Raw genomic sequence first — 114,209 nt, 5'->3', positions numbered from 1 at the left:
GCTCGCGCCACGGATGCGGTCGGCACCGAGGCCACCGGCCGCAGACGGGCCCCTGCGCAGCGCGGAAAAATTGCGCCAGCGCGGCGGCACGTGCAGCAGGCCGATGCCGGGTGCGGCGAACCACAGACCGCCCTCGTGGTCTTCGAGCACATCGAACACCGACACCGGCCGCACCGTGCCGAACGGCTGGCCCGCGCCCCACACCGCGCGCGGCGCGGCGCCGGGTGCGTCGGCCAGACTCACGCCGCTGCGCGTGCCCAGCCACAGGCTGCCGCGCCGGTCGCGCAGCAGCGCGGTCACGCCGGCCTGCAGCTGCGCCCCGGCCGGCGCGGCCACCGGCAGGCGACGCTGGCCGTCGAAGCGATCGAGCCCGGCGCGCGTGCCGATCCACAGCGCACCACCCGCATCGTTCGCGAGGCTGAGCACCATCGCCGCGGTGCCCGCCTGCGGCGACGGCACGGTGACGAACGCATCGTCCTCGAACCGCTGCAGGCCCGCGCTGGTGCCGATCCACAACACGCCGGCAGCATCGAACCCCAGCGCGAGAACGTGATCCGCGGCGAGGCTCGCGGCATCGGCGGCATCGTGACGGAAGATGGTCACCGCATCGCTGTCCGGCACGTAGCGGTAGAGCCCGCCGCCGTAGCCGCCGAACCACAGGGTGCCGTCCGGCGCCGAGGCAATGGCCCACACGTCGGCCAGCGCGAAGCGCGCGTCGTCGGCGGCGCGGAAATGGCGGAAACCGCCGCGGTCCGCGCCGAGCAGGCTGATGCCGTGGCCTTCCACGCCGATCCAGACGCGATCCTGCGCATCCACGTGCAGCGTCTCCACCACGTTGCCCGGCAGCGACGCGGGGTCGTCCGGATCGTGCTGGTAGAGGCGGAACGCGACGCCGTCGTAGCGCGCCAGACCATCGGCCGTGCCGACCCACAGGTAGCCGGCGCGGTCCTGCGCGAGCTTGTTCACCGTGCGCGACGGCAGGCCGTCCTCGGTGCCGACCACGTCGAACAGCGGCGCCTGCGGCAGCGCGGGCAGCGCCTGCACCGCGCCGCACAGCAGCAGGCCGAGCCCGGCCATCCACGCGGCGATGCCTTGCCTCATCGTTGCCACTCCTGTCCGAATCGTCCCGATGCGTCGCGCCCGGCCCCGTTGCACGGTGCGCGCCGCATCGTCGCATCCCCCGCAGCGTGGCGCAGCACACCGGTGCGCCCTGCCGCACGTTATTGCCTAGACTAGGGCCACATACGCCCCACCGCCGCAGCGAGGCTCATGGCCCGACCCAGTCAACCGCTCCGTGTGCTGCTCGCGCTTGCGATCGTCGTGGGCGTGGCGATGCTGCTGATGACGCTGCTGCAGGCCACCGATGCCGCTCTCGCCATCTGGCAGCGACTCGACGCGATGCCTGCGTGGATGCGCTACGGTTTCCTCGCCCTGCTCGCGGCGCTCGGCCTCGGCGCCGGCTGGGGCGTGTGGCGGCTGCTGCGCCCGCGCGCGGCCCGCGCGCCGCGCGCGCAGCCGCTGGACCGCAACGCCATCGAGCAGCGCATCGCGCGGCTCGAACCGGACGTGGCGCCTGCGCGCATCGCGCGCGACGAACTGGCCGAGCTCGATCGCCGCCGCGCGGCCGCCACGCTCGACGTCGCGCTTTTCGGCGACATCTCCAGCGGCAAGAGCAGCCTGCTGCGCGCACTCGCACCGGACGCGACGAGTGCGGTGGGCGTGGTCGGCGGCACCACCACGGCCGTGCAACGCCAGCGCGGTGTGCTGCCGGACGGCGCCGGGCTGGTGGTGGCCGACGTGCCCGGCATCGGCGAGGCGGGCGACATGGAACACGCCTCGCTCGCGCGCGCCGAGGCCGCGCGTTCGCATGCGCTCGTGTACGTGGCCGATGGCGACCTGACACGCAGCCAGGACGGCGAACTGCGTGCGCTGGCGCACTACGGCCGTCCGCTGATCCTCGCGCTCAACAAGTCCGACCGCTACCGCGACGACGAGCGCGCCGCGTTGCTGCAGACGCTGCGCGACCGGTACGGCGCGCTCGGCGCGCGCATCGTGCCGGTGAGCGCCGGCCACCAGGAGCAGGTGTCGCGCGAATGGCCCGATGGCCGCCGCGAGCTCGTGCAACGCGAGGCGGCGGCGCAGATCGACCTGCTGCAGCGCGAACTGCAGCGCATCGCACGCGCCGACCTGGCCATGCTCGAACCCGGCCGCGAGGCGGCGCTGCTGGCGCGTGTGGACGCCGACCTCGCCGACGGCGAACGCGCGCTGCGCGAGCAGCGCAGCATCGCCATCGTCAATAAGTACACGCGGCGTGCGGTGCTCGGCGCGCTCGCGGCCGTCGCGCCCGGCACCGACCTCGTGATCCAGGGCGCACTCGCCACCGCACTCACGCGCGAGCTGTGCGCGCTGCACGAGCTCAAGGCGCGCGAGGTGGATGTCGACGATCTGCTTGCGCGCGCGGGCAGCCTCGCACGCACCAGCACCTCGATCACGCTCGCGGTGGTCGGCAACGGACTCAAGGCCTTTCCGGGGGTCGGCACGCTCGGCGGCGGCCTGCTGCACGCGGTGGCGTACGGCCTGATCTTCGACAGCCTCGGCCGCGCGCTGGCCGCGACGCTCGCGCACACCCACGCACTCGACCGCGACGCCACCCTCGAAGCCTTCCGCGAAACCCTCGCGCAGCCGGCGCGCGAACGCCTGCTCGCCATCGCGCAGATCGCGCTCGACGGCATGCGCAACCCCACCCGATCCACGGACCAGATCCCATGACTGCCCATCGTCGCACCGAGCATCGCACACGCCGCGGCCGCCGGCTTCGCGTGATGGCACTGCCCTGCCTGCTGGCCGCCGCCGGCGCATTCGCAAAGCCGCAGCACTACGAACTCGACCCGGTGCACACGCGCATCGTCTTCGCGATCGACCATCTGGGCTTCTCGAAATCGCTCGGCACCTTCTCGCACCCGAGCGGCAGCCTGTGGTTCGATCCCGACGACTGGCGCAGCGCGCGCGTGGATGTGACCGTCGACATTGCGAGCCTGGACCTGGGCGACGCGAAATGGCGCGAGCGCATGTTCAAGCGCGACTATTTCGATCTCGACGACCATGCCCAGGCGCGCTTCGTTTCGACCGCCGTCGAGCCCACCGGCGACACCACGGCCCGCGTGCACGGCAACCTCACCCTGCGCGGCACCACGCTGCCGCTGTCGCTCGACGTCACGCTCAACCGGCATGGCCGCAACCCGCTGACCTTGCGCACGACGGCCGGCTTCTCCGCCACCGCCACGCTGAAACGGTCGGACTTCGGCATGGACGACAACCTGCGCACGGTAGGCGATGCCGTCGAGTTGCGCATCGAGGTCGAGGCATCGCGCAAGCGCGCAACCCGCGACGAAAGCGACGACAATCCCGCCACGTCCTCCCCGCACACCGCCACGGAGCCCGCATGACACTGCGCAACACCGACCAACGCTGGGGCTGGGTCAGCCAGGCCCTGCACTGGACCATCGCCGTGCTGATCCTCGGCATGGCCGTGCTCGGCTTCCTGCTCGACGAAGTGCCAAAAAGCCCGAAGTATTTCTGGGTGTTCGACCTGCACAAGTCCACCGGCCTCACCGTGCTCGCGCTGATGCTCGTGCGGCTCGGCTGGCGGCTGTGGGCCGGTGCGCCGCGCCCGGTGCCGGGCACGCCGACATGGCAGGAATGGATCGCAAGGCTCACCCACTGGGCGATCTACGCGATGGCGTTCCTGATGCCGATCTCGGGCTGGCTGTACGATTCGGCGAGCGGTCTGCGCGCGCTCACCTGGTTCGGCCTGTTCACCGTGCCCAAGCTCGCCGCACCGGACCGCGACCTGCGCGGCCTCGCGCACGACATGCACGAGACCGGCATCTGGATCCTGCTCGCGCTGCTGGCCGCGCACATCGGCGCAGCGCTGTATCACCACTTCGTCGTGCGCGACCGCACCCTCGTGCGGATGCTGCCCGCCTCCTTCGAACCCAAGCCACGGGACCCTGCCGCATGAACCTTCGAACCGCCCTTGCCGTGCTGCTGCTCGGCGCCCCGCTCCCGGCCTTCGCGGCCACCGCGTGGACCACCGACCCGACCGCCTCCACGCTCACCTTTGCCGCGAGCGCCGACGGCGAACCGTTCACCGGCACCTTCAGGACATTCGAGGCGACGATCGTCTTCGATCCGGCCGACCTCGCCGGCTCGTCGTTCGACGTGAGCATCGACCTGACCAGTGCCGACAGCGGCAACGCCGACCGCGACGAGACCCTGCAGACCGCCGAATTCTTCAACACCGAAACGCAGCCGCAGGCGCGCTTCAAGGCCGCCGAATTCATCGCCAGCGCACCCGGCAAGTTCACTGCCAACGGCACGCTGGAACTCAACGGCGTCAGCAAGCCGGTCGCCCTGATGTTCACTTGGACAGCCGACGCGACGAAGGCGACGCTCGCCGGCGAGACCATCCTCGACCGCACCCAGTTCAACGTCGGCACCGGCGACTGGGCCGACGACACCACGATCACGCACGAGGTGGTGGTGAAGACCACGCTGCAGTTGACTGCGAAGTAGTCGACATCGTGCAGGACGTCCGCGTTTCAGCCAGCCCCGGCGTATCGCCCCTCTCCCGCCGGGAGAGGGGTTGGGGTGAGGGTCCGGGCAACGCGAGGCTCTGGGCGTCGCTCAAGACGGCCGTCACGTGCTACCGATTCTGCGCGCACGCCGTCCACGCCGGCAGCAGCAACGGCGCCAACCTCATGCGCTTGGCATGGTTCGCGCGAGCCTCGGACGCTGCGTTGATCCCGAACCCTCACCCCAACCCCTCTCCCGCAGGGAGAGGGGCAGCGTCATTGACTGGAACAGATACGCGACATCCGACAAGCATTCGAGACCACGAAATGCTGAAGCCCCTCTTCCTCGGCGAGAGGGCTTGCTGCGAGGGTCCGGGCTTGCACCGTCGACCGAATTCGACAACGCCGACCATCCCGCGTGATCCCGCGGCAGTTCCGCGTAACCCTGTTCACCCGCCGCACCACCCCGCGGCAATTCCGACAGCAACGGCACTCCCACATGTCCCTGCGTGACCGCTGGCGCAAGCTCACCGCGCGCCTGCGCGGCACGGACGCAGCGCACACCGCGACCGGCACCAACCATCTCGACCAGGCCGCCGGCAGCCTCCGCGCGCTGCTCGACGACCCCTCCATCCCTGCCGCCGTGCGCGACTCGCTTGCGGCCGACTACGCACAGGTCGAATCGATGCTCGACAAGATCGAGCACGGCCACATCCATCTGGCCGTGTTCGGTCGCGTCAGCGTCGGCAAGTCGGCGCTGCTGAACGCGCTGCTCGGCCAGCGCGCGTTCGACGTTGGCGTGCTGCACGGCACCACCACGCAGGCCAACCTGCTGCGCTGGCAGGAGGCGGCCGCCGACGGCGTGCACCTCATCGACACGCCCGGCATCAACGAACTCTCCGGCGAGCAGCGCGAGAAGCTCGCCTTCGATGTTGCCGGCCGCAGCGATCTGGTGCTGTTCGTGGTCGATGGCGACATGACGTCGGTCGAAGTCGACGCGCTGAAGACGCTGTCGGCCACGCAGCGCCCGATCGTGCTCGCACTCAACAAGGCCGACCGCTACACCGCCACCCAGCGCGCGGAGCTGCGCGCGCGCCTGGTCGAGCACGCGCGCGGCAGCGTGCGGCCGGAAAACATCGTCGAGGTGATGGCGCTGCCGAGCGCCGAGCGCGTGCTGCAGGTGCAGCCCGACGGCAGCGAGCGCGAGCTGCTGCGCGAGCGCCCGATCGATGTCGCCGCGCTGCAGGATCGCATCTTCGCGATCCTCGATGCCGAGGGAAAAACGCTCGCCGCGCTCAACGCCGCAGTGTTCGCGGGCCGGCTGTCGGACGAGGCCTGCAGGCGGCTCACCACGCTGCGCCGCGAACTCGCCGAGCGCGTGACGCGCAGCTACTGCCTCGCCAAGGGCGTGGCCGTTGCGCTCAATCCGATCCCGGTCGCCGATCTGCTCGCCGCCGCCGCGCTGGACGTGGCGCTCGTGATGCACCTGTCGCGCATCTACGGCCTGCCGCTGTCGCGCAGCGAGGCCGGGCGCCTCATCGCCACGATCGCCGCGCAGCTCGCCGCGCTGATGGGTGCGATCTGGGGCGTGCATCTGGTGGCGTCCGCGCTCAAGGGCGCGAGCGCGGGACTCTCGACCCTCGTCACCGCCGGTGCGCAGGGTGCACTGGCGTGGTATGCCACCCTGCTCATCGCACGTGCCGCGGAGCGCTACCTCGCGCAGGGCAAGAGCTGGGGCGAGCTCGGACCCAAGCGCGTGGTGCAGGACATCGTCGCCGATCTCGACCGCGATTCGGTGCTGCGCGAAGCGCGCGCGGAGATCCTCGCCAGGTTGCGCGACCAGCCCTAGCAGCCTGTTGAAAGCGGGCTGTTGAAAGCGGCCTGCCGACGCGGCGATGAATGGCCGCGTCGGCGAGGCAAGTGCGCAAGCGCTCGATGCGTCGGAACCGGCGTGTCCCCGCCACGCTGAATCGCGACACGCGACAATGTCCGATTCCACCGCCCGGCGCCGTTAAACGCACACCACCCGCCGGAGTGTCGCGCCATGAGCCGTTTCGTCATCCCGTCGTCAGGCAGCGTTCTGCTCGCGCTCGCGCTGTGTACGTCCGCACAGGCGGACGTTTTCACCGTCGGGCCCGACGGTGCGTTCGCGACGCTCGCGCTCGCCGTCGCGAATGCCGAGGCCACCGCGGGCGCCAGCCACGAGATCCGCCTGCAGGCCGTCATCTTCACCGACAAACCCTTCATCGACTACGAAGGCGACAAGTCGCTGTCCATCTCCGGCGGCTGGAACGCGGCGTTCGACGCGCAGCACACCGACCCGGAGGCCACCGCCTTCACCGTGTTGCCCGGCGACGACGCGCGGCCGCTCACGCTGCGCGCCGCGTCCGGCGCGATCGAATTTTCCAACGCCACGGTGTTCGGCGGTCAGCGCGTCGCCGACAGCGGCGGCCTCTCGCTGCGCACCTCGGGCACCGGGCTGCTGACGGTGCGCGATTGCGTGGTGCGCGACAACGCCGGCAGCACCGAAAACTCGATCGCCGGAGGCGGCATCGACATCTTCGCCAACGGTGCGAGCCGCGTGCGGGTCAGCGACTGCGACGTTCGCGACAACAGCCTGGAGGCCGGTGCAAGCGCGGCCGGCGGCGGCATCTATGCCACGGCGGACAACGAAGCCGGCATCGTACTGGAGCACAATCGCATCGTCGCCAACCGCCTGCGCATGCTGCCCGGCAGCAGCACGCCGTTCATCGAACTCAACGCCGCCGGCGTGTGGCTCTATGCGTTCAGCGCGTCGTCGGTGCAGCTGCTGCACAACCGCATCGTCGCCAACATCGTCGAGGCGGCGGACGCGACCGTGGTGAACGCGCAGGGCGTGGGGCTCTCCGCCACCACCGGCGGTGCGGGCGGTGGCATCGATGCGTCGATCACGATCCGCGGCAACATCGTGCGCGGCAACGTCTCCGAGGCCGTGCTCGGCACGCGCGCGCACGTGCTGCTGGCGACCGGCAACAGCGACCGCCTGGACCTGGGCGACACCGAAATCACGCAGGGCATCGGCACCGCCTACGGCCTGTTTGCCGGCAGCTACGGCAACACGCCGGCGTCGACGCTGGACATCACCAACGTGACCATTGCCGACAACGACGGCATGGGCATGCGCGGCAACGATCGGTTCCCGGTCGTCGAGCTGGGCTCGCTGTTCAACACCATCGTCACCGGCCACGGCACGGCGAGCCTGCCGCCCGAATGGATGGCACGCGGCAGCAACCTGATCGACGTGCCGGTGGCGTTCGCCGCGCCCGCGGCGGGCAACTACGCGCCGGCCGCGGGCTCGGTCGCGATCGACGCGGGCGACGGCGCTCCGCCCGGCGGACTCGGCGCGACGGACGCGGGCGGCGGCACGCGCATCGTCGGCGCCGAGGTGGACATCGGCGCGCACGAATTCGGCAGCCTCGCGCTGTTCGGCGACGGGTTCGAATGACGCACGCCCCGCTCGTTTCGCCGCAACAGGGTTGAATCGGGTGTCGGATCGGCACGCCGCGCTTCGCCATCGAAACACCGGTGAAGGAGGTGCTGCCGTGACGTCTCAGCGTAACGCGTCGAGAAAACGCTGCACCGCGGCCACGTCGAACGGCCAGTCGAGCTCGGCCCCGGTGCGGTCCTCGCGCAGCACCGGCACGCGCAGGCCGTAGGCGGCCTCCAGCGTCGGGTCGGCGTCGATCCACACGTGCTCGAACGCGGGCGCGCGTGCGGCCGCCAGCACTTCGAGGGCCCGGTCGCACAGATGGCAATCGTCGCGCTGGTAGAGGATGAGGGCCATGCGGCACTGCGGCATCGGGCGGAGGGACAGGGCGTAGAATAGCGGGCTCTCCCTGAACTCCGGAATCCTTCGCATGCCGCGAGCGTACGTCCGCCCCGCCCTCCGCCCGCGGACCTGACCGATGGCCGTCAGCACCTTCGACCTGTTCAAGATCGGCATCGGTCCGTCGAGCTCGCACACCGTCGGCCCGATGCGCGCGGCCGCGCGTTTCGTGCAGCGCTGGATCGAGGAACCGGGCCGCATGCAGGACGTCGCGCGCGTGCGTGCCGAAGTGTTCGGCTCGCTCGCGCTCACCGGGCGCGGCCACGGCACCGACAAGGCCGTGCTGATGGGCCTGGAAGGCCACTGGCCGAACCTGATCGACCCCGACATCATCCCGCCCGCGCTCGCGCGCATCCGCGGCGAGAAAAAACTGCTGCTCGGCGGCGCGCGCGAGATCGCGTTCGACGAAAAGCGCGACCTGGTCATGAACAAGCGCCAGAAGCTGCCGTTCCACACCAACGGCATGCGCTTCGCCGCGTTCGACGCGCAGGACGCGCAGATCGCGACGCGCGACTACTACTCCGTCGGCGGCGGCTTCGTCGTCAACCAGGACGAGGCCGCGGAGGACCGCATCGTCGCCGACACCACCGCGCAGCCGTATCCGTTCCACAGCGGCGCGGAACTGCTCGCGCACGCGTCCGCGAGCGGCCTGAGCATCGCGCAGATGATGTTCGCCAACGAACAGGTGTGGCGGACGGCCGATGACATCCGCGCCGCCCTGCGCGAGATCTGGACCGCGATGCAGCACTGCGTGGCGCGCGGCGTCCGCGAGGAAGGCACCCTGCCCGGCGGCCTGCACGTCTCGCGTCGTGCGCCGACGCTGTACCGCGAACTGGCCAACAAGCCCGAAGCGGCGATGCGCGACCCGCTCACCGTGCTCGACTGGGTGAACCTCTATGCGCTCGCAGTGAACGAGGAAAATGCCGCCGGCGGCCGTGTGGTCACCGCGCCGACCAACGGCGCCGCCGGCATCATCCCCGCGGTGCTGCACTACTACGACCGCTTCTGCCCCGGCGCGAACGAACAGGGCGTGTTCGATTTCCTGCTCACGGCCGCGGCGATCGGGATCCTGTACAAGGAAAACGCGTCGATCTCGGGCGCCGAGGTCGGCTGCCAGGGCGAGGTCGGCGTGGCATGCTCGATGGCGGCCGGCGGCCTAGTCGCCGCGATGGGCGGCAGCCCGAGCCAGATCGAGAACGCCGCCGAGATCGGCATGGAACACAACCTCGGCCTGACGTGCGACCCGATCGGCGGCCTCGTGCAGATCCCGTGCATCGAACGCAACGCGATGGGCGCGGTGAAGGCCATCAACGCGCAACGCATGGCCTTCCGCGGCGACGGCAAGCACAAGGTCAGCCTCGACAAGGTCATCAAGACCATGCGCGACACCGGGCGCGACATGCAGGACAAGTACAAGGAAACCAGCCGCGGCGGGTTGGCGGTGAACGTGATCGAGTGTTGAATCGGCTGCGACGGTACGGCCCACCCTCGCGTCGCATTCGGATCGGGCAACACGGGAGGGGCGAGTCATGCGCTACGGGGGTCGACTTGGTGCGCGCTCCTTCATGCTCGCGGCGGCATGCGTTGCGACCTCCGCACTCGCCGGAAGCCCGGCGCCGCTGACGCACCAGCGCTTCGCAACGGTGATCGAATCCGTGGCACGCGATTGCGACGGTGCCACGACACCCGATCCGTTGTTTTTCGATTCGATGTCAATCGTCGGCGATCGGCTGGGGAACCGCTTCGTCGCCACCGGTCACAACGGACCGGGCGTGCTGGCATTCACCGCGAGCGGGCGCTTGCGATGGCGGTTCGATCGCTGCCTGGAAACGCCGGACCCGTGGATGTCGCAGCATTGGCAGATCGCCGGAGTCGATGGGCGCGGCGGAATCTGGATCCGCGAATCGCGTTCGCACGTGGTGATCGACATGCAATGGTCGCGTTTGCATCACGTCGACGCATCGGGTGATTTGACCGCGTCGATCGATCCGCGCGAGTTCACCGGATACACGGACGCCGGACTCGGTATCGTCGACGGGAACCTGCTGCTGACCTGGACGGAACCGTTGCCGCCGGATGCAGCGCAGGTGCTGCGCCGTGTCGAATTCGATCCGGACGGCACCATCGTCTCGCGCCGCGACATCGCGCGCGGCGACGATCAGGTGGTGTTCGGACGCCTGCTCGCGACTGCAGACGGCGAGGAACGCATGCTCGGGCGCGCGGATGTGCTGCTGGCGCCGCCAGCCACCTACGGCCACGACATCGTGCTCTCGCGCGTGACGCCGGACAATGTGGCCGAACACATCGTCACCCTGCGTGGGCCGTTCACGACCCTGGTTTTCGATTCTGACGGAACACCGTGGTTCACCCAGTACCAGCAGCCGCGCACGCTGATCCGCTTGATGCTGGACGGAAACGCGACGACGATCCGCATCACGCCGACCCTGCCCGCGGCCTACGATCGTGGCGGGATTTATCGCGGGCACGAAGACCGTTTCCTGCTCGTCGGCGATCGACGGCTCGCATTGGTCGACGAAGACGGCCAGGTGCAGCGGGACATCGCCATCGACGCGATGGCCGCCGGCCACCCGACGCCGACGTCCTTCGGCTGGCTGCTGCCCATCACCGGCGCCGACGACGATGCAACGGCGGTGGTGTACGCGCCGGACGATCTCGCCGAGCGCCACCGCTTTTCCATCGACCTTCCTTCGCTCGACGGCACCGCCACCGCTCAATCGACGCAACCGGACATCGCGGCGCACGGCAGCCTCCTCATGCTCGACCAGCGCACCGACCCGGACGGCATCACCCGCACCCGCGTCGTCGGATTTGCCGTGCCGGGGAGCGCCGCCGCAGCGCGCTTGCTGGGCGACGGTTTCGAGCCGTAGCGGCGAGGTGTCACCGCCGAGTCGCTGCGGCGAGCCGCTGTCCGTCTGCGACTCCCTCCGAATCTATCGGCGCGACCTGCCACGCCCGGTTTCGAGCGATGGCTCGCCGATGCCCGACTGCGATTCGGGCGCGGTCGAGCGGCAGCCGGAGGAACAGCCGCCGCAGGATCGGCCCACGGGGCCGATCTTCTCGGACGGCCTCGAGGGGTAGTCGGGAAACAAGATGCGCCATCATTGGTGCGAACCGCGGGCATCTGCGGATGCAGTCGCCGCGCCGCGCTCTGGAGACGCGCGGCCGCGACCGCGCGCCGGTCACAACGGCGCCGCCGGCTCCAGCCGCACGCGCAGTGCCGTGAAGTAGACATCGGTGCGACTCTCGAAGCCCGAGTCCGTGCCGGCGATCAGCCACAGCACGCCGTCGCCGTCGCTTCTGGCAACGATGGTTTCACCTTGCGTCGACAGCGAGCGCAGCGTCCACGGGACGGTCTCGTTGCCGCAGTCATAGCCGTTGCCCATCGTGCCGACGATGCGTGCATCGGCGCCTGAATTCCCCTGAACGCCGTAGTCGATGTTGAGCCGCTTCATTGCCGATGCGCCTTCGCCCTGCGTGATGGCCAGCGGTTCGTCCGTCGACGCGCCGAGCTTGATCCACACCGATTCGCCGGGCGAGCCGCCCGTGCCGAGGCAGTTGCTCGGCACGTTGCTGGCGATCTCGGCTTCGAATTCGACGCGGTACGCCGTATTCGGCAGCAGGCCGCCCATCGGCGCCTTGACCAGCATGGCAAGATCGTCGGAGTGGTTGTTGCCGGACAGACGCACGCCGCGGCGCGCCGCGAGCGGCGCGGGCAGGGTTTCGAAGGCATAGTCGAGTTCGTGGAACTGCTCCTGCCCCGGCGGATAGTCGGCGAAGACGGCCTCGAATCCGAGCGTGCCGCGCTCGAACGAAAAGATGCGTTGCTCGGCGAAGGTTTCCTCCACGTTGCAGCGCGCGCCGTGAATGCCGGTGGCACGGGTCAGCGGCATTGCGCCGGGCGCTACCTCGTCGGTGACGGCCGCCCATTCGATGCTGCCGGCGTTGCAGCCGGTGAAATGCAGCGTGGCCTCGCCCCACGGGGCGACGACGACATCGCCGCTCTGTTGCGCCGGCGGAAACACGCCGCCGCTGACGTGCTGCAGTTGCACGTGCACGCTTGCACCATCGAGCGTGCCGACGCCGTAGAGCCACAGCGGCGCGCCGTCGGCATCGAACGTGTACCACGCAACGGTGGCCTGACCGCCGTCGAACACCTCCAGCACCACGCCCTGGCCCGGCCGGTCCGGATCGAACCAGGTGCCGCTGAAATCGCCGCGGATCGCGACCGGCTGCAGCGCGGGGACGTCGGCGCGCGCGTGTTCGGCGGCTCCGAACACGGCAAGCGTGCCGCAGGCGAACAGGGCCATGCAGGATCTTTTCATCGTCATCGTCGGACCACTCCATGTGTTGTCGTTGCGTTGTCGTTGGGTTGCGTGCGCCACGGCGCCCAGCCAGGACGCACCTTGCGCGGGCCACGTCGCAACACCGCAGGCGGTGCGTCAGGACGCATTCAACTGCGCCATCGGGTATGGCGGTGGCGGCGCGATGCCGGTAGGTTCCGCACTGGTTCTTTCCTCCGGAGCGATGCGATGAAGCGGATTGCCGCGTGGAGCCTGCTGATGGCGGCGAGTTCGTTCGCCTCGGCACAGGAAGCGACGATCGCGCGCTACGGCGCGGAACTGGACGGCTTCGACTATCCGTATCCGGTTCGGCGCCATGCGTTCGAGTCGCAGGGACAGACGCTTTCGATGGCGTACATGGACGTGCGACCGGCGGAGCCGAATGGCCGCACTGTCGTGCTGCTGCACGGCAAGAACTATTGCGCGGCGACGTGGGAACACACGATCGGCACCTTGCGCGACGCGGGCTACCGCGTGATCGCGCCCGACCAGATCGGCTTCTGCAAATCGAGCAAGCCGACGCACTACCAGTTTTCGCTGCATCAGCTCGCGGCGAACACGCAGGCGTTGCTGGCGTCGCTCGGAATCGATCGTGCGGCCGTCGTCGGGCATTCGATGGGCGGGATGCTGGCGGCGCGCTATGCGCTGATGTATCCACAGGCGACCGCGCAGCTGCTGCTGGTCAACCCCATCGGGCTGGAAGACTGGAAGGCGATCGGCGTGCCGTGGCGCAGCGTGGATGCGTGGCACACGCGCGAGATGACGACCACGTTCGCGTCGATCAAGGCGTACCAGCAGGAGGTCTATTTCGGCGGCGAGTGGAAGCCGGGCTACGACCGCTGGGTCGGGATGCTCGCGGGCATGTACGCGGGCGACGGCAAGGCGAAGGTGGCGTGGAACCAGGCGCTGACCTCGGACATGGTGTTCACCCAGCCGGTGGTGCACGAGTTCGGCCATATCGCGGTGCCGACGACGCTGTTCATCGGGCAGCGCGACCGGACCGCGATCGGGAAAGACCTGGCCTCGGCGCAGGTGAAGGCACGGGTCGGGGACTATCCCGCGCTCGGCAAACGCGCGGCGAAGGCGATTCCGGAGGCGGTGCTGGTGGAGTTCGCGGACCTGGGGCATTCGCCGCAGGTGGAGGCGCCGGAGCGGTTCGTTGCGGCGCTGCTGGACGCGCTCGACACCGCGGCCGACACGGATTGACGCCGTCGACTCGGCGGGGAGCTCAGCGTGCCCGCGTTTCCACCTTGCGCATCACGAACCACATCGCCGCGCCCCAGAGCAGCCCGCACGCGGGAAACACCGCGAACGCCAGCGGCGCGGCCGACAGCACCTTCTCGATGTAGCTCAACCCTTCGCGCGGATCCGGCACGAAGCCGAGCAGCGGCGCGAACACGCTGAACACGAGTGCGGTGAGGCAGCCCCACGCCAGCACGCCGTACAGCACGATGAACTTCAGCGGGCCGAGCGAAAGCGCGTGCGCGCGCCGCTCCGGCGTGTCGAATTTCAGGAACGGGAACATCGGGCCTCGCGTGACGCGTGCTGTGCGCTCACATCGTGTGCGTGGGTTTGTCGCCGCCGGTCAGGCCCGCGAGATGCGTTTCGATCTTGCCGCGGACCATTTCGCCTTCGGCCGAGTCGTTGAACTGCACCCCGATGCCGGCGGTGCGGTTGCCCTGCGCTCCTGGCGGCGTGATCCACACCACGCGGCCGGCCACCGGCAGGCGCTCCTTGTCTTCCATCAGCGTGAGCAGGATGAACACCTCGTCGCCGAGACTGTAGCGCTTGGGCGTCGGCACGAAGATGCCGCCGCCCTTCACGAACGGCATGAAGGCGTTGTACAGCGATCCCTTGTCCTTGATGGCCAGCGACAGGATGCCCTGTCGGGCGGCACCGGCTCCAGGCAGCATGGTCATCCTCCGGCGAGACTGCGATTCGCCGGCATCTTAGCGCACGCGGCCTGCCACTGGCGCAGCAGCTCGACCAGCTGCAGGTCCTGCCGGAGCGGCGTGCCGAGCCAGGCCTGCGCGCGGTTGGCCTGATCGAACCACGTCGCACCCCGGTGCAGATCGAGGCGGGATGCGATGCCGGCGGAATCGAGCGCATCGGGCCCTGCGCCTGCGCCGAGGCGGAACGCCAGATGATCGCGCACCAGACCGGCAGCGAAGCGCAGCCGCAGCGACGTCCGGTCGGCGACCCACGCCTGCGCCGTCGCAAGCGCGGTCTCGCGTCCGGCCGCGAGCGCGGCGAGATCGGCGGCGACGGCGCGGCGCAGGGCCAGCGCATCGCCGTCCAGGTAGCTGCGGGCGAGGCCGGGATTGCCCTGCGCGGCGGCAAGCGCCTCGTCCACGGCCGCGACGCGGCCGGCGTTCGCCTGCAGCCACGCGCGCGCCTCGGCGTGCGACGGCAATTTGAGCTCCAGGCGTTGGCAGCGGCTGCGGATGGTCGCGGGCAACCGGTACGGCTGGTCGCTGACCAGGATGAGATAGCGATTGGGCGGCGGTTCTTCCAGCGTCTTGAGCAGCGCGTTGAAGGCGCTGCGGTTCATCAGTTCGGCCGGATGCAGCAGCGCCACCTGCACCGCGCCGATCTGCGGCGTGAGATTGAGTTTTTCGCCGAGACGGCGGATCTGCCCGACCGAGAGTTCGCTCTTGAGGTCGCCCTTGTCGTTCGGCTCCAGCGTTTCCTCGTAACGGTCCGGGTGCGTCCCGGCGGCCAGCAGGTCGCAGCTCTTGCAGCGGCCGCAGGCGTCGCCGCCGACCGGCGCGCGGCACAGCAGCCGCCGGGTCAGGCGGGCGGCGAGTTCACGCTTGCCCAGGCCCTCGGGGCCACAGACGAGCAGCGCGTGGGTCAGGCGCCCGGCGTCGAGCGCGGCGATCGCCTGCGCGTAGGCGCGCGCCTGCCACGGCGCGACGGCGGTCATCGGACGCTGTCCACGAACGCGTCGAGTTCGCGCGCAAGATCGCCCAGCACGCCATCGAGCGGTTGCGAGGCGTCGACCACGCGCCAGCGCGCGGGCTCGAGCGCCGCGCGCTGCCGGTACGCGGCACGCACGCGCTCGAAGAACTGCTCGGCTTCGGTCTCGATGCGATCGCTGTCGCCACGGCCGCGCGCGCGTGCGAGGCCGTCACGGACAGGCAGGTCGAGCAGCAGGGTCAGGTCCGGCTTGCGTGCCACCACGCGCCGCTCGAGTTCGGCGATGAAGCCGGCATCGAGCCCGCGGCCGCCGCCCTGGTAGGCGAAGCTCGCATCGGTGAAGCGGTCGCCCAGCACCCACGCGCCGCGCGCCAGTGCCGGTTCGATCACCGCGTGCACCAGCTGCGCGCGCGCCGCGAACATCAGCAGCAGCTCGGCCTGTGCGTGCAGGCCGCGATGCGCCGGATCGAGCACCAGCGCGCGGATCGCCTCGCCCGCAGGGGTGCCGCCGGGCTCGCGCACCTGCACCAGCTCGATGCCGCGCGCGCACAGGCGGTTCGCGATGCAGGCCATCGCGGTCGACTTGCCGGCGCCCTCGCCGCCTTCGAGCGTGATGAGCTTGCCGTCGCTCACGGCGCGGTGCCGGCGCGGCGTCGCAGCTGGTACTGCGCCACGGCGCGATTGTGTTCGGCGAGCGTGCGCGAGAACACGTGGCTGCCGTCGCCGCGTGCGACGAAATACAGCGTGTCGCCGTCGGCCGGCTTCAGCGCCGCTTCGATCGCGGCGCGACCGGGCATCGCGATCGGTGTCGGCGGCAGGCCGAAGCGCGTGTAGGTGTTGTGCGGCGTGTCGTCGGTGAGGTGCTTGCGCGTGAGGTTGCCGTCGAAGGTGCTGCCCAGGCCGTAGATCACGGTGGGATCGGTCTGCAGCTTCATGCCCAGGCGCAGGCGTCGCACGAACACCCCGCCGATCTGCGGGCGCTCCGCCGCGACGCCGGTTTCCTTCTCGATGATCGAGGCGAGGATCAGCGCTTCGTACGGCGTCTTGAGCGGCAGATCGGGCGCGCGTGCCGCCCAGGCGGCATCGAGGGTGCGATCGAGCGCGAGACGTGCGCGCTTGAGCAGGTCGACATCGCGGGTGCCGCGCGTGTAGTTGTAGGTCTCGGGCAGGAAACGGCCTTCCGGGTGCTCGGCGGGCGCGCCGACCGCTTGCATCACCTCGGCGTCGCTCTTGCCCGCGATCGTCTGTTCCAGCGCGGTGTCCGCCGCCAGCGCGAGGCGCAGTTCCCGGAAGTTCCAGCCTTCCACGAGCGTGAAGCGGTGCTGGATCACACGCCCCTGTTCGAGCTTGTCGAGCAGCGCGACCGGCGTGAGCCCGTGGCCGAGTGCGTACTCGCCGACGCGCAGGCGCGTCATCACGCCGGTTTCCCACGCCAGTGCCTTCCAGTAGAGATCGTGGCCTTCGTCGATGCCGACGCTGCGTAGGCGTCGCAGCACGTGGCTGAAGGAGTCGCCGCGTTTGACTTCGAACACGATCTCATCCGCGCCAACGCCCAGCTCGGTGCGCGCGAAACGGCGGTAGTCCTCGTGCACGAACCATGCGGCCGCGGCGCCGGCGAGCAGGAACAGCACGAACAGCCAGCGCACGGCGCGCCAGAGACCGGACGGTCTGCGCGTCGGTGCGCTTGCAGGATTCTTCTTTGCGGGCTTGGCCATGCGATGTTCGATCCGGGTGCGGCGGCTAGGATAGCGTCAGTGCGCGTCCGCACGGCACCGCTGCCTGGCCCGCGCCCGCGCAGCCTAGTCGCGCAGCCCGAGCGCGCGCAGCAGGCCGCGCGCCTTGGCGCGGGTTTCGGCGAGTTCCGCGGCGGCGTCCGAATCGGCCACGATGCCCGCACCCGCACGCCAGCGCACGATGCCGTCTTGCAGCCACAGCGTCCGGATCAGGATATTGAGATCCATGTCGCCGTTGCGGTCGAGATAGCCGATGGCGCCGGTGTACGGCCCGCGCCCCGTGGCTTCGAGTTCGGCGATGATTTCCATGCAGCGCACCTTCGGGCAACCGGTGATGGTGCCGCCGGGAAACACCGCGGCGATGGCCTGCCCCGGCGTCACGTCGCCGCGCAGGACACCGCGCACGTTCGAGACGATGTGATGCACGTGCGCGTAACTTTCCACCGTCATCAGTTCGTCGACCACGACACTGCCCGGCGCGCAGACGCGGCCCAGGTCGTTGCGTTCGAGGTCGATCAGCATGATGTGCTCGGCGCGTTCCTTCGGATGGCCGACGAGCTCGCGGATGCGATCGGCGTCGGCGTCGCCGGCAATGCGTGCGCGCGTACCGGCGATGGGCCGCGTTTCGATCACGCGGTCTCGCACCGACAGCAGGCGCTCGGGCGAGGAGCTGATCACGGCCCAGTCATCCCACGCGAACAGCCCCGCAAACGGTGCGGGATTGGCCGTCCGCAGCGCGCCGTACAGTGCGGCGGCGGTGGTGTCCGCGCCGACCCGCGCCTGCCAACCGCGCGAGAGATTGACCTGGAACACGTCGCCGGCGACGAGATAGTCGTGGATCGCCGCGACACCACGCAGGAAGGCTTCGGGCGCGTCCTCGTGCGGGGCGTCGATGTCGATCCGCACCGGCAGCGTGTCGCCGAGGGCATCGACGTCGGCGCGGACACGTTCGGCGCAGGCCGCATGGTCGGGCTCGGCGACGACGGTGACGCAACCGCGCGCATGGTCGCGCACCACCGCGACCGGGCAGCGCAGCGCAACGGCCACCGGCAGCGCACCGGGCGCCTGCGGCAGCCGCAGCCGCGGTTCGAGTTGCGCGGCCAGTTCGTAGCCCAGGTATACCGCCCAGCCGCCGTGGAACGGCAGCCCGTCGTCGGCATCTCGCTGCGTGCGCTCGTGTGCGAAGCGTGCGTCCAGCGCGGCGAGGAAGGTGCCGTCGATGCACGCGCCCGAGAGGTCACGCGTGACGCCGTCGGCGTCCAGGCGCAATCCGCCCTGCGGAAACGCCAGCAGCACGTCGTAGCGCGCACGCGCGTTGCCGCGCGCGGCGCTCTGCAGCAGGCACGGATACCGCTGCGGATTGCGCTGGTGCAGCGCGAGCAGATCGAGATGGTCGGGCAGCGGAGTGGTCAGCATGCGAGGTTCATCCGACGCGCGTCGCGGCGCGTCGATCGACGCGACCGCGCCCGGCCATGTCGCCGCGGACCGTCAGATGCGCCGGAACACCAGCGTGCCGTTGGTGCCGCCGAAGCCGAAGCCGTTCGACATCGCCACGTCCAGCGTCGCTTCGCGCGCGACGTTCGGCACGTAGTCGAGGTCGCAGCCTTCGCCGGGCTCATCGAGGTTGATCGTCGGCGGCACGATGCCGTGGTGCATCGCGAGCACGGTGAAGATCGCTTCGACGCCGCCGGCCGCGCCGAGCAGGTGGCCGGTCATCGACTTGGTGGACGACACCATCATGTCGTACGCGTGCGCGCCGAAGGCGCGCTTCATCGCCAGCGTCTCGGCAAGATCGCCGAGCGGCGTGGAGGTGCCGTGCGCGTTGAGGTACCGCACCTGGTCCGGCGCGATGCCGGCATCGGCCAGCGCCATCGCCATGCAGCGCGCGGGACCTTCGCCGTTTTCGCTCGGCGCCGTCATGTGCCACGCGTCCGAACTCGCACCGTAGCCGGCCAGCTCGCAGTAGATGCGCGCGCCGCGCGCCTTCGCGCGCTCGTATTCCTCGAGCACGAGCACGCCGGCGCCGTCGCCGAGCACGAAACCGTCGCGGTCCTTGTCCCACGGGCGCGAGGCCTTCATCGGTTCGTCGTTGCGCGTGGACATCGCGCGCATCGCGCAGAAGCCGCCCATCGAGGTGGGCGAGGAGCCGCGTTCAGCGCCGCCGGTGACCATCACGTCGACATCGCCGTACTGGATCATGCGCATCGCGGTGCCGATGGAGTGGTTCGACGTGGCGCACGCGCTCACCGCGGAAAAACTCGGGCCCTTGATGCCCTTGAGGATGCTGATCTGGCCCGGCAGCATGTTGATGATGGTGCTGGGCACGTAGAACGGCGAGATCTTCCGCACCCCGCCCTGCACGAACTTCTCGGTGGTTTCCTCGATGCCGAGCAGGCCGCCGATGCCCGAGCCGACGATCACGCCGATGCGCTCGGCATTGGCCTCGGTGATCTCCAGGCCCGCATCGTCGATGGCCATGAAGGCCGCGCCGACGCCGTAGTGGATGAAGGGATCCATCTTCTTGGCGTCTTTCGCGCCGATCCAGCGCGTGGCGTCGAAATCGCGCACCTCGCCGCAGATGGTGGTCGGGAACCCGACCGGATCGAAATGCGTGACCGGGCCGATCCCGGAACGGCCGTGGGTGATGGCGTCCCAGGCGCTGGACAGATCGTTGCCGACGGGCGAAACGATGCCCATGCCGGTGACGACGACGCGTCGCTTGCTCATGCGCTGGGTTCTCCTCGGTCAGCGGACTGGAACGGATGCGGCCGCGGCGGCCGGCGCGGCGCCTGCACGGCGGCCGCTGTGCGCGGGACGACGGACGTTCCGCAGTTGCGCCACACGCCGGCGCGTGCCCGTGGCGCGGCGTCGGCATGCACGGGGCCGCAACGCGACCCCGCGCGCCAGGCTCAGGCCTTGACGTGCGCCTTGATGTAGTCGATCGCCTGCTGGACGCTGGTGATCTTCTCGGCTTCCTCGTCCGGGATCTCGCACTCGAACTCTTCCTCGAGCGCCATCACAAGCTCGACCGTGTCGAGCGAGTCCGCGCCCAAATCGTCCACAAACGAGGCGTTCGCGGTGACTTCGTCTTCCTTGACGCCAAGCTGTTCGATGACGATTTTCTTGACGCGATCTTCGATGCTGCTCATTGGTTCAGAACCTCCGGGGAAAAAGCCCGCGCATTGTAGTGGGTCGCGGTTTTGCGGGCCAGCTGTGGAACCGGACGCGGTGGCCGCGGGCCGGGCGTGGGCGGAAAGGCGTAGCTTACGCGGCCGGCGGACCGGCCGCGAGTGGCGTCACGGCATGTACATGCCGCCGTTGACGTGCAGGGTTTCGCCGGTGATGTAGGCGGCGTTCGGTCCGGCGAGGAAGGCGACGGCGCGTGCGATGTCGCTCGCCTCGCCCAGGCGCCCGAGTGCAATCTGCCCGAGCAGCGCCTCGCGCGATGCATCCGGCATGGCGCGTGTCATGTCGGTGTCGATGAAGCCCGGCGCCACCACGTTGACGGTGATGCCGCGGCTGCCGATTTCCTTTGCCAGCGACTTGCTGAAGGCAATGATCCCGGCCTTGGCCGCCGCATAGTTGGTCTGTCCGGCATTGCCGGTGACGCCGATCACCGACGCAATGTTGACGATGCGGCCGCGCCGCGCCTTCATCATGCCGCGCAGCACCGCCTTGCAGCTGCGGAACACGCTGCCGAGGTTGGTGTCGATGATCGCCTGCCAGTCCTCGTCCTTCATGCGCATGAGCAGGTTGTCGCGCGTGATGCCGGCGTTGTTGACCAGGATCGAGACCGGCGCGAACTGCGTGGCGATGGATTCGATCAGCGCTTCGATCGCGCCGGCGTGGCTCACGTCGAGCACGCGACCCGCGCCGCCGTGCGCGGCGAGGCGCTCGCCGATGGCGGCGGCGCCGGCCTCGCTCGTGGCGGTGCCGACGACCGTGGCGCCCTGCGCGGCCAGTTCGTCGGCGATGGCCGCGCCGATACCGCGGCTGGCGCCGGTGACGAGCGCGATCTCGCCGTGCAGCGGGAGGGAATGGCTCATGGCTGGCTCCAGTCCTGGCGGGCGGCGGCGAGTTCGGCGGGGGTGCCGAGCGCGCGGGCGTCGATGGTCTTGTCGATGCGCTTGGCGAGGCCGGTCAGCACCTTGCCCGGGCCGCATTCGCCGATGCGGGTCGCACCGCCGGCGACCAGCGCGGCGATGCACTCGGTCCAGCGCACGGGCAGGTAGAGCTGGCGCACGAGGTCGTCGCGGATGGTGTCGGTGGTGGTGTTTTCGATGGCGGCGGCGTTCTGGATCACCGGGCGGTCCGGCAGGCGCCATTCGAGCGTATCCATGAACCGTGCGAGGTGGTCGGCCGCGCCGCGCATCAGCGGCGTGTGCGACGGCACGCTGACGGCGAGCTTCACCGCCTTGCGCACACCGCGGTGGGCGAGTTCGGCCAACGCACGATCGACCGCGTCGGCGTGACCGCCGAGCACGATCTGACCGGGCGAGTTGTAATTGGCGGGCACCACGACGGTGTCGTTCGAGACCTGCGCGCAGACCTCCGCCACCAAAGCGTCGTCGGCGCCGAGCACTGCGGCCATCGCGCCGCTGCCCGCGGGCACCGCGGCCTGCATCAGGCGGCCGCGTTCGCGCACGAGTTTCGCGCCGTCGGCGAGCGACAGCGCACCGGCCGCAACCAGTGCGGCGTATTCGCCGAGGCTGTGTCCGGCGAACGCCGCCGGCTCCGCGCCGCCCTGCGCCTGCCACACGCGCCAGACCGCGACGCCGGCCGCAAGCAGCGCGGGCTGGGTAAATTCGGTCTGGTTGAGGCGCTCCTCGGGGCCGTCCTTCGCGAGCGCCCACAGATCGACGTCGGCGCCGTGCGAGGCCTCGTCGAAACTCGCGCGCACCTGCGGAAAGGCGGCCGCCAGTTCGCCGAGCATGCCGAGCGACTGCGAGCCCTGGCCGGGAAAGACAAATGCGAGAGTGGAAGAGGCCACGCGGTGCGCCGGTGCGGGAGGGGGCGCGATGATACTGCGGGCCTGCGCGAATCGTCTGTACTGCGGCGTATCGCGCCGCTACAGCCAGCCTTTCGCGCGCGCCGTGCGCCAGGCCTCGATCCGGTTGGCGGCGCCGAGCTTGCCGATGGCCTCGGACAGGTAGTTCCGCGTGGTGCCGGGCGACAGATGCAGGCGCTGCGCGATGTCGGCGGTCTTCATGCCCTCGCCCGCCAGGCGCAGCACCGCGCGTTCGCGCTCGGTGAGCGGATCGTCGTCGCCCCACGCGGCCACGGCCAGCTGCGGATCGATCACGCGCGCGCCGCGCTGCACCTGCCGCAGCGCCTGCGCCAGCTGCTCGGACGGTGCGTCCTTGAGCAGGTAGCCGCGCACGCCGGCATCGAGCGCACGCCGCAGGTAACCGGCGCGCGCAAAGGTGGTGAGAATCACCACGCGCGTGGCGCTGCCCGATTGCTGCAGGCGCAGCGCAAGATCCAGGCCGCTGGCACCGGGCATTTCGATGTCGGTGACGAGCAGGTCCGGCGCGTGGGTCGCAATCGCGTCCCAGGCGCTGTCGCCGTCGCCGGCTTCGGCCACGACGTCGATGTCGGGCTCGAGCCGCAGCAGTGCCGCCAGTGCGCCGCGCACCATCGCCTGGTCTTCGGCCAGCACCAGCCGGATCATCGTGCGCCGCCTGCGAGCACGGGCGCGGGCAACGCGCCGGACGGCTGGCGCGGCACGTGCGCGAGCAGGCGCGTGCCGCCGCCGGCGGGGCTGTCGATCTCGAGCGCGCCGCCGAGCGCGGTCAGGCGCTCGCGCATGCCGGCGAGACCGTGTCCGCGCAGGTCCGCGCCGCCGCGGCCGTCGTCGGCGATCGATAGCGTGACGCGGCTGCCGTCGTCGCGCAGTTCCACGTCCACGCGCGTGGCGCCCGCGTGCCGCAGGATGTTGGTCACCGCCTCGCGCAATACCAATGCGAGCGCGTGCTCGCCGGGCGGGTCGAGGTCGATGGCCGCCAGCTGCTGGTCGAGCGACACCTCGGCCGTGAGCAGGGTGAGGCGCGCGGCAGCGAGTTCGGCCTGCAGGCCACTCGCGCGGATGCCGGCCACCGCTTCGCGCACCTGTGCGAGCGCCTGCCGCGCCACCTGCTCCACGTCGCCGATCTGCCGTTTCGCCGCGGCGGGATCGCGCTCGACGAGCTTGCCGGCGAGCTCGCTCTTGAGCGCTACCACCGAGAGCGTGTGGCCGAGCAGATCGTGCAGGTCGCGGCCGATGCGCTCGCGCTCGGCCAGCGCCGCGAGGCGGCGCACCTCGTCCTGGGTCAGGCGCAGTTCGGCATCGCGGCGGGCGCGGTTGCGGTCGAACAGCGTGCCGAACAGCACCATCGCACCGATCACGCCGACGATGCCGGTGGAGCCCAGCGCGAAGGCCGCCGACGGCATCACCCACCAGAATTCGATGCCCATCAGCACCAGCAGCAGCGACGACACCGCGATGGCGCGTGCCGGTGCGTACGCAAGCGCCGCCATCGCCATCGCGTAGATCAGGAAGGTGTTGCCGCCGGAGTTGAACGGAATCAGCGCGTAGCCGATCGCGGCCGTCGCCAGCGGCATCAACGCGCGTCCGCGTCCCTGCCCGCGCGCAAACGCGAAGTGCAGCGGCAGGAACAGCGCGATCGCGAGCAGGCTTGCGGCGAACGGTGTCCACGTCCAGCGCGGCTGGAAAAACAGCGGCAGGAACACGAAAAACAGGTACACCAGCGCAGCCACGGGATGTGCGTGGATGCCGTCGGTGACGAGGTCGCTGCGGGGGCGTTGCACGGATCGGGCTCGGCAGGGTGCGCGACGGGTCGCGCGGTCGGCGCCAAGCGTAACGCGGGGCGTGCTGCCGCGCGGCGCGTACGGGTGCATCAGCGCAGTTCCACGCGATCCAGATCCAGGGTGAAGGCGCCGGCCGGATCGTGTGCGGTGAACGCGATGCCGCGCAACGTGGCAAGGTCCACGTCGGCGACATCGGCGAACACGACACGCACCTCGCGCCACTCCGTGCCGGGCGTGAACTGCACGCGCGCGGGAATCGGTCGCGGCTGTTGCCCGGAGAACAGCAGCACGGCGTACGCGCGGCCGTCGCCACGCGCCTGGAACACCAGTTCGGTCAGCGCCGAGGCATCCACCGGCTGCATCGGCGCCGCGCCGACCGCGAGGAAGGCGCCGGCCCACGGATAGGCGAAGCCGGGCTCGATGCGTCCTTGTGTGCGCAGTGCGCCGGCGCCTGCGGCGCCATCGGGCAAGGCAGCCACGGTGGCGTCGGACGCACCGCCGGCCATGCGGTCGCTGGTTGCGCTCCAGCTGCCGATGCGCGCGTCGAGACCGCCCGTGTCGAAGTCGCTGACCAGACCCGGCGCGAGGACGTCGAGCGCTGCGCCGTCGGCGACGGCAACCGCCCGGTTGCGTTGCACCGCACGGCCGTTTTTCCAGATTGCGGCGATGGCGCGTGTGGCGGTGATGTCGGCCGTCGGATTGCCTTCCACCAGCACGAGGTCGGCGCGTTTGCCGGGCGCGATGCGGCCGCGGTCGTCGAGTCCGAACGCATCGGCCGCGCGCGCGGTGGCGGCGGCGAGCGCGTCGCGCGGCGCAAGGCCACCGTCGACCAGCAACACCAGCTCCTCGTGCATCGAGGCACCGTGCGCGGTGTTCGGATTCGGCGCATCCGTGCCGGCCAGCAGCGGCACGCCGGCCACGTGCAGGCGCTGCACGCTCTCCAGCGCCGCCAGCAGATGCGCCGGCTCGGGCGGCGCGGGAAAGCGCGCGGCGAGCGTGCCGCGCTGTTCGGCGCTGAGCCACGGCAGCACGCGCGGATCGTCCGGCAGCGTGGTGGCGCGCCCCGAGAAGCCCGCGATGACGGCCAGCGTCGGCACGACGAACACGCCGCGCTCGCGCGCAAGCGTCACGAACGCACCGTCGGCCGGCGCATCGTGGAAGAGATGCACCAGGCCATCGGCGCCGTCCTCGATCGCCTCGCGCGCATCGGCCAGCGCCGAGACGTGCACCACCGCGCGCAGGCCCTGCGCGTGCGCGGCGTCGATCAGCGCGGCGGCGGTGGCGCGATCGAGCGTCGGCAGTGCGTTCGTCGCGCCGTACACGTGCATGTTCTCGCGCACGATCTTGATGTAATCCGAGCCTTCGGCCTTGCGCGCCGCAACCCACGCCGCCGCAGCGTCGGGCGCGGCCAGCGTCGGCACCGCGATTCCGAACTGCGTGCCGTGGCCGCCGGCGGCCGTGGCGAGCATGCCGGCCGACCACAGATCGGCGCGGTCGGTGGTATCGAGCGTGGCGCGCTCGCGTCGTGCGGCGGGCAGCTGCGCGGGATCGGAAAACATGTCGAGCTGCGCGGTGACGCCAAAACGCAGCGCGTCCTGTCGCGCTTCGCCCCAGGTGTGCACGTGGGCATCGATGAACCCGGGCAGCAGCGTGCGGCCGGCGCCGGGAACGCTCTGGATGCCATCGGGCAGCGCCAGCGCCTCGCCCAGCGCCACGATGCGGCCGTCGCGCACGTGCACCGTAGCGCGTTCGAGCACGCGTTCGCCGTCGAACACGCGCACGTCGCGGATCGCGAACTCGTCCGCCGGCGCTTGTGTGGTGGCGGCCGCCGCTTCGGTCGCGGCATCGGGCGGTCGCGACGCAACCCACAGCAGGGCGGCGAGCAGCGCCGCGCTTGCAACGACGACCCAGTGGAGACCCTTCATGGCTTTCTCCTCAGCGCGCGCGCAGCCGCAGCGCGGCCAGCGAAAGAAACAGCACCGTGGTGACCGCAAGCACGGCCACATGCAGGCCGTAACGCACGTCCTGCACCTGCCCGATCGCGCCCAGCGCCAGTTGCGACAGATGCCACGCCGGCCACAGCACGGCGAGTTTCTGCAGCAGCACCGGAAACGCCATCAAGGGAATCCACAACCCGGACAGCACCGACATCGGCAGATACACCAGATTGACGATGGCCACCGCGCCTTCGCCCTTCGCCAGCGAGCCGATCCACAGGCCGAGCGCGCAGAACGGCGCCGTGCCCAGCAGCAGCACGCCGACGAGTTTCAGCCACGGCAGCAGCGGAAGCTCGACGCCGCCGAACAGCACCGCGGCGCCCGACAACAGCAGCAGGATCGCCAGTGCGAACACCAGACTTAACGCGATCTTCGCGAAGAAGTACGCCCCGATCGGCATCGGCGAGACGCGCTTGAGTTCGAGCCAGCCCTGCTGGCGCTCGATCGCGAGCCCCACGCCGAAGCCGAACAGCGCCGGGCCGATGACGCCGAACGTGCCGTACGTGGCCAGCATGAAGATCGCCTTGTCGTACTGCCGCCACTGTCCCGGCAGCACCAGTGCGAACAGCACGTAGAACACCAGCGGGAACGCGAGCGAAGGAATCGCGAACATCGGCGTGCGCAGCATGCGCAGCAGCTCGTAGCCGGCTTCGAGCAGGTAGATGCGCGACTGCGACGGTGCGCCGCGACGCATGGACAATGGAGCGGGCTGGTTCATGGCTGCGTTGCTCGCGCATGGCTTGCGGTGAGGGAGACGAAGGCGTCCTCGAGATTGAGGCCGCGCACGTCGAGATCGGCCAGGTGCGCGTCGGCCGCGAGCCAGCGCCGCAGCAGCGCCTCGGGTCGGCGGCAGTGCACGCGCGTGACGCCGTCTTCCAGCGCCACCGACTCGGCCTCGGCGAACGCGGCCACCTGCGCGAGGTCGAGCGTGGTGCGCGCCCGCACCTGCACGCTTGCGGCGCGCGACTTGATGCCGGCCGCCGTGTCCTGCGCCAGCACGCGCCCGCCGGCGAGCAACACCACGCGGTCGGCCAGCGCGTCGGCTTCTTCCAGGTAGTGCGTGGTCAGCACGATGCCCGCGCCGTCGTCGCGCAGCTGGCGCAGCACCTGCCAGACCCCGCGACGCGCCTCCACGTCCAGCCCCACCGTGGGCTCGTCGACAAACAGCAGCGCGGGCCGGCCGCAGATGGCGAGCGCGAACTGCACGCGGCGCTGCTGGCCGCCGGACAGCGCCGCGTACGGGCGCTTCGCGATCTCGGTGAGGCCGGCGAGCTCGAGCGTCTGCGCCACCGGGCGCGGATCGGCGTAGTAGCTGGAAAACAGGTGGATGTGTTCGGCCACGCGCAGGGTGTCCGGCAGCCGCGTTTCCTGCAGCATCACGCCGATGCCGCGGCGTGCCACAGCGTTGCGCGGATCCCCGCCGAACAATTCCGCACGGCCGCTGTCCGCACCGATGCGGCCGGTCAGCAGCCCAAGCGCCGTGCTCTTGCCCGCACCGTTTGCGCCCAGCACAGCGAGCACCTCGCCGGCGCGCACATCGACATCCACGTCGACCAGCGCGGCGACCGCGCCGTAGCGCTTGCCCGCGCCGCGCAACGCGGCCAGCGGCGGCGACGTGCCCGCCGGGAATGGAACACGACCGTTCGACATGCTGCACCTCCATTCGATGGGTGCATTGTCGCGGGCGCGGCACCGTGCGTTGCAGTGTGTTGCATCAGCATCCGGGCCTGACAATGGTCATGCATCGCGCAAGGCCGGGGGTTCTGCGGCCGCGTCCTGCATGCTACAATCGGGTCTAAGCCATTAATTTGCATCGGAAACAATCGATTCTGCACCAGCGATGCGCGGACCTCCGCGCATCATTTGTTTCCGGCGCAAGAAACCTGAAAGGATCGGAGGGGATATGACTGTGCTCGACAAACTCGCAACCCTGCGCCAGCACGGCGGCAGCATCCGCACGCGCGGCCTCGACGACGCCAGCGTGCGCCGTTTCGCGGCGAGCCATCCGGAGCTCGAGGAAGCGGTCGACGCCGCGCTCGACCAGTTCGAGTCCTTGCGCCGCGAATTCCCCGAGCTGCTGACGCTCGACGAAGACGCGCAGCGCGAGACGGTGCAGGCCGACTTCGTCAACTTCTACCCGAACGACGCGGTGAATCCGTATGTGGCGCTCGCCGCACGCGGTCCGTGGGTGGTCACGCTCAAGGGCGCGGTCCTGCACGATTCGGGCGGCTACGGCATGCTCGGCTTCGGCCACACGCCCGCACGCGTGCTGGAGGCGATGGCACGGCCGCAGGTAATGGCCAACATCATGACGCCGTCGTTCTCGCAGCTGCGTCTTGCGCGTGCGCTCAAGCGCGAGATCGGCGCCGCTCGCGGCGGCTGTCCGTACACGCGGTTCTTCTGCCTCAATTCGGGCTCCGAATCGGTCACGCTGGCCTGCCGCATCGCCGACATCAACGCTCGCGCGATGACCGAGGCGGGCGCGCGGCACGCCGGCAAGACGATCAAGCGCGTGGTGGTGAAAGGCGCCTTCCACGGCCGCACCGAGGGTCCGGCGCGGTATTCGGATTCCAGCCGCAAGGCGTACATGCAGCATCTGGCAAGCTACCGCGGCGACGATTCGCTGCTGACGGTGGAGCCGTACAGCGTCGAACACCTGCGTTCGGTGTTCGCCGAAGCCGAGCAGCACGGCTGGTTCATCGAAGCGATGTTCCTGGAGCCGGTGATGGGCGAAGGCGACCCCGGCCGCGCGGTCACGCCCGAGTTCTACACCGCCGCGCGCGAGCTCACCGCCGCGCACGGCAGCCTGTTCCTCGTCGATTCGATCCAGGCCGGCCTGCGCGCGCATGGCGTGCTGTCGATCCTCGACTACCCCGGCTTCGAAGCCCTGCCCGCGCCGGACATGGAAACCTATTCGAAGGCGCTCAACGCCGGCCAGTACCCGCTGTCGGTGCTCGCGGTGGGCGAACGCGCCGCCGGCCTCTACCGCAGCGGCGTCTACGGCAACACCATGACCACCAACCCGCGCGCGATGGACGTCGCATGCGCCGTGCTGGAGGCGGTGACGCCGGCGGTGCGCGAGAACATCGTGGTACGCGGCCGCGAGTTCGTCGACAAGCTCAACCGCCTGCGCAACGAACTGCCCGGCCTGATCACCAAGGTGCAGGGCACCGGCCTGCTGTTCTCGTGCGAGCTGTCGCCGGAATTCAAGTGCTACGGCGTCGACAGCACCGAGGAATACCTGCGCGAGCGCGGCATCGGCGTGATCCACGGCGGCGTCAATTCGCTGCGCTTCACCCCGCATTTCGGCATCGGCAGCGACGAGATCGATCTTGTCATCGCGTCGGTGCGCGATGCGCTGCTCAACGGGCCGCGCAAGCGCCAGGCGGAAGCGGCGTAAGCGGGTCGATCCTCGGGCCGGCTGACGCGGGGGCAGCCGGCGAGGTCTCGCCACGCCGCGGAGGCGTCGCGGGGCGCCGCGCAGGTCGTCGTGAACGCGGGGAGCGGGACGCGATTCCCCCTCCTGTCTGCCGGCATCCTCCCCCGCTGCGCGGGAGAGGAGCGCCAGATGGAAGGTTGCGCGGTCGCTACCCGCCCCCCCCTCCTGCCTGCCGGCATCCTCCCCCGCTGCGCGGGAGAGGAGCGCCAGATTGAAGGTTGGGCGGTCGCTGCTCGACCCCTCCTGACTGCCGGCATCCTGCCCCGCTACGCGGGAGAGGAGCGCCAGATTGAAGGTTGCGTGGTCGCTATCCGCCCCCCTCCTGCCTGCCAACATCCTGCCCCGCTGCGCGGGAGAGGAGCGCCAGATTGAAGGTCGCGTGGTCGCTGCTCGACCCCTCCTGACTGCCAACATCCTGCCCCGCTGCGCGGGAGAGGAGCGCAGAGTGGAAGGTTGCATGGTCGCCGCGGCGCGCGCTCGCCGGAGTCGCCATCGAAGGAGTCCTTCTCCCGCGAAGCGGGGGAAGGTGGCGGCAGCCGGAAGGGGGTATCACGATCCGCCGGACGACAGCACGCGCCGTCGCCTCAATCGAACGTGATGCCGGACCCGTGCCCGCTACGGCGCGTCCGCGCGCAACTCGAACTCCACCGGCATCGGCGCGCCGTCTTCGATCAGCAGATCGATCGTGACCTTTGTGCCATCGGCGAGTTCGCGCGTGGGGCGGAACAGCATCAGATGCAGCCCGCCGGGTGCGAGGGTTTCGGTGTCGCCGGGCTGGATCACCAGTTCGGGCACCGGGCGCATGCGCATCATGCCGCCGCTGTCGCGCATCTCGTGGATTTCGATGGCGCCGAACGCATCCGAGCGCAGTTTCGCGAAACGCACTTCGCGCACGCCGTCGTTGCGCAGCGTGACGTAGCCGGCCATCACCGGGCTGCCCGGCGGTGGCGTGCGGATCCATGCATCGCTCGCCACCAGCGGCGCATCGGCCGCGGGTGCGGCGTCCTGCGCCTGAACACAGCCCGACGCAGCGAGCAGCAGCAAAAGACCCAGACGGCGGAGGCAGGCGTTCATCGCCCTATCATAACGCAGCACTTGCACTGCATATCCAAGGAGACACCGCATGCGCATCGCCCCGCTCGCTTCCGCCACGCTGATCGCCCTTGCCTCGCACGCCGCCGCCGCACAGGCCGACACCCGGGGCGCGACGATCACGCTGTACTCGGGCGACTACGAGACCCTCGCCGCGGGCCACGGCGGCGTTCCCGCGCCGGGATTCGCGCTGGTGCGGGACACCTTCGACGCAAGCCTTCAACGTGGCAACAACGAAATCACGCGCAGCGGCTTCCCGGCCTCGATCGACAGCGCGGCGGTGCAGTTGCTGCCGCAGGGCAGCGGTGTGGCCGTCGCGTCGCAGCGTTTCGATTTCGCGCTGGCCGATCAGGACGAACTGCTGCGACGCTCGATCGGCAAGCAGATCACCGTGGTGCAGGCCGTCGGCACGGCCGAAAAGACTTACACCGGCACCCTCGTCGCTGCCGGCAACGGTCTGACCATCGCCGATCCGTCGGGCGGCATCCGGGTGCTGTCGAACTATTCCAGTTTCCTGCTCGCACAGCTTCCGGAGGGCGTGAGCGCGCAGCCCACGCTGCGCTGGAATATCGCCAGCGACCGCTCCGGCCGCGAAACCTTCGCGCTCGACTACCCCACCGGCGGTCTCGCGTGGCGCGCCGAATACCTCGCCACCGTCAGCGGCGCCGGCAGCGATTGCCGCATGGACTTCGACGGCGCGGCGCAGATCGTCAACCGCTCCGGCGCGAGCTTCGACGATGCGGCCGTGACGCTGGTGGCAGGCGAGCCGAATGTCCAGCGCGCCGGCAAGACGATGGCCTACGACCGCATGGAAATGCGGGCGATGGCGGCGGCACCTGCGCCCGAGCCGCAGGCGTCGGGCGAGTACCATGCCTACACGCTGCCCGAGCGCGTCGACCTGCCGGACGGCAGCGTGCAGCGTGCGACGCTGCTCGACGGCGCACGCGACGTGCGCTGCACCCGCCGCTACGAAACGCGTTCGCCGATGCAGTACTACCGGCCGGGCGCGCCGATCATCGAACCGCAGTTCGGTGCCACCGGAACCCAGCCGGTGCAAGCGATGCTGGCCTTCGACAACGACAAGGCCAGCCGTCTGGGCATGCCGCTGCCTGCGGGCCGCCTGCGCGTGTACGAAGCAGGGGCGAGCGGCAACGCCTTCCTCGGCGAGGCCGCGCTCGACCACACTGCGGCCGGCCGCAAGGTGGACGTGGCGCTGGGCCAGGCGTTCGATCTGCAGGCCGAACGCACGCAGAAGGAACTGCGTCTGGCGGAAGATCGCCTGAGCCTCACCGAAACCATCGAGATCGCCGTCACCAACGCCAAACCCGAGGCCGCCACCGTGCGCGTGCTGGAAGCGCTGCCGCGCTGGAGCGACTGGGACATCGTCGAGTCGTCGGTGCCGTCGACGCGCAGCGACGCGCAGACCGTCGCGTTCGAGCTGCCGGTGCCGGCCGGCGGCAAGGCCACAGTGCGTTACGTCGTGCGTTATCGTTGGCCGGCTTCGGTGAAGCCGTAATTTCTTCTCCCATCGTGTGAACCCCATGCTCGAACGCATCGACCACAGCGGCATCCTGGAACTGAAGCTGGCGCGGCCGCCGGTCAACGCGCTCAATCCGGAGCTGCTGTCGGCGCTGCGCGACGCGATCGTCGCCGCTCCCGGCGACGGCGCGCGGGCGCTGGTGATCTCCGGCGGGCCCGGCGTGTTCAGCGCCGGGCTCGACGTGCCGCGTCTGCTCACGCTCGATCGCGAGGGACTCGAAGACGCATGGCGCGCATTCTTCGGCGTGTGCGAGGCGCTGGCGCGGTCGCCGCTGCTGTCGGTGGCGGCCATCGGCGGCCACAGCCCGGCCGGCGGCGCGGTGATGAGCCTGTACTGCGATTACCGCGTGATGGCGCGCGGGCCGTTCAAGATCGGGCTCAACGAGGTGCAGGTGGGCCTATTCGTGCCCGACTGCATCCAGTACGCGTTGCGCCGCCTGGTGGGTACCTACCGCGCGGAACGACTGATGGTGGCCGGCGCGATGATCGAATCCGAACAGGCCCTCGCGATCGGCATGGTCGACGAGTTGACCGATCAGGAACACGTGACCGTGCGCGCCCTCGCCTGGCTGCAGGACATGCTGCGGCTGCCGCCGCACGCGCTGCACAATACGCGCAGCATCGCGCGCCAGGATCTGGTCGATGTGATTTCCGATCCGGCCCGCATGGACATTCCGCGCTTCCTGCAGGAATGGCACCGCGAAGAGACCCAGGGCGTGCTGCACGCGCTCGTGGCGCGGCTCAAGGCGAAGGGATAGCCGCGCGTCACGGCGTGCGCGCGAGCGGCGCCGCGTCCACGCGCGCGCTGCCCGGCGGACCCACCCACACCTCCACGCGGCGATTGCGCAGACGTCCCTGCGCGCCGGTGTCGGACGCGAGCGGTGCGCTGCCGCCCATGCCGCGCAACACGTGCACCGGCTGGCCGAGGCGTTCGAGCAGGCCGGCGATGTAGTCCACGCGGTCGTTGCTCAACGCACGTTCCAGGTAGGCCGAGGTTTCGTCCGGATCGGCAAAGCCCAGCAGCAGCAGGCGCCGGTCGCGATTGGCCTCGCGCTGCATGAATTCCGCCAGGCGCGCGACGTCGCGCTCGGTCTTGCTGTCGAGCAGCTGGCCGTTGCGGTTGAAGCGGAAGTTGAGGCTCAGGCGCTCCGCGCCGCGCACCAGCGCGCGGTAGTCGTCCGGCGCGTCCTCGCGCACCGCATCGCCGAACGCGCGGATGTCCTGCGAGACGAAGCCGACCTGCTCCACGATGCGCTGCCCCGCCGCCGACAGCGAAAAATCGACGAACGCACGCGCCAGCGCCCCGGCCTGCGCCGGCCGGTACAGGTACAGCCGGCGCGAGAGCGCGTAGTCCTCCACCGCGATGCGCAGCGGCTGCGGCGCCATCGCCACGCCCGCGTCGGCGATCGCGAGCGCCCGCGCGGGACCGATGCCGGCAAAGCCGACGAAGCCGATCGCATTGCGATCCGCCGCCACCGCACGCGCGAGCGCCGCGGTGCTCTCGTAGCGCGTGGCGTCGGCGCGCAGCGTGTGTTCGCCGAGCACCAGGGTGCGGAAGGTTTCCCAGGTGCCGGATGCCTCGTCGCGCGCGTGCACGCGGACCGGTCCGCTGCCGCCCAACGCCGACCAGTCGCGGGCGCTGCCGTCGAACAGGGCCCGCACCTGGTCCACCCGCACGCGGCGCAGCGGGTTGTCCGGATGCACGATGACGGCCACGCCGTCGAGCGCGAGCACCGCTTCCTGCGGCGCCATGTCGAGCCGGCCGAGCGCGCCGGCGCGTTCCACTTCCTCCGGCGACACCGGCCGCGACGCCATCGCGATGTCGGTCGCGCCGGCCATCAGGTCCTTGAGGCCGGTGCTCGATCCGTGCGTGGCGAACTCGATCTCGATGCCGCACGCGGCGCCGGACAGCACGAACTCGCCCGGCGCGCGGTCCTGCCGCGTCACCGCACCGCAACCGCGCGTGCCGAGCCATGCCTGCGCCAGCGCCGGCGCGAGCGTTTCGCCGATGGTGTTGGAGCCGTGCACGCGCAGACGCTCGACGGCGGACGCCGGCGCGGCGAACGCCAGCAGGCTGGCAAGCAGAACGACTGGTCGGAACATCGGCAGCCCCCGCGGTAAAGCCCGCAAGTGTGCCGCCGCAAGATGACAGGCCGTCGACGCGCTCGACGGCGCCCGCGTCAGCCGCGCGCCACCGGGCGCGCCGGATCGCTGATCCATTCGCTCCACGAACCGGGATACACGCGGGCGCCGCGCAGGCCCGCATGGTCCATCGCGAGCAGGTTGTGGCAGGCGGTGACGCCGGAACCGCACATCAGCACGGCCTCGCCGACGGGCGACGCGTCGAGCAGGGCACGGAATTCGCCGGCCAGTTCGTCGGCGGGACGGAACGTGCCGTCGTCGTGCAGATTCGCGGTGTACGGGCGATTGAGCGCACCCGGAATATGGCCGGCGACGCGGTCGATCGGCTCGGCATCGCCGCGGAAGCGTTCGGCGGCACGGGCGTCGATCAGCACGCCGTTGCCGCTCGCAAGCCGCGCCGCCACCACGGCCGTGGTGGCCACCGCGCGGGCATTGAACCGGGCCTTGTACTGCGCCGGCCGCGGCCGCGGGATCTGGCGTTCCACAGCGCCACCGTGCCGCAGCCAGGCGTCGAAGCCACCGTCGAGCACCGCGACGCTGTCGTGCCCCATCAGGCGCAGCATCCACCACAGCCGCGCCGCGTAGGCGCCGTCGCGTGCGTCGTAGGCCACCACGCGGTGCTCGGGCGAAATGCCCCAGCGACCGAGCACGGCGCAGAACGCATCGGCCTCCGGCAGCGGGTGGCGGCCGCGGCCCTGCTTGCTGAGGTCGGCCAGATCGCGATCCAGGCTCGCGTACACGGCGCGCGGCAGGTGCCCGGCGGCGTAGGCGCGTTCGCCGGCGGCGGGATCACGCAGATCGAACCGGCAGTCGACGACGGCCACATCCGGGGCATCGATCTGGTCGGCCAGGTCGGCGGCCGAAACGAGCGTACGCCAGCGCATCAATGGTCTCGCGTGTGGGACGGGAAGCGGCGCGGGCCTCGATGCATCCGCGCGCGAACGTTTCGCATTGTGTCAGATTTCCGCGCCGAGCCGACGACCCAGATTCACCAGCATTGCAGCGGTCGCGCCCCAGATGCGGTGCGGGCCCTGACGGTATTCCCAGTAGTGGCGCTCGCGTCCGCGGAAGATGGCCGCGACGCGTTCCACGCAGCGGCGTTCGAGCAGCGGCGCCAGCGGCACCTCGAACGCGTCGGCCACCTCGTCCGGATTGGGCACGGCGCGGTAATCGGGCGACAGGCGCGCCACCACCGGCAGCACGCGGAATCCGGTGACGGTGTGGTACGGGTCCAGATAGCCGAGCGGTTCGATCAGATGCGGACCGATGGCCACCTCCTCCCACGTCTCGCGCAGGGCCGCGTGCACCGGCGAGGCGTCGCCCGCATCGACGCGCCCGCCGGGAAAACTCACCTGGCCGGCGTGCCGGTTGAGCGTTTCGGTGCGGCGCGTGAGCAACACCGACGTGCCTTCGGGGCGCGCCACCAGCCCCACGAGCACGGCGGCCTGCGCCAGCGGGCGGTCCGGATCGAGCAGGCCGTCGAGTTCGTCGAGGTTCCAGGCCGGGCCGCCGGGCACGGCGTCGAGCGGCAACAGGGCACGATGCAGACGTGCGGCATCCATCGGCGCGCAGGCCAGGGTCACTGCGTGCGCGTCCGCGCGGCCTCGCGCGCCGGCAGCACCTGCGTCATCAGGCGCAGGCGTTCGGCATCGTCCATCGTGGACCAGCCCGCGATCTCGTGGCCGGTGCGCAGGCAACCGGCGCACAGACCCTGCGCATCGAGTTCGCAGACGCCGATGCACGGACTGAGCACGACCTTGTACGGGGAGGACACCATCCTGTCGCCGATCCGTGTGCAACGCCGATGCGTCGTGAAACCTACACAGAAAACGAACGGCCGGCGCGCACAGCGTCGCCGGCCGTCGGAGAGCGGCGGCGCGATGGCGTCAGGCGACGTCCACCGGCAGCCGCGTGCATCACTTGGCGATTTCGACCAGCGTGACGTCGAACACCACCGCCTGCTGCGGACCGATCGGCGAGCGCGGCGAGTTGCCGTAGGCCTGGTCGGGCGGCAGGAACAGTTCCCAGCGCGAACCGGCAGTCATCATCGGCAGCACAAGCTTGAGTCCCGGCAGCGGCGCCTCGGACACCTTCATCGAGACCGGCTGGTTGCCCTGGTAGGTGCTGGCGAATTCCTGGCCGGTGGACAGCGAGCCGCGGAACTGCAGCTTGACCTCGGAGTTGGCCGTCGGCTTGGCGCCGGTGCCGGTCTCGATCACGCGGTACTGGATGCCCGAGGACAGCGTCTGCACCCCGGTCTTGCCGCGGTTGGCGGCGAGGAACGCGTCGCTCTTGCGCTTGTTCTCGGCCGAGACGCGGTCGAACTCGGCCTTGGCCTGGTCGAGCATCTTCTTCTGCATCGCTTCGAGCGACGCACGCATCTGGTCTTCGGGCACCGTGGGGTTTTTCTTGGCGTAGCCGTCCTGCAGCGCGCGGATCACGGTGTTGATGTCCACGTCGATCTTGCGCTCGTTGAAATCGCGGCCGATCTCGAAGCCCATCGCGTAGCTGAGCTTGCCCTTCTCGGAGGTGGTGTCCTGCGCCACGGCGGCGCCCATCGTCAGGGCCGCGACCAGCGCGACCGTCAAGCGCAACTTCATGCTTCATCTCCTGGGGTGAACGGCGCGCAGGGCGGCCGCGAAACAGCGGACAAGGATACCCGGGCGCCGACTGAATCGCCAATGAGCCGCCTGCGGGTGTCGGGCTGCGACCGCCGCGGGGGCGCGAGGTTCCCCGCGCGATACACTGGGCGGCCTGCGTCTGTCCGGATCCCGAGGCTCTCGAATGTCGTTCCGCAACCTGCTCACCGACGACCGCGGCGCCGTGCGCCGCATCACCGTCAACCGCCCCGACAAGCTCAACGCGCTGAACCGCGAAACGCTGGTGGAGCTGGACGTCGCCTTCGCCCAGGCCGCGGCCGACGACGCGGTGCGCGCGATCGTGCTGACCGGTGCCGGCAGCAAGGCCTTCGTTGCGGGCGCCGACATTGCCGAACTGGCCGAACTCAGCCCGGTCCAGGCGCGCGATTTCTCGCGCCTCGGGCAACAGATGATGTGGCGTATCGAACATCTCGGAAAACCCGTGATCGCGCAGATCGGCGGTTTCGCGCTCGGCGGCGGGCTGGAACTTGCGATGTGCTGCCACCTGCGCGTGGCCGGCGACACCGCACGCTTCGGCCTGCCGGAAATCTCGCTCGGCCTGCTGCCCGGCTTCGGCGGCACGCAGCGGTTGCTGCGCCTGGCCGGCCGCAGCGCCACCTTGGAACTGTGCCTGACCGGCGCGCAGATCGATGCCGCGCGCGCGCAGACGCTGGGCGTGGTCACGCGCGTGGTGGCGGCCGACGCGCTGGAGGCGGAGACGATGCGTCTAGCCGAACAGCTCGCCGCGTCCGCACCGCATGCGCTGCGCGCGATCCTCGATACGGTCATCGTCGGCGGCGAAACACCGCTCGATGCCGGTCTGGATTTCGAAAGCATGGCGTTCGGCGTGGTTTCGTCCACGCAGGACATGCGCGAAGGCACGCGTGCCTTTCTCGAACGCCGCAAGCCTGTCTTCAGCGGAAGCTGATGACGATGCCCCACAGGCTCGCACCGCAATGCACCGCCTGCGGCACGGCGGCGGTGCCGTGCTTCGTGGATGTCGACCGCGATGCGCTGGACCTGGCGCTGGCGCTGGCGGACGCGCAGCGCGCACGCGCACTGCGTCCGTGGCAATGCGGCGGCTGCGGCGGCAGCGACCCCGACCTGTTCCGGTCCATGCCCGCTGTCGAGTGGCTCGCCGCAACGCGGCACGCGCTTGCGATCCATGACGCGACGCGCGCCCGTGCGCACGCGGCGCGCGAACGTTTCCGCGCACGCAACGTGCGCCTCGCGCGCGACGCCGAGGAGCAGGCGCGCGCACGTGCCGCGAATGCCGCCGCGAACGCATCCCGGGTCGCCGTGGACGCTGCACTCGCGCGCGCCCGCGCAGCACGCGGCGCACCGCCGCGGAACGGTGCCTGATGCCGCAGCGTCTGATGAAGCCGGCGGAACGCGTCGAATTCTTCCGCCGCCTGCACGATCTCGATCCGCATCCGACGACGGAGCTTGCCTGGACCACGCCGTTCGAACTGCTGATCGCCGTGATCCTGTCGGCGCAGGCCACGGACGTGGGCGTCAACAAGGCCACGCGCCGGCTGTACCCGATCGCCAACACGCCGCAGGCGATGCTCGCCCTGGGCGAGGACGGCCTCAAGCGCCACATCGCGACCATCGGCCTGTTCAACGCCAAGGCGCGCAACGTGATCGCCACCTGCCGGATCCTCATCGAGCAGCACGGCGGCGAGGTGCCGCGCGACCGGGCCGCGCTCGAGGCGCTGCCCGGCGTCGGCCGCAAGACGGCCAACGTGGTGCTCAACACCGCGTTCGGCGAGCCCACGATCGCGGTCGACACGCACATCTTCCGCGTCGCAAACCGGACGGGTCTTGCGCCGGGCAAGGACGTGCGTGCGGTCGAGGACCGGTTGTTGCGCAACGTGCCGGCGCACTTCCTGAAGGACGCGCACCACTGGCTCATCCTGCATGGCCGCTACACCTGCAAGGCCCGCAAGCCCGATTGCCCGCGCTGCGTGGTGCGCGACCTGTGCACGTACCCGCACAAGACGCCGGTGCCCTCCACCACGTCTGCCCTGTCGTAACCGCATGTCCGACTCCGCCCACGATCTGCTGAAGCGCGTCTTCGGCTACGACCAGTTCCGCGGTCCGCAGCAGGCCATCGTCGAGCATCTCGTGAGCGGTGGCGACTGCCTCGTGCTGATGCCCACCGGCGGCGGCAAATCGCTGTGCTACCAGATCCCGTCGCTGCTGCGGCCGGGCACGGGCATCGTGGTGTCGCCGCTGATCGCGCTGATGCAGGACCAGGTCGATGCGCTGCGGCAGGCGGGCGTGCGCGCCGCGTGCCTGAACTCGACGCTGGACTTTGCCGAATCGGCGCAGGTCGAACGCGATCTGCTCGCGGGCGACATCGACCTTCTCTACGTCGCGCCCGAACGCCTGCTCACGGCGCGCTTTCTCGACCTGCTCGACCGCAGCCGCATCGCATTGTTCGCGATCGACGAGGCGCACTGCGTGTCGCAGTGGGGGCACGACTTCCGCCCCGAGTACCGCCAGCTCGACGTGCTGCACGCACGCTGGCCGCAGGTGCCGCGCATCGCGCTCACCGCCACCGCCGATGCGCCGACGCGGCGCGAGATCGTCGAGCGCCTGGGCCTCTCCGATGCGCGCCAGTTCGTCAGCTCGTTCGATCGGCCCAACATCCGCTACCGCATCGTGGCCAAGCACGGCGGACCCAAGCAGCTGCTCGATTTCCTCGAACCGCGCAAGGGCGATGCGGGCATCGTCTACTGCCTGTCGCGGCGCAAGGTGGAGGAAACCGCCGCGCTGCTCGCCGAACACGGCTTCACCGCGCTGCCGTACCACGCCGGTCTCGACAGCGCGACGCGCACCGCGAACCAGCGCCGCTTCCTGCGCGACGAGGGCGTGATCATGACCGCCACCATCGCGTTCGGCATGGGCATCGACAAGCCGGACGTACGCTTCGTCGCGCACATGGATCTGCCGAAGTCGCTCGAAGGCTACTACCAGGAAACCGGTCGCGCCGGTCGCGACGGAGACCCCGCCGAGGCCTGGCTGTGCTACGGCATGGCCGACGTGGTGATGCTCAAGCAGATGATCCAGAACGGCGAGGCCGGCGAGGAGCGCAAGCGTCTGGAGGGGCGCAAGCTCGACGCCCTGCTCGGCTACTGCGAATCGGTGCGCTGCCGGCGCCAGACGCTGCTGGCGAGCTTCGGCGAAACCTATCCGCAGCCCTGCGGCAACTGCGACAACTGCCTGGATCCGCCGCAGACCTTCGACGGCACCGAAGCGGCGCAGAAGGCGCTCTCGTGCGTGTACCGCACCGGCCAGCGCTTCGGCGTGATGTATCTGATCGACGTGCTGCGCGGCAAGGACGATGCGCGCATCCGCCAGTTCAACCACCACGTGCTGCCGACCTTCGGCATCGGCGCGGACCTGGACCAGAACGCCTGGCGCGGCGTGTTCCGGCAGATCACCGCGATGGGCCTGCTGGAGGTCGACAACGAGGCCTACGGCGGCCTGCGCCTCACGCCCGCAAGCCGCGCGGTGCTGCGCGGCGAGCAGCGCGTGCAGCTGCGGCACGAGCCGGACCGCAAGCGCGAGCGCGAACGCACGCGGGCGCGACGCGGTGCCGCAGCCGCGGTCGACACGCTCGATGCCGCCGCGCAGCGGCGCTTCGATGCACTGCGCGACCTGCGCGCACGGCTTGCGCGCGAGCAGAACGTGCCGGCCTACGTCATCTTCCACGACGCGACGCTGCGCGCGATCGCGCAGGCCGAACCGGCCACGCTCGACGCATTGGCCGGCATTGCCGGCGTCGGTACGGCCAAGCTGGCGCGCTACGGCGCGGCGGTGCTGGAGACGTTGAACGCGGCGGAATGAGGCGTTGCGAGCGCGGTAAGTCGTGGCGCCGCTGCCCCCTTCCGCCTGCGTTCCGCCGGTGGCAACCGGCGTCACCCTTCCCCCGCTGCGCGGGAGAAGGGAGGCTTTGATGCGGGTATCCGCAGTCGAAAGACCGTTCGACGCCGGCCTGCCTTGAGGTGATCGCAGGGATCGACAAGCGCGCGACCTGCGACCTGCGACCCGCGAGGGTCAGCCGCCGAGCAGCAGCGCGTTCATGCGGCGCACGAAGCCTGCCGGGTCGTCGAGCTGCGCGCCTTCGGCCAGTTGCGCCTGTTCGAACAGCAGGAAGGCAAGATCGCCGCGACGCGCGTCGTCCGTTTCGCCGTCGAACTTCGCCAGCAGCGGATGCGAGGGGTTGATCTCGAGGATGGGCTTCGCTGCCGGCACCTCGTGGCCCGCGGCCTTGAGCAGGCGCTGCATGTGCAGCGCCATGTCGTATTCCTCCAGCACCAGGCACGACGGCGACTGCGTCAGGCGCCGCGACACGCGCACGTCCTTCACCGTGTCGCCGAGCGCGGCCTTGAGCTTGTCGACGACAGGCTGCGCGTCCTTCGATGCGGCCTCGCGCGTGGCCGTCTCCGATCCCGCGTCGCCGAGCTCGTCCGCGCTGAACTCGCCCTTTGCGACGTGCTTGAGTTTCTTGTCCGCGTAGCTGTCCAGATAGCCGATCATCCACTCGTCGATGCGCTCGTGCAGCAGCAGCACTTCGATACCGCGGCCGCGCAGCGCTTCGAGCTGCGGGCTGTTGCGCGCGGCGTTCCAGCCGTCCGCGGTCAGGTACCAGATCGCGCTCTGGCCGGGCTTCATGCGCGCGATGTAATCGTCGAGTGAGATCAGCGTGTCGCGCTCGTTCGCGTGCGTGGAGGCGACGCGAAGAAGCTTTGCGAGTCGATCCTTGTTCGCCGGGTCCTCGGCCAGGCCTTCCTTGAGCGTGGCGCCGAATGCTTTCCAGAATTCGAGGTATTTTTCCGGCTCGTCGCGCGCGATGCGTTCGAGCAGGTCGAGCACGCGGCGGGTCAGCGCGGCCTTGAGTTTCTCGACGCCGCGGCTGTTCTGCAGCAGTTCGCGGCTCACATTGAGCGGCAGGTCGTCCGAATCGATGACGCCGCGCACGAAGCGCAGGTAGTTCGGCAGCATCTGCTCGGCCGCGTCCATGATGAAGACGCGCTTGATGTAGAGCTTCAGGCCCTTGCGTACATCGCGCTCGCCGCCGAAATCGAACGGCGCCTTCGCCGGCACGAACAGCAGCGAGGTGAAGTTCTGGTTGCCCTCGACGCGGTTGTGCGTCCACGCCAGCGCATCGCCGAAATCGTGGCTCACGTGCTTGTAGAAGGCCTGGTAGTCGGCGTCGGACAACTCGTTTTTCGGCCGCGTCCACAACGCGGACGCCTGGTTGACCACTTCGAACTCGTCGGTCGGCGCACCGTCCTTCTCGACCGGCATGCGGATCGGGAATCCGATGTGGTCCGAGTACGTGCGCACCTGCGAACGCAGGGTCCAGCCGTCGAGGAATTCGTCTTCGCCGTCCTTGAGATGCAGGACGATCGTGGTACCGCGTGTGGCCTGCTCGGCCGGTTCGAGCGTGTAGCGGCCGTCGCCGGCCGACGTCCACGTCCAGGCCTCGTCGCTGCCGGCGCGGCGGCTGGTCACCGCCACGCGGTCGGCCACGATGAAGGCGGAGTAGAAGCCGACGCCGAACTGGCCGATGAGCTGCGCGTCGGCCTTCTGCCCGGCTTCGAGCGCATCGAGATAGGCGCGCGTGCCGGAGCGGGCGATGGTGCCCAAGTTCTCGATCAGCTCGGCGCGCGTCATGCCGATGCCGGTATCGGACACGGTGAGGGTGCGGGCGTTCTTGTCCCAGGACAGGTCGATCCGCAGCTCCTGCTGGTCGCCGGTGAGGTCGGGCTGTTTCAGCGCCTCGAAGCGCAGCTTGTCGCAGGCGTCGGACGCGTTGGAGATCAGCTCGCGCAGGAAGATGGTCTTGTTCGAATACAGCGAATGGATGACCAGACGCAGGACCTGCTGGACATCGGACTGGAATTCGAAGGTTTCGGCGGCGGCGGACATGGGCTCCCTCGCGGTGCGGATGTTGGAATGGTGGCGCGGACATGGGATCTGGCAGGCCGAATTCAAGAGCCTCCCGGCCGCGGCATCACGGTTCACGAGCCCGCGCGCCGGCAGGCGCTATGCTTGCGCGATGAGTGATCGCGCCCCATCCGTGACCCGCCTCGCCGACCGCTTCCGCGGCTATCTGCCCGTGGTCGTCGACGTCGAAACCGGCGGCTTCGACGCGGAAAAACATGCGCTGCTGGAAATCGCCGCGGTACCGATCGAGATGGACGACGACGGCAGCGTGCGCTGCGGCCCGACCGTGTCCGCGCACGTGAACCCGTTTCCGGGCGCAGTGGTGGAACCGCGTGCGCTCGAGATCACCGGCATCATTCTCGACCACCCGTTCCGCAACGCGCTGGACGAGCGCGCCGCGCTCGACCACGTGTTTGTGCCGATCCGCCAGGCGGTGAAGCGCGAGGGCTGCCAGCGCGCGATCCTCGTCGGCCACAACGCCGCGTTCGACCTCGGCTTTCTCAACGCCGCCGCCCGCCGCGTGGCGCACAAGCGCAATCCCTTCCATCCGTTCAGCTGCTTCGACACCGCCACGCTCGCAGGGCTCGCATACGGCCAGACCGTGCTCAGCCGCGCTACCCAGGCCGCCGGGCTCGCGTGGGATTCGGGCTCGGCGCATTCGGCGGTGTACGATGCGGAAATCACCGCCGAACTCTTTTGCCGCATCGTCAACCGCTGGCGGCACCTGAGCACGCTCGACACCGCCGCCGTCGACCGCGCGCTGGCCCTCTGATCCGCGCCGCCGGCCCATCTCGTCCCGCACCCACGATGCCCGCCTTCCTCGCCGACGCGCTCTCGCACACCTGGACCACGCTCAAGCTGGTCGCGCTGATCTATGCGGTGGGTCTGCTGCTGGAACGCCTGCGCCCGGCACAGCCGGGGCAGCCGTGGCGCGATGCGCTGTTCAACATCGGCTACACGATCCCGTTCGTGTTCCTGACCCATTTGCTGGTGCCGCCGCTGTCGGACATCACGCAGCCGTGGATCTCGAACTTCGGCCATTGGCTGCCGATCCGCCTGCCGGACGGCTTCGGCTGGCAACTGCTGCAGGGCCTGCTGTTTTTCCTGCTGTTCGATTTCTTCTACTACTGGATGCATCGCAGCCAGCACCGGTTCGCGTGGTTCTGGTCGCTGCACAAGCTGCACCACGCCGATCGCTCGATCAACATCACCAGCGGCCAGCGCCATCACTTTCTCGAAGAACCGATCCGGGTGTTCCTGGTGTTCCTGCCGCTGGGCATGATCTTCGACATCCGTCCGCCGAACATCACCTGGTTGTGGAGCCTGCTGCTGCTGTGGGGCTACGTGATCCACCTCAACCTGCGCGTGCCGTTCGGGCCGCTGACGCGCGTGTTCACCGGGCCGCAGCTGCATCGGCTGCACCACTCGGTGCAGCGCGAACACACCGACGTCAACTTTGCCGCGTTTTTCCCGCTGTGGGACATCCTGTTCGGCACCTACGTAGCGCCGAAACCGGGCGAATGGCCGGCCACCGGCACGCACAAAGACGAGGATCTCAACGGCTTCGGCCGTGCGTTGTGGTCGCCGGTCAGCGACTGGACGGAAGGCTGGCGTGCGCGTCGTCGGCCCGCCGCACAAGACGACGTGCACGTGCCCTGAGCAGTGGCTGCTCCACGGCGCGATGCACGAGCGCGGCGAGCGCGATCGATGCGGCGAGCCAGAGCACGAATCGCAGCAACGCCTGCATGAGATCGGCCGTCTGGCCCAGGCCCAGCATCGCCATGACCAGCAGCACCGGCATGTTGAGCAGGTACAGCGGGTAGCTCCAGCGCGCCAGCGCCGCAAGCGGCCGCGGCGTATGGGTGTTCGATGACACCGCTGCCACCGTGCAGGCCCCGGCGATCCCGCACAGCACGAACAGGCCGACGCGAGCGATGTCGTCCGCGTCGCGCGCGAGCTGCGTGACCGCGACGGCGGCGACAACCCAGCCGCCGAACGCCGCGAGGCGCCAGCGTTGCGACGCGACGCGTGCGTGGGCGACGCAGGCCAGCAGCGCGCCGTAGAGGCAGGCATCGAGTCGCGGCACCACGATCTTTCGCACCCCGGCGTCCCACGGTGGATCGAACTGCATCACCCACCACCAGCGCAGCGCGATGGCGATGCACAGGCCGATCGACAGACCGACGCGCACCCGCGCCGTGCTGCCGCCACAGCACCACACGAGCACGGGCGCGGCGAAGAAAAACAGCAGCAGCACCGGAAGATTCCACGCTTCGCCGAAAAAGGCCGGATGGACCCAGGCGAGGTTCTGCACCAGCGCGGCGTACGCGAGCGCGCCCGTGTCCTGCGACGTGCCGGCACGCCACGCGAGGACGACATGCAGCGCCAACGCGCACCAGAACAGCGGCAGCACGCGCCACGCGCGCCAGACCCACCAGCGTGCGACGGCGCGCACGTCGCGCGGCGGCGCGTGCAGCAGCTGTGCGGTGAGCAGGTAGCCGGCGAGCGCGAAGAACAGTTCGGTGCCGAACCAGCCGGCGAAGGCGTAGAAGTCGTAGTGCGGGAACGCCGCAAAGAGGAAGTAGCCGCCGTGGGCAAGCAACACCGCGATCGTGGCGGCGGCGCGCAGGGTGTCGAGGCCGGGCTGGTGCGTAAGGCTCATGGAGACAATGTCTCGCCGCCTGCTGCCCTTCTCCCACCGGGAGAAGAGCCTGCCCCGGACTTGATCCGGGGTGGCGCGGCAGCGCCGGATGAGGGTTCGGGCGGAGCCTGGCGCTGGTCATCTCGTGGGTCGGGATCGAAGCATTGCGTGGCGCTGCTTTCGCGTCGTTGAATGTTTTGCACTGCGCGATGGGCGCGTTGAAAGGGCGATACAACGCTTCGATCCAGGTCGAAGCGCTGTGCGTCGCACCGCTCCGCCCGGACCCTCTCCCCACCCCCTTTCCCGCGGGGAGAGGGGCTTGAGCGCATCGGAGACGACCGTGGGCGCGCCGAAGAATGTGCCTCGTTGCAGCGGCGTCGCGCACCGAATGCGTCGGCACCGCCGGCGGCCCCCGCCATCGCGTCAACTCCGCTGCCGCACCGCCTCGAACAGCGCGATGCCCGTCGCCACCGAGACGTTGAGGCTTTCCACCTCGCCCACCATCGGAATCTTCGCGAGCCAATCGCAGTGTTCGCGCGTCAGCCGCCGCAGACCCTCGCCCTCGCCGCCCATGACGATGCCGATCGGACCCTTGAGGTCCATCGCGTACAGCGACTGCGTGGCCTCGCCCGCGAGGCCGACGAACCACACACCGGCGTCCTTCATGTCCTTGAGTGCACGCGCGAGATTGGTGACGCGCACCACGGGCACGCGGTCGGCGGCGCCGGCGGACGTCTTGCGCACGGTGGCGTTCACCGCCACGGCCTTGTCCTTCGGAATCACCACCGCGGTGACGCCGGCGGCGGCGGCGCTGCGCAGGCAGGCGCCGAGATTGTGCGGGTCCTGCACGCCGTCGAGCACCAGCAGCAGCGGTGCGCCGCCCGCGCCCTCGATCAGTGCCTGCAGATCGTTTTCGTCATAGCTTTTCGCCGCCGCGTAGTGCGCAACGATGCCCTGGTGCCGCACGCCGCCGGAGATGCGTTCGAGCACCTCATTGCCGACGCTGCGCACGGCGATGCCGGCCGCCTGCGCGATGCCGGTCAGTTCGGCGAGGCGTGGATTGCGTGCGCGCGCCTCGACGAGGATCTCGCGCACGTTGCCGATGTCGTTCGCCAGTGCCGCGTCGACCGCATTGATGCCCGCGATCCAGTCCTCGCTGCCGCCATGACGTGCCATCAGCCGCCACTCCGCTGCATCGGCGCGCTCACCACGACTTCTTCTTCCGTTTCGGGTGCTGCGGCTTGTCCGCGCTCGACGTCGCCAGCGTCGCGTCCGCCTGCGGTGCCGCCGCCGCGACTGCGCGCAACGGCACCAGCCGGAAATCGATGCGCCGGTCTTCCAGGCTCGCGCGCAGCACCACGATGCGCACGCGGTCGCCCAGCCGGTGCGCGACGCCGGTGCGTTCGCCGCTGAGCATCTTGCGGATCGGATCGAAGTGGTAATAGTCGTTCGGCAACTGCGTCACGTGCACGAGGCCATTGACCTTCGAGGTTTCGAGCTCCACGAACAGGCCGAACGAGGTCACGCCGCTGATCACGCCGTCGAACTCGCTGCCGACGTGCTGCTCCATCCACGCCGCGCGATAGCGCTCGTCCACCTCGCGTTCGGCCTCTTCGGCGCGGCGGCCGCGCTCGGAGCACTGCAGCGCCAGCGCCACCATGTCGTGCTCGGCGTAGAGGAAGTCGCTGGCCTTGCCGCCCTTGAGCACGTGCTTGATCGCACGGTGCACGAGCAGGTCGGGATAACGCCGGATCGGCGAGGTGAAGTGCGCGTAGGCTTCCAGCGCGAGGCCGAAATGCCCGATGTTTTCCGTCGAGTACACCGCCAGGCTCTGCGAGCGCAGCAGCACCGATTCGATCAGCCCGCCGTCGGCACGCTCGCGCACCTTCTTGAGCAGCGCGGTGAAATCGCCCGGCGTCACCTTCTGCCACGGCGGCATGCGCAGGCCGAACTCGCCGAGGAATTCGAGCAGGTCCGCGTACTTCTGTTCCGGCGGACGATCGTGGATGCGGTACGGCGCGGGAATGCCTGAGGCGAGCAGGAACTTCGCGGCCTCCACGTTGGCGGCGATCATGCACTCCTCGATCAGCTTGTGCGCATCGTTGCGCAGCACCATGCCGGCCTGCTCCACGTCGCCGCTGCTGCCGAGCACGAACCGCACCTCGCTCGATTCGAACTCGATCGCGCCGCGTTTCGCACGCGCCTTCGCAAGCACGCGGTAAAGCTGGTGCAGCGCCTGGATGCGCGGCAGCAGGCCGCCGATCTGCGCGATGGCCTCGGCGTCGTTTTCGCCGACCGCTTTCCACACCTGGGTGTAGGTCAGGCGTGCGTGCGAACGCATCGCCGCCTCGTAGAATTTCGACTTGGTCACGTTGCCGTCGCGATCGATCTGCATGTCGCAGACGAAGCACAGGCGCACCACGTCGGGTTTGAGCGAGCAGATGCCGTTGGACAGCGTCTCGGGCAGCATCGGCACGACGAAACCCGGGAAATACACCGAGGTCGCGCGTGTCTGCGCTTCGTCGTCGAGTGCGGTTCCGGGCCGCACGTACGACGACACGTCGGCGATGGCGACGATCAGGCGGAAGCCGCCGCGATTGGGCTCGCACCACACCGCATCGTCGAAATCCTTGGCGTCCTCGCCGTCGATGGTGACGAGCGGCACGGCGCGCAGATCGACGCGCGCGGCGATGGTGGCGGCGTCCACCTCCAGCGGCACGGCGGTGGCCTCGTCGATGGTTTCCTGCGGGAATTCGTGCGGGATGCCGTGGCCGTGGATGGCCGCCTCCACCACCAGCGACGGAGTGAGTTTGTCGCCCAGCACGGTGAGGATACGGCCGAACGGCGGGCGGCCGCGTGCGGGCGGTTCGAGGATTTCGCAGACTACCAGCTGGCCTTCGCGTGCGCCCTCGCGCGCGTCGGGCGGAATCATCACCTCGTGCAGCACGCGGCGGTCGTCCGGCGCGACGAACCCGATGGCGCCACGCTCGCCGTAGCGGCCGATGATGCGCGTGAGCCGACGTTCGAGCACCTCGACGATGGCGCCTTCGCGCCGACCGCGACGGTCTACGCCGGTGACGCTTGCGAGCACGCGGTCGCCGTGCATGGCTTTGCGCAGTTCGGCCGGCGGCAGGAACAGATCGTCGCCGCCGCTGTCGGTGCGCAGGAAGCCGAAGCCTTCCGGGTTGGCGATGACGGTGCCTTTCACTAGATCCAGCTGCTCGGCCACCGCGTAGGCGCCGCGGCGGTTGGCGAGCACCTGGCCGTCGCGCTGCATCGCCGCGAGGCGGCGCGAGAGCGCTTCGAAGCGGTCCGGCGCGGTGAGATCGAGTTGCGCGGCAAGCTGCTCGGCCGTCATCGGCCCGTTGCTTTCGGCCAGCAGCGCGAGCAGGCCTTCGCGGCTGATGATGGGGTTTTCGTAGCGGCTGGCCTCGCGCTCGGCGAAGCGGTCGGTCGGTGCGGCCGGTGCAGGGCCGCCCTTGCGCGTACGCGTCGGCGCCTGCGGCCGCTCGGAGGCGCGGGGCTTGCCCTTGCCCGGCGCCGACGCGGGCGTCGCGCGCCCGGACGCGGACGTTTTTCCGCCGCCGCCCCTCGCGGCCGGCGTTGCCGCTGCCTTGCGTGCGGCGGCCTTGGCTGCGCCTTTGCCAACGGCCTCCGCAGCAGGTTTGCCGCGCGCTCCCGCCCCGGTCTTCGCGCCGCGCGCGGTCGCCGGGAGCGGCGCCACCGGCTGCGGCATCCACGGGGGCAGGGATTTTTCGGTCTGCGCGGACGCGCCGCGGCGATTGCGTGGGGATTTCTTCATCCGTCGATGGTACACCGCGACGCGACACCCGCCGGCGCTCCGCCGCGGGACGGATTGACAATCCCGGCCCCGATCCGTAAATTGCGCGGCTCGCTCGGCATCCGGGCGAACACCTGCCCAGGTGGCGGAATTGGTAGACGCACTAGTTTCAGGTACTAGCGGGTAAAACCGTGGAGGTTCGAGTCCTCTCTTGGGCACCAACAAACCGCGCTACGGCGCGGTTTTTTGTTGGGTGATGCAAATCGGAACGGGCTCGGCCCTTCGGCGCGACGCGTGTGGGACGTCGTGATTGTCGTTAGTGTTCCGCGGCAGGGGTTGCACCATCACCCCCGCCGATGGGACCCACCTCAACGACGCCGCGCACCGGGCGCTCCCAGATCTCGTCCTGCCATTCGTGATACTCCTTCGAGAACCAGAAGCGGCGGTCGTAGACCTGATCGATCGGTACAGGCGCCCAACCGGTATTGCTGGGGACTCGTGCGCGGAGAAACGGCGACACGTAGCCGACGCGGCTGCCGGTAAACGTCATCCGCCGCTTGCGCAGCATGTGTTCCAGCCGTTCCTTTGCAACCGGATCGCCGTATTCGGCGTAGATGTCGCCGCCCCGCTCCGTGGCGCACGCACGCTCGGTGTCGGTGAGTTGGCTCCAGTAGCGTTCGCGGAACGCGAGAAAGACCGGATAGCCGCGTTCGGCGGCAAGATCCATCCAGACATAGGCCAGACAGCGGTCGGCGGCAACGCCGCGCCCGTCCCAGAACATGTCGGCCACCATCGCCTGCGCCGGCTTGTCGGAGTAACGCGCGGCGCGCTGGAACAGTTCGAACGCACGCGAGTGGTTGCCGGCCTCGAACTGTTGCATGCCGTCGCGACGGAAGCGCAGGTCCGGGTGGTAGTGCATGAAGTCGCTGCCGCGTGCGATCTCCAGGTTCACTGGCTTCTCCGGCGCCTGCTCGCGACCGGTGCCGCTGGCGGCGAATGCGGGTGCGGCGATCATGCCCAGCGCCAGCAAGACGGCGCCAACGGACGCGTGACTCTGGCTCATGCGCGGCTCCTCGGAAGAATGGCGGTGCACGGATGCGACGGCGCACGCAGCCAGTCCGTCGCAGCCGTGTCCGGGAACACTGTCGCCACGGCGCATTTTCTCCCACCGCGCCGCCTGCCTTGCGTCCGCGCCGACGGCTCGTGCCGTCGACGCAGGCCCGCGTACTTACACCACCGTCAACGTCACGTCGATATTGCCGCGCGTGGCGTTGGAGTACGGACACACCTGGTGCGCCTTCGCCACCAGCGCTTCGGCTTCGGCGCGGGCCATGCCGGGGATCGAGACGCGCAGTTCCACTTCGATGCCGAAGCCGGCCGGGATCGGGCCGATGCCCACGGTGCCTTCGATCGAGGTGTCGGCCGGAAGCGCGATCTTGTCACGCCCGGCGACGAACTTGAGCGCGCCGATGAAGCACGCCGAGTAGCCCGCAGCAAACAGTTGCTCGGGGTTGGTGCCGGCGCCGCCGGGGCCGCCGAGTTCCTTCGGCGTGACGAGCTTGACGTCGAGCACGTTGTCCGACGACACGGCGCGGCCGTCGCGACCGCCGGTGGCGGTGGCGGTGGCGCGGTACAGCACTTTCTCGATGCTCATGGATCGCTCCTTCCTGGGTGATGCGCCGTCACGGCAGCGCGGGGTAATCGGTGTAGCCGGCGGCGCCGGAGGTGTAGAACGTGCTGCTGTCCCACGGATTGAGCGGCGCGTCGAGCGCGAAGCGTTTCGGCAGGTCTGGATTGGCGATGAAGGCCTTGCCGAACGCCACCGCGTCCGCTTCGCCGGCGTCGAGCACCTGCTGCGCGGTCTGCCGGGTGAATTTCTCGTTGGCGATGTAGACGCCGCCGAAGGCCTGCTTGAGCTGCGGGCCCAGGCGCGTGGCGCCGTCGAGCGATTCGCGCGCGCAAATGAAGGCGATGCCGCGCCGGCCGAGCTCGCGCGCGACGTAGCCGAACGTGGCGGCCGGGTCCGAATCGCCCATCGTGTGCGAGTCGCAGCGCGGAGCCAGGTGCATGCCGACGCGGTCCGCGCCCCACACGCCGATGCAGGCGTCGGTGGCCTCCAGCATCAGGCGCGCGCGATTTTCGATGCTGCCGCCGTAGTCGTCGTCGCGCCGGTTGCTGATGTCCTGCAGAAACTGGTCGAGCAGGTAGCCGTTCGCGCCGTGCAGTTCCACGCCGTCGAAGCCGGCGCGCAACGCGTTCTGCGCGCCGACGCGGTAGGCCTCGACGATGCCAGGGAGTTCCTCGCGTGTGAGCGCGCGCGGGGTGACGTAGTCGCGCATCGGGCGCACGAGGCTGACGTGGCCTTTGGCGGCGATGGCGCTCGGCGCTACCGGCAGTGCGCCGCCCAGGAAGATCGGATCGGAGATGCGACCCACGTGCCAGAGCTGCAGCACGATGCGGCCGCCGGCGTCATGCACCGCGCGGGTGATGCGCGACCAACCCTGCACCTGTTCCTCCGACCAGATGCCGGGCGTGTCGGCGTAACCCACGCCCATCGGCGTGACCGAGGTCGCCTCGGTGAGGATGAGCCCGGCGCTCGCGCGCTGCACGTAGTACTCGCGCATCAGGTCGTTGGGGATGCGTTCGGTGCCGGCGCGGGAGCGGGTGAGCGGCGCCATGATCACGCGGTTCGGCAGGTCGAGCGCGCCGACGCGGATCGGATCGAGCAGGGTGGGCATGGGAAGTCCGGGGTTGTCAGGATGCAGCGCGGGTGCGCGCCGTGCACAGCGCATGGTGCCGAAGGGCGTGCGGTTCAAGGCATGCGCGCGTGTCCGGCCTCCGTGCAGGCCTGCGCCTGCTGCTCGTCCATGCGCCGGTGGTAGGCGGCCAGTCCCTCGGCCAGGTGGTCGACGAAGGCGCGCACCGCCGGCAACAGGCCGCGCCGACTCGGGTAGACGAAATGCAGCACGCCCTGCGGCAGTTGCCACTGCGGCAGCACGACTTCGAGCGCACCGCTGCGCAGCGCGTCCAGGCACTGCCAGTCCGGCAGCATCGCGACGCCGAGGCCGGCGACGGCGGCCTCGGTGAGCAGCGGAAAGTCGCCGCAGACCAGGCGCGCCGGAACCTCGACCGCGACGCGCGCGCCGTCGGCGTGTTCCAGCGTCCAGGTCTGGGCATTGTCGTGTTCGAGCATCGACAGCGCCGGCAGGCGCGCCAACTCCTGCGGCAGCGACGGACGGCCGAGTCGGTCGAGCAGCGCGGGGCTCGCGACCAGCAGTCCGCGCGTTCCGCCGATGCGGCGCAGGACCAGGCTGCCGTCGCTGTCGAGGCGGTCGCGCACGCGGATGGCGACATCGATGCCTTCGCCGAGCACGTCGACGCGGCGGTTGGTGGCGTTCACGCGCAGCGTGACGGCCGGATGGCGTTCCAGGAACTGCGCCACGATCGGCGCGAGCGCGGTCTGCGCGATCGAGATGGGACAGCTGACCCGAACCAGGCCGCGCGGCTCGCTGCGCAGTTCGTCGACGGCGTCCTGTGCGGCCCTCGCCTCCTCCAGCATGGCGCGGCAATGCACGAGGAAGCGCTCGCCGACATCGGTCACCACCACGCGGCGCGTGGTCCGCTGCAGCAGCCGCACGCCGAGGCGGTCTTCGAGCGACGCGATGCGTTTGCTCAGGCGCGACTTCGGCAGGCCCAGCGCCCGCGCCGCGGCGGAGAAACCGCCGTGCTCGGCGATGGCGGCAAAAAAGCGCAGATCGTTCAGATCGTCGAGCGGGCCGCCGGGCATGGGCGGCAGCTCGGGCGCAGGCGCGGCAACCATTGTTTCTCCATGGAAACGATCCGTGCAGATTTCGCCATCTTATCGAATCATTGTAGCAGCCGCAGGATTGGTCCCGTCATCCACTGCATGGGGCATCGTCATGAACATCCTGCACCTCGATTCCAGCCCGCTCGGCGGCCATTCGGTCACGCGCGAACTCACCGCGGCCATCGTCGCGCAGTTGCGGCGCGACAATCCGGGTTCCCGCACCGTGCGCCGCGACCTCGCCGCCGATCCGCTGCCGCACTGGGCCCCGGCTGCCGACGCCGCCACGCCCGCCGCGCGCACCGGTGGCGAGGTGCTCGACGAATTCCTCGCCGCCGATGTCGTCGTGATCGGCGCGCCGATGTACAACTTCAGCGTGCCGAGCCAGCTCAAGGCGTGGATCGATCGCATCGTCATCGCCGGCAGCACGTTCCGCTACACCGCCACCGGCCCGGAAGGCCTGGCGGGCGGGCGACGCGTGATCGTGGCGTCGGCGCGCGGCGGCTTCTACGGCGCCGGCACGCCGGGCGCGGCGGCCGATTTCCAGGAACCGTACCTGCGCCAGGTGTTCGCGATGATCGGGATCGGCGACGTGCAATTCGTGCGTGCCGAAGGCGTGGGCATCAGCGCCGAGCAGAAGGCTGCATCGCTCGCGGCCGCGCATGCCGCGATCGACACGCGGCAGGCCGTGGCGGCCTGATCACGATGGTTTGACCGCACCACGCCGCCCCGGCGGGCGGCGCGCGTCACAGCGCGTCGATGTCGCCCAGCGCCTGGATCAGCCGGCGCGAACGCTTGTCCGGCTTGCCCGCCGGCGGCTGGTAGCCGGCGCGTGCCGCCGCGCGTTCGGCGCGCGCGGCCTCGCGCCGCGCGCGGGCCTCGTCCGATTCGGCGTACAGCAACTGCGCGGCGGACGCGGGACCGCGCTTGCCGCTCAGCGCGAGCACGGCGATTTCGAAGCGTTCCTCGCCGCGTTCGATCTGCAGGTGGTCGCCGATACGCACACCGCGCGAGGCCTTGCACGCCTGCCCGTCCACGCGCGCGCGACCGCTTTCGATGGCCTGCTTGGCAAGCGCGCGCGTCTTGAAGAAACGCGCGGCCCAGAGCCAGAGATCGAGGCGGACGGTGGCCGCCGGTTCCGAGGCTGGCGTCATTCGGTTGCGGGCACCGCATCGGGCGCAGGCACCGCGTCGCGCGGGACAAATTCCATCGCCTCGGAATTGAGGCAATAACGCTCGCGCGTCGGCGGCGGGCCGTCCGGAAACACGTGGCCGAGGTGTCCGTCGCAGCGCGCGCAGCGGATCTCGACGCGGATCATGCCGTGGCTCGTGTCGCGGATCTGGCGCACGTGCTGCGGATCGAACGGGCGGTCGAAACTCGGCCAGCCGGTGCCCGACTCGAACTTGGTGTCCGAGCCGAACAACGGCAGCGAACACAGCGCGCAGACGTAGACGCCGTCGTCCTTGTTGCCGAGCAGCGTGCCGCAGAACGGGCGCTCGGTGCCGTGGTCGAGCAGGATGTGGCGCTGCTCGGGCGTCAGCCGCGCGGCGAGGCGCTCGCGCTGCGCGGGCGCGAGCGGGGTGATGTCGTAACCGGTGTGCGAACGAGTGCTCATGGCGGCTCCAGCGTGCGGTGGATGGCGGATTCAGTCCTTCAGGCGGTCGGGATAATAGCTGCGCAGTTTCTCGACCTTGGGCGTGGACACCGCGGCGATGTACGGCTGGTTCGGATTACGAGCGGCGTAGTCCTGATGGTACGTCTCGGCCGGGTAGAAGGTTTCGAGCGGTTCGAGCGTGGTGACGATGGGGCTTGCGAAGATCTTCGCCGCGTCGAGCTGCGCGATGTACGCGGCGGCGACGCGACGCTCGTCGTCGCTGGCGAAGAAGATCGCGGAACGATACTGGGTGCCGCGGTCCGCGCCCTGGCGGTTGAGCTGGGTGGGATCGTGCGCGACGGCGAAGAAGAATTTCAGCAGTTCGCCGTAGCTCGTCTTCGTCGTGTCGTAGACGATGCGGATGGCTTCGGCATGGCCGGTGGTGCCGGTGCACACCGCGTCGTAGTTCGCGCTCGCAGCGCTGCCGCCGGCGTAGCCCGGCTCCACCGACAGCACGCCGTCGATCTGGCGATACACCGCTTCGGTGCACCAGAAACAGCCACCGGCAACGACGGCTGTCGCGCGCGCGTCATCGGGCTTCAGATCGAGCGCGGGATTCGGAAAGCCGTGGGCATCGCGGCCGAAATTCGGGATTTCGCAGACGAAGGACATGGGCGACTCCTTGCGGGCGCATGCAGTGGCGGGATCGCCTGGATGTGGGGGCGTGGGCGGGGGGGTGCAAGGTGCATGCGTGGATGGTTCGGCAGGGTTGGCCCCCACCTGCCTGCCGGCATCCTCCCCCGCTGCGCGGGAGAGGAGAACTTCGTTGGACGGGTCGAGGATCTGAAGGTCTTCGGCACCGCTGCGTGCTGGACGCCTGCTGCCGAACGCCGGTTGCGGCGCGAAACGTGGCGTCAGTGTTCACCGAAAGCCCCATCGAAGCTTCCTTCTCCCGCGCAGCGGGGAAGGAGGAGGCAGCCGGATGGGGGCACGCCCGCTACACGAACACCAGCCGCGCGCACACCCCACCCGAGGGCGCACGATCCAGCGTCAGCGTGCCCCCGTAACTCGCCGCGATTCCCGACACGATGTCCAGTCCCAACCCGCTGCCGGGCGCGCGCTGATCCAGACGCACGCCGCGCTGCAGCGCGTGCGTCGCGGCATCCGCATCCAGTCCCGGACCGTCGTCTCGCACTTCGATGCACAGGCCGTCGTCGCGCAGCGACGCCGCCAGCGTCACCTCCGATCGCGCCCACTTGCAGGCGTTGTCCAGCAGATTGCCGAGCATTTCCTCCAGATCGTCCGCACTCCCGGCGAACACCGCATCCGCCGCCACATCCGCGATCAACGTGAGACCACGCGCCGCATGCACGCGCCGCATCAACGCAAGCAACGCGTCCGACACCTCCGCCACCGGCGTGCGCTTGCGACTGTCCGCGCCAAGGTTGCCGGCAAGATGCCGTTCCACCGCCGCCCGCATGCGCGACACCTCTTCCGTCACCCGGCGCGGCAGCTCCGGCCCGGCGCGCTCGCTTTCGGCCGCCAGCACGGCGAGCGGCGTCTTGAGTGCATGCGCAAGATCCTGCGCCGCGTTGCGCGCGCGCTGCACGCGGCGGGCGTGGTCGTCGAGCAGGGTGTCGATCTGCGCGCCGAGCGGCGCCAGTTCGTGCGGCAGCGGCGCGTCGGCAAACCGCAGCTCCTCGCCGTTGCGGATGCGTGCCAGCGTGTGCGCGAGGCGCCGGAACGGCCGCAGCCCGAACTGCACCTGCAGGCCGATCGCGATCAGCAGAATGGTGGCGATCAGCGCCACCGCGAGCGCGGCCAGCAGCCGGAACTCGCGCACCTCGCGCGCCACCGGTGCGAGGTCGCCGGCCACGGCGAACACCTGCGGCTGCAGCGCGCCATCGAAACGCACGCGCTGCTCCACCACGCGCAGGCGCTGGTCGCGCGGGCCGTCGACGGTGTCGTACAGGCGTCCGCCGTCGGCCGGCGCCGCCTCGACCGCAAGCTCCGCGCTGTCCCAGAACGAGCGCGAATGGCGCCGCGACGCGCCCTCGCCCACGGTCCAGTACCAACCCGAAAAGACGCGGTCGTAGCGTTCACCGCTGGGCTCGCGCCGCAGCACCACGCGTCCGTCGGGCGCCACCTCGGCGAGGCCGATCAGGGTGTCGAGCTCCTCGTCGAGCGTGCGGTCGAACGCGCGCTGCGCCGAGCGCTCGAACGCCGCACCCAGCAGCACGGCAGACGCCAGCGCCGCCAACAGCACGCCGACCACGCCCGCCAGCAGCAGCCGCGCGCGCAGCGAGCCGGACGTCGTCACGCCTGGTCCGAGAGGCGGAAGCCCTGTCCGCGCACGGTGTGGATCAAGGCCACGCCGAGCTTGCGGCGGATGCGGCCGATGAGCACGTCGAGCACGTTCGAATCCGGGTCGAAGCCGCCTTCGTACACGTGCTCGCCGAGCTGGGCGCGGCTGATCGGCCTGTCCTGGTGGTGCATGAAATAGCTCAGGATGCGCTGCTCCTGCGTGGTGAGGTTGAGCGGCGCGCCGTCGACCGAGAAACGCATCGCGTTGACGTCGAACTCGAGCGGGCCGCAACGCAGCACCGGGGTTGCGTGGCCGGCGCTGCGGCGGATCAGCGCGCGCACGCGCACGATGAGTTCTTCGACGAGAAACGGCTTGGTGAGGTAGTCGTCGGCACCGGCGTTGAAGCCGGCGAGTTTGTCGTGCCAGCGCGAGCGCGCGGTGAGCACCAGCACCGGAAAGCGCTGGCCGTTGTCGCGCCAGCGTCCGAGCACGCTCAGGCCGTCCATGCCGGGCAGGCCCAGATCGAGCACGGCCAGATCGTAGGTTTCGGTCTGCCCGAGGTATTCGGCCTCGACGCCGTCGGCGCTGCGGTCCACGGCAAACCCCGCGTCCACGAGCGCGTTGGCGATCAGTTCGGACAACGCGGCGTCGTCTTCGGCCAGCAGCACGCGCATCAGTCGTCGTCCTCGATCTCGCGGTCGCGCAGGTCGCCGGTGCGCGCATCGTAGTCGAGTTCCACCACGGCGCCGTCGGCACGCAGGATCTCGATCTCGTATTCGTCGTCGTCCTCGTCGAGCTCCACGTCGACGACGCGGCCCGGCTCGCGCCGCTGCGCATCGTCGAGGATCGACTGCAACGGCATGTATGCACCGCTCGCGCGGGCCTGACGCGCGCGCTCGTGATCACGCTCGGTACGCACGGTGTCGTCGCGCTCGGCAGGCTGCGCCGGCAGCGTCGGCGGCAGGCAGAGCGCGCAGAGCACGGCGAGGCGGAAACGATGGGGGTACATACGGACAGGGTGGCGCGGCGGACTAAACCCGTCGTGAACGATTCGCTCACCGGCAAGTTAGGACAAATCGGGAAACTGCGCAGCGTCCGACACGGACCCAATCGATCCATCGACCCAAGGAGACCTGCCATGAACAAGTATCTTCCCTTCGCCCTCGCCCCGCTTGCCCTCGTTGCCGCCACTGCGTTCGCGCAGCAGATCGGTGGCGCCGCCGATGTCGAGGCCAAGCTGCGTGCGGCCGGTTACGCCGAAATCCGCGACGTCGAATTCGACAGCGGCCTGTGGGAGGCCGACGTGCGCCGCGCCGACGGTCGCTGGGGCGACATCGCGGTCGATCCCGCGACCGGCGAAGTGTTCGACGCCCGCGACGGCCGCACCGTGCTCGACGTGCGCGGCGTGACCGACGCGTTGGCCGCTGCCGGCTACACCGAGGTCTCGGACCTGGACCGCGACGGCGCCCTGTGGGAAGCCGAAGCGCGCGACGCGCAGGGGCAGCGCGTGGAGCTGCGCATCAGCGGCATCGACGGCCGCATCCTGCACAGCGACATCGAACACGACGACTGATCGGGCGAATGCGGACGGCATGCCGTCCGGCTTCGATGACATGGGAGGCGGCGCGGATGGCGCCGCCTCTTTTCGTTTTGGTGGTGGATTGCGGCGGTCCTTCCCCCCTTCCGCCTGCCGGCACCTTCCCCCGCTACGCGGGAGAAGGATTTCTCCGTTGTCACGCATCGCCATGGCAGCACCTTGGACGCTGTCTGCCACGTCCATCGAAACCTCCCTTCTCCCGCTTGCGGGGGAAGGTGCCGGCAGGCGGAAGGGGGCATTCGGCGATACCACCACCTCCGCATCAGCACCGCCGCCGGGACGCGGCATTACCACGAACCCCCAGATCACCGCCGATAGAACTCCTCCGCATCGACCTCCACCGCCGCCAGGATCACCTCTTGGTCCACGTACTCCGGATGCAGCAACTGCACCTCGAACTGCAGCGACAAGCCATGATTTGCGCCGAGCATCCGCGGCGGATACAGCGCATCGAACACCCTCTGCAGTTCCACCTCGCCGTCGAGATAGCCGGCCAGATCCACCTGCGCCGGCACGAACGGCAGCAGGCGTTCGTACAGCACCACCCCGCAGGCGTTGTTGACGAAACTCTTGGTCACCGTCCGGCTGCTCTTGCCGCGTTTCTCGCGCTTGGTGTACTGGCCGTGTTCGCGGTTGTAGGCCACCACGCGCAACGTCGCCTGCTGCAGCGGCACGCGCGCGCTGCCACCGATCATGCCGGCCGCTTGCCAGCGCGTGTCGCGTCGGACCGGCCCCGGTGGACAGCGTGCGTCGAAGGTCATGTAGCGTCGCAGCTGCGCGAGGATCAGCGCCCAGAGGCCGGCGCCGAGCGCGCCGCTGCCGACCAGCGCCTTCATCAGCGGGCTTTCGGATCCACCGTCGCTGTCGGAATGGTCGTAGAACCACGTGCGCGACTCGGGCACGAACTGGTCGCGCGTGCCGAGCAGCAGGTTTCCGACGACGATCGGCACGCCGACGATCAGCAACCACAGCACCTTGGCACGCGCCCCGGCCGGAATCGCGCGCAGGTTCGCGATGAAGTTGAAGCGGTCCGGCGGCGAATGCACCGACTTGGCCGCCTCGTTGCGCGCGGTCCGCGGTGGCAGGCGGCACAGTGTCGAAAGGTCGATGTCGACCTTGGTGTCGAACAGCACGCCGTCGTCCACGGTCAGCGTGGCCGTGAGCTGCAGGTCGAGCTTGTCGCCGACGTAGACGAACTCATCGTCCAGATCGATGCCGAGCGCCACGCGGTTCTGCCCCGGCGCCAGCAGCAGCGACCGGTCGGCCAGCGTGATCTCGTGGTGCACCGGGCTGCCGCGCTTGACGTGCGCGCGCTGCTTCACCACCACGCGCGCGGGTTTGCCGTGCAGGTCCGGATCGCGCACCCACACCTGCAGCACGCAGCCGCCGGCCTCGCGCGCGGCCGTCACGTCGAGTTTTCCGCTCATCGAACCCGCTCCGCACCTCCGGGCCCGCTGCCCGGCAAGAGCATAAACGCGGCACGGCGCCGTTTCCCGACATGCGTGCCCGCCGACCGTGACGAGGACGCTGCCCGCAGTTGAATTTTCCGCGCCGACCCGGGAGCATGCCCGGCTGGCTCCCCGCTCCGTGAACGCATGAATTCGCGCTACAACGCCGCCGACATCGAAGTCCTCTCCGGCCTTGAACCGGTCAAGCGCCGGCCGGGCATGTACACCGACACCGCGCGTCCCAATCACCTGGCGCAGGAAGTCGTGGACAACTCCGTCGACGAGGCGCTGGCCGGGCACGCGAAAAGCATCGAGGTCACGCTGTGGGCCGACGGCAGCTGCGAGGTCACCGACGACGGCCGCGGCATGCCGGTGGACATCCATCCGGACGAGAAGGTGCCGGGCGTCGAACTGATCCTCACGCGCCTGCACGCCGGCGGCAAGTTCAACAACAAGAACTACACCTTCTCCGGCGGCCTGCACGGCGTCGGCGTGTCGGTGGTCAACGCGCTGTCGACGAAGACCGACGTCTACATCCGCCGCGACGGCAACGAATACCACATGGCGTTCCGCGACGGCTTCACCGAGCAGACGCTGCGCACCGTCGGCACGGTGGGCAAGCGCAACACCGGCACGCGGGTGCGCTTCTGGCCCGACCCGAAGTACTTCGACACGCCGAAATTCAGCGTGCGCGCGTTGAAGCACATCCTCCGCGCCAAGGCCGTGCTGTGTCCCGGACTCAAGGTATCGCTCTACGACGAGGCCACGGCCGAACGCATGGAGTGGTACTACGAAGACGGCCTGCGCGACTACCTGCGCACCATGCTGGCCGACCGCGACTACCTGCCGCCGGATCTGTTCCTGGGCAAGTTCGCGAAGGAAGGCGAAGCGGCCGACTGGGCGCTGTGCTGGCTGCCGACGAGCGATGCGAATCCCGGCATCGAGCTGGTGCAGGAAAGCTACGTCAACCTCATTCCCACCGCGCAGGGCGGCACCCACGTCAATGGCCTGCGCTCGGGCCTGACGAGTTCGCTGCGCGAATTCTGCGAGTTCCGCAACCTGCTGCCGCGCGGCGTGAAGCTGGCGCCGGAAGACGTGTGGGATCGCCTGAGCTTCGTGCTGAGCGCCAAGCTCACCGACCCGCAGTTCTCCGGCCAGACCAAGGAGCGACTCTCGTCGCGCCAGGCGGCCGCCTTCATCGAGAACACCGTGCACGACGCGTTCTCGCTGTGGCTCAACACGCACGTGGAGCTGGGCGAAAAGATCGCGATGCTGGCGATCGAGCGCGCCTCGGCGCGCCTGAAGACCGAAAAGCAGATCGTGCGCAAGAAGATCACGCAGGGTCCGGCCTTGCCCGGCAAACTCGCGGACTGCTCGTCGCAGGACCTGTCGCGCACCGAGCTGTTCCTGGTCGAAGGCGACTCCGCCGGCGGCAGCGCCAAGCAGGCGCGCGACAAGGAGTTCCAGGCCATCCTGCCGCTGCGCGGCAAGATCCTCAACACGTGGGAAGTGGAAAGCTCGGGCGTGCTGGCGTCGCAGGAAGTGCATGACCTGGCCGTGGCGATCGGCTGCGATCCGGGCACGCGCAACATCGACGGCCTGCGCTACGGCAAGGTGATCATCCTCGCCGACGCCGATTCGGACGGACTGCACATCGCCACGCTGCTGTCGGCGCTGTTCCTGAAACATTTCCCGGCACTGGTGGATGCGGGCCACGTGTTCGTCGCGATGCCGCCGCTGTTCCGCGTCGACGTCGGCAAGCAGGTGTTCTACGCGCTGGACGAGGAGGAAAAACGCATCCTGCTCGACCGCATCGAACGCGAGAAGATCAAGGGCGCGGTCAACGTGACCCGCTTCAAGGGCCTGGGCGAAATGAATCCGGCGCAGCTGCGCGAATCCACCGTGCATCCGGACACGCGCCGACTGGTGCAACTCACGGTGGAAGACGGGGTGACGACGTCGATGCTGATCGACATGCTGCTGTCGAAGAAGCGCGCCGGGGATCGCAAGACGTGGCTGGAGACGAAGGGCGATCTGGCGACGCTGGAGATCTGATCGGCGGGGGCACGGTGCAGGAACAGCGCCGGTTGCGATGTTGTTGGGCACGGTCGCCGATTCGGCCCCCTTCCGCCTGCCGGCACCTTCCCCCGCTGCGCGGGAGAAGGGTTCTTCGTTGCATATAGGGCAAGGGCAGCGCGCCCGGCTCCCTCGCGGCGCTGATCGGAGCATCCCTTCTCCCGCGCAGCGGGGGAAGGTGCCGGCAGGCGGAAGGGGGTGCTCGAAGGACACCTCCGCGCACCCTACCGCAAACCCTCCTCCAGCATCTCCCGCAACACCACCTGCAGGCGCTCGGCGCGCTCCGGCACGTACTCGAAGCTGTCCTCGTCCATGTAGTTGCACTGCGCCAGCTCCAGCTGCACGGCTTCGACGCCACGCGCCGGCGACGCGTAGTGGCGCGTGATGTAGCCGCCCTTGAAGCGTCCGTTGCTGACATGCGTGTACTGCGGATACGACGCCATCACCGCTTCGAGCCGGGCCTGCGTGTCCGGCAGGCAACTTGCGCCGCCCGCGGTGCCGAGGTTGAGGTCCGGCAGGCGGCCCTCGAACAGGAACGGCACCACACTGCGGATCGAGTGTCCTTCCCACAGCAGCACGCGGCCATGCGTCGCGTGCAGACGATCGATCTCGTCGGCGAGCGCCACGTGATACGGGCGCCAGTAAGCATCGACGCGTTGCGCGATTTCGTCCGCCGACGGCAGTTGTCCGTCGCGATAGATCGCCTCGCCGCTGAACTGCACGATCGGGCACAGGCCGGTGGTGTTCTGGCCCGGATACAGCGACACGTCGTCGGGCGGGCGGTTGAGGTCGACCACGTAGCGCGAATGCAGCGGCCGCAGGATCGACGCGCCGAGCGCGCGGGCGACGTCGTAGAGCCGCGACACGTGCCAGTCGGTATCGGGCGCGCGCCGCGCACTGTCGACAAGGCGCGGCAGCAGCGCGTCCGGGAGCCTGCTGCCGTCGTGCGGCAGGCTGATCAGCAGCGGCGCGGTGCCGCGGTGCAGGTCGTAGATGTCCATGCCGCCATCGTAACGCGCACGGCTCAGTGCATCAGCACCAATTCTTCCGCGGCGGTGGGATGGATCGCAAGCGTGGCGTCGAAATCGGCCTTGCGCGCACCGGCGCGCAGCGCCACCGCGAAGCCCTGCAGCATTTCGTCCACTTGCGCGCCGTGCATGTGCACGCCGAGCACGCGCTCGTCGTCGCCGACGCACACGAGCTTGAGGAACGTGCGCGCCTCGTCGCCGCCGATGGCGCCGCGCATCGGACGGAAACTGCGGCGATGCGCGTGCACGGCGCCGCGGCCGAAGCGCGCGCAGGCATCGTCTTCCGACAGGCCCACGCTCGCCGTCGGCGGATGAGAGAACACCACGGTCGGCACCTGGTCCGGATCGAGCACGAAACCGGGTGCGGTGCCGAACAATCGATCCGCGAGTCCGCGCGCCGTGGCCGTGGCGGCGGGTGTCAGCGCAGGCTGCGTGGTGACGTCGCCGACCGCGTGGATGCCGGGCACGTTCGTGGCCTGCAGGGCGTCGACGACGATGTGGCCGGAGTCGCTGCGTCGCACGCCGACGCGATCGAGTCCGAGCGCGCCGGCGGACGGCGCGCGGCCGATGGCCCACAGCAGCACGTCGGCGCGGTGCGCGGCGCGGTCGTCGGAAAACTGCAGACGCACGCCATCGCCGTCGCGCTCGACGGCACGCACCTCGCTCGCCACGTGCAGGCCGATGCCCTGGGCCCGCATCGAGTCCGCCAGGTGCGTGCCGAGCTCGGCATCGAACGACGGCAGCGCGCGCTGGCCGCGCACGAACAGGTCGACCGTGCTGCCCAGCCCGCGCAGCACGCCGGCAAGTTCGACGCCGATGTAGCCGCCGCCGACGATCGCCACGCGGCGCGGCGCGGCGCGCAACGCGAAGAATCCGTTCGAATCGATGCCCAGCGCCGCCCCCGGCAGCGCGGGCAGCACGCTGTGCCCGCCGGTGGCGATGAGCACGTGCGGCGCCGTGAGCGTGCGCGTGCCGGCAACGATGCGTCCGGGCCCGTCGAAGCGCCCGTACTCGGGCACCAGTTCGATGCCGAGCTCGTGGCAGCGGCGCAGGTACGCATTGCGTGCGTTGTCGATGTAGCCCTGCCGCCGCGCGACGAGCGCCGACCAGTCGAGCGGCACCGCGTCCGGCACGGCGAATCCGTACGTGCGCGCATAGGCCAGCGTCTGCGCGATGTCCGCCGCCAGCCACATGATCTTCTTCGGCACGCAGCCCACGTGCACGCAGGTGCCGCCCAGATTGCCCGGCTCGAGCATCGCGACACGGGCGCCGTGGCGCGCGGCGCGGATCGCACCGGCGATGCCGCCCGAGCCGCCGCCGAGCACGATCAGATCGAAAGCATCGCTCATGCAAAACGCTCCGGAGCGCAGGTGGACGGGTCGATGACGGGCTCGCGTCGCAGCAGCAGGTCGCCGACCAGACGCGCGGTGATCGCGGACATGCTCACGCCCATCATGCCGTGGCCCGTGGCAAGCATGAGGTTGGGCAGGCCGGGCGCGCGGCCGACGATCGGCAGATCGTCCCAGGTCATCGGGCGCCAGCCGTACCATTCCTCCTGCAGCTGCGGTCCCACCGGTTCGCGCAGGTACTCGCCCGCGCCGCGCACGAGCGCATCGAGCCGCACGCGGTTGAGCGAACTGTCGTAACCGGAGAACTCCATCGTGCTGCCAAGGCGGAATCCGCTGCTCCAGGCCGTGACGCAGACACTGCGTTCGCGCAGCACGAGCGGACGCCGCGGCGCCAGCGCCGGGCGCGAGTAGGTGATCGAATACCCCTTGCCAGGCTGCACCGGCAGACGCAGGCCGAGGCCGCGCGCCAGCGTCGGCGACCATGCGCCCAACGCGAGCACGACATCGCGCGCCGTCCGCGCCCCGGTCGAGGTGGCGACCGATGCGATGTTTCCCGCGCGGTCGCGCACGAAGCCGACGACCTCGCTGTGTTCCTCGATGCGCCCGCCCAGTTCCCGCACGCGCCGCGCAAGTTCGCTCACGAGCCGGTCCGGGCGCAGCACCGCGTCCCCGGGAAACAGCAGGCCGCCGGCCATGCCCGGACGCAGCGCCGGCTCCTCGCGTGCCAGCGCCGGCCCGTCGAGCGGCACCGCCTCGATGCCGAGGCCGCCCAGGTCGGCGGCGAGCGCGTGCGCAGCCGGGAGGCTGGCGGCGTCGCGGTAGACGTACAGCAGGCCCGATGCGTCGAACTCGCAGGCCAGGCCCTCCTCGGCGATCGTCTGCGCCAGCAGCACGCGCGACGCCTTGAGCCAGGCGCCCTTGCGCGCGAGCCCGGCCGCATAGTCGCGTGCATTGCAACGCCGCGCGAAGCGCAGCAGCCAGCGCCACAGGGCCGGATCGATGCGCGGCTTGACGTAGAACGGCGCATCGGCCTGCAGCATCCAGCCCAGCGCCTTGCCGATCACCCCGGGCATCGCGAGCGGATTGGCATGGCTCGGCGTGATGGTGCCGCAGTTGCCGTGCGAAGCGCCCGCCCCGACCGCCCCTCGGTCCAGCACCGTCACCTGGCGGCCGGAACGCAGCAGTTCGAGCGCACAGAACAGGCCGATGACGCCGGCACCGAGGATCAGGACATCGTCGCGGGGTGGCATCGCGGCATCTTAACGTGCGCAACGGGCCGGGAGCGCCAAGCAGACTGCCCGAGAGCATGCGCATCGCATAGTTGCAAAGGCCGCAACAACACGCTAGATACGTTCCGACCAACCGGGAATTCCCGCTGAATGCGGGGGCACATGGCAACCGCCCTCGACACCGACCCCGGTGGCATCCCACTTCCATCGCCGCATCCATCGTCGAGAGGGGTTTTCATGAACCGTTTAGCCTGCATCGCACTGTCCCTGTGCGCGGCCACCGCCGTGCACGCCACGCCGTCCGATTCCAACGCACGACAGGACCTGCGTGCCGAAGCACGCGCGCATGAATACGCGTTGAAGGAGCATTCCGGCGGCAAACGCGCACTGTCGGTCGCCAAGGCGACGGTGAACTATCCCGGCGACCTCACCGGCGCGCCCGAATACACCCGACCGTTCGCCGACTGCACCGGCGCCACGGGTCTGGGACCGATGGGATACAGCCTGCAGCCGTTTTCCGTCGACACCGACGGTGCGTACACCATCACCAGCGAACAGACCGGCTTCGACGGATTCATCTTCCTCTACGAAGACGCCTTCGATCCGCTTGCGCCGCTGACCAACTGCATTATCGGCAACGACGACAGCTCGGGGATCGGCTTCTCCGAGATCGCGGGCGCCGCGCTGACGGCGGGCACCACGTACATCGTGGTGACCACCGCGTTCGAGAACGGCGAGGCAGGCCCCTTCTCCAACACCATCGACGGCCCGGGTGCGATCACGCTGGAAGGGCTCGTCGCGGCCGACCTGTCGATCGTCAAGACCGCACCGGGCGGCGTCAATGCCAATTCGCCGTTCACCTACGTGCTCAGTGCCGCCAATGCCGGCCCCGAGCCTGCCACAGAGGTCATCGTCACCGATGTGTTGCCGGCCGAAGTGACATTCGTCGACAGCAGCTGCCCCACCACGCTCGTGGGCAATACGGTCACATGGAGCATCGGCGACATGGCGCTCGGCGACGTGGCCGAGTGCACGATCACGGTCGATCCGGTGGCCGAATCCTGCGTCGGCATCACCAACACCGCCACCATCGACGGCGCCGAGTCCGACTTCACCACCAGCAACAACAGCTCCACCGTCAGCAACGGCGGCGGCAACGTCGTCGGAGATCCGAGCTTCGAGACCAGTCTCGTCGACAACACCTGGACGCAGACGTCGGCGACCTTCGGCACCCCGATCTGCGACGTCGCCAACTGCGGCGTGGGCGGCGGCACCGGGCCCCGCACGGGCGATTTCTGGACCTGGTTCGGCGGCTTTGCCGATGGGGCGGAGACCGCCTCGATGGAACAGTCCGTCACGATCCAGTCGGGCGTCACCGAGATGGCGTTCTGGTTCGAATCCGCCAACTGCGACGCCGGCAACGGCGCGGCCGACTTCGTCCGCCTGACGATCGACGGCGACGAAGTGTGGCGTGCCGATGCGCTCGGCGCGGCCTGCGGCACCGTGGGCTATTCCGAGGTCGTGGTCGACATCTCGGCCTACGCGGACGATGCAGCCCACACCGTGCGCTTCGAAAGCGAAACGCTCGGCAACGTGGACGGAGCAACCGTCTCCAACTTCTTCATCGAAGATGTGGAAATCCTCAGCGCTCCGGTCTGCAACGTGGCCGCCACCGACGTGTCGGTGACGCTCGACGCGACGCCGGAACCGGCGCTGGCCGGCGGCCCGCTGACGTACTCCTCGACGGTCGCCAACGCCGGCCCGCTCGACGCGCTCGACGTCGAGTATTCGCTGTCTCTGTCCACGGGCGTGACGTTCACCTCGATCGACGCCGATCCGGCCTTCACCTGCACCACGCCGGCTGTCGGCGAAACCGGCACGATCGAATGCAGCGTTGCGCTGCTCGGCGCGGCCGAGTCGCTCGCGATCGAAGTCGTGACCGGCATCGACAGCACCGTGGTCGACGATTTCTCCGCAATCGCCACGGTCGTCACATCCAGCAGCGACTCGAACCCGACCAACGACGAGGCCGTGGCGGAAACCACGCTGCTCGACGCGGCGGATCTTGCGGTCAGCATCGACGACGGCGTGAGCGGTGTGCTCGACGGCGACACGGTGGTGTATCAGCTGATCGCGACCAACAACGGTCCGAACACGGCCACCGACGCCGGCCTGAGCACCACGCTTTCCGACAACCTCGTCGACGTGGAATGGACCTGCACCGGCGTCGGCGCCGTCTGCCCGGCGGCGTCCGGCAGCGGCGACATCCTCGCCCTCGTCACGCTCGATCCGGGCGCGAGCCTGGAATACGAGATCACCGCGACGGTCGACCTGAGCGTCGTCCAGGATCCGACCACGGCCAGCGCCGAGATCACCTCCCCGGCCGGCCTGCCGGACCCGGACACCGGCAACAACACCGACACGGACACCGACATCCTGCTGACCATCGGCATCTTCAGCGACGGTTTCGAGGACTGATCCACCGTCCGGTGCCGCAAGACAAACGGGGCGCGGCGATGATCGCCGCGCCCCGTTTCATTTCCGGATCAGCGGTGCGCGCCGGACCACGTCCGCGGCGCGCGTTCCGCGCAACTCAGTGGTGGTGTCCGCCCGGCCCGTGCACGTGGCCGTGCGCGATCTCTTCGTCGGTGGCGGCGCGCACGTCGAGGATCTCGATCTCGAACTTCAGCGTCTTGCCCGCCATCGGATGATTGAGATCCACGTCCACCACGGACATGCCGACCTTGAGCACGGTCACCATGCGCGGGCCCTGGCCGGTCTGGATGCCGACCGTCATGCCGGGTTCCAGGCGCGTTTGCTTGAAGTATTTTTTCGGCACGCGCTGCACGAAATCCTCGCGCCGCTCGCCGTAGGCGTCTTCGGGGCGGATGACGGCATCGACCCTGTCGCCGGCCGATTTGCCTGTCAGCGCGGCTTCGAGGCCCGGGATGATGTTGCCCGCACCGTGCAGGATCACCAGCGGTTCCTGCCCGTGCGAGGATTCGATGCGGCCGCCGTCGGCGTCGGACACGGTGTAGTGGAAGGAGACAACGCTGTTCTTTTCGATGTTCATCGGAGTGCGCAGGCCGCGAAAGGGTGCGCAGCATAGCCGGTCGGCCCCGCAGCGGCATCCATGGCCGCCATCGGCGGCGAACCGCGGCGGCGATTTGACAGCGGCCGGCGCCGTGCCGGACCGTGGCGGCATGAACGCATCGCGCCCGAACCGTGCCCGCCTCGCCCTGCTGCTGTCCGCCACGCTGCTGCTGGGCGCCTGCGGGGGCGGCACGCCGACCCGCACGGCGCGGGAGCCGGACCTGCCCGTGTCGATCCGCGCCAACGATGTGCTGTTCCGCGCGCTTGGCCTGGTCGGAACGCCGTACCGCTACGGCGGCAACACCCCGGAGAGCGGGTTCGACTGCAGCGGCCTGGTCGGCTTCGTCTACCGCGAGGCCGCGGGCCTGATGCTGCCGCGCAGCTCGCGCGACATCGCGGCCGTCGATGCGCCGACGGTGAAACGCGACAGGCTGGCGCCCGGCGACCTCGTGTTCTTCGGCCGCGGCGGCGTCAACCACATCGGCATCTACGTCGGCGAAGGCCGCTTCGTGCATGCGCCGACCACGGGCGGCACGGTGCGGCTCGATGCGCTCGGCGGGGCGTACTGGAAGGACAACTATCTTTACGCGAAGCGTGTGTTGCGTTGATCTGTGCTTTTCTCGGTAATCGAACGTACCGTCGCCCTCGCCGAAACGCACCGGATCGCGTCCTTGCCGGAACGCACCGGATCGCGTCCTTCTCCCACCGGGAGAAGGTGCCGGCAGGCGGATGAGGGCGCCACCTTGCACGATTGCTCGCGGCCTCGGAGGCAACTGCCTGCCCGGTGTCGATCATCGATCGGGCCAGAATCACAGACGGTACGCGTGCAGGTTCGCGACTGCTGACGTGACTCGCCCTCATCCGCCTGCCGGCACCTTCTCCCAATGGGAGAAGGAAGCTTCGTTCGGTCTTTCGGCAATCGCGTTCGATACCGCGATCAGGGCGCTTCCGGATGTGCGGCCACCGTGTGCGCTGCCCGATGCCCGCGTGCCACGTCCACCCGCAGCAGCAACAGCAGCCCGACGACGAAGAACACCGCCGTCACCGCGATCGACAGCCGATGGTTGCCCGTGGTCAGCAGGTTTACCACGCCGTAGCTGAGCGGGCCGAGGATCGAGGCGAATTTCACCGCCAGTCCCCACAGCCCGAAGATCTCGGCCTCGCGTTCCGGCGGGCACAGGTAACCGACCAGCGCACGCCCGGCCGACTGCGATGCGCCCAGGCACAGCCCGGCCACGTTCGCGGCGATCCACACCATCGTGTTGGTGGTGGAGGCGTACAGCAGGCCGATCGCGAGCAGCCAGCCGAGCAGCGTCACCGCCAGCATCGGCCGGTGGCCGAAGCGGTCCTGCAGGAAACCGAACACGAACGCGCCGAGCGCGGCGGTGATGTTCACCACCATGATCAGCTGGATGCTCTGCGCCGTGCTGAAGCCGAGCGCCTGCTGGGTGTAGATGGCCGCAAGCGCGATGACCGTCTGTACTCCGGCCTGGTAGCTCACGATGCACCACAGGAACCGGCGCAGATCGAGCAGACCGTGGCCGCCGCGCAGTGCATCGAGCACGCGCGACTTCGCGAGCGCCCACACCTGCGCGTTCGAGACCGGTTGCGGCCGCGCGCGCTCGCGCAGCAGGAACATCGTCGGCAGCACCGCCAGGGCGAAGATGGCGGCGGTGATCAGCATCGTGGTGGGCACGGTCTCGGCGGCGGGACGGTCGCCGCGCAGGATCCACCACAGGCACAGCGCCAGCGTGATCAACCCGCCGACGTAGCCCAGGCCCCAACCCCAGCCCGACACCTTGCCCATCGCCTCGGGCTTCACCAATTCGGGCAGGAACGCGGCGATGAGGTTCTCGCCCATGCCGAAGGCGAAGTTGCCGATGACGATGATGGTCAGCGCCAGCGCCACGTCGCCGGGCCCGCACAACCACAGCGCCGCGGTGCCGAGCATGCACAGTGCGGTGCTGATCACCAGCAGTTCGCGCTTGCGCGCGCGCAGGTCCGCGTACGCGCCGAGCAGCGGGCCGGTCAGCATGTTCAGCGCGTACGAGGCCGACAGCGCCAGCGTCCACGCGAACGTCGCCCAGCTCGCATCGCCGGCGATGACGCCGACGAAGAACGCGTTGAACACCGCCGTGATGACTACCGTGGTGTAGCCGGAATTGGCGAAGTCGAAGAAGGCCCACGCCAGCACCTCGCGTCGGCGCACGGGCGGCACGTCGGCGCGGTGTTCGGCGAGGATCGACGGCGACGGCACGCTCATGCGGCGCACCGCGTCTGGAAGATCGAGGCTGGCATCGGTACGGTCCTGCGGAGTCCGGGGGCGATATCGCCGAAGCATCGCACACGCGATGCGCAAGGCACCATCGCCAGTCTCAGAAGCCGCGCGCCGGATCCTCGGGCGGCCGCTGCAGCCAGTTGTCGGCCGCGTACGGCACGCTGCCGTCGAGCACGTGCACCGCATAGGCGTGGCGCGAGCGCGGCGAGCGGTTCGCGCCGGACAGGTGCGGCAGCAGCCCGTGCAGCACCACGAGCGTGCCCTGCGCGGCCTCCAGCGGCACGTACGGGCCATCGTCGGCGCGGTGCGGATCGAACAGCGGGTACGGGGTCGGATCGAGCACGCGCATCTGCGTGGTGGCGTCCCCGGTGCGCACGAAGCGCGCGCGCAGCCCGTCGCGGTGCGCGCCCGGCAGCGCCCACATGCAGCCGTTCTCGCGCGTGGCGTCCTGCAGCGCGAACCACAGGCCGATCACCGTGTCCGGTTCGGTAGCGAGAAACGTCGCATCCTGATGGCAGGCCACCTCGCCACCGATGCGCGGGGACTTGAACAGGTACATCGACTGGATCAGCGTCGGCTGCGCGAGGCCGAGATCGTCGACGAGCGCGGCCAGCCGGCCATCGCGCGAGAAGCGGTCGAACACCGGATCGCGATCGTGCAGGCCGTGGCCGATCTTGTTGATCGCCTCGTGCTTCGGACACGTGAGCCCGCCATCGCGACCGATCGCTTCGGGTTCGAGGAAAAACCGGATGTCCGCGCCGGAGCCGAGAAAATACGCATCGCGGCTTGGCGTGCGTGCGGCCGTGGTGAACACGCTCGGAAACCGCGCCGGCTCGAACGCGTCCACCAGCTGCGCAGCGCGTGCCATCAGCCCCTCGCAGTCGCTGCGGCTGGCAAACCCGGGAAGACACAGAACGCCATCGCGATGGAACGCGGAAACCTGGTCGGCAGTGAGGTACGACGGCATGGCATCGATGCAGCGGACGGCGGAAGCCCGACTCTAGCGCGAGCGCCGCGCCCCGGCACGCGCCGCGCCGCGCAGCGCGCATGAATCGGCGCTGACGAAGTCGCGCCAAACCCGCGCCGCAATGGCGTTTTTGTCCGGCTTCGGGTAGAATCGGCGGGCTCGTTGCACCGGCCGTCGCGTATTCCCTTCGGGTCGCATTCTCCATGCACCCCACCGCACGCCGTCGCTGCTTCGATTCGGAACGCGCGAATCTTCGCTCGCTCCGACCTCATCATCGACCTGCAGCGCGGTTTTCGGGAACGCTCCGGGTTATCAGACTCTGGAGCTTCCATGTCTTTCGAATCCCTCGGGCTCGCGCCCGGGCTCGTCCGCGCCTTGGCCGAACTGGGCTACACCACGCCCACGCCGATCCAGGAGCAAGCCATTCCGTTCGCGCTCGAAGGCCGCGACATGCTCGCCGGCGCGCAGACCGGCACCGGCAAGACCGCCGCGTTCTCGCTGCCGCTGCTGCATCGCCTCGCGCAGGGCGAACCGCGCCGCGGCGCGCGCGCGCCGCGCGCCCTCGTCCTCACCCCCACCCGCGAGCTCGCGCTGCAGGTGCACGAATCCGTGCGCGACTACGGCAAGCATGTGCGTTTGCAGAGCGCGGCCATCTACGGCGGCGCCGGCATGAACCCGCAGCTCGACGCCCTGCGTCGCGGCCTCGACATCCTCGTCGCCACGCCCGGTCGCCTCATCGACCACATGGAGCGCCGCTCGGTCGACCTGTCGAAGATCGAGATCCTCGTGCTCGACGAAGCCGACCGCATGCTCGACATGGGCTTCCTGCCCGCAATGAAGCGCATCATCACCACCCTGCCGAAGCAGAACCGCCAGACCCTGCTGTTCTCGGCCACGTTCGCCGAGCCGATCAAGCAGCTCGCGCAGCAGTTCATGCGCAATCCGGTCGAAGTGCAGGTGACGCCGAAGAACACCGTGGTCGCGACGATCGAACACCGCGCGCACCCGGTCGACGCCGGGCGCAAGAAGGACCTGCTGCTGCACCTGATGGCGCAGGACAGCCGCCGACAGACGCTGGTCTTCACCCGCACCAAGCACGGCGCGAACCGCCTGGCCGAGCAGCTCGAAGCCGCCGGCATGAAGGCCGCCGCGATCCACGGCAACAAGTCGCAGGGTGCGCGCACCAAGGCGCTGAGCGAGTTCAAGAGCGGCAAGTGCACCGTGCTCGTCGCCACCGACATCGCCGCGCGCGGCATCGACATCGATCAGCTGCCGGTCGTGATCAACTACGACCTGCCGACGATTGCGGAAGACTACGTGCACCGCATCGGCCGCACCGGCCGCAACGGCAGCACGGGCGAGGCGATCTCGCTGGTGTCGCCGGAAGAAGGTCCGCTGCTGCGCGACATCCAGAAGCTGCTCAACGCCGACATCTCGCTGGCGCCGGTGGCGGGTTTCGAGCCGTCGCGTCCGCTGCAGATGAACGGCTCGCTGGCGGCGGCGCGTCGCCCGGCGAATGCGCGTCCGTCCGGCCGGCCGGCGCAGCGGCCGGGCGCGGCCGCGCACCGTCCGCGCACGCCGAATGCAAACGCCGGCGGACGTGGCGCCGCGCCTGCCGGGCGGGGCGCGTCGTCCGGCCGCGGCGGCAACGGCGGCCAGCGCCGCCAGGGCACGACGCGGTTCTGACCTGCAACCGCGTCCGCGTCCCCTTCGCGGGGCGACGGACCGGAACCACGAACGCGCCCGCATGCCGGGCGCGTTTTTTTGCGATGAAAATGCAGCGCAGACCCGCGACCTGCCGCGCTCAGGCGCCCGCGTCCGGTCCGCGCGTCAGGATGCGGGTGATCTCCTCCAGCGCGTTCGGATCGTCCAGCGTCGACAGATCGCCCGGGTCGCGCGCCTCCGCCAGCGCCTGCAGCGAGCGCCGCAGCAGCTTGCCCGAGCGTGTCTTCGGCAACGCGCCGACGATGTAGACCCGTGCCGGCCGCGCCACGCCGCCGAGCAGGTCGACCACGCGTTGCTGCATCGCCATCGCCAGTGCGGGCGCCGTGTCCGCGCCGGCGTGCTTCAGTGTCGCGAAGACGATCGGCACCTGGCCCTTGAGTTCGTCGTGGACGCCGACCACGGCCGCCTCCGCCACCGCCGGATGCGTCGAGACCGATTCCTCGATCTCGCGCGTGCCCAGGCGATGGCCGGCCACGTTGATCACGTCGTCGGTGCGACCGAGGATGAAGGTGTAGCCGTCCGCATCGCGCACCGCCCAGTCGAGCGAGCTGTACAGCAGCTGCCTGAAGTGGCTGAAATAACTCGCGACGAAGCGCCGGTCGTCGTTGTACACCGTGCTCATGCATCCCGGCGGCAACGGCGGCACGATGACGAGCACGCCCTTCTCGCCGGGTTTCGCGTCCGCGCCGGTGGCCTCGTCGATCACGCGCGTGTTGTAGCCGGGGCTCGGCAGGCCGGGCGAGCCGAATTTCACCGGTTTCAGGTCGAGCCCGGGCATCAGTGTGAGCACCGGCCAGCCGGTTTCGGTCTGCCAGTAGTTGTCGATGACGGGCTTGCGCAAGCCCTGGCTGATCCACGTCGCGGTCGGCTCGTCCAGCGGTTCGCCGGCAAGGAACAGCCACTGCAGCGCGGAAAGATCGTGCCTGGTGAGCCACGATGCCTCCTGCTTCTTCAGCACGCGGATGCCGGTGGGCGAGGAGAACATGGTGCGCACGCCGTACTTCGCGCAGATCTGCCACCAGATGCCGGGATCGGGGTTCGTCGGCAGTCCCTCGTAGAGGATCGACGTGGCGCCGGCGATCAACGGACCGTAGACGTTGTACGAGTGGCCGACGGCCCAGCCGACATCCGATGTCGAGAACATCACCTGCCCGGCGCGCACGTCGTAGATGGCCCACATCGACAGCGCCATCGCCACCGCGTAGCCGCCCACGTCGCGCTGCACGCCCTTGGGCTTGCCGGTGGTGCCGGAGGTGTAGAGCAGGTAGCTCGGTTCGTTCGATTCGAGCCACTGCACCGGCACCTGCGTGCCGTCGTGCTGCGCACGCAGCGTGGCGTAGTCGAGGTCGCGGCCCGGAACGCTGCGGCGGTTGGTATCCAGCCCGCGGTCGACGATCAGCACGCGCGGCGGCGGATGCTGCGCCTGTCTGCAGGCATCGTCGATCAGCGGCTGGTACGGGATCACCTTGCCGCCGCGCTTGCCGGCGTCGGCGGCGATCAGCAGCTTCGGCCTCGCATCGTCGATGCGCAACGCGAGGTTGTGCGCGGCGAACCCGCCGAACACCACCGAGTGCACCGCGCCGATGCGTGCGCAGGCCAGCATCGCGAACACCGCTTCGGCCACGTTCGGCATGTAGATCACCACGCGATCGCCCCGCTCCACGTCGAGGCTGCGCAGGATCGCGGCGAAGGTGTTCACCTCGCGATGCAGCTCGCGGTAGCTGATCTCGCGCGTGAGGCCGGTTTCGCTGGAGATGGCCACCAGCGCGAGCTGGTCTGCGCGTTCGGCCAGGTGACGGTCGACCGCGTTGTGGCAGAGGTTGGTCTCGCCGCCGACGAACCAGCGGCGGAACGGCGGATTGGAATCGTCGAGGATGGTGTCGGGTTGGCGGTGCCAGTCGATGGCCTTCGCCTGGTCGGCCCAGAACGCCTCGGGCGTGTCGATGGACGCGCGATAGAAGTCTTCGTAACGCATGGCACGGCTCGCAGACAGCTGGATGCCAAGCGTACTGCGGCGGAACCCGGCGCGAATCCGACCTTTGTCGAACGCTGCTCCCTTCTCCCCTCGGGAGAAGGTGCCGAAGGCGGATGAGGGCGTGCGTGGAGGGTCTTCGCAGCCGTCGTCGAAGTCCAACCGCTCCGGCATGACAGTCTACGTAACGTGCGAGGTGGCGCCCTCATCCGCCCTGCCGGGCACCTTCTCCCGAGGGGAGAAGGAATGCGAGCCCGATACGGCTTCGGGACATCGAAAAACGGGGGCGTCGCGCTCGCTGCGCGGCGAAAGAGGGAACGCCGCACCGCGACACTGGCAGGATGGAACCCGCTACGCCAGCAGCATCGCCTTGAGCCGCTGGATTTCGTCGCGCAGCTTTCCGGCCTCCTCGAACTCGAGATCCTGCGCGTGCTTGAACATCTGCTGTTCGAGCTTCTTCATCGTCGCGGTGATCTGTTCCTGCGTCATCGCGCGGTAGTCTGCCTTGGCCTCGGCCACCTTGCTGCGCGTGCGGCCCTTCGGCAGGCGCTCGTCGTTCGCGGCCTCGCGTGCGCCTTCCATCACGTCGGTGATCTTCTTGACGATGCCCCTGGGCTCGATGCCGTGTTCGGCGTTGTATTCGACCTGCTTCGCGCGGCGCCGGTCGGTTTCGTCGATGGCTGCCTGCATCGAGCGCGTCACGCGATCGGCGTACAGGATCGCCTTGCCGCGCAGGTTGCGCGCGGCGCGACCGATGGTCTGCACCAGCGAGCCTTCCGAACGCAGAAAACCTTCCTTGTCCGCATCGAGGATCGCAACCAGCGACACCTCCGGCATGTCGAGGCCTTCGCGCAGCAGGTTGATGCCGATCAGCACGTCGAACACGCCCAGGCGCAGGTCGCGGATGATCTCCACGCGCTCCACGGTCTCGATGTCCGAATGCAGGTAGCGCACCTTCACGTTGTGCTCGGCGAGGTACTCGGTGAGGTTCTCGGCCATGCGCTTGGTGAGCGTGGTGACGAGCACGCGGTCGCCCATCGCGACGCGTTCGTTCACTTCCGACAGCAGATCGTCGACCTGGGTGCCGACCGGGCGGATCTCCACGACCGGATCGATGAGCCCGGTCGGCCGCACCACGAGTTCGACGACGCTGCCTTCGGCCTTGTCCATTTCGTACTTGCCGGGCGTTGCCGAGACGTAGATCGCGCGCGGCGCGCGGCGCTCCCACTCGTCGAACTTCAGCGGGCGGTTGTCGAGCGCGCTCGGCAGGCGGAAGCCGTATTCGACGAGATTCTCCTTGCGCGAGCGGTCGCCCTTGTACATCGCGCCGAGCTGCGGAATGGTGACGTGCGATTCGTCGACCACCAGCAACGCATCCGCCGGCAGATAGTCGAACAGGCACGGCGGCGGCTCGCCGGCCATGCGGCCGGTGAGGTGGCGCGAGTAGTTCTCGATGCCCTGGCTGTAGCCGATTTCGGCCATCATCTCGAGATCGAACGTGGTGCGCTGCTGCAGGCGCTGCGCCTCGACCAGCTTGTTGGCCGCGTAGAGCTGTTCGAGCCGGTCCTTGAGCTCGATCTTGATCGCCTCGATCGCTTCGAGCACGGTGCGGCGCGTGGTGACGTAGTGCGATTTCGGATAGACGGTGTAGCGCGGGATGCTGCGAATCACTTCGCCTGTGAGCGGATCGAACAGGCTCAGTTTCTCGATCTCGCCGTCGAACAGCTCGATGCGCAGCGCCTCGGTTTCGTTCTCGGCCGGATGCACGTCGATGAGCTCGCCGCGCACGCGGTAGGTGCCGCGCCGCACCTCGAACTCGTTGCGGGTGTACTGCATCTCGGTGAGGCGGCGGATCAGTTCGCGCTGGTCGATGCGCTCGCCGCGCACCATGTGCAGCACCATCTGGTGGTATTCGCTCGGATCGCCGAGGCCGTAAATGGCCGACACCGTCGCGACGATCAGCGAATCCCGGCGTTCGAGCAGCGCCTTCGTGGCGGACAGCCGCATCTGCTCGATGTGCTCGTTGATCGAGCTGTCCTTTTCGATGAACGTGTCCGACGAGGGGATGTAGGCCTCGGGCTGGTAGTAGTCGTAGTAGCTGACGAAGTACTCGACCGCGTTGTGCGGGAAGAACTCCTTGAATTCGCCGTAGAGCTGCGCCGCGAGCGTCTTGTTCGGCGCCATGACGATGGTGGGACGCTGCACCGCCTGCACCACGTTGGCGATGGTGTAGGTCTTGCCCGAACCGGTGACGCCGAGCAGGGTCTGGTGCGCGAGACCGGCCTCGAAGCCGTCGATCAGGCGGCGGATCGCCTGCGGCTGGTCGCCGGCGGGTTCGAACGGTGCGACGAGCTGGAACGGCTGGGACATGCGGCGGATTCCTGCGTCGTGGCGGCGTGAGCATGAAAAGGTAGGGGCAACGCAGCGGTTCCTCAACCGCGCGCACGCCTCGCAGACGGACTGCGAAAACTCCTAGCGACGGCGCGCGGAGCGCCGATGCCGGGCCGTCCGGGCGAAAGCCACACTGGCTCCACGCTCAACGCCCACGGAGATGTCCCATGAACAGACACCAGACCGGCCTCACCCTGATCGAACTGCTGATGACCCTGGCGATCGCCGCCGTGCTGCTCAGCCTCTCGCTGCCGACCTTCGCCAACTTCACCGCGCGCAACACCGTCGCCGCCTCGCACAACCTGATGATGACCGGCTTTGCCGCGGCGCGCGAAGCGGCCATCGTGCACCGCGCCCCGGCGATCCTGTGCCCCGGCGACGAGGCGACCGGCTGCCGCAAGGACGGCATCTGGGACAGCGGCTGGATCCTGTTCCTGGACCGTAATGCCGACGGCACCCTGGGCGGAAGCGACACCCTGCTGCGCACCGAAATCGGCTTCGCGGGCGACGTGGCCATCCGCAGCAGCAAGCACCGCAGCCGCGTCACCTTCAAGCCCAACGGCATGGCCGAAGGCAGCAACCTCACCGTGAAGCTGTGCGACGCTCAGGGCGCGCCATTGCAGGGTCTGGTGACGAGCAACACCGGCCGGACGCGGGCGTCGACGGCGGCGGAAGTGGCGACGATGACGGCGTGCTTCTGAGCGGCAGACGCAGGGTCCAATCAGACTTGCAGCATCCCGCGCGACGACCGAACGCTGGCACCCGCGCCCCAGCCGGCGTTCCACACGCAGCACCGAACAACGAGTGGCTGCGCGCGACGTCCGCCCACATTGCGCGATGCACGAACACCTGCACCGAGCCTCGAGCCGTGCCCATCAGGAAACACGGAACGATCAAAAACGGCACTGCCGAAAACGCAAAAGGCCTGCATCGCTGCAGGCCTTCGCGTATCTGGCGCCCGAGGTTGGACTCGAACCAACGACCCCCTGATTAACAGTCAAGTGCTCTAACCGGCTGAGCTACTCGGGCGGAGCCGCGTATTCTAGCCGATGGAACGCGAGGGTCAAGGGCCGTCGAGAGGACTACCAGCAATCGTCGAGATCGCCGCCGGTCGGCGTCTTGGCGCCGGTCTGGTCCACGGTCATGGTCCCGCACTTGTCCTCGGTCTGGCCGTTCTGCGGCTCCGCGGTGACGGTGTAGGTGGTCACGGTCAGGTCGGAGGCGGTGATCTCGTAGTGCGGATCGGGATCGCCCGACGGGGAGGACATCGTTTCCGCGTAGCCGGCATAGGTGTTGTTGACCGTGTGCCAGCGTTCGAGCCCCTGCACCATCTGCAGCGCGACCGCCTTGCCGTCCGCCCGGCGGCTCTTGCGTACCTGATCGTTGTAGGCCGGCACGGCGATGGCCGTGAGAATGGCGACGATGGCCACGACGATGACCAGTTCGATCAGCGTGAATCCGGATGCGTTGCTGCGGCGTTTCATCGGCGTTCCCCAAACCCTTCGTTGTATGGACATCGCATCGCGTCCCGGCGGAACGCGGGCTGTCACGTCAGCATACGCGTGACAGCCCGCCCATGGGTCAGCGGATTTCTCGCCAGGACGACCGACCCGGCGTCATGCACGTGAATTCCTTGAGGCCGTCCGGCGTGAGCACCTGGATGCGGATCTTGCTCGACGAACACAACGCGGCGCCGGTGGCGGGATCGGGTTCGGTCGACGGCGGCGTCGTCACGATCGGGGGCGCAACCGTCGGCGGCCCCGAGCCCAGCGACGAACTCGCCACCGTGCAGTCGCCGGTGCAGTCGCCACCACCCACCGAATCGTCGCCACCGTTGGTGGCCGCGGTGAACTCGCCGGTCGGCAGCGACACGCCGCCGGTCGACGCATTCAGCACATACAGCCAGTTCTCGCCGCCGGGCTCGCACTCGTTGCCGACCGGCGTGAAGGTCGTGAACACCACGCGTCCCAGACCGACCGTCGGCAGGCCCAGCACGCGCTCGCCGCGCGGATCCAGGCCGTTGAGCTTGAGGTCGAGGAACCATCCGGACTTCTCGTCCCAGCGCACGGCGTTGTTGCTGCCGGTGCGCGCGATGCTGCTTTCCGTCGATCCCTGCTGGCCGAGCTGCTGCTGCTGCAGCGCACTGCGGTCGGCGATCGTCGCGACCGCATTCTTGCCCGCGTTGTCCCACAGGCCGTAGAAGGTCTCGATGTCCGGATCGGCCTCCACCGCGTTGTCGCCGGTCAGCATGTAGCGGCCGGTGCCGAAGAACACCATCAGTCCGCCGAGGTGATGGCGCGACAGTCCGATGGACCCGGTAATGATCTGGCGCTTGCCGTCGGGGAAGCCCGTGACCGCCGGACCGTGGGCCTGGAACATCGGCTCGTTGCCGCCCCCGGCGATGCCCCAGGTCGACGAGGCGCCGCCCAGATTGATCTTCCACAGATTGCCGTGGTAGTCGCCGACATACGCGGTGTCGATGTAGATATCGTCGTCGAGGCTGGCGAGCTCGGGCGACGACATGCCGTTCGGGTCCAGCAGGGCCTGCGCGTCGCTGATGGTTTCGACCTCGATCTGCTTGAGCAGTTCGCCGTCGGACAGGCGCACCACGAACAGGCTCGCGCGCTGGCGTGCGGAGTTGTAGCCGTTGCCGAACACAGCCACCCACGTTCCGTCCTGCAGCACGCCCACTCGCGGCTGGCCGAACGAATAGCCCATGTCCGGGTGGGTGAATTCCCACATCACGTTGCTGGCGGTGAAGCCGGCCGCCGGATCGGTGACGTCGAGCGCGATGATGCTCTTGCCGCCGGCGCCCATGCCGCTGAGCAGCACCGTCTTCCAGCCGCCGTTGATGTAGGCATCACGCTGCACGGCCGACGCATCGACGAAGTAGCGATGCGTGTAGTTCGGATCGATGAGCTCCTTCAGATTGGGCAGCGAGGAGTTCGGGATGACCGCAAAGATCTCCTCGCCGCCGGTCTCGGTGGCGTCGAAGGCATGCAGCATTCCGTCGTTGGCGCCGACGAACAGCACCGGCGTACGCTCGGATTTGTCGTCGAGGAACTCGTTGTAGGAGTCGCCGCCGTCCTCTGGCAGCAGGCGCACATACGAGTAGTTGCCGGTATTGAGCACCTCGGGCTGCGAATTGAGGATGTCGCCGAGCAGGCGATCGCGATCGCGGAACGTCCCGCCGTTCTGCTGCTCGAGCGTCTGGTCGCCGCGCAGATAGTCGATGACGTCGTCTATCTGGTCGTTGCTCAGCGTGGGCAGGCCCAGGCGCGTCTGCGCCGTCGACGAGCCACTCGTCAGACCTGCGCGGGTGAACGCGCCGACTTCGCGCGTCGCCGTCTTGCCCGGCACGCGCACCGCAAAGATGTTGCGCGCCGACGGCTCGGGCATGGATTCGGCGGCGGACCAGACCTTGTCGCCGATTTCGCCGTCCGCATCCAGCCGGTAGGCATTGATGTCGCCGGTCCAGTTCGAGGTGAAATAGCTCGGAATGAACGCGAGGAATCCCGCATCGCGGCGCGCGCCGCTGGCGGCGACACCGCCGGTGGGCTGCGAATCGGCCTCGATTTCGCTGAACGCTTCGGCCAGCTGATCCTTCAGCGTCAGTGCGTTGGTGACCAGGAAATAATTGTCGGGCGTTCCGGCCACCTTCGAGTCCCACTCGCCGCTGTCGGGCACGCCGTCGTTGTCGTTGTCGTCGAAGCCGCCGTACTTGGCCGCGTACCACAGCGGGTCGCGCAGCACCGTGGCGCCGGACGATCCGACGGTGAACGTGCGCGTGGTCGTGGGCGGCAGGCCGGCGCATTCGGACGATGTCGGATTGGTGGCGCAATAGCCCGGGTCACGACCCGGCGGTGTGTTGAACGCGTAGTTGGTCTGATGCGCGCAGCTCGCCGTCGTGCCGTCGTTGGGCTGGCCGTCGCGCAGATCGCAGACTTCCAGATAGATGCCGTCCTTGGTGGAGCCGGTCATGGTGTAGCCGATCGCATGGTTCGCGCTGCCCGCCGCATATTCGGACGTCAACGTCACCGTGACGGTGGAATTGGCGTTCTGCTTGACCTCGTAACGCACGATGGCGTCCATGTCGTGGTCGTTGCCCTGCTCCACGTCCTCGTAGTTGATGCGGAACAGCGCATAGCCGCGGCCGGCGTTGATTGCGGTATCGCTCGGCTGGCCGGGCAGATTGACGATCTTCTCGACGTAGAAGTCGACGATAGTGTTGGTCGGCTTGCGCGTGCCGTCGCCGAAGGTGCCGCTGACGGTCTTGGCGAACGGCAGCAGCGTGAGCTTGTTGTTGCCGACCGGGAATTCGATCTTCGGCAGCGGCGATGCCACGGCCACCGAATACGTGCTCAGGTTCTCGACCGAGTTTTCGTTGATCGCGTCGTTGGTCTTGCCGTAGTACGCCACTGCAGCGGAATAGTAGGTGCCTTCCTTGGTCGGCTCCTCCGGCGAAAGTCCACGGATGTTGCCGAACGACGAGGCGGACTTTGCACTCGGCGCCGAATCCGATGCCGCGGTGCCGGACTGGCCGATGTACACGTCCCGCGCGCCGCCGAATTCGTGGTTCCAGATCTGGCCGCCCACGGTGTTGGCATTGAAGCTGGAGATCGTGGCCGGCGACGTGATGCTGACCGAGTTCCACGGATTGCCCGGCAGATCGGAGTCGTACGACGGATTGATGTCGCTCACCACGGTCATGACCGGCTTGGCGCAGGCGCGGTAGCCGAGACCACCGTCGGCGACGGATTCATAAGGATCCTTCCATGCGGGAGTGGCGAGCTTGAGCGTGGTTTCCTCGCCCACACCGTTGCCATGTCCGCTGGGCGTGGCGGTGAATCCTGAGTACGCTTCCCCACCGGCAAAATAACGCAGCGCCTCGAACATCATCTCGCCGATCGGATTGCCCCACATGCGGCATTCGCCGTTGACGATGGCGCGATTGCCGATCGACGGGCAGTCACCGGTGCCGCCGCCCCAGGCCCAGTTGCTGCCTTGGCCGCCGCTGCCGCCGATCATGCGCAGCGACTTGATCGTGCCGACGATGCCATCCGCGCCGTCGAGAACCGCATTGTCGCCCGCGCCGATCTTGAAGGTGCCGTCGTCGGCGTTGATTTCTTCCTGGAAACTCAGCACGTTCCGCCGCAGCACGCCACCTTGCAGGTTATTGACCTGCGAGCCGGAGATCAGACCGAAGAACATGCGGTCGGTTTCGCCGTAGTCGTGCAGCACGCCGGTCGGCTTGTAGTTTCCGTCCGGATACTCCTTGCAGTTGTCCTCGCGCAGCGCTGCGGTCGACGGACACACTTCGACGCGCACAAAACGGTCGGCATCGCGCGAAGAACCGTTGCTCTGCGGCGGACGCAGGTTGTAGAAATTGAACGAGGGCGCTTCGGCCGCGCCGGTATTCACGTTTCCCTGGTGATCACTCGTCGCATCGAATGTGGTCCAGCCGAACAAGCGCGGATCCAGCACCACCGAACCTGCGGTCTTGGTCCACTGCAGTCGGTAGCCGTCGCCGCCAGCTCCCTCCTCGTGGCGGAACTTGTAGTAGTAACGCGTATTCCGCGAGAGCGTCACGCTGGCGGTCATCTCGTTGCCCGCGCACGCACCGAAACCACGCCCGGCCGTGGTGTAACAACCGGCCGTGGCGACCAATCCCGTGGCATTGCCCCAGTTCTGGTTTGTGCGCAGCTCGAAGTCGATGACATCGTCTCCGTCGATACGGAAACGGTAGGTTCCGCCGGCGGCGTTCTGATCGCGAATGCGGAACATGCCCGTCGCGATGCTGAGATAGTCATCATCCGTGCCGTTCGGGTTGCAGTTGTTGTCCTGGCAGTTGATGCTGTTGCGACTGACCGTACCGCCGTACTGGTTCGCAGCGATGGCGTACGTCGTTTCCATCGTGTTGAAGGCGGCTCGCGATCCCGGGTGGCCGGGATGGGCGGGCGTGGTCGTACCCACGCAATCCGGGCCGTTGCCGCCGTGCAGACAGCGCGTATCGGCCACCGGACCTTCGATCGAGACCCACTCCCAGATGCGGTACGGACTGCTGCGCAACACGCGCAGCACGGGTGCGCCGCCGTCGGCGGAGCCGTCGGGGTTGGTCAGCGAGGTCACCGCAAACAGGTGATAGCGATTCGCACTCGGCAACGGCAAGGGCGTGTAGCTGGCGATGTTGTAGCCATCGCGCGCGACGCTCAGATATTCCTTGCCCCACGAGTGCGCGTCGTGCGTGACGTAGTTGGTCTGCAGTACCGTCGAGCTGTCGGTGTCGACGAATCGGTCTCCGCCGTACAGCACTTTCTTCAGCGCGTCGCCGCGGCCGGTGGTGAGGTAGTTGAGGAAGTCGCCGCTCCACGTGCCGGAGCACTGCTTGTTCGTCGTCGCCGACACCGGCGAGAACTTGCCGGCGGTGTAGCTGTAGCAGGCATAGGAGTTGAAATAGCCGTAATAGTCGATCTTGTAGCGCGACTCCTCCGGATCGGACGGCGCCGGGCTCTTGAGCTCCCAGCCCTTGTAGCCAATGTCGAGAATGCCGTCGCCGTTGAGATCCGAGGCGTCGTTGTAGGCCTCGTAGTACAGCTTGTGGTCCTTGCCCATCACGAGCATGTTCAGTGGCGGCGTTGCGCTCTCCAGATACAGTGGCGACTGCGCGACGTCCAGAGCGGACCACGCAGGAGCCGAGTGTCCGGCAAGCACGACGAGCGTTGCCGTGACGGCGAGCAGGCGCAGGGGCAGAAATCGCATGGTCAACTCCTCAAGGACCGGGGCGTGCCCGGTCACTCCAAGATGTAGGTGGATTGCACGATGGTGCGGGCCGAGGCATCCGCGGCGTCTTCGTCATCGACGCCGACACCCACGGCTGCCACACGGAACATGAGGCACTGCCAGCTGCCGGCGGACACCTCGCCGATGGCGGTGTCGAGATTGCCGACCATGCCGCTCGAGCGGCCTGCGCCGAAGTCCCCCTGCATGGATTCGAACGCCGACTCGCTCACCGTGGCGCCCTCTTTCCAGGTCGGGATCATGTTCGCGCCGCCGATGCTCGGATCCGGTCGGCAATCGGCCGACTTGTCGGCGGACAACCGTGCGGAAATGTCCAGCTCGCGCGCACGCAGGAATCCGTCGGCGCTCTGGAATGCGAGGTCGTCGACCCGGTAGTTGCTCGCCATGCGCTCCTGCAGCGCGGTCACCTGCGCGACCGACACGCCGAGGATCGAAACGATCACCAGCAGCATCAGGGCAACGAACAGCGCCGCGCCGCGCTGGCCGCGTGCATGCGGCGGGGGGACTGGATGGTTCATCGGACATTTCATGGGCAATACCCGGGCTCAGTAACGGTTGCGCACGGCGACCACCGCTTCGTACACGGCACGCAGATTCGCGTCGCCGGCGCCCGAAGTGAACGTCACGTCGCCGACGTTGTAGTTCGCATCACCGCCCTGCACGGCGGCGGTTTCCAGACCACGCAGCAGCAATGCCGCGCGCACCTTCTTGATGCGGCGCATGTTGTTGACGTACGCCGAGGTGGTGTTGTCGTTTTCGCCGTTCGCGAGAGTCTCGGCGGTGACATAGGCATTGGGCGGAAGGCCCTGCAGTTCGCTGACCGACGACGTGGCCATTGCCGCGCTGACGCCGAAGGTGAGCTGCATCGACTCGATGCCGTCGACCAGCCGTTGCGGCGGCCCGATCACCGGCAGGCCCGCTGCGTCGAGAATCAGCTCGCGACGGATCAGCGACGGAGCCGTCTCATCCTGCGGCAGCCCGACGTAGTAGATCGCAATGCGGTAGCGATGCAGCGGCGATCCTTCGCCGATGGTGCTGGTGCCGTAGTAGTACTCCTTCCAGCCCGGCGGATCGGAATCGGGAATGGCCTGATTCCAGCTTCCGCCGCCGACCACCGAGGTGAAGACGGCCTCGACCCCATCGCCGGCGGGCAAGGTGTCTTCGATCGAAGGCGCCGTGTTGACCTGGAACAGGCTGATCTGGCGACAGTCGGTCGCCACGTACATGGCGCCCTGATCGATGAAATCCTGATCCGCGGCGGCCACCGACATCCGCCCCGCGGCAAGATCGCTGCCCTTGATCGGCACGTAGTCGGCGCTCGCGTAACGCACCACGAAGATGTCGCTGTTGACCACGGCAGGAGCTTCCGCGTCCGACACCCAGGCGAACACGTCCGCAGGCAGGGTCGGCGACCATTTGCTGCCGGCGTCGACCAGCGACGGCACTTGCGTCAACGCGACGGCCTCGCCCGGCGCCGTGTTTTCGTACTCGAATCCCTCGATCGGAAGGTCGGTGCGGAACGCCCAGTTCGCGCTCGATTCGATCGGTGTTCCATCGGCAGTGAACGCCGTCGCGGTGTGGTTGTAGAAACGCCGCAACGGCTGGTATTCGTTGAAACAGCCCCACTGGCCGCCCATGCGAAGGTCGCCGCGGATGAAATCCATCGCGAAGCGCCCGCCTTCCTGCACGCGCGACAGCGCGGACGTGGTCTGGTAGACGGCGCGCGTGGTGCCGAAGACTTCCACCATGCCGAGCATCAGCACCACGCCGATCGTGATCGCGATCATGAGTTCGATCAACGACAGGCCGGCCTGTCGCAGCCGTACGTTGGGCATTGCGGTCGGGAGATGACGTGCGTTCACAGGGTCGTACTCGTGCTGAAGAGCGTCTCGCCGTCGTCGGAGCAATCCGCGGAGGCGTCGTAGTTGCGAAGATCGTCGGCCCAGCACAGCTGCACGACGATATCGCCCGTGACCGTGCCGCTGGTGGTGCCCGGCGCGGTGGCGAATGCACCGACGATGCGGCCACGCCCGTTCGGAAGGTCGCGACAGATGCGGTCCTGCCAACGCGCCACGTCGCAGACAACCGGGTTGACGCTGGCGCCGACGCAATCGGATGGCGGCGTCGCCGCCGGCCCGGCACACACCGGCGTCCAGCTGTCGAGCCCGGACAGATAGCCCGAAAGGTTCGCGCTCGTGCGGTTGCCGCGCATCGAGTCGATCAACTGGTAGGCCAGATTGGTCGCCTGCGAGCGATAGTTCGCGCTGCGCGCGTTCTGCAGCGACATGCCCTGCAGCGCGGCCATGCCGAGCAGCCCGATCGACAGCACCAGCACCGCGATCATGACTTCGATCAGGGAAAAGCCGCGCGCCGCCGGCCTGTGTCTTGCTGGGATCATTCGCATAGCAAATCCCCGTCCGTGCGGCCGGTGCGAACCTGGCCGATGGCTGAAATGGTGATGACGCGCCGCATCGGCTTGCCTTCGTCGCAGTCGTCCGGTTCGAGCACGAAGGGCGCGCCGTCGGCCGGAACGCCGACCTCGGGCAGGCCGCGCGGTCCGAACTCGATCGCGTTCGTCGCCGCCGAGGTGAACGAATCCTTCTCGCTGACCGTGCCTTGGCGCAGCACTTCGTCGGCGCCGAGCACGCCGTCGCGGTCGATGTCGGCCCAGACGATCCAGCCCTGGCTCCATGTGCCGGTGCATGCCGCCTTGTCCGCGCTCGCACACAGACCGGTCACGGTGTTGCGCTGCAGGGCCTCGCTGCGTGCGTACATCACCGACGCGATGAACTCGTTGGTGGTCGAGGCGATGCGGTTGCGCGCCATCGCATCGGTGAAGCTCGGCAACGCGAGCGACAGGCCGATCGCCGCGATGGCGATGACAATCATCAGCTCGATCAGGTTGAAGCCCGAATGCCGGCGGCGCGACGGGCCGGGACGGGTGGGACGCTTTGCCACGGACTTCCCCCAAAAGGAGCCAGTGGAAATGTTAACCAGCAACCTGAACGCCGATTCACGGGTCGCGATGAGCGGTACAAAATGCCGGACGACAGATGAGCTCTGCGCGATGTTTGGCGACAAGTGGCGCAATCAGTGCGCTTTCGACAGCCTCGGAAAGCGATTTTGCGCGAACCGCCATCGCCCGACCCTGCCCCGCCGGCCGGCCGCCCCGGCGAGGTCTTGTCCTCCGTTCCGCCGGGCACAGCGGCGCTCAGTCCGCCGCCACCACCCGGTAACACGGCTTGTACTCACCCGACATCTTCATCCGGTTCTGCGCGACGAAGGCGCGCAGCAGGTCGTCGAGGGCGCGCATGATGTCCGGCTCGCCGTCGATCACGAACGGACCGAACTGCTCGATCGCGCGCATGCCCTCCTCCTTCACGTTGCCCGCGACGATGCCGGAGAACGCGCGCCGCAGATCCGCCGCGAGCAGGTGCGCGGGCTGGTCGCGGTGCAGCTTGAGGCGCGCCATGTTCTCGTGCGTGGGCGCGAACGGGTGCTGGAACTCGGCCGGAATGCGCAGTGCCCAGTTGAAGAAGAAGGCGTCTTTCGTATCGAGCCGGTGCGCACGCACCTTGTCCATGCCGCGCTGCATGGCGCGCGCGACTTCGCGCGGATCCTCGACGACGATGCGGTAGTGCTCGGCCACCGAATCGCCGAGCGCCAGCCGCAGGAAGCGGTCGATCTGCTCGAAGTACGCCGCCGCCGCGCTCGGGCCGGTGAACACCAGCGGGAACGGCGTGCCGGCATTGTCCGGGTGCAGCAGGATGCCGAGCAGGTAGAGGATTTCCTCGGCCGTGCCGACGCCGCCGGGGAACACGATGATGCCGTGACCCACGCGCACGAACGCTTCGAGACGCTTCTCGATGTCCGGCATGATCACGAGGTGGTTGACGATCGGGTTCGGCGATTCGGCCGCGATGATGCCCGGCTCGGTGATGCCGATGTAGCGGTTGGAGCGGCGGCGCTGCTTGGCGTGCGCGATGGTCGCGCCCTTCATCGGGCCCTTCATCGCGCCCGGGCCGCAGCCGGTGCAGATGTCGATCGCGCGCAGGCCGAGCTGGTAGCCGACCGACTTGGTGTAGAGGTATTCCTCGCGCCCGATCGAGTGGCCGCCCCAGCACACCACGAGGTTCGGGTCCACGTGCGGGCGCAGGATGCGCGCGTTGCGCAGGATCTCGAATACGGCGCTGGTGATGTCGTCGGAGGCGCCGAGATCGAACTCGCCGCTGCCCTGGATTTCGGTCGAGACGTACGCGATGTCGCGCACCACCGCGTACAGCAACTCGGCCACGCCGACGATGATCTTGCCGTCGACGAAGGCCTCGGCCGGCGCGTGCGCCAGTTCGATCTTGATGCCGCGGTCCTGCTGCTGCACCTGGATGTCGAAGTCGGGATAACGCACCAGCGCCGCGCGCGGATCGTCCGACGCGCTGCCGGAGGTCAGCACCGCCAGCGCGCAGCGGCGCAGCAGTTCGTGCAGGCCGCCGCTGGAGGCATCGCGCAACCGGCTCACTTCGTGGCGGGAGAGCACATCCAGGCCGCCGCGCGGGGAAATGCGGGCGTTGACGGTGGCAGGCGACATGGGGATCCGTGCGTTCGGCGGTGAGGGTCGGCAAGCATGACATAAGCGCCGCCCCCGCTGAATATGCGCAACGCCGGGGGCCGCAAAAGAAAACGGCCGGGTTGCCCCGGCCGTTTTCGATGCAGCGTGGCGGAACGATCGGAAGCGGTCCGGAACGCCTGCCGCCACAGCTTCCTGCCCCTCAGGAACCTGCCGGAAGGCGGGGCAGGTTCCTTGCCATGTGCTCGAGCGTGCGGAAGGCCGCCTCCACTCTCGCCTGCCCCACGTTGTCCAGCATCAATGCGGCATCGATGTCGTCACACACCGGTCCGACGACACGCATGGCCTGCCGCGCCTGCATGACCTGCTGCGCCGGCATGCGCTCGCCCGACCTGAGATTGTCCCAGTGGACCATCAGCGTATCGATGTCGCGGCTCGCCGAGTCGCAGGCCATCTCGTAGCGGCGTTCGGTGCTGTAGTCACCCTCAGATGCCGGAGGGGCAGTCGAGCACCCCGACGCCAATCCAATCACACTTGAGAAGACCAGCAGACGAAAACAATCACGAGAGGATTCACCAAGCATGCCCTGGATCCTCAGTACGCGTAGCCACGCGCGCAAAGATTGACGCTGATCGTATCGGTGTTGGAGTGGTTGGAGATTTGCCGAATTTGAAATGTGCCTGTGAACCCATTGATATCCTGAGCCCAGTAACAAAACGCATCCTTCTGCGTGTAAACGCCCGTGGCAGGCTGAAGGAAGCTAGGCACCAACGTTGACCAGCCCGAGTTGTAGCTTGTCTCATAGTAATTGTCGGGATCCTGACAACTGGACCCGCCACCGGATTCATGATCATAGTACAACGTACCCACGGCTCTGATCTCATAATTTGACGCACTGAATGAACCGCTGACCCATGTGCCGCTGTCGAGAACTGTGGTGGTGCCGGACACATCCTCACTAAGCGACCACGTGCCATCCTGCAAAAAAACGACATATTGGCCACCGATTGCGGTGGTAGGCGCCTCTATATTCGCACAGGCGCCAGGATCTGTGTAACCGGAAATCGACACGGATTGTGCGTTGACACCACTGCACAGAAGAAATCCGCCTGCGGCCACAGCGCATAGGGTGTTCAATCGATTCGTCATGATCTTTCCTCACAGGTGTTGAATTGAGATCGGGATCCTTCGTTCGCGCATCGACCAGCAAGCGTGATTTTTGTCTTTTAGATCCCTGAGCAGCCCCCCTTGCTACGTTCACGCGCCTCGCTATCGTGCGCGCCCCACGTTACGGAACATACCTCCGGAAAAATGTGAAAGCCGTCCCACCTTGACCGGGACACTTTTATTTCACATTGAATTCGATTGACTGCAATCGCATGAAAGCGGATAGCTTGCAACAAGAGCTACTAGGCGCCATTTCCGCCGCCGAACTTGTGCACATCGGCTGCCAAAAGCATGACGAGGGCGGCCAAACGTGCCGTGACTCGTGCACAAGCCAGGTTGCGAGAAATACACCTAGGTCAAACACAAAAAAACGGCCGGGTTGCCCCGGCCGTTTTCGATGCAGCGTGGTGAAACCGATCAGAAGCGGTAGCGGAAGCCCACCTGCAGCGACCACTGCGAGATGCCGTTGGTCTGGCGATCGGCGTCGGTCGGCACGCCGAGCGCGCTGGCCTGGCCGAATTCGGTGCCGCTGCGGTAGCCGTACACGTACTGGCCGTTGTAGATGCCCTGCAGGCTCGCGACCGCGTTGTTGGCGTTGAAGCCGTAGTCGATCACGTGGCCCCAGTCGTCGTTGATCAGGTTGCCGACATTCTGGATGTCGAGCCAGATCTCCGAGCGATGCTCGCGGAAGAAGCCCGGCAGTTCCTGGCTGAAACGCACGTCGAAGGTGTTGACCCACCCGGCGCGGAAGCCGTTCTCCGGCGCGTAGGTGCCGGCGTGCGACGCCAGGTGCGGGTTGGCAGCGAGGAACTCGTTGAAGCGCTGTTCCATCAGCGGATCGGCCGTGAACACGCCCGAGCTGCTGAGCGAGCCGAACAGCACGTCGCCGTTCGGGACGTAGAACAGGTCGTTGAAGGTACGGCCGTCGCCGTTCGCGTCGCCGGCGAAGATGTAGCTGTACGGACGGCCGCTGCGGCCTTCGTAGAACAGGCCGATCTGGGTCGCGTAGTCGCCGAAGAAGTTGTGCTGCCAGTTCAAGGCACCGGTGAAGCGGTTCTTGATCTCGTAGCGCGCGGTCGTGGCGGTCGGATCGTTGATGTTGAAGCCGAGCTGGCCGCCGTAGCCCGAGCCCGCGGTGGAGCTGGTCAGCGCGCCGACTTCGGTGGCGTCGGTGTAGGTGTAGCCCACGCTCCACGACCAATCGCTGTCCACGCTGAAGGGCTTGGTCAGCGACAGGGTCATCTGCTGGCCCTTGCCCTTGTTGGTGTTGGCGATTTCGAACACGTCGCCGAAGTAGCTGTTGCGGCCGAAGCGCGACGTTGCCGTGTAGGCCGAGCCCGACGTCGGATAGCGACCGACGAAGTTCGGATCCCAGTAGAGAGCGCGGCCGTCGGGACCGATGAAGCCGGGGCCGACGTTCAGGGTGCGGTAGAACAGTCCGTCCTTGACGTCGGTCAGCAACAGCTCGCCGGACGCGACCACGCCCTGCCACGGCAGCTCGACGTCGAGCGCGAGGTTCGCCTTCCACACCGACGGCAGGTCGAAGTCTTCGGCCATCACGTTGACGTTGCGGTTCGCGGAACCCGGCAGCGCGGACAGCGCGTCGGTCGGCTGGTTGAAGCCGTCCGGGCTGAATGGCACGTTCGCGAAGTCGGTGATGTTGGAGTACGAGATGTTGTTCAGACCGGTGGACTGGTAGGAGTTGCTCACCCAGACCTGCGGCGCGTCGCCCTGGAACAGACCGATGCCGCCGCGCAGCTGCGTCGGAAGATCGGTGTCGAACATGTAGTTGAAGCCGAAGCGCGGCTGGATGATGAAGTCGCCGCTGAAGGTATTGCTGTTGTCGCGACCGAAGCCGCCGTTCGGGCAGTCGGCCGGGCCGGTACCGGTGGCGACCGGCGCGGAGGCGAAGCACGAATTGAAGGTCGGATCCGGGCTCGTGGTCGGCTTGTCCGCGCGCACGCCGAAGTTCAGCGTGAGGTTGGAATTGACGTACCAGGTGTCCTGCAGGAACAGGCCGAGGCTCTTGTTGGTGTACTGCGCCGGGACCGAGCCCGGGAACGCCGCGGTCTGCAGGTCGTAATCGAAGTACTCGCCGGCTTCGAAGGCTTCGAGGCCGTAGAAGCTGTAGTTGCCGAACGAGTCCTGCAGGAAGTAGTTGTAGATCTCGTTTTCGCTGTACTCGGCCCCGGCCTTGAGGTCGTGGTCGCCGAGCGCCCAGGTGGCGGCGCCGAAGTAGTTCCAGGTTTCGGTCAGCAGGGTGTTGCCGCCCGAGCTGCGCTCGGTGCCGAGGCGGATGAAGTCGCCGTTGGTGATGCCGGTATCGGGATTGCCGTCGTCGAAGTAGACCTGGATCGTCGGCGCGTTGGTCGGATTGACGCGCACGGCCGAGTAGTCGCGGTACGAGGCCTTGAACTCGGTCGACAGCGTGTCGGACCAGTCGCTGAACAGCTGGCCGACGTAGCTCTCGACCGACTTCTCGTGCGTGTACCAGTTCGAGCTCAGCGCGAGCGTGCTCGGACCCGAGCCTTCCGGGCGCACGCGTTCCTGCTCGAGGTTGCTGTAGCGCAGGTTGGCGCGGTGGGCATCGCTGATGTTCCAGTCGAGCTTGATCGCCTTTTCTTCGAGCTGGGTGTCGCCGTCGCCCGTGATGCCGCCCGCGTCGATGCCGTAACCGGCGGCGATGCGCTGCACTTCGGCGAGGTCAGCGGCGTCGAAGTCGCCGTCGGCGCGGTTGAGCGGGGTGTTGCTGATGTCCGGGGTCGGCTGGCCGCGGGTGTACTTCTCGTAGTTGGCGAAGAAGAACAGGCGGTCCTTGATGAGCGGACCACTGAACGTGCCGCCGTAGGTTTCTTCCTGGTCGAACTCGGCAAATTCGTCGCCGGTGAGCGGGTGCTCGCCGAACCAGTCGCCGTCGCGGTAGTAGCCGTAGACCGAACCGTGGAATTCGTTGCCGCCGGACTTGGTGACGGCGTTGACGTTGGCACCGGCCGCGCCGGAGAAGGTCACGTCGTAGTTCGACAGGTTGATGTCGATGGCTTCGATGGCTTCCATCGAGACCGGCTGGCGCTGCGTCGGCAGGTTGTTGCCTTCCAGGCCGAAGGTGTCGCTGGCCGAGACGCCGTCGATCGAGATCTTGTTGAAGCGCGGGTTGAGGCCGCCGGCGGTAATGGTGCCGGACGCGCGATCGGTGAACGCCACGCGCGGGTCGAGGCGGATGTAGTCCTGGATGTTGCCGTTGATCGACGGCAGGGCTTCGATTTCCTCCTGCGACACGTTGGTGCCGCTGCCCATCTTGGCCGAGGAGAACAGATCGTAGCCGCCGGCCGAGGCGACGACTTCGACCGAGGTCAGTTCGGTGGCGGCGACGTCCAGATCGACGTTGACGTCGGCGGTTTCACCCAGCAGCAGGTACACGTTTTCCGAGGCTTCGCCGCGGTAGCCGTCCTTGGTGACGGTGACGGTGTACGGGCCGCCGACGCGCAGGCCGCGCGCGGTGTAGCGGCCGTTTTCGTCCGTCACGGCGCGGCTGGTGGTGCCGGAAGGCGTGTGGACGATCGTCACCTCGGCGCCGGCGAGCGAGCTGCCGTCGTTGTTGGTGATGCGGCCGGCCAGATTGGCCGAGGTCTGCTGTGCATACGCCGGTGCGGTGGCGAGCAGCACGGCGAGCGCGCCGGCGAGTCGTGTGATCCGGAGTTTCGTTTTCATTGAGATCTGCCCTGGTTGCCTGACTGTGTCGTTGGGAGCACGGCCGCGGTTCGCGCACTCGTCCGCGCGAGCATCGTGATGCTGCAGCGCAAGAACGCTCGAATCCCCTGGCCCGCGTCAACCGCTCACGCGCCGGGCGTCCTGCCCTGGCTGGCGGTTAACAGCAGTTTAACAGAGTCGGATGACACTTTTGTAACGTCATGCACTGCGGCTGAATCGCCTCGTCGCAGCGGGCGAAGGTGCAGCGCAGCACGCGCCGGCGGAGTTGCGCGCCGCAGGCGGGTCGATCTTGCGGCTGGCAGATGACAAATTTCCACAAATCCCGCGGGGCTGGGGCGCCCTCCGCTCCGCCGCCCGCGGGGCATCGGCCGTCGCCGCACCGGGCGCGGCCGCCGAAATCCGTGCTGCGACGCGTCAAGCGCCGCTCATCCTCCCGTCGGGGCGAGGTACCTGCCGATCCCGTCGAGGAACATCTGCACCGACAGGGTGACCAGCAGCATGCCCATCAGGCGCTCCACCGCGGTCAGCACGCGCGGGCCGAGCCATTTGTAGAGGTAGGTGGCGCTGAAGAGGATGCCCGCCGTGGCGCCCCAGGCGATCACCAGCGCCAGCGTCCAGTCGGCGATGCGCTCGGGCTCGGAGCTCGACATCAGGATCACGGCCGCCATGCCCGACGGTCCCGCGATCAGCGGGATCGCCATCGGCACGATGAACGGCTCGCCGTCCGGCACCTCGCCGAGCAGACCATCGGCCGGCGGGAAGATCATGCGGATCCCGATGAGGAACAGCACGATGCCGCCGGCAATCGAGACCGATTCCTGCCGGATGTGCATGGCATCGAGGATGGCCTTGCCGGCGAGCAGGAACAGCAGCAGCACCGCCAGCGCGATCAGCAGCTCGCGCACCAGCACGATGCGCTGGCGACGCGGCGGCAGGCTCTTGAGCAGGCTCAGGAACACCGGCACGTTGCCGAGCGGGTCCAGGATCAGGAAGAGCAGGATGGCGGCGGAGATGGTGGTCACGGCCGCACCGCCACGGCGGTCGCCTGAAACGTCACGACGGCAGCACGTGCAGGCGCGGCACCGGCGCGCGCTCGGGTGCGGCACGCACGGTGGCCGGTTCGCCCCGGCCGGCAGCGCCGAGCAGGCGCACGCAGGCCGCTGCGTATGCACTGGCCTCGGGCACCTGGCCCGGGTCTTCGGCGAAATACGCCTTGCCGCGCAGGGCGCTGCGCATCGGTCCGGGCAGCAGTCCGTGCACGCGCACCGGCGAGTGCTCCAGTTCGTCGCGCAGCACCTGCACGAGCCCGGCGAGACCGAACTTCGCGACCGCGTACCCGCCCCACAGCGCACGACCCACGCGCGCGGGGTCGTCCAGCACGAACACCACGGCCGCGTCTTCGCGCCGACGCAACAGCGGCAGGCAGGCGCGCGTGAGCAGCAGCGGCGCCGAGAGGTTAACGTGCAGCGCGCGCTGCCAGTCCTCGGGCGGGGTGTTTTCGAGCGACACCAGACCCTTGAAGTCGGCCGCGCAGTGCAGGATGCCGTCGAGGCGGCCGCAGTCGCGTTCGATGTTGGCGGCAAGATCGGCGTAGTCGTCGGGCGTGGCGCCGGCGAGGTCGAGCGGATAGATCGCCGGCTGCGGTGCACCGGCGGCCTCGATCGCATCGTAGAGCCGGGTGAGTTTCGGCACGCGCCGCCCGAGCAGCACCACGCACGCGCCCGCCGCGGCGCAGGCGCGCGCCGCCGCCTCGCCGAGGGCGCCGTGCGCGCCGGTCACGAGAATCACGCGTCCGTCGAGCGCGCGTCCGGCCTGCGGCGCCTGTGCGGCCATCAGGCCGCCTTGTACGCGTCGGCCACCATGCGCGCGAGTTCGCCCTGTGCGTGCAGCTCCAGCGCGATGTCGCAGCCGCCGATCAGTTCGCCGCGGATGAAGAGCTGCGGGAACGTGGGCCAGTTCGAATAGCGCGGCAGGTGCGCGCGCACTTCGGGATCCTCCAGCACGTTCACCGCGCGGAACGGTGCGCCGCAGGCCTTGAGCGCCTGCACGGTGCGGCTGGAGAAACCGCACATCGGAAAGGTGGGCGTGCCCTTCATGAAGAGCACGATGGGATGCCCTTCCACTTCGGAACGGATGCGTTCCATCACGGTCATGGTAAAAACTCCGGGTCGACGGCGCGCAGCCAGTCAGGCTGCTTACGCTAGAATTGTAAGCCCTTCCCGCGCCGCACCGCGCGCGGCGAACGTTTGCCCGATCCCCCGCCCGCCAACCTGAAGAAGGAGAGCCCGATGGCCATCGAACTGCCCCCGCTGCCGTACGAGAAGAACGCGCTGGAACCGCACATCTCGGCCGAAACGCTCGAGTTCCACCACGACAAGCACCACCAAGCCTACGTCACCAACCTCAACAAGCTCATCGCGGGCACCGAGTTCGAAAACGCGGATCTTGAAACCATCGTGAAGAAGTCGCAGGGCGGCGTCTTCAACAACGCGGCCCAGGTCTGGAACCACACGTTCTACTGGAACAGCATGGCGCCCAAGGCCGGCGGCGAGCCCGGCGGAAAGCTCGGCGAAGCCATCGCGAAGCAGTGGGGCTCGTTCGAGGCCTTCAAGGAGGAGTTCACCAAGACCGCGATCGGCACCTTCGGCTCGGGCTGGGCCTGGCTGGTGCAGCGGCCGGACGGCTCGCTCGGCATCGTCAGCACGTCCAACGCCGGCACGCCGCTCACCGGCAACGACACCGCGCTGCTGACCTGCGATGTGTGGGAGCACGCCTACTACATCGACTACCGCAACGCGCGCCCGAAGTACCTTGAAAACTTCTGGCCGCTGGTGAACTGGGATTTCGCCAACAGCAACCTGAAGTAACGGTCGGGCAGCCAGTGGCGTTCGGGGCAACGGGTCTTGGCGCCACCCGCGCTGTCCTTCTTCAGGCGGGAGAAGGCGTCCGGAGTGCGGACGAGGCAGCGGCGATGCGGTGGGTTCGCGTGCTTCGACGCGCGGCACACCGGATCGTCATCAGGCGGAAGGGCGATCGTGTGATGCATCTCCCTCATCCGCCTGCCGGCACCTTCTCCCGACGGGAGAAGGGAAAACACCCCTCGCGCTCGGCGCTGATTGATATGCCAGGCCCGGCTTCCTTCTCCCCCCGGGAGAAGGTGCCCGGAGGGCGGATGAGGGACGGGCGCTGCAACCCGGATCCACGCACCGGACAGCCGCTCCCATGAGCGACAGCACGACCCGGCCCGGCACGCCGCCCCTGCTCCAGCTTGCGGACGTCGCCTGCGACATCGCAGGCAACCGCATCGTCGAACAGGTGTCGTTCTCGCTCGCCCCCGGCGAACTGGCCTGCCTGCTCGGGCCGAGCGGCTGCGGCAAGACCACCCTGCTGCGCGCGGTGGCCGGTTTCCAGGCGCTGGCGCACGGCAGCATCGCGCTGCGCGGGCGCGAGGTGGCGAACGTGCGCGGCGGCGATGCGCCGGAACGGCGCGGCGTCGGCTTCGTGTTCCAGGACCTTGCGCTGTTTCCGCATCTGCGCGTGGATGCAAACGTCGGCTTCGGCCTCGACACCCTCGCGCGCGGCGACCGCGCCGCACGCATCGACCAGACCTTGGCCCTGCTCGGTCTCGACGGCCTGCAGCGCCGCTTTCCGCACGAGCTGTCCGGTGGTCAGCAACAGCGTGTCGCGCTGGCGCGCTCGCTCGCGCCGCAGCCGGACCTGCTGCTGCTGGACGAGCCGTTCTCCAGCCTCGACGCGCACCTGCGCGTGAATCTGCGCACGGAACTGCGCGAGGTGCTCAAACGCCTGGGCATCGCCGCGCTGCTGGTCACGCACGACCAGGACGAGGCGTTCGGTTTTGCCGACACGCTCGGCGTGATGCACGCGGGCCGGCTGCTGCAGTGGGGCACGGGTTTCGACGTCTACCATCGCCCGGCGACTGCGTTCGTCGCGAAGTTCGTCGGCGAAGGGCGCCTTTTGCGCGCGCGCGTGCTCGATGCGAGCCGCATCGACACCGCGGTCGGCGCGATCCTCACGCCCGACGCGATGCAGGCGGCGCCCGGCAGCGAGGCGCACCTGCTGCTGCGTCCGGACGACGTGCGTCCGGCGAACGGCGACGGATTCGAAACCACGGTGGTGGCGGCATCGTTCCGCGGGGCGGAAACGTTCTACACGCTGCGGCTGCACAACGGCGAGGAGATCGCGGCGCTGTTTCCGAGCCATTTGCGGTATGCGGTCGGCCAGACCGTGCACGCGCGGCTCGACCTGCAGCACGTGGTGGTGTTCGCCGACTGACCGTGCAGAGCGCGCAGTGGCGAACGTCGGCATCGCCGAACCCGGATCGAAGGAATGCATCTCCCGCACATCGCGGCAGGTGGCGGAAGCCGGGAAGGCGTTGTCTCGATGCAGGGCGCACCCCCTCCTGCCTGCCGGCATCCTCCCCCGCAGCGCGGGAGAGGAACGTTCCGTTTGATGTCACGGAACGCCGATCCATCGCCATCGCCGAACGCTGATCGAAGGAATCCGTCTCCCGCATAGCGGGGGAAGGTGGCGGAAGCCGGGAAGACGTTGTGTCGACGCGGGGCGCACCCCCTCCTGCCTGCCGGCATCCTCCCCCGCTGCGCGGGAGAGGAACGTTCCGTTCGATGTCACGGAACGCCGATCCATCGCCAAGCCGCCCCCTGTATCGAAGGAGTCCTTCTCCCGCGCAGCGGGGGAAGGTGGCGGCAGCCGGAAGGGGGTTTTGCCGCGCCGCGCCTCTCCTGTCTCACGCAACCCTCTCCCGTTACGCGGGAGAGTCGGGCTTCGTCGGGTATGGCGACGCGTTGTCGGCGCGGCAAGGCGTCGAGGCCAGGCGCGGCCGCAAGCGGCAGCTAACTCGCGGCTTCTTCCAGGCGCGCAAGCACCGGCGTCACCTGCCCCTCGCGCTGCAACGCCGCACCAACCGTGCCCAGCACCGTCGCCAGCGTGCCACCGTCGTCGGCGCGGAACGTGGCATGCCCGACCTTGCGCCCGTCGCGCGGGCTCTTGCCGTAGTCGTGCCAGTGTCCGCCGGTCGCGGCGAGTACGGGCAGCGCGTCGGGCAAGGCGCCGATCCAGTTGAGCATGCACGACACGCCGCGCGCCGCGGTGCTGCCGAGCGGCAGGCCGAGCACCGCACGCAGGTGGTTTTCGAACTGCGAGGTCTCGCTGCCTTCGATGGTCCAGTGACCGGAGTTGTGCACGCGCGGTGCCATTTCGTTGGCCAGCAGCTCGCCGTCGCAATCGAACAGTTCCAGCGCGAACACGCCGACGTAATCGAGCGCGTCGGCCAGGCGACGCGCGGCGCCGAGCGCTGCCGCTTCGATCGCCGCGTCGACCCGGGCCGGCGCGAGACTGGCCGCAAGGATGCCGTCGCGGTGCCAGTTCTGCGTCAGCGGCCAGGCGCGGAATTCGCCGCTGCGCGAACGGACCGCAACCACGGACAGCTCGCGCTGGAAACGCACGAAACTCTCGAGGATCAGCCCCACCGACGGCGCCTGCGCGCCGAGGTCGTTCCATGCCGCGTCGGCATCGTCGTGGCTGCGCAGGCGGAACTGGCCCTTGCCGTCGTAACCGAGGCGACGCGTCTTGAGGATGGCGGGCGCGCCGATGGCATCGAGTGCGGCATCCAGATCGGCGCGCGAGGCGATGGCGTGGAAGTCCGGCGTGCCGATGCCCAGTTCGCGGAACAGCGTCTTCTCGGCGAGCCGATCCTGCGCCACCGCGAGCGCGCGCGGCGCCGGAAAGACCGGGATGCGGTCGGCCAGCCACTGCGCGCTTTCGGCCGGCACGTTCTCGAAATCGAACGTGGCGAGATCGACGCGGCGCGCAAATTCGGCCAGGCACGTCTCGTCGCGGTAGTCGCCGACCACCATCGGCGCGAACTGGCCGGCGCAGGCGTCGGCGGTGGAGTCCATGACGAGGAAGCGCAGGCCGAGCGGCGCGCCGGCGAGCGCGAGCATGCGGGCAAGCTGCCCGCCGCCGAGGATGCCGACCGTGGTTGTCATGCCTGGCGCGGGTCCGCGTGGGCGAGCACGTCGTCGGTCTGGCGGCGACGGAAGGCGTCGAGCGCCTCGCGCACGCGGGCGTCGTCCAGCGCGAGGATCGACGCGGCGAACAGCGCCGCGTTGGCCGCACCGGCCGCGCCGATCGCAAACGTCGCCACCGGCACGCCGGCCGGCATCTGCACGATGGACAGCAGCGAGTCGAGCCCGTTGAGCGCCTTCGACTGCACCGGCACGCCGAGCACCGGCAACGCCGTCTTGGCCGCGAGCATGCCCGGCAGATGGGCCGCGCCGCCGGCGCCGGCGATGATCGCGCGGATGCCGCGCGCGTGCGCCTGCTCCGCATAGCGGAACAGCAGGTCCGGCGTGCGGTGCGCGCTGACCACCTGCACCTCGTGCCCGATGCCGAGCGCGTCGAGCCGCGCCGCGGCCTGCTGCATCGTCTCCCAGTCCGAACGCGAACCCATCACGATGCCCACACGCGGGGCCGCAGCAGGCGGCGCCGGCTCGGACGGAGTGCTGTGATCGCTCATGCGGCGTGGCCCGGCGCGTGGTTCGAACCGCTATTGTAGTGGCTGGGAGCGCCTGACAGAATCTCCGGCTCCCGCAGGGATTCCTGCGCCGCTCCGGTGCATTCGGCATGGACAAACGCCTGCTGGCCATCCTGTGCTGTCCCGTCACGCATCAGCCGGTCACGCCGCTGACGTCGGCGCAGATGGAATCGATCAATCGCGCCATCGCCGCGGGCGACGTGCAGCAAAGCGACGGCACGCGCCTCTCGCAAGCGCTGCAGGGTGCGCTCATCACGCGCGACGGCCAGCGCATCTACCGCATCGACGACGGCATCCCGGTGATGCTGCCAGACGAGGCCATCGCCACCGACCAGCTCAAGGCGTTCCCGGCATGAGCGCTGTGCCGCCGCCGGCCGATGTGGTGGCGGCGGACGTCGCGCGGGCGCTGGCCGAAGACGTGGGCAGCGGCGACATCAGCGCCGATCTGCTGCCCGCCGGCCGCCGCGTGCGCGCCACGATCCGCTCGCGCGAGAACGCGGTGCTGTGCGGCGCGCCGTGGGCAGAGGCGTGTTTCCGCGCGCTCGATCCGAACGTGCGGATCGAATGGGCGGTGCAGGACAGCGGGCGGCTGCAGGCGGACGGCGTGTTCGTTCACCTTGTCGGCGACGCCCGCGCGCTGGTCACCGGCGAACGCAGCGCGATCAATTTCCTCCAGGTGCTGTCCGGCACGGCCACCGCGACGGCCGCCTACGTCGAACGCGTGCAGGGCACGGGCGCACGCATCCTCGACACGCGCAAGACCCTGCCCGGGCTGCGTCTCGCGCAGAAATACGCGGTGCGCTGCGGCGGCGGGATGAACCACCGCATCGGGCTGTTCGATGCGGTGATGCTGAAGGAGAACCACATCGTCGCGGCCGGGTCGATCGCGCAGGCGGCGACGACCGCGCGCACGTTGCATCCGTCCGCGCCGCTGATCTGCGAAGTGGAGTCGCTCGACGAACTGACCCAGGCCATCGACGCCGGCGTGGATCGGGTGCTGATCGACGATTTCAGCCTCGACGACATGCGCCGCGCGGTCTCGATCGCCGCCGGCCGCGTGCCGCTGGAGGTGTCCGGCGGCGTGACGCTGGAGCGCGTGCGCGAGATCGCGCTCACGGGCGTGGATTACATCTCGGTCGGTTCGCTGACCAAGCACGTGCGGGCGGTGGATCTGTCGATGCGGATCCTCGGCGACGCGTAATGCGTCGCCTCGCCGTGCGCGGGACGGCACGGCGTTCGAATGCGCCCGGATCTGTGCGGAATGCGCCCGATGCCCGTCGCGCCGCCTGATGTCAGGTGCGCAGACGCGCGCCGACCCACTCCGGTACCGACTTCAAGGCATCGACCAATCCCGCCCCGTCCTCGCCGCCGCCCTGCGCCATGTCGGGGCGGCCGCCGCCCTTGCCGTTGATCTTGGACGCCACGAAGGCGACGAGTTCGCCCGCCTTCACCTTGTCCAGGCCCTTGCCCTGTACGCCTGCCACAAGCGAGGCCTTGCCGTCCGCGCCGGACGCAAGAAGGATCACCGCATCGCCGAGTTTGTGCTTGAGCTGGTCGACGCTGTCGCGCAGCGATTTCGCGTCGAGACCGTCGACACGCGCGGCCACGACCTTGATGCCGGCGATGTCGACCGCACCCGCGCCGAGGTCCGAGGTGGCGCCGGCCGCGGCCTTTGCCTTCAGCGCGTCGAGCTCCTTTTCGAGCTTCTTCTGCTTGTCGAACAGCGCGCGCAGTTTGTCGACGACATCGTTGCGGTTGCCGCCGAGCAGCTCGGCGACCGCATCGAGGCGACGTTCTTCGGCCGCGATGAAATCGAGCGCGCCCTGCCCCGTCACCGCCTCGATGCGGCGCACGCCGGCCGCGACGCCGCCTTCGGAAATGATCTTGAACACGCCGATGTCGCCGGTGTGGTGCACGTGCGTGCCGCCGCACAGCTCGGTGGAGAACCCACCCATCTTCAGCACGCGCACGCGTTCGCCGTACTTCTCGCCGAACAGCGCCATCGCGCCGAAGTCGATCGCTTCCTGCATGCCCATGTGGTGCACCTCGGCCTCCGCGTTGCGGCGGATTTCGGTGTTGACGATGGCTTCGATCTCGGCAAGCTGTTCCTGCGAGATCGCGGCGAAGTGCGAGAAGTCGAAGCGCAGGCGATCGGGCGCGACCAGCGAGCCTTTCTGCGTGACGTGTTCGCCCAGCACCTGGCGCAGCGCCGCGTGCAGCAGGTGCGTCGCGGAGTGGTTGAGCACGATGGCTTGGCGGCGTGCGCCGTCGACCTGCGCGGACAGCAGGTCGCCGACGCGGATCGTGCCGGATTTCAGCGTGCCGGCGTGGCCGTGGAACTGACCGGCGAGCTTGAGTGTGTCGTCGACTTCGAAGCGCGCGTCGTCGCTGCCCAGCAGCCAGCCGCGGTCGCCGACCTGGCCGCCGCTTTCGGCATAGAACGGCGTGGCGCGCAGGATCACGGTGCCCTGCTCGCCTGCGTTGAGCGCATCGACGGGCTTGCCGTCGCGCAGCAAAGCGCGCACGTGCAGGTCGTCGGCTTCGAGGTCTTCGTAGCCGAGGAATTCGGTCGGCTTGAGCTTCGCGACGAGGTCGGCCGGCAGCGCGGTGCTGCCCGCGAACTTGCTCGCGGCACGCGCCTGTTCGCGCTGCTGTTCCATCGCGGCTTCGAAGCCGGCCATGTCGATGGAGAGGCCGCGTTCGCGCGCGATGTCGGCGGTGAGGTCGACCGGGAAGCCGTAGGTGTCGTACAGGCGAAAAACGTCACGGCCCTCGATTCGACGGTTATCCACAAAATTGACTATCTGCTGCCCGAATGTTTCTGTCAGCTCACTGAGTTCGCCAACATCAATCTCGCTGTTCGTCACAAGCAAACAAATATTTACTTGATCTGGACCATATTGCTCCTGTGAGCCGAACCTCACTTGAGTCAGCAAGGGTTGCTCTTTGTCCACGACGACGACTCTTGTGATCACATAGCGACCATCATCTGCTGTCGTAACTCCAATCGCGGTGACTTTTCCGTCTGGAGACCGCTGCGTTGTAAATAGACCGTAATCAAGATCCTGCGTTTCGCAAAATTTGAAATAGGACCGGCGCTCCGTCAACGAAACCTCGTCGAAGATCTTCATGCCGCTGTCGAGCGTCTCGGCGAAGCGTTCTTCTTCGCCCTTGAGCGCGGCTTCGATCGTCGCGCGCTTGGTCTTCAGTTCCGGATACGCCTCGCCCATCACCTCGATCAGCGGCGCAAGCATGCGGTGGAAGAACGGTTCGCGCATGCCGAGCATCCAGCCGTAACGCAGTGCGCGGCGGATGATGCGGCGGAGCACGTAGCCGCGACCTTCGTTCGATGGCAGCACGCCGTCGACGATGAGGAAGGCGCAGGCGCGGATGTGGTCGGCGATCACGCGCAGCGATTTGCTTTCCAGGTCCTTCTCGCCGGTGAGTTCTGCCGCGGCCTTGATGAGGTGCTGGAACAGGTCGATCTCGTAGTTGCTGTGCACGTGCTGCAGCACGGCCGAGACACGTTCGAGGCCCATGCCGGTGTCGACGCACGGCGCGGGCAGCGGCACGAGCGTGCCGTCCGGCTGGCGGTCGTACTGCATGAAGACGTTGTTCCAGATCTCGATGAAACGGTCGCCGTCTTCGTCGGGCGAGCCCGGGGGGCCGCCCGGAATGTGGGCACCGTGGTCGTAGAAGATTTCCGTGCACGGACCGCAGGGGCCGGTGTCGGCCATCTGCCAGAAGTTGTCCGAGGCGTACGGCGCGCCCTTGTTGTCGCCGATGCGGATGATGCGGTCGGCCGGCAGGCCGATGTCGGTGTGCCAGATGTCGAAGGCTTCGTCGTCGGTGTGGTAGATCGTGACGAGGAGTTTGTCCGCGGGCAGGCCCCAGACCTTGGTCAGCAGTTCCCAGGCGTAGGCGATGGCGTCCTTCTTGAAGTAGTCGCCGAAGCTGAAGTTGCCGAGCATCTCGAAGAAGGTGTGGTGGCGCGCGGTGTAGCCGACCTGGTCGAGGTCGTTGTGCTTGCCGCCGGCGCGCACGCAGCGCTGGCTGGAGACGGCGCGCTTGTAGCTGCGCTTCTCGGCACCGAGGAAGACGTCCTTGAACTGCACCATGCCGGCGTTGGTGAACAGCAGGGTCGGGTCGTTGCCCGGCACGAGCGAGCTCGACGGGACGATGGTGTGGCCCTTGCTGCGGAAGAATTCGAGGAAATCCTTGCGGATCTCGTTGCTGGTTTTCATGGGCGTGCGGGCGTCGGAAAAGTGGGCGGGGCGGCGGCTGCGGGGCGCGGCGGTACGCTCAAGATGCGGGTGGGCATTCGAGTACGCAACCGAATCGGCCGGGGTGCGGAGAGTAGCAGGCGGGGTGTGGTGGGGCGAAGGTGGGGGGGCGGCGAGACGGCGGACGTGTGTGGATGCGTGGTGGGCGCGTCGTGGGTACGCGAGTGCATTGATGCGCGTGGCGGCGCGGGCTCATGGGTGCGGTGCGGCACGCGCGCCTTTCTCTTGCCATCCCCGCGACGGCCCGCCGCTGTCCGGGGAAACGCGAGCGTTCCCTCTACCGTCGTCCCGGCGAAAGCCGGGACCCAGCGACGTTTCTTGGTTTTCACTATGGTTAAAACACTCCGAACAACGTCGCTGGGTCCCGGCTTTCGCCGGGACGACGGGCGTTGAGGCCTTGCCTGATCGAGCCGACAAGGCATTGAGGCGACAGCAGGGAGACGCCTGGGATCCAGCGGCCTGGATGAAACGTCCCCGGACAGCAGCGGGCGATGAACGACACGATGGCATCGGACGGCCTGAGCCCGCTGCGGCACAGCGCCGCTCCGGCGCGAGCGATTCGAGAAAGCGCAGGCCCGCCCCTCAGTCCTCGAAATCGTGTTTCACCGCGGCGCGGATGCTGTCGCCGTCGAATCCGCGGCGCAGCAGGTAGTGGCTGCGTTTGACACGTTCGGCGTTGTCTTTCGCGGGGCGGGCGCCGTAGCGGCGGCGAAGTGCGTCGATGGCGAGTTCGGGCCAGTCGGGCGCGGCTTCGTCGAACAGGGCGGTGACGGTGGCGTCGTCGATGCCGTGGGTGCCGAGCTCGGCGCGGATGCGTTGCGGGCCGTAGCCGCCCCCGATGCGGGTGCGCACGAGCATCTCGGCGAAGCGGGTGTCGTCCTGGTAGCCCTGGCCGGCAAGGGTGTCGAGAGCGGTTTCGGCGGCGGTGACGTCGGCGCCTTTGGCGTCGAGTTTGCGGCGGAGTTCGCGGCGTGAGTGTTCGCGGCGGACGAGGAGGCCGAGGGCCTTACGGTAGGCGTCGGGTGGGTCGCGGTCGGGGGGCGCTCGCGTCGCTTGAGATGCTTCATCGAAGCGGAGCGCGTTTGGATCGAAGTCGTCTTCGGCGTTGCGCTCCAACCTGGGACGAGCTGCGGCGCCCGTGCGTGCTTCAGCGCTGAGCTCGATGTGGGGAATCGACGCTTGGGAGGGGCGTAGTACGCGTCCGACCGCTTCGTGCGGTTGGATGCTCGGCGTCGGCCCGAACCCTCTCCCCAACCCCTCTCCCGGCGGGAGAGGGGCTATCGCATCGGCGCCGGCATCACCTTCGGCCTTGGCTTTGGCCTTGGCCTCGGCGTCGGTGTCGAACCGATGGACGGCGGTGTCTGCGCCCTCTCGCGGACCGACACGCGTCGTCCAGGGGCCGTCCGGCCGGCCCCTGGATCCGCCGGCCGCCATTGCCTCAGGCCTCCACCTCGGCTTCTTCGCCGATCACCAGACCGGGCACGAATTTCTCGCGCAGTTTCGCTTCGAGCTCCTGCGCCGCGGCGGGGTTGTCCTTGAAGTACTGCCGGGCGTTTTCCTTGCCCTGGCCGATGCGTTCGGTGCCGTAGCTGTACCAGGCGCCGGACTTCTCGACGAGCTTGGCGTCCACGCCCATGTCGATCAGTTCGCCTTCGCGGCTGATGCCTTCGCCGTAGAGGATTTCGGTGACGATCTGCTTGAACGGCGGCGCCATCTTGTTCTTGACCACCTTGATCTTGGTCTGGTTGCCGATGATCTCGTCGCCCTTCTTGATGCTGCCGATGCGGCGGATGTCCAGGCGCACCGAGGCGTAGAACTTCAGCGCGTTGCCGCCGGTGGTGGTTTCCGGGCTCTGGCCGGGCATCATGATGCCGATCTTCATGCGCAGCTGGTTGATGAAGATCACCATGCAGTTGCTGCGCTTGATGTTGCCGGTGAGCTTGCGCAGCGCCTGGCTCATCAGGCGGGCCTGCAGGCCGGGGAGCTGGTCGCCCATTTCGCCTTCGATTTCGGCCTTGGGCGTGAGCGCGGCGACGGAGTCGATGACGACCATGTCCACCGCGTTGGAACGCACCAGCATGTCGGCGATTTCCAGCGCCTGTTCGCCGGTGTCCGGCTGCGAGACGAGCAGGTCTTCGACGTTGACGCCGAGTTTCTGCGCGTAGGTCGGATCGAGCGCGTGCTCGGCGTCGACGAAGGCGGCGGTGCCGCCGGCTTTCTGGCACTGCGCGATGGTTTGCAGGGTCAGCGTGGTCTTGCCGGAGGATTCCGGGCCGTAGATCTCGATGACGCGACCCTTGGGCAGGCCACCGATGCCCAGCGCGATGTCGAGCATCAGCGAACCGGTGCCGATGACTTCGATCGCTTCGTCGACCTTGTCGCCCATGCGCATGACCGCGCCCTTGCCGAACTGCTTCTCGATCTGGCCCAGGGCCGCCGAGAGTGCGCGTTTCTTGTTCTCGTCCATCGCAGATTCCTTCATGACAGGCGCTCGTGTCTTGTGTGGTGTGGCGGGAGTGTGTGCGCCCGGCGTCGCAGGGGTTGCGACCGCGGAGCGTGGTGCAGACGTTAATTCGCGCGGCCTGGGGTCGGCATCGGAATTCTCCGCGACGGTGCTGCGCGAATCGCCCGGGGCCGGGCGCGGCTTTTTCCTGTGCAGGCTCATCGGTTCGGCCGCACGAGGCCGCAATAGAGACCTTCGATGGCGAAGTCCTGGTCTGCGTCGATGTCGATGGGGAGATGCTCCGGGTTGCGTGGGAGGAGGCGGAGGCCGCCGTTGCGCAAGTCGAGGACCTTGACGGTGATTTCGTCGTCGATGCGGGCGACCACGATCTGGCCGTTGCGCGCGTCGCGGGTGCGGTGCACGCCGATGAGGTCGCCGTCGAGGATGCCTTCGTCGCGCATGGAGTCACCCTGCACTTTCAGCAGGTAATCGGGCGAGGGCGAAAAGACGCTGCGGTCGAGCACGAGGCTGGCGTCGGAGCCGATGTCGGCGCCGATCGGCTGGCCGGCGGAGACGCGGCCGAGGATGGGGAGGCGGACGGCGTCGTCGGGACCGATTGCGGCGTCGGGTTCGAACAGGTCGCCGGTGACGGTGTCGTCGCGGATGGCTTCTCGGACGAGTTGCAGGCCGCGGGCCTTGCCGGGGAGACGGCGGATGGCTCCGAAACGTTCCAGTGCTTCGAGATGGTATTGGGCGGCGCGCAGGCTTTTGAAGCCGAAGGCCTGCATGATCTCGGTCTGCGACGGCGGCATGCCGGCGTCGATGCGTTCGGCCACCCACGCGAGGATCGACCGCTGGATCTCGGTGAGGCGGGGGGCGGACGCGCTGGCTGGCGACACGGCAGGAGATCCGGAAACGCGACGACCGGATATTAGTGGTATTACTACCAACCGGTCAAGGTTGGCCCTGAACCCCGGTCACCCGATCACGGCATCGAGGCCCTGCAGCGCCGCCACCACGGTCTGGCGTCGCACCGCATCGCGATCGCCGTCGAAATGGAAGACGTCCGCGCGGGCATAGCCGCCACGGCGTTTCCAGCCGATCCACACCGTGCCGACCGGCTTGTCCGGGCTGCCGCCGCCGGGCCCGGCGATGCCGGTCACCGCCACCGCGACGCCGGCACCGGAGTTCACCAGCGCGCCGGAGACCATCTCGATGACGGTCTCGCGGCTCACCGCGCCGTGCGTTTCGAGCGTCTGCGGTCGGACGCCGAGCAGGGCCTGCTTGGCTTCGTAGCTGTAGGCGGCCATGCCGCAGTCGAACCATGCGGAGCAGCCGGGGATGTCGGTGATGGTCTTGGCGATCCAGCCGCCGGTGCAGCTCTCGGCGGTGGCGAGGGTCTGGCCGCGGGCAAGGAGCTGGGCGCCGATGCGTTCGGCGAGGGTGTGCAGGGTGGCGTCGTCGGGGCGGGAACTGGGCATCGGGGAAGACTAGTTCGGTCGAACGCTTTATTCCATGTGCTGGTGGGTGGGTGGTGGACGATGGGAGCTGCCCCTTCCGCCTGCCGGCACCTTCCCCCGCTGCGCGGGAGAAGGACGCTTCGGTGTGTGTGTGGCAAACACCGACAACGCTGACCGAATCACCGCGCATATCGGCGAAGGAATCCTTCTCCCGCGTGCGGGGGAAGAAGGACGCTTCGGTGTATGTGGCCAAACACCGACAACGCTGACCGAGTCACCGCGCATATCGGCGAAGGAATCCTTCTCCCGCGTGCGGGGGAAGGTGCCGGCAGGCGGAAGGGGGCGTTCGAGGCGCAGCTCCTCAATCGTCATCTCCCCACAACGACCCCGGCCCGTTCGCCGCCTTTCGCGGCGCGGGCTCGCGCGCGTGCACCGCCTCCCACACCGCGAGCGCATCGCGCGTGGCCGCCACGTCATGCACGCGCAACAGCCGCGCGCCGCGCTGTGCGGCGATCAGGTGCGCGGCCACCGAGCCGGACACGCGCTCGTCGACCGCGCGCCCGGTCAGCTCGCCGATGCTGCGCTTGCGCGACAGCCCGGCCAGCACCGGCACGCCCAGTTCGACGAAGCGCGCAAGGTTCGCCAGCAGCGCCATGTTGTGCGCAAGCGTCTTGCCGAAGCCGAACCCCGGGTCCACCACGATGCGCGACTTGGCGATGCCTGCCATCTCGCACGCGAAGATGCGGTCGGCGAGGAAGCGGTGCACGTCGGCCACGACATCCTCGTAATGCGGTGCGTCCTGCATCACGCGCGGTTCGCCGAGCATGTGCATCAGCACCACGGGCACGCCGAGCGCCGCAGCCGCGTCCAGCGCGCCGTCGCGCCGGAGCGCGTACACGTCGTTGATCAGGCCCGCACCGGCGTCGACGGCCGCGCGCATGACCTCGGGCTTGGACGTATCGATGCCGATCGGCACCCCGGTCTCGCGCACCAGGCGTTCGATCACGGGCACGACGCGACGCAACTCCTCGTCCACCGGCACGGCGTCCGCGCCGGGACGTGTCGATTCGCCGCCGACATCGAGCGCATCGGCGCCCTCCTCCACCAGCCGCAGCGCGTGCGCGACGGCGGCGTCGACGCTGGCATGCCGGCCGCCGTCGGAAAACGAGTCGGGCGTGACGTTGACGATGCCGAGCACACGCGGCCGATCCAGCGCGAGCCGGCGCCCGGCGCAATCCAGAACGGGAGTCAGGTCGAACATCTTGGGCCGGAAATGGAGAATCGGGACTCGGGAATCGTCGAAAGCGGGCTTCGTCGTTGCTCCAACGATTCCCGAATCCCGACTCCCGATTCCCGGCCTTTCACACCTGCGGTGCAGGCCCGCCGATGACGCCGGGCGCGGACGGCCCGGACGACGACGGCGGACCGTCCGGCTTCTGCGTGCGGCCGCTCTTGACCCAGTCCGCCGGCAGACCGGGCGTGCGCCCGTGCATGATGTCGTCGATCTGCGCGGCATCGATGGTTTCGTACTGCAGCAGCGCCTCGGCCATGATGTGCAGCTTCTCGATATTGGCGGTGAGGATGTCGCGGGTCCGGTTGTAGGCGCGGTCGAGGATGCCGCGCACCACTTCGTCGATCTTGCGCGCGGTGTCGTCGGAAAGGCTCTTGTGCTGCGTCACCGAGCGGCCGAGGAACACTTCGTCCTCCTGCTCGCCGTAGGCGATGGGACCCATCTCGTCCGACAGACCCCACTTGGTGACCATGTTGCGCGCCATCTTGGTGGCGCGCTCGATGTCGTTGGAGGCGCCCGTGGTGACCTTGTCGGCGCCGAAGATCAGTTCCTCGGCCACGCGTCCGCCGTACAGCGAACACAGCTGCGATTCGATCGCGACCTTGTTGTAGCTGTACTTGTCGCCTTCCGGCAGGTACATGGTCACGCCGAGCGCGCGGCCGCGCGGGATGATGGTCACCTTGTAGACCGGATCGTGCTCGGGCACGACGCGGCCGACGATGGCATGGCCGGCTTCGTGGTAGGCGGTGAGTTTCTTCTCGTCCTCGCTCATCGCCATCGAGCGGCGCTCGGCACCCATCAGGATCTTGTCGCGGGCGCGGTCGAAGTGATCCATGCGGACCTCGCGCGCGTTCTCGCGCGCGGCGAACAGCGCCGCCTCGTTGCAGAGGTTGGCGAGGTCGGCGCCGGAGAACCCCGGCGTGCCGCGCGCGATCGTCATCGGATCGACGTCCGCATCGAGCGGCAGCTTGCGCATGTGCACCTTCAGGATCTGCTCGCGACCCTTCACGTCCGGCAGGCCGACGACCACCTGGCGATCGAAACGGCCGGGGCGCAGCAGCGCCGGATCGAGCACATCGGGGCGGTTCGTCGCCGCGATGACGATCACGCCTTCGCCGCCTTCGAAGCCGTCCATCTCGACCAGCAGCTGGTTCAGCGTCTGCTCGCGTTCGTCGTGTCCGCCGCCGAGCCCGGCACCACGATGGCGGCCCACGGCGTCGATCTCGTCGATGAAGATGATGCACGGCGCCTGCTTCTTGGCCTGCTCGAACATGTCGCGCACGCGGCTTGCGCCGACGCCGACGAACATCTCGACGAAGTCGGAACCGGAGATCGAGAAGAACGGCACCTTGGCCTCGCCCGCGATCGCACGCGCAAGCAGCGTCTTGCCGGTGCCGGGCGGACCCACCATCAGCACGCCGCGCGGAATCTTGCCGCCGAGTTTCTGGAACTTGGACGGGTCGCGCAGGAATTCGACGAGTTCGCCGACTTCCTCCTTGGCCTCGTCGCAGCCGGCCACATCCGCGAAGGTGACCTTCACCTCGTTCTCGCCCTGCAGCTTGGCGCGCGACCGGCCGAAGCTCATCGCGCCGCGGCCGCTGCCGCCCTGCTGCAGCTGACGCATGAAGAAGATGAAGATGCCGATGAAGATCAGGTACGGCAGCAGCGTGAGCACGATCTGCGCGAGGCCCGGGCCGCTGGCGGCCTCCTCCTGCTGGATCGCCACGCCCTTGTCGACCAGCACGTTGATCAGGTCGCGGTCGTACGGGCCGATGGTGGTGGCCTTCTCGCCGTTGCGGCCGACGAACATGAGTTCGGTCTGCGCGCCGGTGTTGTCGCCGCTGAAGGTGACGCTCTGCACGCCGCCGGCATCGAGCTGGCTCAGGAAGTCCGAATAGGCGACCTGCTGGCTCGCGGCGCCCACGCGGGGCGTGAAACTCTGGAACACCATCATCAGCACGACGGCGATGACTACCCAGAGCAGAAGATTCTTGGCCAAGTCGTTCATTCCTGCATTCCTGCCCAGCGTTGGAGTCCGACGGGACTCACCGTTTGCCGCCCGCCATCGCATAGACCTCGGAGGATCGATTGCGTGACGCCTCGGGTTTGCGCACCTTCACCTGCGTGTAGCGTTTGCGCAAGTCCCGGATGTACTCGTCGATGCCCTCGCCCTGGAAGAGCTTGATGAGGAAGTTGCCGCCAGGGCGCAGATGGGTCTGGGCGAAATCGCGCGCCAGTTCCGCAAGGTACATGGCACGCGGCTGATCCACTGCATCGACGCCAGACATATTGGGCGCCATGTCCGACAGGACAAGGTCCACGCGCTGCCCGGCGAGCGCGGTTTCGAGCAGCGAAAGTGGGCCGGGCTCCCTGAAATCCCCGTGAATGAATTCGACACCGGCAAGCGACGGCATCTCGAGGATGTCGAGCGCGATGACGCGTCCGGTGTCGCCGAGCTCGCGCCGCACCAGCTGCGACCAGCCGCCCGGCGCGGCGCCAAGATCGACGACGACCATGCCGGGCTTGAGCAGGCGGTCCTTCGCGACCAGCTCCTCGAGCTTGTAGGCGGCGCGCGAACGCAGGCCCTCGGCCTGCGCCTTCTTCACGAAGGGGTCGGAGAAGTGTTCGCGCAACCAGGCCTGGCTGCTCTTGCTGCGTGCTGCCATGGTCGCGACCGCGGGTTCGAGGGGGCACCATGATACCCTTTCCGCCCTTTTTGCCCCGGTCGAGCCATGTCCGCGCCGCTGTCGTCGAACCAGAAACGTTATCTGCGCGGCCTGGCGCACGATCTGCGCCCGGTGATCCTGATCGGCGCCAAGGGCGTGAGCGATTCGCTGGTCGCCGAACTCGATCTTGCGCTGGATCATCACGAACTGGTGAAGGTGCGCGTGGCGGCCGAGGACCGCGACGCGCGCGATGCGATGGTGGCGCAGCTGCTGGAGCGCAGCGGCGCGGCCCTGGTCCAGCGCATCGGCAACATCGCCTGCCTGTACCGCGCGAATGCGCAGAAGCCGCAGATCGCGCTGCCTCGCTGAGGGAGCCGTCGCGTGCCGCTGATCGAGCATCGGGCGGAAGATCACCGCGTGGTGCGTCGCGTCGGCGCGCACGGGATCGTGGTGGACGAACGCGAATTCTCCGCGAGCCTGGTGCTGGCGCCCGATGCGGCGTTGACCGACTTCCCGCCGACGCGGGTCGAGGAACTCGACGAGCCCGCGTTGGCCGCCGTGCTCGCGCTGGAGCCGGCGCTGGTGCTGCTCGGAACGGGTGAACGGCAGGTGTTCCCGGCCCAGTCCGTGCTCGCGGCCTTCCTGCGGCGCGGCATCGGCATCGAAGCGATGGACAACGCCGCGGCGGCGCGGACGTTCAACCTGCTGGCGGCGGAGGGGCGGCGTGTTGTTGCCGTGTTTCTGCTGCCTGCGAAAGCCCCCACGCCACTCTGACGCCTGCTGCCCGTCTCCCATCGGGAGAAGGTGGCCCGTCAGGGCCGGATGAGCAACTGTCTTGCGCCGACCCGTTGGTGCTATGCCCTTGCAGTGGCCCGCATCTCATCGCGACATCGCGCATTGAGGACGGT

At 68.7% G+C, this 114,209-nt stretch carries 99 protein-coding genes, 2 tRNA genes and 1 pseudogene (1 of these 102 running past the window's edge); 32 read left to right on the top strand and 70 right to left on the bottom strand.

Annotated elements, in window-relative coordinates; genetic code table 11:
• Positions 1-1,101 carry the start of a hybrid sensor histidine kinase/response regulator gene (locus tag HNQ52_RS14935; RefSeq protein WP_183961981.1) on the bottom strand. The gene continues 2,469 nt to the left of window position 1, outside the view, so only the first 1,101 of its 3,570 coding nucleotides appear in the window; the start codon lies at positions 1,099-1,101; its stop codon lies beyond the left edge, outside the window.
• Positions 1,102-1,269: 168 nt separating this feature from the next.
• Between HNQ52_RS14935 and HNQ52_RS14930 the strand changes: the two genes are divergently transcribed.
• The 6 genes from HNQ52_RS14930 (at position 1,270) to HNQ52_RS14905 (ending at position 8,058) form a co-directional block, all read left to right on the top strand.
• Positions 1,270-2,769 carry an Era-like GTP-binding protein gene (locus HNQ52_RS14930; protein ID WP_183961980.1) on the top strand — a complete coding sequence of 500 codons (1,500 nt, stop codon included), beginning with the start codon at positions 1,270-1,272 and terminating at the stop codon, positions 2,767-2,769.
• A complete protein-coding gene (locus HNQ52_RS14925) occupies positions 2,766-3,446 on the top strand; it encodes a YceI family protein (protein WP_183961979.1) in 681 nt (226 codons plus the stop codon). The genes HNQ52_RS14930 and HNQ52_RS14925 overlap by 4 nt, the downstream gene beginning before the upstream one ends.
• A complete protein-coding gene (locus tag HNQ52_RS14920; protein WP_183961978.1) occupies positions 3,443-4,021 on the top strand; it encodes a cytochrome b in 579 nt (192 codons plus the stop codon). Before HNQ52_RS14925 ends, HNQ52_RS14920 begins: the two co-directional genes overlap by 4 nt.
• Positions 4,018-4,575 carry a YceI family protein gene (locus HNQ52_RS14915; RefSeq protein ID WP_183961977.1) on the top strand — a complete coding sequence of 186 codons (558 nt, stop codon included), beginning with the start codon at positions 4,018-4,020 and terminating at the stop codon, positions 4,573-4,575. Before HNQ52_RS14920 ends, HNQ52_RS14915 begins: the two co-directional genes overlap by 4 nt.
• A gap of 498 nt (positions 4,576-5,073) precedes the next feature.
• Entirely contained in the window at positions 5,074-6,423 is a 1,350-nt protein-coding gene (locus HNQ52_RS14910; RefSeq protein WP_183961976.1) for a GTP-binding protein, read from the top strand.
• A 195-nt stretch (positions 6,424-6,618) separates the two neighbouring features.
• Positions 6,619-8,058: a right-handed parallel beta-helix repeat-containing protein gene (locus HNQ52_RS14905; protein ID WP_183961975.1), complete on the top strand. Its 1,440-nt coding sequence runs from the start codon at positions 6,619-6,621 to the stop codon at positions 8,056-8,058.
• Positions 8,059-8,163: 105 nt separating this feature from the next.
• On the opposite strand, the gene HNQ52_RS14900 is transcribed toward HNQ52_RS14905, so the two are convergent.
• Complete coding sequence (locus HNQ52_RS14900; protein WP_183961974.1) at positions 8,164-8,397, bottom strand: glutaredoxin family protein; 234 nt, start codon at positions 8,395-8,397, stop codon at positions 8,164-8,166.
• A 121-nt stretch (positions 8,398-8,518) separates the two neighbouring features.
• Between HNQ52_RS14900 and HNQ52_RS14895 the strand changes: the two genes are divergently transcribed.
• Positions 8,519-9,901, top strand: coding sequence for an L-serine ammonia-lyase (locus tag HNQ52_RS14895; RefSeq protein ID WP_183961973.1), 1,383 nt, complete (start codon positions 8,519-8,521; stop codon positions 9,899-9,901).
• Positions 9,902-9,968: 67 nt separating this feature from the next.
• The gene (locus HNQ52_RS14890) at positions 9,969-11,327 is read left to right on the top strand and encodes a hypothetical protein (RefSeq protein ID WP_183961972.1); all 1,359 of its coding nucleotides are present in this window, start codon (positions 9,969-9,971) and stop codon (positions 11,325-11,327) included.
• Positions 11,328-11,639: 312 nt separating this feature from the next.
• On the opposite strand, the gene HNQ52_RS14885 is transcribed toward HNQ52_RS14890, so the two are convergent.
• On the bottom strand, positions 11,640-12,782 hold the full coding sequence (locus HNQ52_RS14885; RefSeq protein WP_183961971.1) for a hypothetical protein: 1,143 nt from the start codon (positions 12,780-12,782) through the stop codon (positions 11,640-11,642).
• A 207-nt stretch (positions 12,783-12,989) separates the two neighbouring features.
• Between HNQ52_RS14885 and HNQ52_RS14880 the strand changes: the two genes are divergently transcribed.
• A complete protein-coding gene (locus tag HNQ52_RS14880; protein ID WP_183961970.1) occupies positions 12,990-14,006 on the top strand; it encodes an alpha/beta fold hydrolase in 1,017 nt (338 codons plus the stop codon).
• A 22-nt stretch (positions 14,007-14,028) separates the two neighbouring features.
• Here the strand turns inward: HNQ52_RS14880 and HNQ52_RS14875 are convergent, their stop codons facing one another.
• From HNQ52_RS14875 to HNQ52_RS14805, 15 genes are all read right to left on the bottom strand, one after another.
• A complete protein-coding gene (locus HNQ52_RS14875) occupies positions 14,029-14,325 on the bottom strand; it encodes a hypothetical protein (RefSeq protein WP_183961969.1) in 297 nt (98 codons plus the stop codon).
• 28 nt (positions 14,326-14,353) lie between these two features.
• Complete coding sequence (locus HNQ52_RS14870; protein ID WP_183961968.1) at positions 14,354-14,713, bottom strand: PilZ domain-containing protein; 360 nt, start codon at positions 14,711-14,713, stop codon at positions 14,354-14,356.
• Positions 14,714-14,715: 2 nt separating this feature from the next.
• The gene (gene holB / locus HNQ52_RS14865; protein ID WP_183961967.1) at positions 14,716-15,726 is read right to left on the bottom strand and encodes a DNA polymerase III subunit delta'; all 1,011 of its coding nucleotides are present in this window, start codon (positions 15,724-15,726) and stop codon (positions 14,716-14,718) included.
• Positions 15,723-16,352 carry a dTMP kinase gene (tmk, locus tag HNQ52_RS14860; RefSeq protein ID WP_183961966.1) on the bottom strand — a complete coding sequence of 210 codons (630 nt, stop codon included), beginning with the start codon at positions 16,350-16,352 and terminating at the stop codon, positions 15,723-15,725. Before tmk ends, holB begins: the two co-directional genes overlap by 4 nt.
• Positions 16,349-17,434 (bottom strand): endolytic transglycosylase MltG, encoded by a 1,086-nt coding sequence (gene mltG / locus HNQ52_RS14855; RefSeq protein ID WP_183961965.1) that lies wholly within the window; start codon positions 17,432-17,434, stop codon positions 16,349-16,351. Before mltG ends, tmk begins: the two co-directional genes overlap by 4 nt.
• A gap of 84 nt (positions 17,435-17,518) precedes the next feature.
• The gene (locus HNQ52_RS14850; RefSeq protein ID WP_183961964.1) at positions 17,519-18,868 is read right to left on the bottom strand and encodes an aminodeoxychorismate synthase component I; all 1,350 of its coding nucleotides are present in this window, start codon (positions 18,866-18,868) and stop codon (positions 17,519-17,521) included.
• 72 nt (positions 18,869-18,940) lie between these two features.
• Positions 18,941-20,179 carry a beta-ketoacyl-ACP synthase II gene (fabF, locus tag HNQ52_RS14845; protein WP_183961963.1) on the bottom strand — a complete coding sequence of 413 codons (1,239 nt, stop codon included), beginning with the start codon at positions 20,177-20,179 and terminating at the stop codon, positions 18,941-18,943.
• A 182-nt stretch (positions 20,180-20,361) separates the two neighbouring features.
• Positions 20,362-20,601 (bottom strand): acyl carrier protein, encoded by a 240-nt coding sequence (gene acpP / locus HNQ52_RS14840; RefSeq protein WP_183961962.1) that lies wholly within the window; start codon positions 20,599-20,601, stop codon positions 20,362-20,364.
• A gap of 147 nt (positions 20,602-20,748) precedes the next feature.
• Positions 20,749-21,498, bottom strand: coding sequence for a 3-oxoacyl-ACP reductase FabG (fabG, locus tag HNQ52_RS14835; protein WP_183961961.1), 750 nt, complete (start codon positions 21,496-21,498; stop codon positions 20,749-20,751).
• Positions 21,495-22,442, bottom strand: a complete 948-nt coding sequence (gene fabD, locus HNQ52_RS14830; protein ID WP_183961960.1) for an ACP S-malonyltransferase — start codon at positions 22,440-22,442, stop codon at positions 21,495-21,497. Before fabD ends, fabG begins: the two co-directional genes overlap by 4 nt.
• Before the next feature lie 78 nt (positions 22,443-22,520).
• Entirely contained in the window at positions 22,521-23,123 is a 603-nt protein-coding gene (locus HNQ52_RS14825) for a response regulator transcription factor (protein WP_183961959.1), read from the bottom strand.
• A complete protein-coding gene (locus HNQ52_RS14820) occupies positions 23,120-24,259 on the bottom strand; it encodes a sensor histidine kinase (RefSeq protein WP_343059380.1) in 1,140 nt (379 codons plus the stop codon). The genes HNQ52_RS14825 and HNQ52_RS14820 overlap by 4 nt, the downstream gene beginning before the upstream one ends.
• Positions 24,260-24,348: 89 nt before the next feature.
• On the bottom strand, positions 24,349-26,184 hold the full coding sequence (locus HNQ52_RS14815) for a CIA30 family protein (RefSeq protein WP_183961958.1): 1,836 nt from the start codon (positions 26,182-26,184) through the stop codon (positions 24,349-24,351).
• 10 nt (positions 26,185-26,194) lie between these two features.
• Entirely contained in the window at positions 26,195-26,974 is a 780-nt protein-coding gene (locus HNQ52_RS14810; protein WP_246387870.1) for an ABC transporter permease, read from the bottom strand.
• The gene (locus HNQ52_RS14805) at positions 26,971-27,906 is read right to left on the bottom strand and encodes an ABC transporter ATP-binding protein (RefSeq protein WP_183961957.1); all 936 of its coding nucleotides are present in this window, start codon (positions 27,904-27,906) and stop codon (positions 26,971-26,973) included. The genes HNQ52_RS14810 and HNQ52_RS14805 overlap by 4 nt, the downstream gene beginning before the upstream one ends.
• A 253-nt stretch (positions 27,907-28,159) precedes the next feature.
• Between HNQ52_RS14805 and HNQ52_RS14800 the strand changes: the two genes are divergently transcribed.
• Positions 28,160-29,656, top strand: a complete 1,497-nt coding sequence (locus tag HNQ52_RS14800; protein ID WP_183961956.1) for an aminotransferase class III-fold pyridoxal phosphate-dependent enzyme — start codon at positions 28,160-28,162, stop codon at positions 29,654-29,656.
• Between the two features lie 654 nt (positions 29,657-30,310).
• On the opposite strand, the gene HNQ52_RS14795 is transcribed toward HNQ52_RS14800, so the two are convergent.
• Positions 30,311-30,769: a copper chaperone PCu(A)C gene (locus tag HNQ52_RS14795; protein ID WP_183961955.1), complete on the bottom strand. Its 459-nt coding sequence runs from the start codon at positions 30,767-30,769 to the stop codon at positions 30,311-30,313.
• A 49-nt stretch (positions 30,770-30,818) separates the two neighbouring features.
• On the opposite strand from HNQ52_RS14795, the gene HNQ52_RS14790 reads away from it, so the two are divergent.
• Positions 30,819-32,303: a DUF4139 domain-containing protein gene (locus HNQ52_RS14790; protein ID WP_183961954.1), complete on the top strand. Its 1,485-nt coding sequence runs from the start codon at positions 30,819-30,821 to the stop codon at positions 32,301-32,303.
• 25 nt (positions 32,304-32,328) lie between these two features.
• A complete protein-coding gene (locus HNQ52_RS14785) occupies positions 32,329-33,084 on the top strand; it encodes an enoyl-CoA hydratase/isomerase family protein (protein WP_183961953.1) in 756 nt (251 codons plus the stop codon).
• 7 nt (positions 33,085-33,091) lie between these two features.
• Here the strand turns inward: HNQ52_RS14785 and HNQ52_RS14780 are convergent, their stop codons facing one another.
• From HNQ52_RS14780 to HNQ52_RS14765, 4 genes and pseudogenes are all read right to left on the bottom strand, one after another.
• Positions 33,092-34,429: a substrate-binding domain-containing protein gene (locus HNQ52_RS14780; protein ID WP_183961952.1), complete on the bottom strand. Its 1,338-nt coding sequence runs from the start codon at positions 34,427-34,429 to the stop codon at positions 33,092-33,094.
• A 77-nt stretch (positions 34,430-34,506) separates the two neighbouring features.
• Positions 34,507-35,352 (bottom strand): sulfurtransferase, encoded by an 846-nt coding sequence (locus HNQ52_RS14775; RefSeq protein ID WP_183961951.1) that lies wholly within the window; start codon positions 35,350-35,352, stop codon positions 34,507-34,509.
• Between the two features lie 72 nt (positions 35,353-35,424).
• Positions 35,425-36,245: pseudogene (locus HNQ52_RS14770) on the bottom strand (CoA pyrophosphatase).
• Positions 36,246-36,384: 139 nt separating this feature from the next.
• Positions 36,385-37,068, bottom strand: a complete 684-nt coding sequence (locus HNQ52_RS14765; protein ID WP_183961950.1) for an FKBP-type peptidyl-prolyl cis-trans isomerase N-terminal domain-containing protein — start codon at positions 37,066-37,068, stop codon at positions 36,385-36,387.
• A 184-nt stretch (positions 37,069-37,252) separates the two neighbouring features.
• Here HNQ52_RS14765 and HNQ52_RS14760 point away from each other — a divergent pair, with 184 nt between their 5' ends.
• Genes HNQ52_RS14760 through recQ form a run of 4 tightly spaced genes read left to right on the top strand, consistent with a single transcriptional unit; the run spans position 37,253 to position 40,962 of the window.
• Positions 37,253-38,035 (top strand): enoyl-CoA hydratase/isomerase family protein, encoded by a 783-nt coding sequence (locus tag HNQ52_RS14760; RefSeq protein ID WP_183961949.1) that lies wholly within the window; start codon positions 37,253-37,255, stop codon positions 38,033-38,035.
• Between the two features lie 5 nt (positions 38,036-38,040).
• On the top strand, positions 38,041-38,469 hold the full coding sequence (locus HNQ52_RS14755; RefSeq protein WP_183961948.1) for a hypothetical protein: 429 nt from the start codon (positions 38,041-38,043) through the stop codon (positions 38,467-38,469).
• A 14-nt stretch (positions 38,470-38,483) separates the two neighbouring features.
• Entirely contained in the window at positions 38,484-39,143 is a 660-nt protein-coding gene (gene nth, locus HNQ52_RS14750; protein ID WP_183962074.1) for an endonuclease III, read from the top strand.
• A 4-nt stretch (positions 39,144-39,147) separates the two neighbouring features.
• Entirely contained in the window at positions 39,148-40,962 is a 1,815-nt protein-coding gene (gene recQ, locus HNQ52_RS14745) for a DNA helicase RecQ (protein ID WP_183961947.1), read from the top strand.
• Positions 40,963-41,172: 210 nt separating this feature from the next.
• Here recQ and htpG read toward each other — a convergent pair whose 3' ends face one another.
• Positions 41,173-43,050, bottom strand: a complete 1,878-nt coding sequence (gene htpG, locus HNQ52_RS14740) for a molecular chaperone HtpG (RefSeq protein WP_183961946.1) — start codon at positions 43,048-43,050, stop codon at positions 41,173-41,175.
• Positions 43,051-43,180: 130 nt separating this feature from the next.
• On the opposite strand from htpG, the gene rnt reads away from it, so the two are divergent.
• Both rnt and HNQ52_RS14730 read left to right on the top strand, forming a co-directional pair.
• Positions 43,181-43,840, top strand: a complete 660-nt coding sequence (gene rnt, locus HNQ52_RS14735; RefSeq protein ID WP_183961945.1) for a ribonuclease T — start codon at positions 43,181-43,183, stop codon at positions 43,838-43,840.
• Between the two features lie 35 nt (positions 43,841-43,875).
• Entirely contained in the window at positions 43,876-44,727 is an 852-nt protein-coding gene (locus tag HNQ52_RS14730) for a sterol desaturase family protein (RefSeq protein WP_183961944.1), read from the top strand.
• On the opposite strand, the gene HNQ52_RS14725 is transcribed toward HNQ52_RS14730, so the two are convergent.
• From HNQ52_RS14725 to rnr, 3 genes are all read right to left on the bottom strand, one after another.
• Positions 44,657-45,730: an acyltransferase family protein gene (locus HNQ52_RS14725; protein ID WP_183961943.1), complete on the bottom strand. Its 1,074-nt coding sequence runs from the start codon at positions 45,728-45,730 to the stop codon at positions 44,657-44,659. The two genes, HNQ52_RS14730 and HNQ52_RS14725, sit on opposite strands and share 71 nt — an antisense overlap.
• 402 nt (positions 45,731-46,132) lie before the next feature.
• The gene (gene rlmB / locus HNQ52_RS14720; RefSeq protein ID WP_183961942.1) at positions 46,133-46,885 is read right to left on the bottom strand and encodes a 23S rRNA (guanosine(2251)-2'-O)-methyltransferase RlmB; all 753 of its coding nucleotides are present in this window, start codon (positions 46,883-46,885) and stop codon (positions 46,133-46,135) included.
• Between the two features lie 28 nt (positions 46,886-46,913).
• Positions 46,914-49,511: a ribonuclease R gene (rnr, locus tag HNQ52_RS14715; RefSeq protein ID WP_246387869.1), complete on the bottom strand. Its 2,598-nt coding sequence runs from the start codon at positions 49,509-49,511 to the stop codon at positions 46,914-46,916.
• Positions 49,512-49,626: 115 nt separating this feature from the next.
• Here rnr and HNQ52_RS14710 point away from each other — a divergent pair.
• Positions 49,627-49,711 (top strand) — tRNA-Leu (locus HNQ52_RS14710).
• 95 nt (positions 49,712-49,806) lie between these two features.
• On the opposite strand, the gene HNQ52_RS14705 is transcribed toward HNQ52_RS14710, so the two are convergent.
• From HNQ52_RS14705 to HNQ52_RS14690, 4 genes are all read right to left on the bottom strand, one after another.
• Complete coding sequence (locus tag HNQ52_RS14705) at positions 49,807-50,553, bottom strand: sel1 repeat family protein (protein ID WP_183961941.1); 747 nt, start codon at positions 50,551-50,553, stop codon at positions 49,807-49,809.
• 165 nt (positions 50,554-50,718) lie between these two features.
• A complete protein-coding gene (locus HNQ52_RS14700) occupies positions 50,719-51,144 on the bottom strand; it encodes an organic hydroperoxide resistance protein (protein ID WP_183961940.1) in 426 nt (141 codons plus the stop codon).
• Between the two features lie 28 nt (positions 51,145-51,172).
• Complete coding sequence (locus tag HNQ52_RS14695; RefSeq protein ID WP_183961939.1) at positions 51,173-52,228, bottom strand: alkene reductase; 1,056 nt, start codon at positions 52,226-52,228, stop codon at positions 51,173-51,175.
• Between the two features lie 74 nt (positions 52,229-52,302).
• Positions 52,303-53,310 (bottom strand): LysR substrate-binding domain-containing protein, encoded by a 1,008-nt coding sequence (locus HNQ52_RS14690; protein WP_246387868.1) that lies wholly within the window; start codon positions 53,308-53,310, stop codon positions 52,303-52,305.
• Positions 53,311-53,410: 100 nt separating this feature from the next.
• Here HNQ52_RS14690 and HNQ52_RS14685 point away from each other — a divergent pair, with 100 nt between their 5' ends.
• Complete coding sequence (locus tag HNQ52_RS14685; RefSeq protein WP_183961938.1) at positions 53,411-53,995, top strand: FMN-dependent NADH-azoreductase; 585 nt, start codon at positions 53,411-53,413, stop codon at positions 53,993-53,995.
• A gap of 46 nt (positions 53,996-54,041) precedes the next feature.
• Here the strand turns inward: HNQ52_RS14685 and HNQ52_RS14680 are convergent, their stop codons facing one another.
• The 6 genes from HNQ52_RS14680 to HNQ52_RS14655 form a co-directional block, all read right to left on the bottom strand.
• Positions 54,042-54,449, bottom strand: coding sequence for an RNA-binding S4 domain-containing protein (locus HNQ52_RS14680; protein WP_183961937.1), 408 nt, complete (start codon positions 54,447-54,449; stop codon positions 54,042-54,044).
• Positions 54,446-54,910, bottom strand: coding sequence for a peptide-methionine (R)-S-oxide reductase MsrB (msrB, locus tag HNQ52_RS14675; protein WP_183961936.1), 465 nt, complete (start codon positions 54,908-54,910; stop codon positions 54,446-54,448). Before msrB ends, HNQ52_RS14680 begins: the two co-directional genes overlap by 4 nt.
• A gap of 30 nt (positions 54,911-54,940) precedes the next feature.
• The gene (gene msrA, locus HNQ52_RS14670; protein WP_183961935.1) at positions 54,941-55,561 is read right to left on the bottom strand and encodes a peptide-methionine (S)-S-oxide reductase MsrA; all 621 of its coding nucleotides are present in this window, start codon (positions 55,559-55,561) and stop codon (positions 54,941-54,943) included.
• A gap of 325 nt (positions 55,562-55,886) precedes the next feature.
• Positions 55,887-57,209 (bottom strand): ATP-binding protein, encoded by a 1,323-nt coding sequence (locus tag HNQ52_RS17590; protein ID WP_183961934.1) that lies wholly within the window; start codon positions 57,207-57,209, stop codon positions 55,887-55,889.
• Positions 57,206-57,868, bottom strand: a complete 663-nt coding sequence (locus tag HNQ52_RS14660; RefSeq protein WP_183961933.1) for a response regulator transcription factor — start codon at positions 57,866-57,868, stop codon at positions 57,206-57,208. The genes HNQ52_RS17590 and HNQ52_RS14660 overlap by 4 nt, the downstream gene beginning before the upstream one ends.
• On the bottom strand, positions 57,868-58,203 hold the full coding sequence (locus tag HNQ52_RS14655; protein WP_183961932.1) for a PepSY domain-containing protein: 336 nt from the start codon (positions 58,201-58,203) through the stop codon (positions 57,868-57,870). The genes HNQ52_RS14660 and HNQ52_RS14655 overlap by 1 nt, the downstream gene beginning before the upstream one ends.
• A gap of 129 nt (positions 58,204-58,332) precedes the next feature.
• Between HNQ52_RS14655 and HNQ52_RS14650 the strand changes: the two genes are divergently transcribed.
• On the top strand, positions 58,333-58,767 hold the full coding sequence (locus HNQ52_RS14650) for a PepSY domain-containing protein (protein WP_183961931.1): 435 nt from the start codon (positions 58,333-58,335) through the stop codon (positions 58,765-58,767).
• A gap of 329 nt (positions 58,768-59,096) precedes the next feature.
• Here HNQ52_RS14650 and HNQ52_RS14645 read toward each other — a convergent pair whose 3' ends face one another.
• Positions 59,097-60,218 (bottom strand): hypothetical protein, encoded by a 1,122-nt coding sequence (locus tag HNQ52_RS14645; RefSeq protein ID WP_183961930.1) that lies wholly within the window; start codon positions 60,216-60,218, stop codon positions 59,097-59,099.
• A 168-nt stretch (positions 60,219-60,386) separates the two neighbouring features.
• Between HNQ52_RS14645 and parE the strand changes: the two genes are divergently transcribed.
• Positions 60,387-62,294 (top strand): DNA topoisomerase IV subunit B, encoded by a 1,908-nt coding sequence (gene parE / locus HNQ52_RS14640; RefSeq protein ID WP_183961929.1) that lies wholly within the window; start codon positions 60,387-60,389, stop codon positions 62,292-62,294.
• Positions 62,295-62,539: 245 nt separating this feature from the next.
• Here parE and hutG read toward each other — a convergent pair whose 3' ends face one another.
• The 3 genes from hutG to HNQ52_RS14625 are packed head-to-tail and all read right to left on the bottom strand — an operon-like array spanning position 62,540 to position 65,942.
• On the bottom strand, positions 62,540-63,316 hold the full coding sequence (gene hutG, locus HNQ52_RS14635) for an N-formylglutamate deformylase (protein WP_183961928.1): 777 nt from the start codon (positions 63,314-63,316) through the stop codon (positions 62,540-62,542).
• A gap of 23 nt (positions 63,317-63,339) precedes the next feature.
• Entirely contained in the window at positions 63,340-64,692 is a 1,353-nt protein-coding gene (gene gorA / locus HNQ52_RS14630; RefSeq protein WP_183961927.1) for a glutathione-disulfide reductase, read from the bottom strand.
• Positions 64,689-65,942 carry an NAD(P)/FAD-dependent oxidoreductase gene (locus tag HNQ52_RS14625; protein WP_183961926.1) on the bottom strand — a complete coding sequence of 418 codons (1,254 nt, stop codon included), beginning with the start codon at positions 65,940-65,942 and terminating at the stop codon, positions 64,689-64,691. Before HNQ52_RS14625 ends, gorA begins: the two co-directional genes overlap by 4 nt.
• 216 nt (positions 65,943-66,158) lie before the next feature.
• On the opposite strand from HNQ52_RS14625, the gene HNQ52_RS14620 reads away from it, so the two are divergent.
• Positions 66,159-68,399, top strand: coding sequence for a DUF11 domain-containing protein (locus tag HNQ52_RS14620; RefSeq protein WP_183961925.1), 2,241 nt, complete (start codon positions 66,159-66,161; stop codon positions 68,397-68,399).
• Positions 68,400-68,514: 115 nt separating this feature from the next.
• Here HNQ52_RS14620 and HNQ52_RS14615 read toward each other — a convergent pair whose 3' ends face one another.
• Positions 68,515-68,994, bottom strand: a complete 480-nt coding sequence (locus HNQ52_RS14615; protein ID WP_183961924.1) for an FKBP-type peptidyl-prolyl cis-trans isomerase — start codon at positions 68,992-68,994, stop codon at positions 68,515-68,517.
• Between the two features lie 130 nt (positions 68,995-69,124).
• Between HNQ52_RS14615 and HNQ52_RS14610 the strand changes: the two genes are divergently transcribed.
• Positions 69,125-69,622 carry a C40 family peptidase gene (locus HNQ52_RS14610; protein WP_183961923.1) on the top strand — a complete coding sequence of 166 codons (498 nt, stop codon included), beginning with the start codon at positions 69,125-69,127 and terminating at the stop codon, positions 69,620-69,622.
• A 329-nt stretch (positions 69,623-69,951) separates the two neighbouring features.
• Here the strand turns inward: HNQ52_RS14610 and HNQ52_RS14605 are convergent, their stop codons facing one another.
• On the bottom strand, positions 69,952-71,355 hold the full coding sequence (locus HNQ52_RS14605) for an MFS transporter (RefSeq protein ID WP_343059379.1): 1,404 nt from the start codon (positions 71,353-71,355) through the stop codon (positions 69,952-69,954).
• A gap of 34 nt (positions 71,356-71,389) precedes the next feature.
• Positions 71,390-72,259, bottom strand: a complete 870-nt coding sequence (locus HNQ52_RS14600; protein ID WP_183961921.1) for a phytanoyl-CoA dioxygenase family protein — start codon at positions 72,257-72,259, stop codon at positions 71,390-71,392.
• Between the two features lie 330 nt (positions 72,260-72,589).
• Between HNQ52_RS14600 and HNQ52_RS14595 the strand changes: the two genes are divergently transcribed.
• Positions 72,590-73,945: a DEAD/DEAH box helicase gene (locus HNQ52_RS14595; protein WP_183961920.1), complete on the top strand. Its 1,356-nt coding sequence runs from the start codon at positions 72,590-72,592 to the stop codon at positions 73,943-73,945.
• 118 nt (positions 73,946-74,063) lie between these two features.
• Here HNQ52_RS14595 and prpE read toward each other — a convergent pair whose 3' ends face one another.
• Positions 74,064-75,959, bottom strand: a complete 1,896-nt coding sequence (gene prpE, locus HNQ52_RS14590) for a propionate--CoA ligase (protein ID WP_183961919.1) — start codon at positions 75,957-75,959, stop codon at positions 74,064-74,066.
• Positions 75,960-76,307: 348 nt separating this feature from the next.
• On the bottom strand, positions 76,308-78,326 hold the full coding sequence (gene uvrB / locus HNQ52_RS14585) for an excinuclease ABC subunit UvrB (protein WP_183961918.1): 2,019 nt from the start codon (positions 78,324-78,326) through the stop codon (positions 76,308-76,310).
• Between the two features lie 188 nt (positions 78,327-78,514).
• On the opposite strand from uvrB, the gene HNQ52_RS14580 reads away from it, so the two are divergent.
• A complete protein-coding gene (locus tag HNQ52_RS14580) occupies positions 78,515-79,048 on the top strand; it encodes a GspH/FimT family pseudopilin (protein WP_183962071.1) in 534 nt (177 codons plus the stop codon).
• A gap of 251 nt (positions 79,049-79,299) precedes the next feature.
• Here HNQ52_RS14580 and HNQ52_RS14575 read toward each other — a convergent pair.
• The 14 genes from HNQ52_RS14575 to grxD all read right to left on the bottom strand — a co-directional run bounded on the left by HNQ52_RS14575 (position 79,300) and on the right by grxD (position 96,737).
• Positions 79,300-79,376 (bottom strand) — tRNA-Asn (locus tag HNQ52_RS14575).
• A gap of 53 nt (positions 79,377-79,429) precedes the next feature.
• The gene (locus HNQ52_RS14570; protein WP_183961917.1) at positions 79,430-79,831 is read right to left on the bottom strand and encodes a type IV pilin protein; all 402 of its coding nucleotides are present in this window, start codon (positions 79,829-79,831) and stop codon (positions 79,430-79,432) included.
• 97 nt (positions 79,832-79,928) lie between these two features.
• On the bottom strand, positions 79,929-85,106 hold the full coding sequence (locus HNQ52_RS14565) for a pilus assembly protein (protein WP_183961916.1): 5,178 nt from the start codon (positions 85,104-85,106) through the stop codon (positions 79,929-79,931).
• A gap of 32 nt (positions 85,107-85,138) precedes the next feature.
• Positions 85,139-85,663 carry a pilus assembly PilX family protein gene (locus HNQ52_RS14560; protein WP_183961915.1) on the bottom strand — a complete coding sequence of 175 codons (525 nt, stop codon included), beginning with the start codon at positions 85,661-85,663 and terminating at the stop codon, positions 85,139-85,141.
• A 27-nt stretch (positions 85,664-85,690) separates the two neighbouring features.
• Entirely contained in the window at positions 85,691-86,980 is a 1,290-nt protein-coding gene (locus tag HNQ52_RS14555) for a PilW family protein (protein WP_183961914.1), read from the bottom strand.
• A 23-nt stretch (positions 86,981-87,003) separates the two neighbouring features.
• Complete coding sequence (gene pilV, locus HNQ52_RS14550; RefSeq protein WP_281378052.1) at positions 87,004-87,543, bottom strand: type IV pilus modification protein PilV; 540 nt, start codon at positions 87,541-87,543, stop codon at positions 87,004-87,006.
• A complete protein-coding gene (locus HNQ52_RS14545; RefSeq protein ID WP_183961912.1) occupies positions 87,540-88,226 on the bottom strand; it encodes a GspH/FimT family pseudopilin in 687 nt (228 codons plus the stop codon). The genes pilV and HNQ52_RS14545 overlap by 4 nt, the downstream gene beginning before the upstream one ends.
• A 130-nt stretch (positions 88,227-88,356) precedes the next feature.
• Positions 88,357-89,730: a nucleotide 5'-monophosphate nucleosidase PpnN gene (ppnN, locus tag HNQ52_RS14540; RefSeq protein ID WP_183961911.1), complete on the bottom strand. Its 1,374-nt coding sequence runs from the start codon at positions 89,728-89,730 to the stop codon at positions 88,357-88,359.
• Between the two features lie 181 nt (positions 89,731-89,911).
• Positions 89,912-90,292, bottom strand: a complete 381-nt coding sequence (locus HNQ52_RS14535) for a hypothetical protein (protein ID WP_183961910.1) — start codon at positions 90,290-90,292, stop codon at positions 89,912-89,914.
• Positions 90,293-90,303: 11 nt separating this feature from the next.
• A complete protein-coding gene (locus tag HNQ52_RS14530; protein ID WP_183961909.1) occupies positions 90,304-90,858 on the bottom strand; it encodes a hypothetical protein in 555 nt (184 codons plus the stop codon).
• 435 nt (positions 90,859-91,293) lie between these two features.
• On the bottom strand, positions 91,294-94,584 hold the full coding sequence (locus HNQ52_RS14525; protein ID WP_183961908.1) for a TonB-dependent receptor: 3,291 nt from the start codon (positions 94,582-94,584) through the stop codon (positions 91,294-91,296).
• A 425-nt stretch (positions 94,585-95,009) separates the two neighbouring features.
• A complete protein-coding gene (locus HNQ52_RS14520) occupies positions 95,010-95,606 on the bottom strand; it encodes a YhgN family NAAT transporter (protein ID WP_183961907.1) in 597 nt (198 codons plus the stop codon).
• Positions 95,607-95,637: 31 nt separating this feature from the next.
• On the bottom strand, positions 95,638-96,417 hold the full coding sequence (locus tag HNQ52_RS14515; protein WP_183961906.1) for an SDR family NAD(P)-dependent oxidoreductase: 780 nt from the start codon (positions 96,415-96,417) through the stop codon (positions 95,638-95,640).
• Positions 96,417-96,737 (bottom strand): Grx4 family monothiol glutaredoxin, encoded by a 321-nt coding sequence (gene grxD / locus HNQ52_RS14510; protein WP_183961905.1) that lies wholly within the window; start codon positions 96,735-96,737, stop codon positions 96,417-96,419. The genes HNQ52_RS14515 and grxD overlap by 1 nt, the downstream gene beginning before the upstream one ends.
• Positions 96,738-96,872: 135 nt before the next feature.
• Between grxD and HNQ52_RS14505 the strand changes: the two genes are divergently transcribed.
• Together HNQ52_RS14505 and HNQ52_RS14500 are read left to right on the top strand one after the other, a co-directional pair.
• Positions 96,873-97,451, top strand: a complete 579-nt coding sequence (locus tag HNQ52_RS14505; RefSeq protein ID WP_183961904.1) for a superoxide dismutase — start codon at positions 96,873-96,875, stop codon at positions 97,449-97,451.
• 355 nt (positions 97,452-97,806) lie between these two features.
• A complete protein-coding gene (locus HNQ52_RS14500) occupies positions 97,807-98,877 on the top strand; it encodes an ABC transporter ATP-binding protein (RefSeq protein WP_183961903.1) in 1,071 nt (356 codons plus the stop codon).
• A 578-nt stretch (positions 98,878-99,455) separates the two neighbouring features.
• Here the strand turns inward: HNQ52_RS14500 and HNQ52_RS14495 are convergent.
• Together HNQ52_RS14495 and purE are read right to left on the bottom strand one after the other, a co-directional pair.
• A complete protein-coding gene (locus tag HNQ52_RS14495; RefSeq protein ID WP_183961902.1) occupies positions 99,456-100,610 on the bottom strand; it encodes a 5-(carboxyamino)imidazole ribonucleotide synthase in 1,155 nt (384 codons plus the stop codon).
• Complete coding sequence (purE, locus tag HNQ52_RS14490; protein ID WP_183961901.1) at positions 100,607-101,140, bottom strand: 5-(carboxyamino)imidazole ribonucleotide mutase; 534 nt, start codon at positions 101,138-101,140, stop codon at positions 100,607-100,609. Before purE ends, HNQ52_RS14495 begins: the two co-directional genes overlap by 4 nt.
• 107 nt (positions 101,141-101,247) lie before the next feature.
• On the opposite strand from purE, the gene HNQ52_RS14485 reads away from it, so the two are divergent.
• A complete protein-coding gene (locus HNQ52_RS14485) occupies positions 101,248-101,514 on the top strand; it encodes a Trm112 family protein (RefSeq protein ID WP_183961900.1) in 267 nt (88 codons plus the stop codon).
• On the top strand, positions 101,511-102,359 hold the full coding sequence (gene nadC, locus HNQ52_RS14480) for a carboxylating nicotinate-nucleotide diphosphorylase (protein ID WP_183961899.1): 849 nt from the start codon (positions 101,511-101,513) through the stop codon (positions 102,357-102,359). Before HNQ52_RS14485 ends, nadC begins: the two co-directional genes overlap by 4 nt.
• Before the next feature lie 91 nt (positions 102,360-102,450).
• Here the strand turns inward: nadC and alaS are convergent, their stop codons facing one another.
• From alaS to rlmE, 8 genes are all read right to left on the bottom strand, one after another.
• Positions 102,451-105,402 carry an alanine--tRNA ligase gene (gene alaS, locus HNQ52_RS17280; protein WP_183961898.1) on the bottom strand — a complete coding sequence of 984 codons (2,952 nt, stop codon included), beginning with the start codon at positions 105,400-105,402 and terminating at the stop codon, positions 102,451-102,453.
• A gap of 621 nt (positions 105,403-106,023) precedes the next feature.
• The gene (locus tag HNQ52_RS17275) at positions 106,024-106,557 is read right to left on the bottom strand and encodes a regulatory protein RecX (RefSeq protein ID WP_246387867.1); all 534 of its coding nucleotides are present in this window, start codon (positions 106,555-106,557) and stop codon (positions 106,024-106,026) included.
• Between the two features lie 322 nt (positions 106,558-106,879).
• Positions 106,880-107,908 carry a recombinase RecA gene (gene recA / locus HNQ52_RS14465; protein WP_183962070.1) on the bottom strand — a complete coding sequence of 343 codons (1,029 nt, stop codon included), beginning with the start codon at positions 107,906-107,908 and terminating at the stop codon, positions 106,880-106,882.
• Between the two features lie 194 nt (positions 107,909-108,102).
• Positions 108,103-108,783, bottom strand: coding sequence for a transcriptional repressor LexA (gene lexA / locus HNQ52_RS14460; protein WP_183961896.1), 681 nt, complete (start codon positions 108,781-108,783; stop codon positions 108,103-108,105).
• 78 nt (positions 108,784-108,861) lie between these two features.
• Positions 108,862-109,365, bottom strand: coding sequence for a CinA family protein (locus HNQ52_RS14455; RefSeq protein ID WP_183961895.1), 504 nt, complete (start codon positions 109,363-109,365; stop codon positions 108,862-108,864).
• A gap of 340 nt (positions 109,366-109,705) precedes the next feature.
• Positions 109,706-110,605, bottom strand: coding sequence for a dihydropteroate synthase (gene folP, locus HNQ52_RS14450; protein ID WP_183961894.1), 900 nt, complete (start codon positions 110,603-110,605; stop codon positions 109,706-109,708).
• A 100-nt stretch (positions 110,606-110,705) separates the two neighbouring features.
• Positions 110,706-112,643: an ATP-dependent zinc metalloprotease FtsH gene (ftsH, locus tag HNQ52_RS14445; RefSeq protein ID WP_183961893.1), complete on the bottom strand. Its 1,938-nt coding sequence runs from the start codon at positions 112,641-112,643 to the stop codon at positions 110,706-110,708.
• Positions 112,644-112,680: 37 nt separating this feature from the next.
• On the bottom strand, positions 112,681-113,301 hold the full coding sequence (rlmE, locus tag HNQ52_RS14440) for a 23S rRNA (uridine(2552)-2'-O)-methyltransferase RlmE (RefSeq protein WP_183961892.1): 621 nt from the start codon (positions 113,299-113,301) through the stop codon (positions 112,681-112,683).
• Positions 113,302-113,367: 66 nt separating this feature from the next.
• On the opposite strand from rlmE, the gene yhbY reads away from it, so the two are divergent.
• Together yhbY and HNQ52_RS14430 are read left to right on the top strand one after the other, a co-directional pair.
• Entirely contained in the window at positions 113,368-113,670 is a 303-nt protein-coding gene (gene yhbY / locus HNQ52_RS14435) for a ribosome assembly RNA-binding protein YhbY (protein WP_183961891.1), read from the top strand.
• A gap of 12 nt (positions 113,671-113,682) precedes the next feature.
• Positions 113,683-114,075: an MTH938/NDUFAF3 family protein gene (locus tag HNQ52_RS14430; RefSeq protein WP_183961890.1), complete on the top strand. Its 393-nt coding sequence runs from the start codon at positions 113,683-113,685 to the stop codon at positions 114,073-114,075.
• The last annotated feature ends 134 nt before the right edge of the window (positions 114,076-114,209 follow it).

This window comes from Chiayiivirga flava, from assembly GCF_014202825.1.
Classification (GTDB): Bacteria; Pseudomonadota; Gammaproteobacteria; order Xanthomonadales; family Xanthomonadaceae; genus Chiayiivirga; species Chiayiivirga flava.
Note: the sequence above shows the minus strand (reverse complement) of the source record. Positions and strands in the feature narration are given on the sequence as shown.

Bases quoted from the DNA above. Each gene is read 5' to 3' on its own strand.
- HNQ52_RS14930 (WP_183961980.1), top strand. From the start codon at position 1,270: ATGGCCCGACCCAGTCAACCGCTCCGTGTGCTGCTCGCGCTTGCGATC.
- HNQ52_RS14925 (WP_183961979.1), top strand. From the start codon at position 2,766: ATGACTGCCCATCGTCGCACCGAGCATCGCACACGCCGCGGCCGCCGG.
- HNQ52_RS14920 (WP_183961978.1), top strand. From the start codon at position 3,443: ATGACACTGCGCAACACCGACCAACGCTGGGGCTGGGTCAGCCAGGCC.
- HNQ52_RS14915 (WP_183961977.1), top strand. From the start codon at position 4,018: ATGAACCTTCGAACCGCCCTTGCCGTGCTGCTGCTCGGCGCCCCGCTC.
- HNQ52_RS14910 (WP_183961976.1), top strand. From the start codon at position 5,074: ATGTCCCTGCGTGACCGCTGGCGCAAGCTCACCGCGCGCCTGCGCGGC.
- HNQ52_RS14905 (WP_183961975.1), top strand. From the start codon at position 6,619: ATGAGCCGTTTCGTCATCCCGTCGTCAGGCAGCGTTCTGCTCGCGCTC.
- HNQ52_RS14900 (WP_183961974.1), bottom strand. From the start codon at position 8,397: ATGGCCCTCATCCTCTACCAGCGCGACGATTGCCATCTGTGCGACCGG.
- HNQ52_RS14895 (WP_183961973.1), top strand. From the start codon at position 8,519: ATGGCCGTCAGCACCTTCGACCTGTTCAAGATCGGCATCGGTCCGTCG.
- HNQ52_RS14890 (WP_183961972.1), top strand. From the start codon at position 9,969: ATGCGCTACGGGGGTCGACTTGGTGCGCGCTCCTTCATGCTCGCGGCG.
- HNQ52_RS14885 (WP_183961971.1), bottom strand. From the start codon at position 12,782: ATGAAAAGATCCTGCATGGCCCTGTTCGCCTGCGGCACGCTTGCCGTG.
- HNQ52_RS14880 (WP_183961970.1), top strand. From the start codon at position 12,990: ATGAAGCGGATTGCCGCGTGGAGCCTGCTGATGGCGGCGAGTTCGTTC.
- HNQ52_RS14875 (WP_183961969.1), bottom strand. From the start codon at position 14,325: ATGTTCCCGTTCCTGAAATTCGACACGCCGGAGCGGCGCGCGCACGCG.
- HNQ52_RS14870 (WP_183961968.1), bottom strand. From the start codon at position 14,713: ATGCTGCCTGGAGCCGGTGCCGCCCGACAGGGCATCCTGTCGCTGGCC.
- holB (WP_183961967.1), bottom strand. From the start codon at position 15,726: ATGACCGCCGTCGCGCCGTGGCAGGCGCGCGCCTACGCGCAGGCGATC.
- mltG (WP_183961965.1), bottom strand. From the start codon at position 17,434: ATGGCCAAGCCCGCAAAGAAGAATCCTGCAAGCGCACCGACGCGCAGA.
- HNQ52_RS14850 (WP_183961964.1), bottom strand. From the start codon at position 18,868: ATGCTGACCACTCCGCTGCCCGACCATCTCGATCTGCTCGCGCTGCAC.
- fabF (WP_183961963.1), bottom strand. From the start codon at position 20,179: ATGAGCAAGCGACGCGTCGTCGTCACCGGCATGGGCATCGTTTCGCCC.
- acpP (WP_183961962.1), bottom strand. From the start codon at position 20,601: ATGAGCAGCATCGAAGATCGCGTCAAGAAAATCGTCATCGAACAGCTT.
- fabG (WP_183961961.1), bottom strand. From the start codon at position 21,498: ATGAGCCATTCCCTCCCGCTGCACGGCGAGATCGCGCTCGTCACCGGC.
- HNQ52_RS14825 (WP_183961959.1), bottom strand. From the start codon at position 23,123: ATGATCCGGCTGGTGCTGGCCGAAGACCAGGCGATGGTGCGCGGCGCA.
- HNQ52_RS14815 (WP_183961958.1), bottom strand. From the start codon at position 26,184: ATGAAGGGTCTCCACTGGGTCGTCGTTGCAAGCGCGGCGCTGCTCGCC.
- HNQ52_RS14810 (WP_246387870.1), bottom strand. From the start codon at position 26,974: ATGAACCAGCCCGCTCCATTGTCCATGCGTCGCGGCGCACCGTCGCAG.
- HNQ52_RS14805 (WP_183961957.1), bottom strand. From the start codon at position 27,906: ATGTCGAACGGTCGTGTTCCATTCCCGGCGGGCACGTCGCCGCCGCTG.
- HNQ52_RS14800 (WP_183961956.1), top strand. From the start codon at position 28,160: ATGACTGTGCTCGACAAACTCGCAACCCTGCGCCAGCACGGCGGCAGC.
- HNQ52_RS14795 (WP_183961955.1), bottom strand. From the start codon at position 30,769: ATGAACGCCTGCCTCCGCCGTCTGGGTCTTTTGCTGCTGCTCGCTGCG.
- HNQ52_RS14790 (WP_183961954.1), top strand. From the start codon at position 30,819: ATGCGCATCGCCCCGCTCGCTTCCGCCACGCTGATCGCCCTTGCCTCG.
- HNQ52_RS14785 (WP_183961953.1), top strand. From the start codon at position 32,329: ATGCTCGAACGCATCGACCACAGCGGCATCCTGGAACTGAAGCTGGCG.
- HNQ52_RS14780 (WP_183961952.1), bottom strand. From the start codon at position 34,429: ATGTTCCGACCAGTCGTTCTGCTTGCCAGCCTGCTGGCGTTCGCCGCG.
- HNQ52_RS14775 (WP_183961951.1), bottom strand. From the start codon at position 35,352: ATGCGCTGGCGTACGCTCGTTTCGGCCGCCGACCTGGCCGACCAGATC.
- HNQ52_RS14765 (WP_183961950.1), bottom strand. From the start codon at position 37,068: ATGAAGTTGCGCTTGACGGTCGCGCTGGTCGCGGCCCTGACGATGGGC.
- HNQ52_RS14760 (WP_183961949.1), top strand. From the start codon at position 37,253: ATGTCGTTCCGCAACCTGCTCACCGACGACCGCGGCGCCGTGCGCCGC.
- HNQ52_RS14755 (WP_183961948.1), top strand. From the start codon at position 38,041: ATGCCCCACAGGCTCGCACCGCAATGCACCGCCTGCGGCACGGCGGCG.
- nth (WP_183962074.1), top strand. From the start codon at position 38,484: ATGAAGCCGGCGGAACGCGTCGAATTCTTCCGCCGCCTGCACGATCTC.
- recQ (WP_183961947.1), top strand. From the start codon at position 39,148: ATGTCCGACTCCGCCCACGATCTGCTGAAGCGCGTCTTCGGCTACGAC.
- htpG (WP_183961946.1), bottom strand. From the start codon at position 43,050: ATGTCCGCCGCCGCCGAAACCTTCGAATTCCAGTCCGATGTCCAGCAG.
- rnt (WP_183961945.1), top strand. From the start codon at position 43,181: ATGAGTGATCGCGCCCCATCCGTGACCCGCCTCGCCGACCGCTTCCGC.
- HNQ52_RS14730 (WP_183961944.1), top strand. From the start codon at position 43,876: ATGCCCGCCTTCCTCGCCGACGCGCTCTCGCACACCTGGACCACGCTC.
- HNQ52_RS14725 (WP_183961943.1), bottom strand. From the start codon at position 45,730: ATGAGCCTTACGCACCAGCCCGGCCTCGACACCCTGCGCGCCGCCGCC.
- rlmB (WP_183961942.1), bottom strand. From the start codon at position 46,885: ATGGCACGTCATGGCGGCAGCGAGGACTGGATCGCGGGCATCAATGCG.
- rnr (WP_246387869.1), bottom strand. From the start codon at position 49,511: ATGAAGAAATCCCCACGCAATCGCCGCGGCGCGTCCGCGCAGACCGAA.
- HNQ52_RS14705 (WP_183961941.1), bottom strand. From the start codon at position 50,553: ATGAGCCAGAGTCACGCGTCCGTTGGCGCCGTCTTGCTGGCGCTGGGC.
- HNQ52_RS14700 (WP_183961940.1), bottom strand. From the start codon at position 51,144: ATGAGCATCGAGAAAGTGCTGTACCGCGCCACCGCCACCGCCACCGGC.
- HNQ52_RS14695 (WP_183961939.1), bottom strand. From the start codon at position 52,228: ATGCCCACCCTGCTCGATCCGATCCGCGTCGGCGCGCTCGACCTGCCG.
- HNQ52_RS14690 (WP_246387868.1), bottom strand. From the start codon at position 53,310: ATGGTTGCCGCGCCTGCGCCCGAGCTGCCGCCCATGCCCGGCGGCCCG.
- HNQ52_RS14685 (WP_183961938.1), top strand. From the start codon at position 53,411: ATGAACATCCTGCACCTCGATTCCAGCCCGCTCGGCGGCCATTCGGTC.
- HNQ52_RS14680 (WP_183961937.1), bottom strand. From the start codon at position 54,449: ATGACGCCAGCCTCGGAACCGGCGGCCACCGTCCGCCTCGATCTCTGG.
- msrB (WP_183961936.1), bottom strand. From the start codon at position 54,910: ATGAGCACTCGTTCGCACACCGGTTACGACATCACCCCGCTCGCGCCC.
- msrA (WP_183961935.1), bottom strand. From the start codon at position 55,561: ATGTCCTTCGTCTGCGAAATCCCGAATTTCGGCCGCGATGCCCACGGC.
- HNQ52_RS14660 (WP_183961933.1), bottom strand. From the start codon at position 57,868: ATGCGCGTGCTGCTGGCCGAAGACGACGCCGCGTTGTCCGAACTGATC.
- HNQ52_RS14655 (WP_183961932.1), bottom strand. From the start codon at position 58,203: ATGTACCCCCATCGTTTCCGCCTCGCCGTGCTCTGCGCGCTCTGCCTG.
- HNQ52_RS14650 (WP_183961931.1), top strand. From the start codon at position 58,333: ATGAACAAGTATCTTCCCTTCGCCCTCGCCCCGCTTGCCCTCGTTGCC.
- HNQ52_RS14645 (WP_183961930.1), bottom strand. From the start codon at position 60,218: ATGAGCGGAAAACTCGACGTGACGGCCGCGCGCGAGGCCGGCGGCTGC.
- parE (WP_183961929.1), top strand. From the start codon at position 60,387: ATGAATTCGCGCTACAACGCCGCCGACATCGAAGTCCTCTCCGGCCTT.
- hutG (WP_183961928.1), bottom strand. From the start codon at position 63,316: ATGGACATCTACGACCTGCACCGCGGCACCGCGCCGCTGCTGATCAGC.
- gorA (WP_183961927.1), bottom strand. From the start codon at position 64,692: ATGAGCGATGCTTTCGATCTGATCGTGCTCGGCGGCGGCTCGGGCGGC.
- HNQ52_RS14625 (WP_183961926.1), bottom strand. From the start codon at position 65,942: ATGCCACCCCGCGACGATGTCCTGATCCTCGGTGCCGGCGTCATCGGC.
- HNQ52_RS14620 (WP_183961925.1), top strand. From the start codon at position 66,159: ATGAACCGTTTAGCCTGCATCGCACTGTCCCTGTGCGCGGCCACCGCC.
- HNQ52_RS14615 (WP_183961924.1), bottom strand. From the start codon at position 68,994: ATGAACATCGAAAAGAACAGCGTTGTCTCCTTCCACTACACCGTGTCC.
- HNQ52_RS14610 (WP_183961923.1), top strand. From the start codon at position 69,125: ATGAACGCATCGCGCCCGAACCGTGCCCGCCTCGCCCTGCTGCTGTCC.
- HNQ52_RS14605 (WP_343059379.1), bottom strand. From the start codon at position 71,355: ATGCTTCGGCGATATCGCCCCCGGACTCCGCAGGACCGTACCGATGCC.
- HNQ52_RS14600 (WP_183961921.1), bottom strand. From the start codon at position 72,259: ATGCCGTCGTACCTCACTGCCGACCAGGTTTCCGCGTTCCATCGCGAT.
- HNQ52_RS14595 (WP_183961920.1), top strand. From the start codon at position 72,590: ATGTCTTTCGAATCCCTCGGGCTCGCGCCCGGGCTCGTCCGCGCCTTG.
- prpE (WP_183961919.1), bottom strand. From the start codon at position 75,959: ATGCGTTACGAAGACTTCTATCGCGCGTCCATCGACACGCCCGAGGCG.
- uvrB (WP_183961918.1), bottom strand. From the start codon at position 78,326: ATGTCCCAGCCGTTCCAGCTCGTCGCACCGTTCGAACCCGCCGGCGAC.
- HNQ52_RS14580 (WP_183962071.1), top strand. From the start codon at position 78,515: ATGAACAGACACCAGACCGGCCTCACCCTGATCGAACTGCTGATGACC.
- HNQ52_RS14570 (WP_183961917.1), bottom strand. From the start codon at position 79,831: ATGAAACGCCGCAGCAACGCATCCGGATTCACGCTGATCGAACTGGTC.
- HNQ52_RS14565 (WP_183961916.1), bottom strand. From the start codon at position 85,106: ATGCGATTTCTGCCCCTGCGCCTGCTCGCCGTCACGGCAACGCTCGTC.
- HNQ52_RS14560 (WP_183961915.1), bottom strand. From the start codon at position 85,663: ATGAACCATCCAGTCCCCCCGCCGCATGCACGCGGCCAGCGCGGCGCG.
- HNQ52_RS14555 (WP_183961914.1), bottom strand. From the start codon at position 86,980: ATGCCCAACGTACGGCTGCGACAGGCCGGCCTGTCGTTGATCGAACTC.
- pilV (WP_281378052.1), bottom strand. From the start codon at position 87,543: ATGATCCCAGCAAGACACAGGCCGGCGGCGCGCGGCTTTTCCCTGATC.
- ppnN (WP_183961911.1), bottom strand. From the start codon at position 89,730: ATGTCGCCTGCCACCGTCAACGCCCGCATTTCCCCGCGCGGCGGCCTG.
- HNQ52_RS14535 (WP_183961910.1), bottom strand. From the start codon at position 90,292: ATGCTTGGTGAATCCTCTCGTGATTGTTTTCGTCTGCTGGTCTTCTCA.
- HNQ52_RS14530 (WP_183961909.1), bottom strand. From the start codon at position 90,858: ATGACGAATCGATTGAACACCCTATGCGCTGTGGCCGCAGGCGGATTT.
- HNQ52_RS14525 (WP_183961908.1), bottom strand. From the start codon at position 94,584: ATGAAAACGAAACTCCGGATCACACGACTCGCCGGCGCGCTCGCCGTG.
- HNQ52_RS14515 (WP_183961906.1), bottom strand. From the start codon at position 96,417: ATGGCCGCACAGGCGCCGCAGGCCGGACGCGCGCTCGACGGACGCGTG.
- grxD (WP_183961905.1), bottom strand. From the start codon at position 96,737: ATGACCGTGATGGAACGCATCCGTTCCGAAGTGGAAGGGCATCCCATC.
- HNQ52_RS14505 (WP_183961904.1), top strand. From the start codon at position 96,873: ATGGCCATCGAACTGCCCCCGCTGCCGTACGAGAAGAACGCGCTGGAA.
- HNQ52_RS14500 (WP_183961903.1), top strand. From the start codon at position 97,807: ATGAGCGACAGCACGACCCGGCCCGGCACGCCGCCCCTGCTCCAGCTT.
- HNQ52_RS14495 (WP_183961902.1), bottom strand. From the start codon at position 100,610: ATGACAACCACGGTCGGCATCCTCGGCGGCGGGCAGCTTGCCCGCATG.
- purE (WP_183961901.1), bottom strand. From the start codon at position 101,140: ATGAGCGATCACAGCACTCCGTCCGAGCCGGCGCCGCCTGCTGCGGCC.
- HNQ52_RS14485 (WP_183961900.1), top strand. From the start codon at position 101,248: ATGGACAAACGCCTGCTGGCCATCCTGTGCTGTCCCGTCACGCATCAG.
- nadC (WP_183961899.1), top strand. From the start codon at position 101,511: ATGAGCGCTGTGCCGCCGCCGGCCGATGTGGTGGCGGCGGACGTCGCG.
- alaS (WP_183961898.1), bottom strand. From the start codon at position 105,402: ATGAAAACCAGCAACGAGATCCGCAAGGATTTCCTCGAATTCTTCCGC.
- recA (WP_183962070.1), bottom strand. From the start codon at position 107,908: ATGGACGAGAACAAGAAACGCGCACTCTCGGCGGCCCTGGGCCAGATC.
- HNQ52_RS14455 (WP_183961895.1), bottom strand. From the start codon at position 109,365: ATGCCCAGTTCCCGCCCCGACGACGCCACCCTGCACACCCTCGCCGAA.
- folP (WP_183961894.1), bottom strand. From the start codon at position 110,605: ATGTTCGACCTGACTCCCGTTCTGGATTGCGCCGGGCGCCGGCTCGCG.
- ftsH (WP_183961893.1), bottom strand. From the start codon at position 112,643: ATGAACGACTTGGCCAAGAATCTTCTGCTCTGGGTAGTCATCGCCGTC.
- rlmE (WP_183961892.1), bottom strand. From the start codon at position 113,301: ATGGCAGCACGCAGCAAGAGCAGCCAGGCCTGGTTGCGCGAACACTTC.
- yhbY (WP_183961891.1), top strand. From the start codon at position 113,368: ATGTCCGCGCCGCTGTCGTCGAACCAGAAACGTTATCTGCGCGGCCTG.